This is a genomic window from Tildeniella sp. (genome assembly GCF_059505325.1).
This window is the reverse complement of record NZ_JCACKI010000011.1, coordinates 1-106,035: the sequence shown is the minus strand read 5'-3', so window position 1 is coordinate 106,035 and position 106,035 is coordinate 1. Positions and strand designations below refer to the sequence as shown.

The 106,035-nt window shown below is 48.8% G+C and carries 93 protein-coding genes and 3 pseudogenes; 49 read left to right on the top strand and 47 right to left on the bottom strand.

Annotated features, from left to right (window positions below; all coding sequences use genetic code 11):
* Positions 1–359 precede the first annotated feature (359 nt).
* Positions 360–1,013: a hypothetical protein gene (locus tag AC5JO6_RS05540; protein ID WP_496080050.1), complete on the top strand. Its 654-nt coding sequence runs from the start codon at positions 360–362 to the stop codon at positions 1,011–1,013.
* Between the two features lie 152 nt (positions 1,014–1,165).
* Here the strand turns inward: AC5JO6_RS05540 and AC5JO6_RS05535 are convergent, their stop codons facing one another.
* The 3 genes from AC5JO6_RS05535 to arsS form a co-directional block, all read right to left on the bottom strand.
* Positions 1,166–2,716, bottom strand: coding sequence for a mercuric reductase (locus tag AC5JO6_RS05535; protein WP_496080049.1), 1,551 nt, complete (start codon positions 2,714–2,716; stop codon positions 1,166–1,168).
* Between the two features lie 195 nt (positions 2,717–2,911).
* A complete protein-coding gene (locus AC5JO6_RS05530) occupies positions 2,912–3,646 on the bottom strand; it encodes a TIGR04283 family arsenosugar biosynthesis glycosyltransferase (RefSeq protein ID WP_496080048.1) in 735 nt (244 codons plus the stop codon).
* A 439-nt stretch (positions 3,647–4,085) separates the two neighbouring features.
* Positions 4,086–5,222, bottom strand: coding sequence for an arsenosugar biosynthesis radical SAM (seleno)protein ArsS (gene arsS, locus AC5JO6_RS05525; protein ID WP_496080047.1), 1,137 nt, complete (start codon positions 5,220–5,222; stop codon positions 4,086–4,088).
* A gap of 101 nt (positions 5,223–5,323) precedes the next feature.
* On the opposite strand from arsS, the gene AC5JO6_RS05520 reads away from it, so the two are divergent.
* Entirely contained in the window at positions 5,324–5,770 is a 447-nt protein-coding gene (locus AC5JO6_RS05520) for a hypothetical protein (protein ID WP_496080046.1), read from the top strand.
* Here AC5JO6_RS05520 and AC5JO6_RS05515 read toward each other — a convergent pair.
* On the bottom strand, positions 5,754–6,380 hold the full coding sequence (locus AC5JO6_RS05515; RefSeq protein WP_496080045.1) for a TIGR04282 family arsenosugar biosynthesis glycosyltransferase: 627 nt from the start codon (positions 6,378–6,380) through the stop codon (positions 5,754–5,756). The genes AC5JO6_RS05520 and AC5JO6_RS05515 overlap by 17 nt on opposite strands.
* 60 nt (positions 6,381–6,440) lie before the next feature.
* Here AC5JO6_RS05515 and AC5JO6_RS05510 point away from each other — a divergent pair, with 60 nt between their 5' ends.
* Complete coding sequence (locus AC5JO6_RS05510; protein WP_496080044.1) at positions 6,441–7,088, top strand: class I SAM-dependent methyltransferase; 648 nt, start codon at positions 6,441–6,443, stop codon at positions 7,086–7,088.
* A 13-nt stretch (positions 7,089–7,101) separates the two neighbouring features.
* Here the strand turns inward: AC5JO6_RS05510 and AC5JO6_RS05505 are convergent, their stop codons facing one another.
* Positions 7,102–7,680, bottom strand: coding sequence for an Npun_F5749 family FMN-dependent PPOX-type flavoprotein (locus AC5JO6_RS05505; RefSeq protein ID WP_496080043.1), 579 nt, complete (start codon positions 7,678–7,680; stop codon positions 7,102–7,104).
* Positions 7,681–7,794: 114 nt separating this feature from the next.
* The gene (locus tag AC5JO6_RS05500; RefSeq protein ID WP_496080042.1) at positions 7,795–8,538 is read right to left on the bottom strand and encodes a M48 family metallopeptidase; all 744 of its coding nucleotides are present in this window, start codon (positions 8,536–8,538) and stop codon (positions 7,795–7,797) included.
* Positions 8,539–8,848: 310 nt separating this feature from the next.
* Between AC5JO6_RS05500 and AC5JO6_RS05495 the strand changes: the two genes are divergently transcribed.
* From AC5JO6_RS05495 to AC5JO6_RS05475, 5 genes are all read left to right on the top strand, one after another.
* Positions 8,849–9,502 carry a GNAT family N-acetyltransferase gene (locus tag AC5JO6_RS05495; protein ID WP_496080041.1) on the top strand — a complete coding sequence of 218 codons (654 nt, stop codon included), beginning with the start codon at positions 8,849–8,851 and terminating at the stop codon, positions 9,500–9,502.
* Between the two features lie 79 nt (positions 9,503–9,581).
* Complete coding sequence (locus AC5JO6_RS05490) at positions 9,582–9,833, top strand: TIGR03643 family protein (protein ID WP_496080040.1); 252 nt, start codon at positions 9,582–9,584, stop codon at positions 9,831–9,833.
* A gap of 452 nt (positions 9,834–10,285) precedes the next feature.
* Entirely contained in the window at positions 10,286–11,212 is a 927-nt protein-coding gene (gene queG / locus AC5JO6_RS05485) for a tRNA epoxyqueuosine(34) reductase QueG (protein ID WP_496080039.1), read from the top strand.
* A 115-nt stretch (positions 11,213–11,327) separates the two neighbouring features.
* The gene (locus tag AC5JO6_RS05480) at positions 11,328–12,044 is read left to right on the top strand and encodes an ATP-binding protein (protein ID WP_496080038.1); all 717 of its coding nucleotides are present in this window, start codon (positions 11,328–11,330) and stop codon (positions 12,042–12,044) included.
* A gap of 778 nt (positions 12,045–12,822) precedes the next feature.
* On the top strand, positions 12,823–13,947 hold the full coding sequence (locus AC5JO6_RS05475) for a glycosyltransferase (protein WP_496080037.1): 1,125 nt from the start codon (positions 12,823–12,825) through the stop codon (positions 13,945–13,947).
* A gap of 55 nt (positions 13,948–14,002) precedes the next feature.
* On the opposite strand, the gene AC5JO6_RS05470 is transcribed toward AC5JO6_RS05475, so the two are convergent.
* Positions 14,003–14,212 (bottom strand): hypothetical protein, encoded by a 210-nt coding sequence (locus AC5JO6_RS05470; RefSeq protein WP_496080036.1) that lies wholly within the window; start codon positions 14,210–14,212, stop codon positions 14,003–14,005.
* A 212-nt stretch (positions 14,213–14,424) separates the two neighbouring features.
* Between AC5JO6_RS05470 and AC5JO6_RS05465 the strand changes: the two genes are divergently transcribed.
* Entirely contained in the window at positions 14,425–14,556 is a 132-nt protein-coding gene (locus AC5JO6_RS05465; protein WP_496080035.1) for a hypothetical protein, read from the top strand.
* A 192-nt stretch (positions 14,557–14,748) separates the two neighbouring features.
* On the opposite strand, the gene AC5JO6_RS05460 is transcribed toward AC5JO6_RS05465, so the two are convergent.
* Entirely contained in the window at positions 14,749–16,392 is a 1,644-nt protein-coding gene (locus AC5JO6_RS05460) for an ArnT family glycosyltransferase (RefSeq protein ID WP_496080056.1), read from the bottom strand.
* Positions 16,393–16,540: 148 nt separating this feature from the next.
* Here AC5JO6_RS05460 and AC5JO6_RS05455 point away from each other — a divergent pair, with 148 nt between their 5' ends.
* The 4 genes from AC5JO6_RS05455 to AC5JO6_RS05440 all read left to right on the top strand — a co-directional run bounded on the left by AC5JO6_RS05455 (position 16,541) and on the right by AC5JO6_RS05440 (position 21,408).
* The gene (locus tag AC5JO6_RS05455; RefSeq protein ID WP_496080034.1) at positions 16,541–17,944 is read left to right on the top strand and encodes a CPBP family intramembrane glutamic endopeptidase; all 1,404 of its coding nucleotides are present in this window, start codon (positions 16,541–16,543) and stop codon (positions 17,942–17,944) included.
* 247 nt (positions 17,945–18,191) lie between these two features.
* Positions 18,192–19,595, top strand: a complete 1,404-nt coding sequence (gene leuC / locus AC5JO6_RS05450; RefSeq protein ID WP_496080033.1) for a 3-isopropylmalate dehydratase large subunit — start codon at positions 18,192–18,194, stop codon at positions 19,593–19,595.
* 79 nt (positions 19,596–19,674) lie between these two features.
* Positions 19,675–21,063 carry an FAD-dependent oxidoreductase gene (locus tag AC5JO6_RS05445; RefSeq protein WP_496080032.1) on the top strand — a complete coding sequence of 463 codons (1,389 nt, stop codon included), beginning with the start codon at positions 19,675–19,677 and terminating at the stop codon, positions 21,061–21,063.
* A 180-nt stretch (positions 21,064–21,243) separates the two neighbouring features.
* Positions 21,244–21,408 (top strand): hypothetical protein, encoded by a 165-nt coding sequence (locus AC5JO6_RS05440; protein WP_496080031.1) that lies wholly within the window; start codon positions 21,244–21,246, stop codon positions 21,406–21,408.
* Here AC5JO6_RS05440 and AC5JO6_RS05435 read toward each other — a convergent pair.
* Both AC5JO6_RS05435 and AC5JO6_RS05430 read right to left on the bottom strand, forming a co-directional pair.
* Positions 21,402–22,031, bottom strand: coding sequence for an SRPBCC family protein (locus AC5JO6_RS05435; RefSeq protein WP_496080030.1), 630 nt, complete (start codon positions 22,029–22,031; stop codon positions 21,402–21,404). The genes AC5JO6_RS05440 and AC5JO6_RS05435 overlap by 7 nt on opposite strands.
* 350 nt (positions 22,032–22,381) lie before the next feature.
* Complete coding sequence (locus AC5JO6_RS05430) at positions 22,382–23,104, bottom strand: type 1 glutamine amidotransferase (protein WP_496080029.1); 723 nt, start codon at positions 23,102–23,104, stop codon at positions 22,382–22,384.
* Between the two features lie 178 nt (positions 23,105–23,282).
* Between AC5JO6_RS05430 and AC5JO6_RS05425 the strand changes: the two genes are divergently transcribed.
* From AC5JO6_RS05425 to AC5JO6_RS05410, 4 genes are all read left to right on the top strand, one after another.
* Positions 23,283–24,182 (top strand): phytanoyl-CoA dioxygenase family protein, encoded by a 900-nt coding sequence (locus tag AC5JO6_RS05425; RefSeq protein WP_496080028.1) that lies wholly within the window; start codon positions 23,283–23,285, stop codon positions 24,180–24,182.
* A gap of 72 nt (positions 24,183–24,254) precedes the next feature.
* Positions 24,255–25,142 carry a phytanoyl-CoA dioxygenase family protein gene (locus AC5JO6_RS05420; protein ID WP_496080027.1) on the top strand — a complete coding sequence of 296 codons (888 nt, stop codon included), beginning with the start codon at positions 24,255–24,257 and terminating at the stop codon, positions 25,140–25,142.
* A 360-nt stretch (positions 25,143–25,502) separates the two neighbouring features.
* A complete protein-coding gene (locus AC5JO6_RS05415; RefSeq protein ID WP_496080026.1) occupies positions 25,503–26,966 on the top strand; it encodes an APC family permease in 1,464 nt (487 codons plus the stop codon).
* A gap of 6 nt (positions 26,967–26,972) precedes the next feature.
* The gene (locus tag AC5JO6_RS05410) at positions 26,973–28,352 is read left to right on the top strand and encodes a glutamine synthetase family protein (RefSeq protein ID WP_496080025.1); all 1,380 of its coding nucleotides are present in this window, start codon (positions 26,973–26,975) and stop codon (positions 28,350–28,352) included.
* 39 nt (positions 28,353–28,391) lie between these two features.
* On the opposite strand, the gene AC5JO6_RS05405 is transcribed toward AC5JO6_RS05410, so the two are convergent.
* Positions 28,392–29,189, bottom strand: a complete 798-nt coding sequence (locus AC5JO6_RS05405) for a DUF6885 family protein (RefSeq protein WP_496080024.1) — start codon at positions 29,187–29,189, stop codon at positions 28,392–28,394.
* 140 nt (positions 29,190–29,329) lie between these two features.
* Positions 29,330–29,617, bottom strand: coding sequence for a hypothetical protein (locus tag AC5JO6_RS05400; protein WP_496080023.1), 288 nt, complete (start codon positions 29,615–29,617; stop codon positions 29,330–29,332).
* Positions 29,618–29,838: 221 nt separating this feature from the next.
* On the opposite strand from AC5JO6_RS05400, the gene AC5JO6_RS05395 reads away from it, so the two are divergent.
* From AC5JO6_RS05395 to crtC, 6 genes are all read left to right on the top strand, one after another.
* Entirely contained in the window at positions 29,839–30,054 is a 216-nt protein-coding gene (locus AC5JO6_RS05395) for a hypothetical protein (protein ID WP_496080022.1), read from the top strand.
* Between the two features lie 25 nt (positions 30,055–30,079).
* Entirely contained in the window at positions 30,080–30,877 is a 798-nt protein-coding gene (locus AC5JO6_RS05390; protein ID WP_496080021.1) for an MlaE family lipid ABC transporter permease subunit, read from the top strand.
* Between the two features lie 157 nt (positions 30,878–31,034).
* Positions 31,035–34,481, top strand: coding sequence for a GAF domain-containing protein (locus tag AC5JO6_RS05385; RefSeq protein WP_496080020.1), 3,447 nt, complete (start codon positions 31,035–31,037; stop codon positions 34,479–34,481).
* A 427-nt stretch (positions 34,482–34,908) separates the two neighbouring features.
* Positions 34,909–35,538, top strand: a complete 630-nt coding sequence (locus AC5JO6_RS05380) for a PTPA-CTERM sorting domain-containing protein (protein WP_496080019.1) — start codon at positions 34,909–34,911, stop codon at positions 35,536–35,538.
* Between the two features lie 255 nt (positions 35,539–35,793).
* The gene (hpsJ-C, locus tag AC5JO6_RS05375; protein ID WP_496080018.1) at positions 35,794–36,396 is read left to right on the top strand and encodes an HpsJ-like protein, cyanoexosortase C-associated; all 603 of its coding nucleotides are present in this window, start codon (positions 35,794–35,796) and stop codon (positions 36,394–36,396) included.
* Between the two features lie 273 nt (positions 36,397–36,669).
* Positions 36,670–37,626 (top strand): cyanoexosortase C, encoded by a 957-nt coding sequence (gene crtC, locus AC5JO6_RS05370; RefSeq protein ID WP_496080017.1) that lies wholly within the window; start codon positions 36,670–36,672, stop codon positions 37,624–37,626.
* Between the two features lie 101 nt (positions 37,627–37,727).
* Here crtC and AC5JO6_RS05365 read toward each other — a convergent pair whose 3' ends face one another.
* From AC5JO6_RS05365 to AC5JO6_RS05335, 7 genes are all read right to left on the bottom strand, one after another.
* A complete protein-coding gene (locus AC5JO6_RS05365) occupies positions 37,728–38,900 on the bottom strand; it encodes a glycosyltransferase family 4 protein (RefSeq protein ID WP_496080055.1) in 1,173 nt (390 codons plus the stop codon).
* A 399-nt stretch (positions 38,901–39,299) separates the two neighbouring features.
* On the bottom strand, positions 39,300–40,427 hold the full coding sequence (locus tag AC5JO6_RS05360) for a glycosyltransferase family 4 protein (RefSeq protein ID WP_496080016.1): 1,128 nt from the start codon (positions 40,425–40,427) through the stop codon (positions 39,300–39,302).
* A gap of 127 nt (positions 40,428–40,554) precedes the next feature.
* Positions 40,555–41,694 carry a glycosyltransferase family 4 protein gene (locus tag AC5JO6_RS05355; protein ID WP_496080015.1) on the bottom strand — a complete coding sequence of 380 codons (1,140 nt, stop codon included), beginning with the start codon at positions 41,692–41,694 and terminating at the stop codon, positions 40,555–40,557.
* 82 nt (positions 41,695–41,776) lie between these two features.
* The gene (locus AC5JO6_RS05350; protein WP_496080054.1) at positions 41,777–42,676 is read right to left on the bottom strand and encodes a glycosyltransferase family 2 protein; all 900 of its coding nucleotides are present in this window, start codon (positions 42,674–42,676) and stop codon (positions 41,777–41,779) included.
* Positions 42,677–43,227: 551 nt separating this feature from the next.
* Entirely contained in the window at positions 43,228–44,499 is a 1,272-nt protein-coding gene (locus tag AC5JO6_RS05345; protein ID WP_496080014.1) for a glycosyltransferase family 4 protein, read from the bottom strand.
* A 36-nt stretch (positions 44,500–44,535) separates the two neighbouring features.
* Entirely contained in the window at positions 44,536–45,453 is a 918-nt protein-coding gene (locus AC5JO6_RS05340; protein WP_496080013.1) for a glycosyltransferase family 2 protein, read from the bottom strand.
* Between the two features lie 4 nt (positions 45,454–45,457).
* Entirely contained in the window at positions 45,458–46,813 is a 1,356-nt protein-coding gene (locus AC5JO6_RS05335) for an O-antigen ligase family protein (RefSeq protein WP_496080012.1), read from the bottom strand.
* Between the two features lie 481 nt (positions 46,814–47,294).
* Between AC5JO6_RS05335 and AC5JO6_RS05330 the strand changes: the two genes are divergently transcribed.
* Positions 47,295–48,521 (top strand): glycosyltransferase, encoded by a 1,227-nt coding sequence (locus tag AC5JO6_RS05330; RefSeq protein ID WP_496080011.1) that lies wholly within the window; start codon positions 47,295–47,297, stop codon positions 48,519–48,521.
* Between the two features lie 204 nt (positions 48,522–48,725).
* On the opposite strand, the gene AC5JO6_RS05325 is transcribed toward AC5JO6_RS05330, so the two are convergent.
* The 10 genes from AC5JO6_RS05325 to AC5JO6_RS05280 all read right to left on the bottom strand — a co-directional run bounded on the left by AC5JO6_RS05325 (position 48,726) and on the right by AC5JO6_RS05280 (position 59,595).
* Positions 48,726–49,658, bottom strand: a complete 933-nt coding sequence (locus tag AC5JO6_RS05325) for a hypothetical protein (protein WP_496080010.1) — start codon at positions 49,656–49,658, stop codon at positions 48,726–48,728.
* Positions 49,659–49,988: 330 nt separating this feature from the next.
* A complete protein-coding gene (locus AC5JO6_RS05320; RefSeq protein ID WP_496080009.1) occupies positions 49,989–50,897 on the bottom strand; it encodes a glycosyltransferase in 909 nt (302 codons plus the stop codon).
* A gap of 114 nt (positions 50,898–51,011) precedes the next feature.
* Positions 51,012–52,046, bottom strand: a complete 1,035-nt coding sequence (locus tag AC5JO6_RS05315) for a glycosyltransferase family 2 protein (RefSeq protein ID WP_496080008.1) — start codon at positions 52,044–52,046, stop codon at positions 51,012–51,014.
* A gap of 269 nt (positions 52,047–52,315) precedes the next feature.
* Positions 52,316–53,395 (bottom strand): glycosyltransferase family 2 protein, encoded by a 1,080-nt coding sequence (locus AC5JO6_RS05310; RefSeq protein WP_496080007.1) that lies wholly within the window; start codon positions 53,393–53,395, stop codon positions 52,316–52,318.
* 79 nt (positions 53,396–53,474) lie between these two features.
* Positions 53,475–54,812 carry a glycosyltransferase family 4 protein gene (locus AC5JO6_RS05305; protein WP_496080006.1) on the bottom strand — a complete coding sequence of 446 codons (1,338 nt, stop codon included), beginning with the start codon at positions 54,810–54,812 and terminating at the stop codon, positions 53,475–53,477.
* Between the two features lie 153 nt (positions 54,813–54,965).
* The gene (locus AC5JO6_RS05300) at positions 54,966–56,252 is read right to left on the bottom strand and encodes an ABC transporter ATP-binding protein (RefSeq protein ID WP_496080005.1); all 1,287 of its coding nucleotides are present in this window, start codon (positions 56,250–56,252) and stop codon (positions 54,966–54,968) included.
* Between the two features lie 840 nt (positions 56,253–57,092).
* Entirely contained in the window at positions 57,093–57,386 is a 294-nt protein-coding gene (locus AC5JO6_RS05295) for a nucleotidyltransferase family protein (RefSeq protein ID WP_496080004.1), read from the bottom strand.
* Between the two features lie 197 nt (positions 57,387–57,583).
* Positions 57,584–58,087, bottom strand: coding sequence for a ribonuclease toxin HepT-like protein (locus AC5JO6_RS05290; RefSeq protein ID WP_496080003.1), 504 nt, complete (start codon positions 58,085–58,087; stop codon positions 57,584–57,586).
* A complete protein-coding gene (locus AC5JO6_RS05285; RefSeq protein WP_496080002.1) occupies positions 58,074–58,436 on the bottom strand; it encodes a nucleotidyltransferase family protein in 363 nt (120 codons plus the stop codon). Before AC5JO6_RS05285 ends, AC5JO6_RS05290 begins: the two co-directional genes overlap by 14 nt.
* 316 nt (positions 58,437–58,752) lie before the next feature.
* Entirely contained in the window at positions 58,753–59,595 is an 843-nt protein-coding gene (locus tag AC5JO6_RS05280; RefSeq protein ID WP_496080001.1) for an ABC transporter permease, read from the bottom strand.
* A gap of 769 nt (positions 59,596–60,364) precedes the next feature.
* Between AC5JO6_RS05280 and AC5JO6_RS05275 the strand changes: the two genes are divergently transcribed.
* Complete coding sequence (locus AC5JO6_RS05275) at positions 60,365–60,859, top strand: hypothetical protein (protein WP_496080000.1); 495 nt, start codon at positions 60,365–60,367, stop codon at positions 60,857–60,859.
* Between the two features lie 334 nt (positions 60,860–61,193).
* On the opposite strand, the gene AC5JO6_RS05270 is transcribed toward AC5JO6_RS05275, so the two are convergent.
* Entirely contained in the window at positions 61,194–61,430 is a 237-nt protein-coding gene (locus AC5JO6_RS05270; RefSeq protein WP_496079999.1) for a hypothetical protein, read from the bottom strand.
* Between the two features lie 298 nt (positions 61,431–61,728).
* Here AC5JO6_RS05270 and AC5JO6_RS05265 point away from each other — a divergent pair, with 298 nt between their 5' ends.
* Complete coding sequence (locus tag AC5JO6_RS05265) at positions 61,729–61,935, top strand: hypothetical protein (RefSeq protein ID WP_496079998.1); 207 nt, start codon at positions 61,729–61,731, stop codon at positions 61,933–61,935.
* Positions 61,936–62,135: 200 nt separating this feature from the next.
* Here the strand turns inward: AC5JO6_RS05265 and AC5JO6_RS05260 are convergent, their stop codons facing one another.
* The 6 genes from AC5JO6_RS05260 to AC5JO6_RS05235 all read right to left on the bottom strand — a co-directional run bounded on the left by AC5JO6_RS05260 (position 62,136) and on the right by AC5JO6_RS05235 (position 68,599).
* Positions 62,136–62,765, bottom strand: a complete 630-nt coding sequence (locus tag AC5JO6_RS05260; protein WP_496079997.1) for a nucleotidyltransferase family protein — start codon at positions 62,763–62,765, stop codon at positions 62,136–62,138.
* Positions 62,747–63,904, bottom strand: coding sequence for an XdhC family protein (locus AC5JO6_RS05255; RefSeq protein ID WP_496079996.1), 1,158 nt, complete (start codon positions 63,902–63,904; stop codon positions 62,747–62,749). Before AC5JO6_RS05255 ends, AC5JO6_RS05260 begins: the two co-directional genes overlap by 19 nt.
* A 25-nt stretch (positions 63,905–63,929) precedes the next feature.
* Entirely contained in the window at positions 63,930–64,514 is a 585-nt protein-coding gene (locus tag AC5JO6_RS05250; protein ID WP_496079995.1) for an antibiotic biosynthesis monooxygenase, read from the bottom strand.
* Positions 64,515–64,788: 274 nt separating this feature from the next.
* Positions 64,789–66,903: a xanthine dehydrogenase family protein molybdopterin-binding subunit gene (locus AC5JO6_RS05245; RefSeq protein WP_496079994.1), complete on the bottom strand. Its 2,115-nt coding sequence runs from the start codon at positions 66,901–66,903 to the stop codon at positions 64,789–64,791.
* Positions 66,900–67,889 carry an FAD binding domain-containing protein gene (locus AC5JO6_RS05240; protein WP_496079993.1) on the bottom strand — a complete coding sequence of 330 codons (990 nt, stop codon included), beginning with the start codon at positions 67,887–67,889 and terminating at the stop codon, positions 66,900–66,902. The genes AC5JO6_RS05245 and AC5JO6_RS05240 overlap by 4 nt, the downstream gene beginning before the upstream one ends.
* Entirely contained in the window at positions 67,886–68,599 is a 714-nt protein-coding gene (locus AC5JO6_RS05235) for a 2Fe-2S iron-sulfur cluster-binding protein (protein ID WP_496079992.1), read from the bottom strand. Before AC5JO6_RS05235 ends, AC5JO6_RS05240 begins: the two co-directional genes overlap by 4 nt.
* A 401-nt stretch (positions 68,600–69,000) precedes the next feature.
* Here AC5JO6_RS05235 and AC5JO6_RS05230 point away from each other — a divergent pair.
* Positions 69,001–69,452, top strand: a pseudogene (locus tag AC5JO6_RS05230) (transposase); the annotation flags it as partial.
* Between the two features lie 158 nt (positions 69,453–69,610).
* Positions 69,611–69,709, top strand: a pseudogene (locus tag AC5JO6_RS05225) (IS1 family transposase); the annotation flags it as partial.
* A gap of 276 nt (positions 69,710–69,985) precedes the next feature.
* On the opposite strand, the gene AC5JO6_RS05220 reads toward AC5JO6_RS05225, so the two are convergent.
* The 4 genes from AC5JO6_RS05220 to AC5JO6_RS05205 all read right to left on the bottom strand — a co-directional run bounded on the left by AC5JO6_RS05220 (position 69,986) and on the right by AC5JO6_RS05205 (position 77,813).
* The gene (locus AC5JO6_RS05220) at positions 69,986–71,122 is read right to left on the bottom strand and encodes a PepSY-associated TM helix domain-containing protein (RefSeq protein WP_496079991.1); all 1,137 of its coding nucleotides are present in this window, start codon (positions 71,120–71,122) and stop codon (positions 69,986–69,988) included.
* 67 nt (positions 71,123–71,189) lie between these two features.
* Positions 71,190–73,739: a TonB-dependent siderophore receptor gene (locus tag AC5JO6_RS05215; protein WP_496079990.1), complete on the bottom strand. Its 2,550-nt coding sequence runs from the start codon at positions 73,737–73,739 to the stop codon at positions 71,190–71,192.
* 364 nt (positions 73,740–74,103) lie between these two features.
* Positions 74,104–75,270: a PepSY-associated TM helix domain-containing protein gene (locus AC5JO6_RS05210; RefSeq protein WP_496079989.1), complete on the bottom strand. Its 1,167-nt coding sequence runs from the start codon at positions 75,268–75,270 to the stop codon at positions 74,104–74,106.
* Positions 75,271–75,290: 20 nt separating this feature from the next.
* A complete protein-coding gene (locus AC5JO6_RS05205) occupies positions 75,291–77,813 on the bottom strand; it encodes a TonB-dependent siderophore receptor (RefSeq protein ID WP_496079988.1) in 2,523 nt (840 codons plus the stop codon).
* A gap of 513 nt (positions 77,814–78,326) precedes the next feature.
* Between AC5JO6_RS05205 and AC5JO6_RS05200 the strand changes: the two genes are divergently transcribed.
* From AC5JO6_RS05200 to AC5JO6_RS05190, 3 genes are read left to right on the top strand one after another with little or no spacing between them, the layout of a single operon-like run.
* Positions 78,327–78,971 carry a MotA/TolQ/ExbB proton channel family protein gene (locus tag AC5JO6_RS05200; protein WP_496079987.1) on the top strand — a complete coding sequence of 215 codons (645 nt, stop codon included), beginning with the start codon at positions 78,327–78,329 and terminating at the stop codon, positions 78,969–78,971.
* Positions 78,964–79,383, top strand: coding sequence for an ExbD/TolR family protein (locus AC5JO6_RS05195; RefSeq protein WP_496079986.1), 420 nt, complete (start codon positions 78,964–78,966; stop codon positions 79,381–79,383). Before AC5JO6_RS05200 ends, AC5JO6_RS05195 begins: the two co-directional genes overlap by 8 nt.
* A 2-nt stretch (positions 79,384–79,385) precedes the next feature.
* The gene (locus AC5JO6_RS05190) at positions 79,386–80,567 is read left to right on the top strand and encodes an energy transducer TonB family protein (RefSeq protein ID WP_496079985.1); all 1,182 of its coding nucleotides are present in this window, start codon (positions 79,386–79,388) and stop codon (positions 80,565–80,567) included.
* A gap of 67 nt (positions 80,568–80,634) precedes the next feature.
* On the opposite strand, the gene dpsA is transcribed toward AC5JO6_RS05190, so the two are convergent.
* Entirely contained in the window at positions 80,635–81,171 is a 537-nt protein-coding gene (gene dpsA, locus AC5JO6_RS05185) for a DNA starvation/stress protection protein DpsA (protein WP_496079984.1), read from the bottom strand.
* A 234-nt stretch (positions 81,172–81,405) separates the two neighbouring features.
* Between dpsA and AC5JO6_RS05180 the strand changes: the two are divergent.
* Positions 81,406–81,645 (top strand): annotated as a pseudogene (locus AC5JO6_RS05180) (IS1/IS1595 family N-terminal zinc-binding domain-containing protein); the annotation flags it as partial.
* Positions 81,646–81,906: 261 nt separating this feature from the next.
* Here the strand turns inward: AC5JO6_RS05180 and AC5JO6_RS05175 are convergent.
* Complete coding sequence (locus AC5JO6_RS05175) at positions 81,907–82,053, bottom strand: hypothetical protein (RefSeq protein ID WP_496080057.1); 147 nt, start codon at positions 82,051–82,053, stop codon at positions 81,907–81,909.
* Here AC5JO6_RS05175 and AC5JO6_RS05170 point away from each other — a divergent pair.
* The 4 genes from AC5JO6_RS05170 to AC5JO6_RS05155 all read left to right on the top strand — a co-directional run bounded on the left by AC5JO6_RS05170 (position 82,021) and on the right by AC5JO6_RS05155 (position 84,416).
* Positions 82,021–82,206 (top strand): Asr1405/Asl0597 family protein, encoded by a 186-nt coding sequence (locus AC5JO6_RS05170; protein WP_496080053.1) that lies wholly within the window; start codon positions 82,021–82,023, stop codon positions 82,204–82,206. The genes AC5JO6_RS05175 and AC5JO6_RS05170 overlap by 33 nt on opposite strands.
* A gap of 100 nt (positions 82,207–82,306) precedes the next feature.
* The gene (locus AC5JO6_RS05165; RefSeq protein ID WP_496079983.1) at positions 82,307–83,218 is read left to right on the top strand and encodes a tetratricopeptide repeat protein; all 912 of its coding nucleotides are present in this window, start codon (positions 82,307–82,309) and stop codon (positions 83,216–83,218) included.
* A 45-nt stretch (positions 83,219–83,263) separates the two neighbouring features.
* Complete coding sequence (locus tag AC5JO6_RS05160) at positions 83,264–83,428, top strand: hypothetical protein (RefSeq protein ID WP_496079982.1); 165 nt, start codon at positions 83,264–83,266, stop codon at positions 83,426–83,428.
* 130 nt (positions 83,429–83,558) lie between these two features.
* On the top strand, positions 83,559–84,416 hold the full coding sequence (locus AC5JO6_RS05155; RefSeq protein WP_496079981.1) for an alpha/beta fold hydrolase: 858 nt from the start codon (positions 83,559–83,561) through the stop codon (positions 84,414–84,416).
* A gap of 6 nt (positions 84,417–84,422) precedes the next feature.
* Here AC5JO6_RS05155 and AC5JO6_RS05150 read toward each other — a convergent pair whose 3' ends face one another.
* Complete coding sequence (locus tag AC5JO6_RS05150; RefSeq protein WP_496079980.1) at positions 84,423–84,863, bottom strand: ribonuclease III domain-containing protein; 441 nt, start codon at positions 84,861–84,863, stop codon at positions 84,423–84,425.
* A gap of 190 nt (positions 84,864–85,053) precedes the next feature.
* Here AC5JO6_RS05150 and AC5JO6_RS05145 point away from each other — a divergent pair, with 190 nt between their 5' ends.
* The 3 genes from AC5JO6_RS05145 (at position 85,054) to AC5JO6_RS05135 (ending at position 88,013) form a co-directional block, all read left to right on the top strand.
* The gene (locus AC5JO6_RS05145) at positions 85,054–86,241 is read left to right on the top strand and encodes a n-acyl-d-glucosamine 2-epimerase (protein ID WP_496079979.1); all 1,188 of its coding nucleotides are present in this window, start codon (positions 85,054–85,056) and stop codon (positions 86,239–86,241) included.
* 248 nt (positions 86,242–86,489) lie between these two features.
* A complete protein-coding gene (locus AC5JO6_RS05140; protein ID WP_496079978.1) occupies positions 86,490–87,146 on the top strand; it encodes an NAD(P)H-dependent oxidoreductase in 657 nt (218 codons plus the stop codon).
* A 93-nt stretch (positions 87,147–87,239) separates the two neighbouring features.
* A complete protein-coding gene (locus AC5JO6_RS05135; RefSeq protein ID WP_496079977.1) occupies positions 87,240–88,013 on the top strand; it encodes an SDR family NAD(P)-dependent oxidoreductase in 774 nt (257 codons plus the stop codon).
* Positions 88,014–88,159: 146 nt separating this feature from the next.
* Here the strand turns inward: AC5JO6_RS05135 and AC5JO6_RS05130 are convergent, their stop codons facing one another.
* Entirely contained in the window at positions 88,160–88,792 is a 633-nt protein-coding gene (locus tag AC5JO6_RS05130) for a TetR/AcrR family transcriptional regulator (protein ID WP_496079976.1), read from the bottom strand.
* Between the two features lie 109 nt (positions 88,793–88,901).
* On the opposite strand from AC5JO6_RS05130, the gene AC5JO6_RS05125 reads away from it, so the two are divergent.
* Both AC5JO6_RS05125 and AC5JO6_RS05120 read left to right on the top strand, forming a co-directional pair.
* Complete coding sequence (locus AC5JO6_RS05125; RefSeq protein ID WP_496079975.1) at positions 88,902–89,678, top strand: SDR family NAD(P)-dependent oxidoreductase; 777 nt, start codon at positions 88,902–88,904, stop codon at positions 89,676–89,678.
* A gap of 19 nt (positions 89,679–89,697) precedes the next feature.
* Positions 89,698–91,029 carry an SCP2 sterol-binding domain-containing protein gene (locus AC5JO6_RS05120; protein WP_496079974.1) on the top strand — a complete coding sequence of 444 codons (1,332 nt, stop codon included), beginning with the start codon at positions 89,698–89,700 and terminating at the stop codon, positions 91,027–91,029.
* A gap of 170 nt (positions 91,030–91,199) precedes the next feature.
* Here AC5JO6_RS05120 and AC5JO6_RS05115 read toward each other — a convergent pair whose 3' ends face one another.
* Positions 91,200–92,429 carry a DUF445 domain-containing protein gene (locus AC5JO6_RS05115; RefSeq protein WP_496079973.1) on the bottom strand — a complete coding sequence of 410 codons (1,230 nt, stop codon included), beginning with the start codon at positions 92,427–92,429 and terminating at the stop codon, positions 91,200–91,202.
* A gap of 81 nt (positions 92,430–92,510) precedes the next feature.
* Positions 92,511–93,200, bottom strand: coding sequence for a bifunctional demethylmenaquinone methyltransferase/2-methoxy-6-polyprenyl-1,4-benzoquinol methylase UbiE (ubiE, locus tag AC5JO6_RS05110; protein ID WP_496079972.1), 690 nt, complete (start codon positions 93,198–93,200; stop codon positions 92,511–92,513).
* Positions 93,201–93,359: 159 nt separating this feature from the next.
* On the opposite strand from ubiE, the gene AC5JO6_RS05105 reads away from it, so the two are divergent.
* The 8 genes from AC5JO6_RS05105 (at position 93,360) to AC5JO6_RS05070 (ending at position 105,214) form a co-directional block, all read left to right on the top strand.
* Positions 93,360–95,579: an O-linked N-acetylglucosamine transferase, SPINDLY family protein gene (locus AC5JO6_RS05105; protein WP_496079971.1), complete on the top strand. Its 2,220-nt coding sequence runs from the start codon at positions 93,360–93,362 to the stop codon at positions 95,577–95,579.
* A 195-nt stretch (positions 95,580–95,774) separates the two neighbouring features.
* Positions 95,775–96,926: a glycosyltransferase family 4 protein gene (locus AC5JO6_RS05100; RefSeq protein WP_496079970.1), complete on the top strand. Its 1,152-nt coding sequence runs from the start codon at positions 95,775–95,777 to the stop codon at positions 96,924–96,926.
* A gap of 139 nt (positions 96,927–97,065) precedes the next feature.
* Entirely contained in the window at positions 97,066–98,910 is a 1,845-nt protein-coding gene (locus AC5JO6_RS05095) for an ArnT family glycosyltransferase (RefSeq protein WP_496079969.1), read from the top strand.
* A gap of 532 nt (positions 98,911–99,442) precedes the next feature.
* Positions 99,443–100,552 carry a RuBisCO accumulation factor 1 gene (locus tag AC5JO6_RS05090; protein WP_496079968.1) on the top strand — a complete coding sequence of 370 codons (1,110 nt, stop codon included), beginning with the start codon at positions 99,443–99,445 and terminating at the stop codon, positions 100,550–100,552.
* Between the two features lie 24 nt (positions 100,553–100,576).
* Positions 100,577–100,861, top strand: a complete 285-nt coding sequence (locus tag AC5JO6_RS05085; RefSeq protein WP_496079967.1) for a DUF2470 domain-containing protein — start codon at positions 100,577–100,579, stop codon at positions 100,859–100,861.
* A 13-nt stretch (positions 100,862–100,874) separates the two neighbouring features.
* The gene (locus AC5JO6_RS05080) at positions 100,875–102,536 is read left to right on the top strand and encodes an ABC transporter substrate-binding protein (protein WP_496079966.1); all 1,662 of its coding nucleotides are present in this window, start codon (positions 100,875–100,877) and stop codon (positions 102,534–102,536) included.
* 609 nt (positions 102,537–103,145) lie between these two features.
* A complete protein-coding gene (locus AC5JO6_RS05075; protein WP_496079965.1) occupies positions 103,146–103,415 on the top strand; it encodes a GlsB/YeaQ/YmgE family stress response membrane protein in 270 nt (89 codons plus the stop codon).
* A 320-nt stretch (positions 103,416–103,735) separates the two neighbouring features.
* Positions 103,736–105,214: a DASH family cryptochrome gene (locus AC5JO6_RS05070; RefSeq protein WP_496079964.1), complete on the top strand. Its 1,479-nt coding sequence runs from the start codon at positions 103,736–103,738 to the stop codon at positions 105,212–105,214.
* A gap of 21 nt (positions 105,215–105,235) precedes the next feature.
* Here the strand turns inward: AC5JO6_RS05070 and AC5JO6_RS05065 are convergent, their stop codons facing one another.
* Positions 105,236–105,580 (bottom strand): STAS domain-containing protein, encoded by a 345-nt coding sequence (locus tag AC5JO6_RS05065; protein ID WP_496079963.1) that lies wholly within the window; start codon positions 105,578–105,580, stop codon positions 105,236–105,238.
* Positions 105,581–106,035: the final 455 nt, after the last annotated feature.

The window sequence follows — 106,035 nt, the reverse complement described above, 5'->3', positions numbered from 1 at the left end:
GTCTTTGATATAGGTCGTCGAGTCTTTGATATAGGTCGTCGAGTCTTTGATATAGGTCGTCGAGTCTTTGATATAGCTTCAGTGCGTCCCTGTGGTCGATCGTCTAGGCTTGGCGATGAGTCAGAGAGTCTTTGTGATAGGTTGTCCGGGCTTGGCGATGAGTCGGCGCGTCTTGGATATAGCTCAGGGAGTCTCTGTAATGAGTCGTTGTCTATTTGAGCTGTCTATTTGAGATTGAAATTAAGGGTGGGCACTGCCCTGCTACTTAACAATCGTAACTAACCATCTTCAGGTAAACGGCTAGCTGTAGTGATTTCAGGCAGTTTGGGCATACTGAAACCATCTTTTCCTGCGTCGCTATGAAAATCCAAGATCTGCTCAAGCGCCTCATTAATTGGTTCTTGGGCAAAGCACAACCGAAGCTGGAAACGTTAGAAGAGGAGGTGATTCACGGGGAAGGGGTGAGTATTATACGCTACCAGCGGCGAACCCATCGTGCGTATCGTACCTGGAGAGCCGCTTACAAAGAGCTTGACTATGACCTCATCTTTGGGTGGGATACGCTTGCCTACTTGCCGGATGTGCCTGTTGTGCATAAGCGCGATCGCCTGAGTACGCATTTGGTCAGCATTTACAGGCAAGGCTTGCACGCCCGCTACAACCCAGTACGGCGGTGCCACGAACCCGATATCACTGTGCTGGTCAGCGATGAAGTCTGTCTGGAGGCAGCGTTTATGAGTGAGACGGTGAGACGCTGGCGGGATACAACGAGAACCAGCGATAAGCCGATTCAGACAGACGAGGATTTGTATAACCGCATCATTGATGAGGTAGCACGTTACGCAATTCGCCATCCTCCTGCTGAAGTGGAGCCAGCCCAAATTAATTGGAGCGAAGTGGTACAGCAAACGACCAGGGTTTTTCTGGGCAAAGGGCATCCAGTTTTTCCTGTAGCAAACGAGATGCCTGACTCAATCGATCGCGGCGTTGTCGCTGCAAAACGCGAGGCATGAGCGATCGCTGGCGAATCATGCCAGTTCTATAAAATCGCCCTGCTGCTTCGTTTTTGCTGCTTCGTTTTTGCTGCTGACCGCTGACCGCCAGCCGAAGCTTGCCTGTGTAGCCACAATTTGTGAAATGGTATAACCAATATCAATCTGCGTTTCTAGCTAAATTTTGCGACGAGCTTTAACAAAAATTGAGTGGTTGGATTGAGAAAGGCTTGACGGTAATAAGTATCAGCCGCTTTTTTAATTGCTTCTGCCTGGGTTGGATACGGATGAATCACTTTCGAGAGCGCTTTAAGTCCCTTTTTGGTGACGATTGCCAGCGTCACTTCGCTGATCATTTCGCCTGCATGACGCGCCACGATCGTCGCTCCAAGAATTTGATCTGAGCCACGTCGCAGCAGAATTTTAATGAATCCATCTGTTTCTCCGTCGGTGAGCGCACGATCGACCTCTGAGAAAGGAATGTGGATTGTGTCAGTGTCTAAGCCTTTGGCTTGCGCGTCTGCTTCGTAGAGTCCAACATGGGCAATTTCAGGATCGGTGTAGGTTACCCACGGCATCACCAGGCTGCTGAGTTTGTTGCGTCCCAAGCCAAACGGAGCGAAGAGAGCATTCTGAATGACCAGACGAGCCGCTGCATCGGCTGCGTGGGTAAATTTCCACTGCATACAGATGTCGCCAGCGGCAAAGATGCGAGGGTTGGTTGTTTGCAGGTAGTCATTCACGACTACGCCATGATGGGCATCATGTTTGACACCGACTGCGTCTAAGTTGAGTCCATCGACGTTGGGCGATCGTCCCGCGCCAATGAGAATTTCGTCTACTACTACCGTTTTGGTTTCGCCCTGCTGCTGATAGTAAATCACCTTGCCCGCATCTGTTTTTTCGACCCGTTCGATCGTGCTACCCAAAACGAGGTGTAGTCCTTCCTGGAGAAAGCGTTGCTGTATCAGTTCGGCAGCATCAGGATCTTCGCGATCGAGCAAATGATCATTCTTGTGCAGCAAGGTTACTTCACTGCCGAGGCGATGGAATGCCTGTGCCAGTTCACAACCGATCGGTCCGCCACCAATAACGGCTAAGCGGGCTGGGCGATCGGTGAGCGAGAAGACTGTTTCATTCGTCAGAAATCCAGCGTCTGCAAGTCCAGGAATCTTGGGATGAGAGGCACGAGCACCTGTTGCGATGACTGCTTTCTTGAAGCGCAAGTGGCTACCGTTCACTTCAACTGTGTTTCCATCAAGGAATGTCGCCTTACCCAGAAACACGTCAATGCCCTGGCTACTAAACTCTTTTGCGGAGTCGTGATGGCTGATTTCGGCTCGAACCCGTCGCATCCGCTGCATCACCGCTGCAAAATCAACGTCTACCGACTCTGGTGGATGAATGCCAAACGGTGCAGCATTCCGTATTGTGGCAGCGACCCGTGAGGACTGAATCACCGTTTTGGAGGGCACACAGCCTAATGTGAGGCAATCGCCACCCATCAGGCTTTTTTCAATCAGGGCAATCTTCAACCCCAGCTTTAGCCCTGCTGCCCCGGCTGCAACCACCAATCCTGCTGTCCCCGCACCGATCACCACTAGGTCATAGAGCGCAGCAGGTTCAGGATTCACCCAATCTGGTGGATGCACCTGAGCTAGCAGTTCCTGGTTGTACTCATTCAGTGGTTGGACAGCAGGTTCGTCGTGGATGAAAGGGAGCATGAGGAGTGAGGATGAAAGGGGTATGGGATATGGGGTGCAGAGAGAGCAGGGGAAGCGGAGGGAGCAGGGGAGGCGGGGGACTTTTGAGCAATCAGCGGTCAGCTTTTTACCCTTTAGCCTCAGAAACCGGGTTTCTGATCATTAACAATCAATTGAAACGTATCGTCGCTTAAGAAACCCGGTTTCTACTCATGGCTAGCGAATGTCTTCGTAGAAGCGCTTAAGTGTTGTGGCGGACGCGCCGATGCCCCAAAGAAACCCAATGTAAAGATAAATCGCCGTTGCTTTGAGCGTCCCCCATTTTGCCACGCGGCGATCGGACGACTGTACGACTCGATTCACCTGGCGGATGCGCCCATAGGGTAGCAGTTTCAGGCACAAGTCCGCTTCTTCCATAATGGGGAGTGCTGGATCGAAGCCACCACACGCCCAAAAATCACCGCGACGGCAGAACATGACTTGATCGCCAAACAGCAGCCGTAACCCTTTGAAAAAGAAACGGTAGGGACGGAACAGCAAAGGCGCGTAGTAGGTTTTCAAGTAGTTGTGTAAGGACACGCCCCAGCGAGTGGTTTCGGTGCCTGTCATGAGTGAGATGAAACCACCACAGGCGATCGCGGGATTCCCCAACGTCCTTGCAATCACTGTCACCAAATCATCGGGCACCAATGTATCCGCATGAAGAAAGCAAAGAATCTCTCCAGTAGCTACTTCCGCACCCCGATTCATTTGAACCGATCGTCCTGCCTGTTCGGATGTGATAACCAGGAATGCAGCGGTTTTGGCGATCGACACTGTTTGATCCTGACTGCCACCATCCACCACCAAAATTTCCCACGCAGGCGGATCGAGTACGCTCAGGCAGCGCAATGTCCTTCCTAGTGAAGTTGCCTCATTTAGGGTGGGAATGATGATGGAAACTCGAGGCATGGGAAAACCAAATTAACCAAAAGGAAACGTCCATGTCCAAAGTTCGTAGTAGATCCATGCCTCTGGTAACGATAAAGCTACTGTACTTCCTAAAATCACCCACCATCGTAAACGTGGTACGGCGAAAAAGGCAGTAGCGCTAACAAAAAGAGACTTGAATGTACCGATGGGTATACCTATTGATAAGAAAAATAATATCGTCTTAAGAGAAAGAAGCTGAGGTAAATAAAGGTTGGGCTTTGCAAACCAAAGAACTAAAAAATGAGTAATTACTGAACTAGGAATACACAAGATTAAAAAGACTTTAAAGACCTTTGATCCGTTCATGTTTGAGAACATAGAATTGGCATTCCTAAAGATCTGCAAAAGCTCTAGCAAGCAAGTGTACAGATTCTCAGATCCCCGACTTCTTGAAGAAGTCGGGGATCTTTGTCCTTGGTCACACGATCGCCCCACTACACGAACTACCCGCACCAGCCGTACAGCCAAAGCAATGATGTCCGGTGACAATCTCTCGTTTAGCTAGAAACGTTGGATTAAAGTCGCGGATGTGAGATCGCTGACCATCCGGTTGTTGTACATCTAAGTCCAGCATTTGATTAAAATCGCAGTCGAAAAGGCGACCGTCCCAGGAAATCGACAGCGTGTTGCGACACATCAAACCCGCGATCGTACCCGGATTAAACGCATTCACAAGACGTTCCATATACGCTTGCAGATTGCCTGAAGTCTCTAACCATTCCAGGTAGCGAGAGATCGGCATATTATTGAGGGCAATGAGGCGATCGAAGGTAATTCCATAATTTTCCTGCAACCCATTTTTCCATTCTTTCTCAATGCAAGGGTTGTTTTTGGCGAGGCACGTACCCAACGGATTCGTCACTAAGACCAATTGACGTTGAGAATCGCCCTTTCCATAGCCTGCTGCATTCAACCGTTGTAGAGCTTGAATGGATTTCTCAAACGTACCATCGCCGCGTTGGGTATCAGTTCCTTGTTGCTGATAGTGGGGCAGCGAACAGACTATCTCTACGCCCCGTTCAGCCAGCCATTCAGGGAGATCCTGCATTCGTGGTAGCAAGAGAACGGTTAAATTGCAGCGATCGATCACATGCTTGCCCCGCGCCACACATTGATCCACCAGATAGCGAAAATGAGGATTCATTTCAGGCGCACCACCTGTGAGATCGACCGTATGGGCTTCTGTCTGATCTAATGCTTGCAGGCAGGACTCGATCGTCGATCGATCCATATTTTCAGCCGTGCGCGTGGGACCTGCATCCACATGGCAATGGCTGCACGTCATATTGCACAGCTTGCCGAGGTTGATTTGAAAAATCTCCAGTTTGCCGGGTTGTAGGATTTGCCACTGGTGCGCTGCCAGCGTTTGAGCAAAATCGCCCTGCTGCGGCGTTTGGGACAAATCCACGGCTGCCAGATCTGCAAGCTGTTGTTGTGGATCAGCGAGGCGCGATCGACCATACAGCAATGCCGTTGTCGCTTTGGATGGCGCTGACGGCTTCCGTTCGAGGTTCTTCTCAATGCTTACCGTCAAGTCTTGTACCGTTTCAGACATTAAAAATCCTTTGCAGTCTGCCTGTGGTCTTCTATTAAAAGCTTATCGTTTACAAATGGTTGCTGACTGCTTCACGTTGAAACCACTTTTGGAGTTGCCGGATGGAACTTGAACGCTATGAAAAATGGGAACCCGTAGAAGGGATTACAAACCCTGTGCATTGTGCTCGGATCAACGAAGGTGAACAAGGGCTATCCATAACACTCATTTTCTCTAAGACGGTTGATGGGCTTCATGCAAAACTCCGAATAAATTTCGTCGGTCGCACGCCAGCCTACACTGTTCATGAGGAATTTGTTCATCCCTGGAATGTGGCTTTCGTTGAGCCGATCCCGAAGCTTGAAGGAAAGTGGGTGGGATGGACTTTTCCACTCCTCATTGTCAAGCATTCTACATGGTTAAAATCCTTCTCAGAGAGTCAAATAGTAGGTTACGCGGATAGTATTCACTATCGACTCATGACGTTAGACAAAATTGTTGACGTTCTCTATGACGGAGTACCTGAAGCATCCTGGGTGCAACAGGCTAACTCTACAGCACAGAACTAGGTGTGATGGTTCGCTCCCAAACGGGTAAATCGTCGGGTCGATCGACATCCGTAAGCGCTGGCAAAGTGGCGAGAGACAGATTCAAATTGCTGGCAATGTCTACCGTTTGCTGAAACACGCGATCGGTGCTCCAGGCGATCGTCTTAAACAACTCAGGCACCGATCGTCTCAGCCCAATGAGGTAATAGCCACCATCCGTTGCAGGTCCTAACACCAAATCAGTTTGCTGTAGTGCCTGAAATGCCTCTGTCAGCAGCACGTCCGTCAACTCTGGACAATCCGTGCCAATGATGATCGCTGCCTTCACACCATTATCAAACGCGGTTTGGAATGCCTGTGCCATGCGATCGCCCAGATCCCCCTCAGGCTGTGGCTGATAGCTGAGATCAGAACCTAACCAGGTTTGCATTTGGATGCGATCGCCCCCCGCAAACCAGATTTCAACCGTTAACGATAGACTTTGCTGCAATCGTTTAACTTGAGCCAGCGTATATTCAGTCATCTGACGATGGAGTTCTGCGGCTGCTTCAGCTCCCAAAGCGGGAATCAGTCGCGTTTTTGCTTTTCCAGCTTCTGGGTAGCGCGTAAAAATAATGAGGCGATCGCTCACGGGTTATCTGTAATCCTTACTGTAGTGAGCATACTCTGAACGCTGGAGCCGAGCAGCCCTATGGAAACCAACGTCCGTAAGCAATACAACCAAATGGCAGCGTTGTACGATCGCGTTTGGAGTCGTTACGTCGCTAAAACTCTGGCGTTTCTCAAAGACTGGGCGCAGCTTAGCCCAACCAGCACTGTTCTTGATGTCGCTTGCGGCACAGGAACGTTTGAGCGCCTGGTACTGCGGGAGCACCCGACACAATCGATCGTCGGCATCGATCTCTCCGAGAAGATGTTAGACATTGCTCAACAAAAGTGTCGTGCCTTTCCCAATGTTTCGTTCCAAAAGGCTTCTGTCGCTGCCTTGCCGTTCGCCGATCGCAACTTTGATGTCATTGTATCTGCCAGTGCCCTTCACTACTTTGACGACCCGATCGCAGCCCTCATCGAAATGAAACGGGTACTCAAGCCCGATGGCGAACTGGTTATCCTCGATTGGTGTAAGGACGACTGGCTGTGTCGGCTGTACGATTTTGCGTTGAAGCGGTTTGATCCAGCGTATAGACAGTGCTACACCCAGGTCGAGTTTCATAGCTTTCTAGGTGCGGCAGGCTTTCAAATCCGGCGCGCCACCAGAGTTCGCCTTACTTTAGCGTGGGAATTGATGGTTGCGACTGCGAAGCCAATCGCTTTGGGCGATCGTTCATACGAAGGCTAAAGCTCTCCCATCTTCAAGGATTGATTGCCTGGACAGACCAGCCTGAGCCGTCTTGCTGATGCAGCCAGCGATTTTGGGGATCACCGCGTAGCTCCAGGTGATCGACTTCCTGCGGATCGAGCAGCAGCAGGCAAAAATGCGGTAAAGGAGTCGTAGCCTCAGGTACAGGCACATTGAAGCCATCGCGATCGGTTTGAGGCTTACCAGGATGCGCCCAGGCAAACTGAGTCCGGGCACCATCGGATAACGCCTGCCATGCAGTCTGTCTCGCCTTGAGCAGTAATGGATCAGGGTGATCGGCTCTGACTAACAGTAAAGCACCTGCAAGACGGAACTGTTCCCGCGTTTTGGGAAAATACCAGCAGGCTTCACCCCAGGGAGTGCGATCGATCTGGTCTGCCTTCTCATTCCGAGCGTCAGTGACAAATTGCAGTTGGTTCGTCCCATCAAGAAACCCCCGAAACACGATCGTACGGTTTGCAGGACGCTGATCGGCACGCACGGTTGCAAGCTGCAAATAACGAGCATACGCCAGAGAGCGATTGCGGTGAAGAGCATGGGCAAGCGGCGACCGCCAGGAAGCCAAAGACATAGGGAAAGGCTAAGAGGAAAGGCTAAAGGCTAAATGATAAGGGATAAAAAGACAGAGTAGGTATAAAGACTCGCGTCCAGCCCTATCTTTCATCCTTTAGCCTTCATCCTTTCCTCACGTCTCCATCCAGAGCGGTACATGATAACGAGCATCCCGTAACCCATCATCAAGCTGTCGATAGGCGGGTTCGTAGTGAGCGACTAATGCCCAAAATGCTGCTGAATGGTTCAAATGCACGGTATGGCATAGCTCATGGATGAAGACGTAGCGCACCAACTCGCTGGGCAGAAAGAGTAGTTTGCAGTTGAGACTGATCGTTTTGCGGCTAGAACAACTGCCCCAACGGGTCTTTTGACCGCGCACAGACGCAGTTTCAAACGGTAGCTCTAATTCTTTACTCACACTCCGCAGCCAGGGAAGGAGATGCTTCTGAGCCTTGCCAATCACCCACTGCCGTAAAGCTTCACTACAGGCGTTTTGATCGGTCGTCTGTCCAAAAAGGCTTAGCGTCAGGTCAGCTTGCTCGATCGCCCGAACGCCGGGTAGCTGAGTAGGGCAATAGTCAACCTGCCAATTTTGCGCGATCGCGCGCAGGCAAAGTCGCCCTGGTAGCTGATCGGCTGGCTCTACTCCAACTAAGGCTTGACGTGTCTCGACCTGCTGAGTCACCCGCTTAATCCAGCGCTGTTTACGCTGCAAGATTGCAGGGATGGCGGTTCGATCGTAACCTTGCGGTACGACAACCTCCAGGCTGCCTGCCACTGAAATCTTGAGAGAGACATGCTTTGCTTTAGGGCTTTCTCGCACGGTGTAGCTCGGCAGCATGGCAACATCAGTTCTCTGTCTGTGTTTCGACATTCCCATTAACGCACTCTATCGTCAAAGTGTCACCCCTCCAAATGACAAAAACTTTATGCCCTTTTCAAGCCCTGGGAACGCTTATAATCAACGAAACCCTTTAGCCTTGGACAGTGCGCTGTGGGTTCTAAGGAATACAATTTTCAAAGATCTATCCGGCGATCGGACTGTCTGACCAATCTCATCAGGTTGAAGCGCTAATGCCCAGATTCAATCGCAAGGTGCTTCAGTTAAATGACCAATGCCAGACAGCACTCGTTCGTCATTGCAATCAACATGGGTATACTGGGTGACGAATAGAGCGCTAGACATGCTGTTGCAACCGTTCGCACAAAATATCACCCTACGTCCGGCGATCGCTGAGGATGTAGCTTGGGCTGCCCCACTATTTTTCTCGGCAGGTCCAGCCGTTTTCAGTTACATTTTTGCTTCCCCATTTGAGGAATCAAAGGCGATTTTTGGTCAGGCGTTTGCCTACCCTCAACATGCTTTCAGCTACGAACATGCTCAAGTCATTGAAGTGCTGAATCAACCTGCTGGTGTCATGATTAGCTATCCGGGCTTTTTAAAACGTCAGGCAGATGAAAAAGTGCATCAAGTGATGGCACGCATTCTGCCGCTTCGCAAGCTACCCAAAATTTTGGTCAATCTAGCAGACCTGACTCGTATCAAGCAGGATATTTCTGTCCAGGATTATTACATTCTGGGTCTTAGCGTCGTCCCAGAATGCCGTGACCAGGGTTTGGGCACCTACCTGCTTGCCCAGGCTGAAGTGCAGGCACGTGCCCACCACTGTCAGACGATCGCGCTCGACGTGACCTATACCAACACGTCCGCCAGAGCCTTATTCGAGCGCCTTGGTTATCGAGTGACATGCAGTAAATCAACCCAGCGCTTTGAGCAATTAACTCGCTCTGGTGGAGTGCATCGCATGGTCAAACGTTTAGACAGTCAAAGTGCTTAATTGAAGCGAATTGACCTGACGGTTATTGTCTCTCAGCGTTAGGCTAAGACTACCGACTGCGCTAAGTGGTGACTTGACTATGAATCTTCCAGAGCTTGACACCGAAACGATCGATCGCATTCTCGAAATGGCATGGGAAGACCGTACACCCTTTGAGGCGATCGAACGACAGTTTGGTTTGCTCGAAAAACAGGTCATTGCCCTCATGCGGCGAGAGATGCAACCGTCGAGCTTTAGAATGTGGCGTAAGCGAGTCAGCGGTCGCCCAACCAAACACCTCAAAGAGCGCGATTTTGTAGCTGGACGCTTTCGATCGCAAAACCAGAAGTAGCTCTAAAGCTGGTAGCTCAGTAGCAGTCCTCGATTAAACTGACAATCTCTGGAAGCGGTCAGCCGTCAGCTTTCAGCATTGAACATGTCCCATTTGATTGTGTAGTTTGCTTATCAACTTTTACTAACTGCTGCCCTTATACCAATTCGATAAAATCGCCTTACAGATTCGCGATGTACGACTTTCCTAAAATACCTGCTGAGACTGCCCTCACCCTAGCCCTCTCCCAGCAGGAGAGGGAACCGGAAACGCCTGAAAGCCCTTCTCCCCAGGGAGAAGGGTGGGGATGAGGGCAAATTTAGTGGCACATCACGTTACAGATTCGTTTTTGCTGCTGACCGCTGACCGAAGCTTGCCTGTGTAGCCACAGTTTAGTGAAATGGTATTAGTTTTGAGTTGCTCCTGCCTGCTGCCTGCTGCCTCCTGCCTTCTGCCCCTGCTTGCAAAGAGCAATGACCCTTGACACCCAAATTAAGCAAAAAGCACTGGAAATCGGCTTTCATCAGGTTGGGATTGCGGCGATCGCACCTGAAGCGTCTGAGGATACGCGCCTGCAAACCTGGCTCAACAGCGGCTATCAGGCAGATATGTCCTGGATGGAGAATCCGAAGCGGCAGGATATTCGACAGGTCATGCCAGATGTTCAGTCTGTGATTTGTGTCGCGCTGAACTACTACACTCCTTCTGTGCGCCCTAACAGCAGCACGACAGCAAAAATCGCCCGTTACGGTTGGGGGCGTGACTATCACAAGGTACTGCACAAGAAGATGAAAGCGCTCACTGCCTGGATCAGCAGTCAGGGAGAGGCTGTGCAGGCTCGCTATTATGCCGATACCGGACCTGTACAAGATAAAGTGTGGGCGCAGCGGGCTGGCATCGGTTGGATTGCCAAAAACGGTAACGTTATCACGCGAGAATACGGTTCGTGGGTGTTTTTGGGCGAAGTGCTAACGAATCTGTCTCTGCCGCCCGATCGCCCACATACGGCTCACTGTGGCACCTGTACGCGCTGCATGGATGCCTGTCCTACTGGTGCGATTCCAACGCCTCAAGTAGTGGATGCCAATCGCTGCATCGCCTATCACACGATCGAAAATCGGGCAGCGACCTTACCCAACGCGATCGTCCCTCATCTCCAGGGCTGGGTAGCAGGCTGCGATATCTGCCAGGATGTCTGCCCCTGGAATCAACGCTTTGCCCAGCCGACTGATGTCGCTGACTTTCAGCCGCACCCCTGGAATCTCACCTCGACCTTGCCAGCCTTAGCCACCATCACCGATGAAGATTACGATCGACAGTTTACAGGCTCCGCTCTAAGACGCATTAAACCCTGGATGCTGCGACGGAACGCCCAAGCAAATTTGGAGAACAGTCAATAGATCAAGTCTCACGCAGAAACTGGGTTTCGTTCAAAAGTATTTAAAGCCTCCGATTCGTTACCTTTCTTAACAGAACAGGTTATAACGGAGACTAGAGGAACCCTTTTTAGACGTTATGCCCCAAGCACACGCTCCCGCTCAAACTCAGCCAAATACGCTACAGCAGTTGCAGTTAGAAAGTGTGCAACTCAAGAAGCATTTAGCGGCACAAAAAGCGGTGATCGCTTCACTGGAACGACGGGTTGGGCGATCGCTGGACACTTTGAACGTTCATTTGCAGTCGTTAGTCAACGTTCGTCAAGAAGCGCCGTGGTACTACCATCTCAGTATCATGCAGCACGAGATTAACAGTCTATGTGATTTGATTGCAGACACCATGCTGCTGCAAAAGCTAGAAGCTGGCAGGGTAGACGTGAAGCTAGAGCCTTTAACATTGACACCGCTCCTGGTAGGAGTGACTCGCCACCTGCTTGACCCCAAAGACGGTAGCCCTGCTCGACTGATCTGTGACATTGATGCCGCTCTACCACCAGCTTTAGCCGATCAAGAATTGACTGAAGCCGTGCTGACCGACCTTCTCGCCAGAGGCTTAAAATATTCTGATGTAGGTTCGCCAGTCATTTTAGGTGCCGCCCATAGAGCTGATCGCGTCGTGCTGCACATTACAGCGCAGCGGTTTGCCCCCGCTGGCGATCGAGATTTTGCCACCGAAATTATCCTTTGCTGCCGTCGTATTGAAGTGCAGCGAGGACACGTTACATGCCAGCAGCATGTTGATGGGTTACAAACAGTCACGATCGCGCTTCCCCTTGCGTCTTGCTGTGATGCCTGATGCCTAGAACAATCATCTACAGAGGAGATACGGAGCTTGAAGCATCTATTTCAAGCTCTGCTTCATGTTCTTTAAACGGGATCTTCTACGTGTAGGTAACGCCTCTATCTGCAAACTCAAAAGAGGTTCAAGCTTGGAGCAACGTAGAAGTAGAGCTATTTTGTTAGTTACCAATTTTCCCGCTCTTCGCCAGTTGAAAACTGTTGGCTAAGCGTTAATATTCTCTTGCGTTCAGGTGGTATCAGCGATTAGCTTGACGAGACCAAGGCTTTGAAAGAGGTGTTTGAGCACATATTTCGATCGCGCTCAAGGTTGGTTTGACCCACTCCGATGACTGTTCATAGTGAACTTATAAGCTTCTCAAGATAGGCAGCTCCCTGAAATCAAAAGGGCTTAGTGAGCTTATTTGAATTCCTCTTAGCGTAAGTTTAAAGATTTGGTGAGCATGAAGATGCAAGATGTAGGTAATAGTACGGTTCTGCTACTTTAATCTTTATTGCTTCTCTCAAAATGTTCTTCCGGTTGGTTCTGTTGGTGAAAGACGAAGAAAAATAGCGCTGTCTTGTCAATGGTAAATCTTCTACGTATCAGTAGTTACAACTACATATCAGTAGTTACAACTACATATCAGTAGTTACAAGGCTTTTCAGCTCAACTAACGATAAATTTTTTACACCTATTTTTCTCTGCTTCTGACTAAGAACACGCGATTAAAAAAACGCTTTTTCTTCCAAAAAAATAGAGAGATCCTCCCTTACAGCAATCTGGTACTTAACCCATGACCACAATGCACCCTCACGGCTCTAGCGCTACTATCAACCCCTATTTCACCCAGAGGCAAAAGCCATTAGAGCTACTGCCATACCCAGTTTATCTGGTGACCAAAGAGTCTAAGTGGAATGATTTAATTGACAATCCCAATCAGAAGATCACTGATGCTCTTTACAAGCAATGTGTGCTTTCGGAAGACATTTGGTCAGCACAGACGTTTATGAACCTGAAGAAACGAGGTTTGAATGTACACCTCGTTCCTCATCTTGTACCAGGAAGTATCAATATTGTTCCTTTCGACTATATTTATCTGGCGGATTTCTCGTACCGCAGCTATGTTGTCGCTGTGCAGTACGATCGCCCTCATCCTGAACTTTGTGAGCGCCGTATTGTTTTAAATAAGGTGGGCGCGATCGATTCGACGCACCACTTCTTGCCGCACTGGCCCCAACCCAACTTAGAGCCGCGTGATCCGTCGCGGGGCACACGCATTGAAAACTTGACCTTTAAAGGCAACAGCTACAACTTGGCTGAAGGATTCAAAAGCTCAACCTTTTTAGAGGCGCTCAAAGCGCTGCGTATAAAGCTTGTTCTTAGCTCAGAAGAGGCAGGTTTTGACGGTTGGCGCGACTACAAAACAGCCGATGCTGTGATTGCTGTACGAAACATTACACGCTACGACAGTACGCTCAAACCAGCTCTGAAGTTGACGAATGCCTGGTTTGCTGGCTGTCCGGCTATTCTCAGCCCTGAACCTGCGTACCAGGATTTACGGCAATCGGCGCTCGACTACATTGAGGTGACCACGCCAGAGGAGGCGATCGCTGCTCTCAAGCGGTTACAAGATGAGCCAGCACTCTATGCTGCTATGGTTGAAAACGGCTTTCGACGCGCCAGCGAATTTACAGAAGACAAAGTTGCGCTTTATCTACGCAATTTACTAGCAAATCCTATTGCGGCAGGTTACGAGCAGTGGCTACGTCAATCACCGCTTCAGAAGCTGATTGGACGACCCGTTCAGCACGCTGGACGTATCATCAAGCAACGGCGTGAGCATCAGTATTACATGGCTCATAGAGATAACGGTCCTCGCTTACTGACAGATGCTGCCAGCAAAAACACCGTCAATTAGCGGAACGTTTTTTGAGCAAGATTTTACGCTGGTAAGGGCGAGCGATCGTTCGCCCTCATTTCTTAACGTTGAATGGTTTTAGCTGACTGATTAAAAAGAGGGTGTTGTGAGCTTCTATGGCAGTGCGAGTGGTTTCGATGATTTGGGTGTAGGCGGCAATGGTCAGCCCGTGACCCAGATCCAGGCTTTCATCCATTGATTTGAGGTTGGCAAGGCGACGCTGGGCTGTGTCGAGAGCGGCAGAACCGCGAGTTTGTAGAGTCATGATAGATGCAACCATTTGATTTAGTGATTGTAGGAGCAGGTTTCGCTGACTGCCCTTGCTTGAGTCGAGAGCCTGTCGCTAAACCCATCCTGATATGGTTTTTCCAAGACAGCCCTATGAATGCTGAGATGAGACTCGTGTTTCTAGGGCATGTTTTAAAACCTAGAGCCAAAGGAGAATGGAAGCAACCTGTGTAGCCGCAGTCTCGTGAAATGGTATTACTAACAGTCATTTTTCTGTCGAATCTGATGGCGATCGTGCTGCAAGCATTGTGTGTGCGAATAATACCAATTCTACAAAATCGCCCTACAGATTCGTTCTTGCTGCTGACCGCTGACCGCTGACCGCCAGCCGAAGCTTCCCTGTGTAGCCACAGCTTAGTGAAATGGTGTAACACAGCATTGAAGCCGAACGTTGAGAGATTATCGGTCACGAAAATGCTTCTGTGTTGGCTCAACTGTGGCGTTGGCTTGCTCCATTTTGGTCTCTCAAGAGCCGTTAAGCTCCAAAGCTTTGTGCTCCTACTGCAAACCGTCTCATACCCCATATGGTCGTGGATAGGGTTTTAGCATGGTCTTGCACTGGTAGATTTCAATCACCTGAACGATCGCCCCTCCCCGTTGAATTGGAACGTCAGCAACCTTCTGAATATCCTGGAAGTAGTTCTGATATTGATCCACAGCTAATTGCGCTTGCAATGCTGTTGTGACTAGAAGACCGCTTTGTCCGACCCATTGTTTGCGGGTTGACCAGAAAGCAAAACCACGCAAATCTTTGTCAAAGCAGGTGATGGGTTTAGGGTTGAGAGGCGCGATCGCCATACCCAACTGTCCTGCCAAATACAAATCATTGGTAAACAAAAAATCTGTATTTTGCATCGCGGCAGTGAGCGTTGTCGAATCTGCAAAGCCTTGTCGTAGTTGTTGGATGTCAATAAGTTGTGTGGAAGCATCATTAGCGGGCGTGAGAAAGCCACCAAACAAGGCATAGCGGCTTGGTTTTTGAAAGGTACCGATCGTCACATGCAGCAGCGCCACCAACAGCAAACTGCTTACCACCAATCCCGAACCCACAAGCCAGCGTTTGACAGCGCGACCTTGCCAAGTGACCGCCTGTTGTCCCAACAATAGTGTTGCGCCCCAAAAACCTGGCATTGCCCATGTTGGCAAGATCGATCGATAGCCACCCATCAGTGTGAAGGTCAGCATCAAGGGAAGGGCAAGCCAGAGCGTAAAGGAAGTTTTGAGTTTTGAATTGTGAGTTTTGCTAACCGCTGACCGCCGACCGCTGACTGCCTCTACCACTGCTTTTCCACTCACCCACCAAAGCGGAAAGCCGAAGGTTGGAAACAAGTAACCAACGCCCGCGAGAAAAGTGACCAGCAAATCCAGAAGACTGTAACCACGATCGGGCACTGCCCGCCCTGACTGAAACCGTAGCGAGACCCAATCATGCTGAGTATTCCAAACCACGATCGGCAGCACTGCCAGCGCAAACAAGCCCAAACTTGCCAGCATCCAGGGAGAAACGAATGCGACCCGATAGCGTGGACTGGTGAGGCAGAATCCGATTAACCCAAAACCCAGTGCCAAGCCATGATATTTACCCAGGCAAGCCAGCCCGACGAGCAGCCCGACGATCGCGAGTCGATAGCTGGGGCAATAAGGGCATGAAGAGACACTCTCTGCGTCTCTGCGCCTCTGCGGTTCCCCTTCTTCTCCAGGACAAAAAAACTCACGTACCGCTATGTAGAGTGCCGCTGTCCAAAAGAACATCAGCGGGCTATCTGGCAAGGTTAGCACGCCGAAGCCGAGTTGGAAGATAGGGATCAGAGTTGCGATCGCCAACGTCAGCACCGCCGCTTGCCTTGAAAAAAGCCGCACACTGGTCAAGTACAGCAGCAGTAACGATCCCGTGTGCAGCAGTAGCGTGCCCAGGCGAATGGTGAAAGGAGAAACATTGCCTGTCAGCCACGGACCAAAGCCTGTTGTCAACGCGACCAATGGAGGATGGTCAAAGTAGCTCCAGTCTGGATGAAGCGTGTAGAGATAGTAGTAGCCTTCATCAAAACCAGGCGGTAGCCAAACAGCGATCGCGCACCGAAGCAGCAAGCCACCTGCTAAAAGGCTTACCAGCGGCATATTTTCTCGCTGAATGAACCATTTTTTTACCGCTTCCATGCCCTGCTCCGTGCTGATGTCGATCGCTAACAGCATTCTGACGCTAGCCAATCTTACGCTAGTAAGTTTCAGCCCTTTACTCTCTGACGCAGGAGCAATGAGCAGAGTGTTATGATTTCAAGATCTATTTGCTATCCAATATTGCTGAATGAGTATAGACTTTTTAGCCAACCGCTGTGAGTTTGCTAAGCCTAAGCAGTATAGCGGCAAAGGAGAAGTGACTTTTGCAGTCATTGGATGCATTCTCTGGTTTGGCGCGATCGTCGTTCGGCTGGGTTTTGGTGAACAACTATGGACGTTAACTGAACGGTTCATTGAAGCATCTTCCTTCGTTATTTTTGCTGCTATACCAATCTTTTTTCTAGCCACTTCGATCGGGACAGCGTTCGCTAAGCGAGTGCTATTGAGAAACAACGGACTCTGGTTTCAAGTACTTATTTGCCTGCTGCTGGGGCTTTACATTAGCCTGATTAAACTGTTGGCACTAAATCCAACGCTTTTTACCTGTCTTGAAGACTTTGAGAGCTTAATTATTAAAGATTACTTTTGGGCTAACGTTCTTATCTTTTTGATGGGAGCCTTTATTGTGCTTCGCATCCCCTTTCTACTGCTAGAGTTACGCAAGCATAAAATTCATAAAAGAAAGTATCGATCGCTTCCTCAAACCATCAGAGATAGCAGTCAAATCATTCTTTTACTAAGCCTTCATTTTATTTATACTAGCCTCGTTAATACCTCTTTTTTGTCCGCTGGAATCGAGACTGTAAACTCAGGGTACATCATTGGCTTTGGCTACTTTATCATTGTCGCCTTGATGCATCTGCCCATTGTGAGAACAACGCTATTTGATCGCACAACGGTCTTTGATCTGCTGCTAGCAGCGGCTTGTCTGATCAGCCTCTTTATGTTTTCTAAACCTGCCTTCAGTTTTGGCGCGTTTATTAGCCTCACTCTCTTTGTTCTGGTTTGGATTCATGGCACGGGCATGGGACGATCGCATTTTGGCTATAGCTTTGAGATTCGCAAAATCGATTTGTTCTATGTTGCCAAAGCCATCTTGACAGCGATTTGTCTCCTGGTGCCATTGGCATTATTGCTCAACTTTGCGCCATCCAAAACGGCTTCTGCCTTCGATTGGCGTGCGATCGGTAGCGATGTGCCTTTTTTCCTGAGCTACGCCATTCTTTTCAGCTTTCGGGTGGGCATCTTTGAGGAAATTCTGTTCCGATCGGGGTTGATGGTGTTCATTCGTGACCAACTGCAAACGCGATCGCACTCCTCTTTGAGTCGGCAACAGCTTGTTTGGTGGTCGGCGATCGTGTGCTCCGTGGTTTTTGGCATCTGTCACATCGGCAATGATCCCGAATCTGGTAGCGCACTCTCACCATTGCAGTACAAAGCCACTTACGCCGTACTGGCAACCCTGGCATCCATGTTTTACTCCCTTGCCTTTGGTGAAACGAATCGTCTCTGGGTTTCGATTACCATTCACGGCATTGTGGACACAATGGCTGTCGTGCTGCTAGGTGCGTCGTTGGTTGTGCCGTTTTAGCAATGAGCGGTCAGCTTTCAGCGGTCAGCGGTCAGCTTTCAGCGGTTAGCTCTCAGCGGTCAGCTTTCAGCAAAGAGTGGACTATAGGCAGCCCTAAATCATTTGTGAGCAAAACTCATGTGAGCAAAACTCAATGATTTGCAGTCAGCTAATCGCTAATGCTGATCGCTTTTCGCCATGTTGTCAGCATCGCTTGGTAGAATAGAGTCCCACCACACACCGATCGCGGGCAAGCAACACAAAAACCATGAGCACAGGGACGCTGTTTGATAAAGTTTGGGATGCACACACCGTCGGCGTTTTGCCGTCTGGACAGACGCAACTCTTCATTGGGCTGCACCTGATTCACGAAGTCACCAGTCCCCAGGCTTTTGCGATGTTACGCGAACGGAATCTAACGGTGTTGTTCCCCGATCGCACGATTGCTACCGTCGATCACATCGTACCGACCGACAATCTGGCGCGTCCCCTTGCAGACTCGATCGCCGAAGAGATGATGCAGGCGCTGGAGCAGAACTGTAAGGAAAACGGCATCACGTTCTACAACGTCGGGTCGGGCAATCAGGGCATTGTGCATGTGATCGCTCCAGAACAGGGCTTGACTCAACCAGGTATGACGATCGCTTGTGGAGACAGCCATACTGCCACGCATGGAGCGTTTGGCGCGATCGCCTTTGGTATTGGCACCAGCCAGGTACGCGATGTGCTGGCATCTCAAACGCTGGCGCTGGCAAAGCTCAAAGTCCGCAAAATTGAAGTGAACGGCAGCCTGAAGCCCGGTGTTTATGCCAAAGATGTCATCCTGCACATCATTCGGAAGCTGGGCGTGAAGGGTGGTGTGGGCTATGCGTATGAATTTGCGGGTACGACCTTTGAGCAGATGAGCATGGAAGAGCGGATGACGGTTTGCAATATGGCGATCGAAGGCGGTGCCCGCTGCGGCTACGTCAATCCCGATCAGGTTACATTCGACTACCTCAAAGAACGCGATTTTGCGCCAAAAGCAGCCGAATGGGAGAAGGCAATTGCCTGGTGGAACAACATTCGTAGCGATGCCGATGCCGTTTATGATGATGTTGTGATTTTTGATGCAGCCACGATCGCGCCTACGATCACCTGGGGCATCACGCCGGGTCAAGGCATTGCCGTCAATGAAACCGTGCCAACACCCGCTGAAATGCCTGTGGATGAGCGGGCGATCGCCGAAGAAGCGTATCACTACATGGATTTGCAACCAGGCAAGCTCGTCCAGGGCACAAAAGTTGATGTCTGCTTTATCGGTAGCTGCACCAACGGCAGAATCAGCGACCTCCGCGAAGCTGCCAAGTTTGCTCAAGGGCGGCATGTCGTCGAAGGCATGAAGGCATTTGTCGTCCCTGGCTCTGAGCGCGTGAAAAAACAGGCAGAAGCAGAAGGGCTACACAAAATCTTTGTTGAGGCTGGTTTTGAGTGGCGCGAACCGGGCTGCTCCATGTGTCTCGCCATGAATCCTGATAAACTTCAGGGTCGCCAACTCAGCGCCTCGTCATCAAACCGCAATTTCAAAGGGCGGCAAGGCTCATCGTCTGGTCGCACGTTGCTGATGAGTCCCGCGATGGTGGTTGCCGCAGCGGTTACAGGTCAGGTAACTGACGTGCGCGAGTTGCTGTAAGGATCATCAGAGTTCGCTACCAATATGCTGAAAGCACGGACGCGCTTGATACGATTAAAACGTACTTGCGATTCAGCCCATGATTAGTTTAGTCGCCGACACGAGCGTTGATTCACCCCGTCGTGCCATTGTTATTGGTGGCAGCATGGCGGGTCTGCTTGCCGCTCGCGTCCTGATCGACCATTTTGCTGAGGTCGTGCTGATCGAGCGCGATGGTGTTTCTGACCCACTAGCAACTCGTCCCGGTGTGCCGCAATCGCAGCATGTCCACGTGCTACTGACCCAAGGTCAACGCTTGCTAGAACAGCTCTTTCCAGGTTTAGCAGCAGCACTCACCGCAGCAGGTGCGCCGACCGTCGAGTGGACGGCTGACTGGCTCATGTTGGGGGCGGGGAAGTGGCTGCCGCGCTGTTCATCCGATCTGTCAGGACGGACGTGTAGCCGGACGCTACTGGAAGGGCTGATCCGTCAACGGCTGCTAGCATCTCCAAAGTTGACGTTGCTCACAGGCTGTCAGGTCGAGGGATTGCTCACCACAAAGGAGAACCAGCGCGTGAACGGCGTTCAGTTGCACTGGCGTACTCCGGATGCCGCATCAGTGCCGTTGCTGAGTGCCGCGCTGGTGGTTGATGCCAGTGGGCGGAATTCTGCTTTGCCTAGCTGGTTAACGCAGATGGGCTACGATGCACCACCAGAAACGATGATTAATGCCTTTCTCGGTTATGCAAGCCGCTGGTATGAGCGTCCAAAGTCTTTAGAAGCCGATTGGCAAGGCATCACTGTCGCTGCACTCGAAGGGGTTAACTCGCGCGGCGGTGTACTGTATCCGATCGAGAACGATCGTTGGATCGTCACCCTCGGCGGCGTAGGACACGACTACCCACCGACAGACGAGACAGGCTTTCTGGCGTTTGCTCGCAGTTTGCGGGTACCCATTCTGTATGACTTGCTCAAAGAGGCGCAACCGCTATCGCCGATCTACAGCTATCGTCGTACCGAAAATCGTTGGCGACACTATGAGCGCTTGCATCACATGCCTGAGGGTATTGTGGCGCTGGGTGATGCAGTCTGCGCCTTCAATCCAGTCTATGGACAGGGCATGACAACAGCAGCCTTGAGCGCAATGACGCTCGATCGCTGCTTAAAACAGGTGCAAACTCAGACACGCAATCATTTCTCGCTCCGGTTTCACAAGCAGCTTGCCCGTCAGCTCAAAACTCCTTGGCTAATGGCAACGGGAGAAGATGGTCGCTGGTCTACGACAAAGGGAGCGCAACCAGGGAGGCGTGAGCGTCTGATGCAAAAGTATTTCGATCGTGTCACTGTACTCATGCAGGACAGTCCAGCTCTTATGAAAACGTTTGCGGAAGTGGTGCATATGGTCAAGCCGCCAACAGCGCTGTTGGCACCAGGCATCGTGCTGCAAGTGCTGGCAAGCTACGGCAAGCGCATTCCTAACACAAACTGACGCTTTCTGCCCCACCAAACGCTGTCTCCGTGCCGGGTAGTTGAGTAGCAATCTGGAGCCTTCAACGCCCTACTGCTAGTGGCTGTGTTTATTGGTTTTTCACACAGCCGTACAATCACGCTGTTCATTCGGAGCCGAACCGCTAAGAATTATCGCAGTGTTACTGTTGAGGTTCGGTGTATGCGTTTGAGTATCTTAATGACTACGATCGCGCTCTTGCTGTTTATGACTGATACGGCTCTAGCGGGCAAAGGGGTTCCCGGTAGACGAGTGGGAGGCGGAACGCGCTTAATCAACGTCATTTACAAGCCGATCGCTCTGGTTTATTTGCACCAACACTATTGAGTGCGTCGTTCAGTTTCTCTCTTGATAGCGCTCATGCTCTCGCCCAATGAATCCTTGAAAACGTCGTAAAAGATCCTTGATGGCGTTCCCGCTTTGGGTTGCACCTCAATGACTTGAGTCAGCAAAATCTGATTTGCTTTTGCACCTGTGTAGGGCGCGATCGGTTCTAGCAGCCAGTAACCCTTCAGGCTTTTCAAGTCACCGTCGATCGCTTGAAAGTCAATGCGGGTTTTGGCTGTTTCCGTAATCGCTGAGCGAATCCGCGATCGAGCAGTCACAAAAAACACTTGGCGCACATCAACCTGCTCAATCACTTTCTGATTGCCATTGACCGTAATCACTTTGCTCGACACTACATACGGCATGAACGTTGGCGTATTGCTGTAGTCTGTGAGCACCGACCATACTGTATCTGCCGACGTTGAGAGTAAAACTCTGGCTGTATACTGACCGTTCTCTCCCGTAATCAGCGGCTGACCGTTTCGCAAGAGCACTCGCTCTTCTGTCGGCAATTGATCAACCGTGCTGTTGAATAAACTAGAGCCGGAGGCAAGCGGCAGTGGCAGCAGCGAAAGAGCGCCAAAACAACCAGCAATCACGCTAATGTGGATGAGCTTCAACATAGAAAAGGTTCCTTGATGGATGGAGCAATCGGGTCTCAAACATTTGTGCAGAATTTAAGCACTGCCTTGTAAATATCAGAGCTGTTGGTTAAAGCCACCCTAAACCTTTGAGGACGGTTAGCGTTGCAACGGTAACCCAGAAAATGACAGGCAAACTCAAGAGGGTGGTGAGCTTTGAGACTGACCAGATCTGTATAACGTCTGTATAACGACAAACGTGGTCAGAGCGATCGTGCCCAGGTTACTCAGCAGCCCACCCATTGGACTATCGATTGCAAGCAAGTAAAAAGGATACAGCCAGCATGAAACCATCAAAGCTGTCACCCAATTTCGCGCTTGATTCAGGACTGCTATCGCGCCAACTCTAGAAAGTTATGCATAAAACGATTTGCCAGCGGTGCCACGAAAGGAGAGTGCTCTTTTGCGTCCTTTAGCAGTTGAATTAAATTGGTATCTTGAATGTTACTGTCTTTCAACTCCTGGTCGATCACAGCAGCACAATCGCCTAAAACATTCTCATCAATTTCGAGATGGAATTGCATTGCCCATACATGATTTTGATACCGAAATGCTTGATGGGCGTACTTCTCGCTTCTTGCTAAATGCACACAACCCGATGGTATTTCAAAGGTATCCTGGTGAGATTGGAAAACCTTGAAGCGCTCAGGGAACTCCTTCAATAAAGGATCGGTTGCTGAGGATTGGAGTAACTGAACGTCGCACCAACCTGCTTCTCGTCCAGCCTCTCCTCGGTAAACTTTAGCACCTAAAACGGTTGCCAAAATCTGAGAGCCTAAACAGATGCCTAGAGTCGAAATTCCCTGTTCGATCGCATCTTCTAAGAGCTTAAATTCATATCTTAGAAACGCATGTTCTTGATCTTCATAGGCGCTCATTGAGCCGCCTAAAACAATAATATGAGAGTATTGATTAACTGGCTCTAACAGTACTTCACCCTGAGGTGTGTCCAGGTACTTAAAAGGCACTGCCTGTTTTCTTAGCGCAGTTTCTAGTAAGCCTAAACTGGAGCACTTTTCATGCCGAATTACTAGAATAGATGGTTTTTTTTTCATTGGTATCTCGATCGTGGATCAGTAATCTAGAGTGAGTGTTTATGTCATGAGTCGATGACTTATGTGTTGCGTTCTAAGCACTTGGTTGTCAGGTTTGCACTAAGCAGAGTAGCATTGAAACTGTTTCGCATTTTGTTGGGCAGGCTAACGATCCCAAGGATTGGAACTGAGTGGTGCAATGGTTTCTTTAACCTCAGAGCAAATTAATCAATTTCATGAAAATGGGTTTTTAATCATTGAAAACCTTTTGGATGAAACCATAGTTAACCGTCTGGTTGAGCGGGTAGAGCCGCTTTTTGACGGTGAGTTTGAGACAGGGAATTATCCCGATGAGTGGTATTGGAATCCGTCTCTGGGTCTACCGGGCGCGTCAGGGCAAATGAGCAATGTTTGGAAGAGCGATCGCGCCCTCGCCTCTGTCGTTCTGTCCGCCAGAATGGGAGCCATTAGCGCAGAGTTGGCTGGCTGGAGTGGCGCACGGATTTTGAGTGACAGCCTGTGGATGAAGCCCTTTGGCGCGACCGAAACGACGCTGCATCAGGACTCAATGTATTCGTTCTACCATACGCCCCAGCAGTTAGTCACGTGTTGGATTGCCCTCAGCCACGCAGTTCGTGGGGCAAGCACGATCGAGTATGTTCGCGGGTCTCATCGTTGGATGCGCTCCGGTGCCGTGCCAGAGTTTCACGCACCCAGTCGCAGCTATCGCTGGGAAATGGAACAGGCAGCGAAACGGGCAGGCATCGACCAGCCAGAGGTGATGGAACTAGAGCTAAAACCAGGCAGTTGTGCGTTCCATCACGGTCATATGTGGCATGGTTCTGGAAAAAACCTGATGCCTGATGTCGTTCGCCGCAGTCTTGTGATTGTACACATCCCAGCGGAGTCACGCTTTCAACCAACGGGAGCCTACGTACCGGGAGGATACATTGCCGGACGTTATAAGCGCTTTGGGGATGACACGATGGATGAAAGCTTCTTTCCGATCGTCTATCAGCAAGATGGCTATCGCACGCCCTTTTTAGGGAATTATTGTGAGGATGCGCTGGCAGCACAGGCTCCACTGATGATGGTTTAAGAAGTCGGGTATTACAGAGAGTGATGTTTGAGCCAAAGAACATCGCTCACAAACCATTGAGGATTGCCATTGATGAATCATGAGCCAGTGCAGCTAAGTGACGGGCAAATCCATCAGTTTCAAGCAGAAGGGTTTCTGATTCTGGAGAAATTTTTGGATTTAGAACTGATCGATCGCGTGGTCGATCGACTGGATCCCCTCTTTGCGACTCAATTTGAAACAGGTGTTTATCCCGATGAATGGCACGGACGACCAGGGCTAAACCAGCCAACTGCGACCCGACAAATGTGTGGGATGTGGCGGTGCGATCGTACCGTTGCCAGCCTTGCCCTCTCAGCCGAAATTGCTCGCTTGAATGCCACACTTATGGGTTGGAGCGGTGGACGACTGGCAACGGATAGCTGCTGGATCAAGCCTCCCGGTGCGCCAGAAGTGTTGTTCCATCGCAACAACACGGCGTTTACCTGCATCGACCCATCTTCCGTCATCACCTGCTGGATTGCCCTGAGTGATACGACGGGTTCACCAGGCACGTTGGAGATTGTACCTCACTCGCATCAATGGCAGTGCTCTGATCAATTCCGCTTTCTTCATGCGCCAAAAGAGGATTACCGACAGCCTCTTTGGCAAGCGGCAAAAGAGGCAGGGGTTGACCAGCCTGCGCTCTTAGCGGTAGAGATTCCGGCGGGTGGCTGCATTTTTCTACACGGCAATCTGTGGCATGGTTCGGGGAGAAACACTACCGCTGATCAAACTCGCCAGAGTTTCGCCATTACAACCCTTCCAGCCGATGCCCGGTTTCAACCTCCTGGCGTGGGTTCAGGTTACATTTTCAGCCGCTACCGCCGGATCGGTGAAACGGCGATGGATGAAAGTTTCTTTCCCATCCTTTGGACACAAGCAGGCGATCGCACTCCAATGGTCATGGCATACTGCGACGATGCTCTGGTCAGCATCTGATTGTCCTAATGATGACAACCGATCGGAAACAGTTCTCCGTATGGAAGCTTTGAGTTAGTAATGCTTGCTACGAATTTGTTTTTCTAAGTAGCGTAGCTTAAGCGGAAATTCAGTTTTTGATTAGGAACGTCTGCGAGCGCTACTCAAAGAACGTATTTTTTAGCTCAAAGCTCACGTTGTTAAAACTAATCTAAAACGATTCGAGTGCCTTACTGTAGGCGGTCTTAGCATTTTGCTTGAGACCTATCTTGATGCAACTGCGTAGATGTTGTCCATCTCTAAGACGTTAATTCGTAAATGATTAAAACGTCCACGTGCAACCGTTGTGGCTATTGAGTTCTTTGTTCCCTAAGGTTTATTATGTCTACCGACTTAGAGATTAAACCGAGTCTTTCTGGTCTTCGACCCGAATGTCTTTCTTTTCCTGAAGTGATTGCTCAGTCGATCGCCAACATTGCGCCGACGGTAACGCCAACCGTGAATGCAGCGCTCGTGTTTGCCACGGCTGGCGTGGGCACCTGGTTGACCTTTGTCTTTGCCACGATCGGGTTGACCTTTGTTGGCATCAATATCAACCAGTTTGCGCGTCGTTCCGCGTCTCCCGGTTCCCTCTACGCCTACATCACCAGGGGACTTGGACCGATCGCTGGTGTGCTGACGGGTTGGGCACTAATTCTGGCATATCTGCTGACGGCAATGGCTGTTACCTGTGGTTTTGCCAACTACAGTCAGGTCTTGCTGAGTATGGTGGGCATTAGCCCGTCGATCGGGCTAACCATCTTCTTAATTGCCATTTGCGTCGGCTCTGCCTGGTATGTGGGATACAAGGATATTGAGCTTTCGACCGTGGTGATGCTGGCAGTGGAAGCCGCTTCGGTTGGGCTAATCATTATCCTGGCGCTCATTGTGATAGCCAAGAAAGGTACCATCATTGATCCGGCTCAGTTAAGCCTTCAAGGTGCAAGCTCAGGCGGAATCGTGACCGGACTGGTGCTGGCAGTCTTTAGCTATGTTGGGTTTGAAAGCGCCACAACGCTGGGTGATGAGGCGAAAAACCCGTTGAGGAGTATTCCCCGTGCAGTCATCATCAGTACAGTCATTTCGGGGCTTTTCTTCATCGTTCTTTCCTACATTGAAGTGCTTGGTTTTCAAGGTGCCCCTGTCGCCTTTAACAAGAGCGAGGCACCGTTGAACGATTTGGCGAAGTTTGCAGGCGTTACCTTTTTTGGAGCGTTGATTTCACTTGGCGCAATGGTCAGTCTCTTTGCTTGCGCCCTTGCCAGCTTAAATGCGGGCGCGCGAATTTTCTTCTCAATGGGGCGGCATGGAATTTTCCATAATCTTGTCGGTCAGGCACACGGTCGGAATGAGACTCCGCACATTGCCATTACGATCACGGCGGTGCTTACGTTTCTGGCTCCTGTACTGGCAATTTCAAGCGGTGTCAAGGTGCTGGAAGGATATGGCTACTTTGGCACCATTGCAACCTATGGGTTTCTGGTTGCTTATATTTTGATCTCGATCGCAGCTCCGGTTTATCTATATCGTGAGCATCAACTGCGCTGGAGTGATGTTTTGTTTGCGGTTTTGGGCGTGGGCTTTATGGTTATCCCCGTCCTTGGCAGTATTGGGCTTCCCGGTAGCGACCTGTTTCCCACACCCGCTGCACCCTTCAACGCCTTTCCCTACTGGTTCTTCCTCTACATGGCGATCGGGGCAGGCTGGTTCCTCTTTCTGCGGTTCCGTTCGCCTGAGATTATCCAAGAGATGGAAAACGATATTGAAGCTACACATACACGCTTCAGCGACATGAAAAAGGTTTAGCGACTCATGGTAACGGAATTTGTTTCATCTAATTTAACGAGCAACGGGGCAGAGCAGGCAGCATCCGATCGCATTGACCAATTCATGTCCACTCTTAAGGAGTGGGAGATTGAATATGTACGGTTTGAGTTGCCTGATCTGCACGGGATCTCCCGCTCAAAAGTGGTTCCCATTGATAAGGTGGAAAACTACACCCGCAAGGGTTTGAACTTCTACGGCGGTACGCTGGCGCTTGATACGGCTTCAATGGTCGTTTCGGGAGCGGGACTGCATGAGGAGCGGAAATACCGCGATCACATGTTGATACCTGACCTCGATACGCTGACCCCTGTGCCGTGGCTCGATCGCACCGCTAAAGTCATTTGCGATCCGCAGTGGAGTTCCAACGATCCGCTAACTGTTGCACCACGCTATGTCCTCAAGGCACTGCTGCACAAAGCCGCTGCGATGGGTTTTGACGTGATGATGGGACACGAATTTGAGTTCTATCTGTTGCACGGCGAAACACAAGAACCGTTGTTCGGTGGGCTACACATCTTTAATCAAATTCGCAATCAATATGTGCCCGAACTGGATCAACTCCTAGACTACCTGCGCGGTTCTGGCGTGGATGTGATTACGAGCAACTGTGAGTACGCACCCTCGCAGTTTGAGATCAATTTTGGTCCGGGTATCGGTCTTCGCGGTGCCGACAAAGCGTTTACGTTCAAGAATGCGGTGAAGGAAATTGCTCATCGCATGGGCTACCTGGCAACCTTTATGTCCAAGCCGTTTGCCGATCGCGCGGGATGTTGCTGCCATTTTCACATCAGCTTGCTCGATCGCAACACAGGCAAGAATATCTGTGTGGATCAGGACGATCCCGATGGTTTATCCACCACGTTCAAATCTTTCATTCAGGGTATTCTCACCCATACTCCGGCGATGTTTCCGCTCATTGGTCCCACGCCAAACTGCTACCGTCGCCTCAAGCCTCACACCTTCGCGCCGTCCAACATTAGCTGGGGTATCGAAGACCGATCGGCAATGGTGCGCGTCAAAGCTACCCATGATGAAGACACTCATCTCGAAATGCGGGCAGCATCGGGACTGAGCAATCCCTACCTCACCGCAGCGGCAACCCTGGCTGCTGGCTTGCTGGGGATCCAGCATCAGTACGCCTTGCAGCCCCCAGTCGAGGGACCGAGTGAAGACAATCCCACGCTACCCAAGTTTCCTCAAACCCTGGAAGCAGCACTGGAGGCATTGGCGGCAGATGAGGAACTGCGATCGCTCTTAGGCGAAGAGTTTGTCCATCTATTCACAACCGTCAAGCAATTTGAACTTGCCCGCTTCCACGACCACATCACGGAATGGGAACGGCAAGAGTATATGGAGATTTATTAGGGAGTAGGGAGTAGGAAGTAGGGAGTAGAAAGTAGAGGTTTAAGGACTGCCGTTGTCCCAAGCCTCAATGTGGAAACCTGCGGCTTGCGCGTGTTGCTCTATCTGTTCTCTATCGTGAGTGGCAATAAATAGAAGGATGCCGCCACCATAACCATCGTCTCGGTTGAGAGCCTGGGCGATCGCATCTGCCGATTGAAGGTGATAGCCCTGCCAGCCAAACATCGGATAGGTATCACAGACGATTACCAGGGAGCGCGTTTGACCCGCGACGGTGCCTGCCAGCGCCATAAAATGACCAACATTCCAATCGGCAGGTGGTGGTGATATTGATCCACCCTTTAGATAAGCGATCGCGTCCTTCACGCTTAGATGAGAACCCCATAGATGTCCCGTTCGTACATTGCACAAGGGAACCGCATTCCAAGCGGGATGCTTTTGGCACAGTTCTAGAACAGCAGCGACTTTCTCTGCTGACCATTCTGTCTGTAGGGGCAGGAGTGTGTGACTATGCTCAGACATTGCAACAGCCGTCATTAACCCCTGCGCGGACGTTCCCGCGTCTTCAGGACGCAGAGCAGTGGGAAGTGGCAGTTCATAGTCCTGTTTTGAAGCTGCGCCTTGAGGCAACCAGGTGATGGGATCGCCTGTAGGGAGAACAGAACCTGCTAACTGAGCCATGTACTCTGAAGTGAGATGATGGAAGCCACGCGATCGCAACAACAGTGCTGCCCAATACGGTCCGCAAAGATTATCCGGCTGTTGACCTGCACACTGATGTTCCCCGACAATCTGAAGCATTCCCGGCAATAGCTGTATCGAGATGTCCTGCTTTACCATCTGTCTTCTTTCTTCCTCAGCTTAGTCGAGACCTGAACTATCAGGTTCTATCCGTCTCAACGGCTGGGCGCTCATCGCACAAGCGTCTACGTCTTACCCAGCCAACAGGCAGACCGCTAACTCTGTTTATTAATCGGTTGCTAACTATCGCGCAAATTTTGGTGCCGATAAAAGGCGTAGGCATCAAACAGTGCGCCGACCAACCCGCAGGTCAGCCCAATGACCAACGTTCCCTGAAGTGAGTCGCCGCTCCCAAAGACTGCTAGAAACTGTAAGAGCTTTGCGGCTCCAACTTGCGCGATCGCCGCAACGACGGGCACTTGTTCGATCGCCGACAGCAACGCCAGCAGAATGCCGATCAGCACAATGGGAGAGGCAAAGCTAAACGTGCTGGTCAACAGCAGGGAACGAATAAACGCGGGTGACATGAGCATAGGAGTAAGATGCTGGTTCATCCAGTTAGGCGACTTGAGGCGATGCGAGTTCATCTCTACCATAGGAGCGATCGTCTCGATCACCAGGAGATGTGAGAAATCTTAAATCAAGCTTAAATATCTTGTTGAAGCTCTGTGAACAATTCCAAGAAAATCAAGACATGCGGTTTGTGTGGTAAAGAGACATTCGTCGCAGGGCACAGACCAAAGGCTGATTGGGACGGAGGTGCGATCGCGCCCGTCAGCGAGTCGATGGCTCGTCAGTTGTCTCACAAAATCTGAGAGCCGTGTGCAAAGCTACTCATGCCGCACTCCCTGAAACGATCGTCGCTTGTCTGTTGAAGGGTTGGGTGTGGGCAAAGGCACTCGATCGGAAGCGGATCTATGCTTGTCTTGCTGACGACCTCAAAGCAATCCGCTATTCTTGCTAAGGTGATTGTTTCATGTTGTATTACCGTGAGTGAAAAGCCACTGACTTCTAGCTTGAGCCTGTGGGGTCAGCGCCTAATAGCAGCGATCCTACTGGGTGGACAGGTGATGGTGCATTTACTGGCAGGTAAAATCCATCGCCGCAATACGCTTGAGCAAATGGCAGCCGTAGGACCAGAGTCACTACTGATCGCCTTGCTGACTTCCACTTTCATTGGGATGGTCTTTACCATTCAGGTCTCTAGAGAGTTCATTAACTTCGGTGCAAGTAGCGCAGTCGGTGGAGTTCTAGCCATCTCTCTTACTCGTGAAATGGCTCCCGTGTTAACAGCGGTCATTCTGGCAGGGCGTGTGGGGTCTGCCTTTGCAGCCGAACTGGGCACAATGCGTGTGACCGAACAAATCGATGCGCTCTACATGTTGAAAACCGATCCGATCGACTATTTGGTGATCCCCAGGGTCATTGCTTGCTGCCTGATGCTGCCGATTTTAACTGTCCTCTCACTATTAACTGGCATGATTGGCGGCATGATTATCGCCAGTAGCCTCTATAGCATTCCCCATAAAGTGTTTATCGATTCTGCCCGTAACTTTTTAAGCGTGTGGGATCTATGCGGCGCACCGATCAAAGCCGTTTTCTTTGGAGCGCTGATTGCCATCATCGGCTCTAGCTGGGGATTGACGACCACTGGCGGTGCTAAGGGCGTTGGGCAATCGACAACAACCGCTGTTGTAACTTCGCTGCTTGCTATCTTTATTTCTAATTTTTTCCTATCGTGGCTTATGTTTCAGGGGTTGGGCGGTGCTTTAGGGCAGGGGCTATAAGTGAGACGTACCTTTGACAGCATGAAAATCAAGCTTTGAACGAGGATTTTATCACTAAGCTAGAGCTAGATGGGTTTAGGAAGTAGTGTTTCAACTCAATGGATACTGTGGCACTCTTGCTATAGGTGTAATAGCTTTATGTCTTCTCTAGATAAAGATGATTGCTGATCAGTTTAGAACACCTGCACAAATTTTAGAGGGAGTTTCGGCGATCGCCCTGCAAATCCAACAGTCTGTAGTGTTAGAAGACATCCTACAGACGGCGTTGGACTCCACTCGAGCGCTACTGCAAACCGATCGCTTGTTGTTGTATCGCTTTCTCCCTGATGGCGGTGAGAGCGTCGCGGTTGAGTCAGTGGGCAGTGAGTGGGCACCGCTCTTAGGACAGCGGCTGGATGATCCATCTGTTACCGCTCCGTGGGTTGAGCATTACCAGCAAGGTTACACGAAGGCGATCGACGATTTTAGCGCTAACAGTAATGATTCCAGCTCTACAGGGCGCTTGACTCGACTGCATCGAGCATCCCTCGTTGTACCACTTTTCGTTCAGGGCGCTTTATGGGGCTTGTTGATTGCGTATCACTGTCAGAATGCACATGCGTGGCAGCCGCTGGAGGTGCAATGTTTGCAAATGGTTGCTATGCAGCTCGGCGTAGCGATTCAGCTCGGCGGTACGCTTCAAGAACAGCTCATTGGCGCGATCGCAGCCAAACTGCCAGGTGCAATCTATCGAGCAGTGTATAGCCCAGAGGGCGAGCTTTCTAGCCTTTTCCTAAGTGAAGCGTACCGTAGACTGCTGGGGCGCGACCCACAGGCGCTCATGGCGCACCCGGAACACGCACTCGAACTTGTCCATCCTGACGATCGCAGACGTTTCTTTGAGGCGATCAAAGCTGCTTCAGAAACCCTGGGAATGGATTCTTTAGAATATCGTCTCATGACGGCTGCTGGAGAAGCTTTATGGGTCAGGGATGATGCTCAGTTCTCCAGGGGTGAACACGGGGAGTTGATTATCGATGGCATGCACCTCGATATCAGCGATCGCAAGCGATCGGAAGCCGCACTGCTGGAAAGCGAAGCTAGCAAGAGTGCTCTGCTCAGTGCGCTACCCGATTTAATCATGCGGGTTGATGGGACTGGGCATTATTTAGAATTTCTTGCCACACCAACCTTTAGAGTAGTCGGCAAAACGGTTGACTTCGTTGGTATGAGCGTTTACGACAGTCTGCCGTTTGATGTCGCTCAACTGCGCATGGATGCCATCACTACAGCACTACAAACTCGTGCCATTCAGTTCTATGAGCAAGCACTTTTGATTGATGGCGAACTCCAGACAGAGGAAGTCAGAGTGGTGCCGTACCGAGAGCATGAAGTCCTGCTGCTCGTCCGCAATATCACCGATCGCAAACAGGCTGAAGCCGCCCTACGTGAGAGTGAAGAACGCTCCCGTCTTGCTTTTGAAGCGGCTCATATGGGCAGTTGGGACTGGAACATGATCACCAACAAAATGGTTTGGTCTGCAAGCTTGGAACGGCTGATGGGTATACAGCCAGGCAGCTTCGATGGACAGTTTGAAACCGTGATCGCGATGATTCACCCCGACGATCGCAGGCGCGTTGTTGATGCCATGACCCGTAGCGTGAAGCAAGGTGAAGCCTATGAGCTTGAGTTTCGCTTTGTGCGACCTGATGGCACTATTCGTTGGTCAGCAACAAAAGGTAACGTGCTACGGGATGCTTCCGGTGCACTCGTGCGAATGCTGGGAGTGAATGTAGATATCACCGATCGCAAACAGGCTGAGCTTGGACTACAGGAGCGTGTAGAACGAGAGCAGGCAATCAGCCGCGTCGTACAGACTATTCGCCAATCTCTGAATTTATGCACGATTCTAACCGCCGCTGCTACCGAAATTGCTCAACTCCTAAACGTCGATCAAGCCGCCGTAGTGCAGTATTTGCCAGAGCGCCACTGCTGGCTCTACGTTGCCAGCTATCGACGGAAAGCCAATCTGTTCGATGATCTTGGGCTAGAAATTTCCGACGAGGGGAATCCCTTTGCAGCGCAACTGAAGCGCCGAGAGATTATTAAAGTAACCGATGCGGCGGCTATTGACAGTCATAGTAACCAAAACTTTGCTCGAAAGCTACCGGGAGCATGGCTATTGGTGCCAGTCATCGTGGGTGATACGGTCTGGGGGAGCTTTAGTCTACGTTCAAGCCAACCGATCGCGTGTTGGCAAGATGAGCAAGTAGAACTTGTCCAGGCTGTAGCGGATCAACTCGCGATCGCCATCCAACAAGCAGCGCTCTACCAACAGGTGCAAACCCTCAATACTGATTTAGAACGACAGGTGCAGGAACGTACTGCCCAGCTGCAAAAGGCGTTAAAGTTTGAAGCACTGCTTAAACGCATCACCGATCACGTCCGCGATAGCCTGGACGAAACGCAAATCTTGCAGACAGCGGTGCAGGCACTGGCGATCGATCTAGCGATCGATTGCTGTGATGCCGCTCTTTACGATATGGAACGCCGTACCTCGACCATCTGTTACGAACATATCCGAGAGCGGGTATCAACTGGTGTCGGTGTTACAGTCCCGTTCGACCGGAATCCTGACCTTTATGACCAGGTTTTACGTGGACAGTCCGTGCATTGCTGTGTAACCTCGTTAACAGCAGACCCCTGCCGAAATATCAAACATATTTCAACCATTTTGATCTGTCCCCTAATGGATGAAAGCGGTGTTTTAGGAGACATGTGGTTGTTCAAGCCACAGCACACCTCTTTTGAAGAACTAGAAATCCGGCTGGTGCAGCAGGTTGCCAATCAATGCGCGATCGCGCTGCGTCAGTCTCGACTCTATCAAGCCGCTCAGTCTCAGGTAGAAGAGCTAGAGCGATTGAACCAATTGAAAGACGACTTTCTGAGTACCGTTTCCCATGAACTGCGGACACCCATGTCCAATATCAAAATGGCAACCCAAATGCTGGAAATTGGCTTAAAGCCATTGGGTGTCTTTGATGATGAAGCAAACCCCATCAACCGCTATTTCAACATTCTACGTGAGGAAGGACAGCGAGAAATTAGGCTGATTAATGACCTCCTCGATCTGGCTCGTCTTGATGCAGGCGTTGAACCGCTCACGCTCACCTCGATCGCGCTCACCCCCTTTCTTGCTCACCTTGCCGAACCCTTTCTTGAGCGCACTCACAAACAACAGCAGCAATTGCTCATCGAGGTACCTGAAACATTACCATCGCTCATCACCGATCGTGCTTACCTGGAGCGCATTCTGACTGAGCTGCTGCAAAATGCCTGCAAGTACTCTCCGGCTGGGGAAACCATCACTCTAGCAGCGCACGCCACTGCAACCATCACAACTATTCACGTCACTAATTCTGGCGTGACCATTCCAGCCGTTGAGTGCGATCGCATTTTTGATAAGTTCTACCGCATTCCCAACAATGACCCCTGGAAATATGGCGGTACAGGGCTTGGCTTAACGCTGGTACAAAAACTTACCGAACGCTTAGGGGCAACCATCCACTTCACCAGTAGCGACAATCAAACCACCGTCACTCTAGAGTTTTTGAACAGTGTTTGAAAGGGCTTCTAACACTGGTCTTGCCCCTATCAAGACAAACCTTGCGCCCCTAATTCTCAAACGTAGCTTCATAAACGCAGAATTATCTGTGAAGTTCCTGTAAAACGTCTAAATACTGGACTCTATGTTAGATACTTTTCGGTCTACTAGTGAATAAGTGAGATAGTGCTGAAGTGCAGATACTCCCAGCGTTACTTTCCCTCTTTACAAGGCTAAACCGTCTACCGATGGTGCATTACCAGGCTATCGAACCAATTTTTTAGTCGGACTGACAAAGCAACAGGTCAATAATGTCATCCGCTTTCTACAAGTGATTCATTCATTCGCCTGAGGCTTTGAGGTCTACATTCGCTAAACTCCGGTAGCCTACCAGGTTCAGTTGAAACAACATTAAACCGAACACAGCACAATTAGGTAGGTTCAAGCAATGAATTTCAAATCCATCGTCTTTAAGGCAACGGTTGCTGCTGCTGCTGTAGCAGGTTCAACTCTAGGTGCAGCGTCTGTACAGGCTGCCAGCGTGAGCAGTAACCTTAACTTTACCGGTAGTGTGAGCATCACACAAACGGGAACTGCCTTTAACTTTGACTTCCTCCCAAATCCTGGCTTCGCTTTCGGAGCCGCTGACGGTGACATTGAAATCGGAGCTAATTCCGGTCTGTTTGCAGAGGCGGTAGGTGGAGCCAAGATTAAAGATGTCTCTACTGACCAAAGCACGCTTCTGCCCAATTTCATCACTGGCTTGCTTTACGACGGGGACAATGTCACCTTCTCGCTCACTAAGGTTACTGCCTCTGTGGCAGGAGTTTTTTCCAGCACCGGATTTAACTTTTTTACCTTTGACGGCTTCTTTACGGATGGGTCAGGTATTGTGCTTGGCAACGGCGCGGTTTCTGCTCAGTTCGCTCAACCGACTGTGAGTGGTACTACCACCTTTTCGGGTAGTATCACGCCTGTTCCCACGCCTGCTCTGCTGCCAGGGTTAATTGCACTGGGTGTAGGGGTTCTCCGCAAGCGGAGGGTTGCAGCAGCTGAGAAAGCTGAGTTAAACACTTAGTGTCTAGCATGCCCGTCTCCCCAAGCTAAGGGGAGTTGCAGTATCTGTTTTAGGGGCATCTCACTAAAGGTGCCCTTTTTAGTTGAGCCTGGGGGTTACAGCCGCGTACAACGTTAGGAAGTATGGCTTTAGACGAGGACAGGACAAGATTCTCCGCTTTAGTTTGAAGTCCGTGTATAGTTCCCTGATGTGTCTGTGAAAATGTGGAAAGAGTAGTTGTCTGCCAAATTCTTCCGTTCATAGCAATTAATTACTATGGCTACTACCTCTGCTCCAAACAATCTTGCTCCTTCTTACTCTGGTAGAGCGCTCTGCCGTATTGTTGGCATTGCCTGCTTGGCTGGGTTTATCATCGATGTGCTGATTCTGGCGTTGCCGCCTAGCTTGGGCAGCGCAGAGTGGCGCATCGGTTTTTTACAACAGGTGAGCGATCGCAGCATCATTTTGCTTTTTGGTGCTGCACTCACCCTTTACGGTAGTTTAGAAGCTCGTGCTTTGCGTAAGCAACTGGGTACCGTTTGTTTAGCGATCGGAGTTGCCTACCTGCTCTCTTGTGTTCTGGTCATCCGTGATGGCTTGACGCTGAATGATCTGGCTGTCAAAAACATTACAACTCAGGCTACTCAGGTTCAAACTCAAATTGAGAAGGCAAAGAACGATCCGAAAGCCGCACCAAATATTACACCAGAGCAATTACAACAAGCGGCTCAAACCGTTGATACCAGAGCTATATCACTCAAGCAAAACGCTAAGACTGGTATTTTGAAAACGGCGATCGCGATCGTCGGCAATTTAGTAGTAATTGGCGTTGCACTGATTAGCCTTGGTCGGTATGGTATGCGATCGCGTAAAAGTTAATTGCGGTAAGAGCTAATTGTAACGAAATAGCAGAGAATACGAGCCAAGATGCTCACTACTTTCCGCACTCGAACTGAGAGTCAATTTGTAGTCCCATTTTTCTTAGTGACTTGCTAGCTGGGCTTTTAGCTTCCAATCTAGTTGGGATGTGACGGTTAAAGCCTCTCAAAAAATCGTTGAATTGAATTGTGCTCGTGACGCTATTTTCGTAGTAGCGTCAATACCCGCCAGTGGAAAGCATTCGCATGAGTTGAGACTTTACCAGTTTATAAAATGTCTATGAAGTTTATGAAGCCTCAAAAAAATAGGCAGGCACTAATACATCAAGCTCAAAACGGTTTTGATTGGACGGCATGTTTGCTGCGTGAGAAGCTCAAAACCAATCATGGGCGCATCATCTTGGTGGGATTAGCTGTGGGACTATACTACTTTCTAATCTGGTCTACAGATTTGATTGTTCGGGGTTCACGTGGCTCCCTTGGGTTATTTCTTATTAGTGGCATGGTCTTCCTGGCGTTTCAGAACCTGTGGGGACAGCGAAAAGAACTAAGCAAAATGACAGCATCTGAGGAGGATCAGTTACTAGGACACCTTCTGATTTTAGCTGGCTTTGCAGTTTTCCCTTTCTGCAGGTTTGCTCTTTGGTCTCAAGGGTTAGCTTGGTTAATTGTTCTCACTGGGATCGTTTGTAGTACATGGGGAGCTACCTTCTTCAATCGCTATAAATTAGCAACACTTCTGGTTGCCTTGAGCGTTTACCCTCGACCGGGAGACACTACTACAATCATCTGGCAAACGTTTATGCCCAATCAATGGCTAGAAAAACTGATGGCATGGGGCGGAACCATTGGATTACAGGCAATTGGTCAACCAGCAACAGTAAGCGAAACAATTATTTTCCTAGAGCATGGAGCCGTTGAGGTTAATTTCGGCTGCAGTGGCTTTCACATGGCGGTCTCAGTTGCAATCATGGGTGCTTTGTTTGGACTATTTCTGAAACAGCGACTGTATAAAATTATTCTTTTAACTATCACTGGAGTTTTCCTCTCGCTACTGTTCAACGTTCCACGTATTATGTTGATGGCGATCGCATCAGTATATTGGGGAAGCTACTGGTTTCACTTCTGGCACAGTTCTTGGGGATCTCAGATTTTTGTTGGCGCTTTGTTTACAGTTTATTACTACATTCTTATGGCAGCTTTAAAGCAACCTGCAAAAGCAAAGCCTTAGCTCAGCTTGTGCCAATAACGCTGTCTAACAAAGCAGATTGAAGCAGTTTAACTAAACCCAGTCAACTATACTACTCAAGCAAATATGGTGTCGATTATGCTTCAACAGCTAGCACGTCTTCGAGTCAACTCATAAATCTCCATTAACCTGTGGTAATTCCGATTCATCGTATAGTTTGCTTCAAACTCTGCTCGTGCTTCGTGACGCATCTGTTTATATTCAAGTGGGTGCGTTAAAAGCCATTCAATTTGAGCAGCCAAGTCCGCCGGATTGCCTGGACAGAACTTAAGACCAGTACGTTTATGATCAATTAGTTCAGCGATCGCTCCAATGTCAGCACCGATAACAGGTGTACCTTTTGCAAACGCTTCTACTGCAACTCGACCAAACGTTTCATACCACTCTGATGGGAAGACCAGAAATTTTGCCTCTCCCATTAATTCATACGTATCTTGAATAGATTTGCGACCTAACCAGGTAATATGAGGCATGTTGCTGGTCTCATCTGCCAGTCTTTGAGCCAAGGGTCCCTCTCCGACTATTTTTAGAGGGGTTTTTATTTTCATTTGCTTCCAGGCTTTCACCAGGGTATCTAAACCTTTTTCGACTGATAGTCTTCCTACATAAAGAGCATAGCCGCCCTGTCCACTACCTGCGCCGGGATCAGGATCAACAAAGTTGGGTTTAACTAAAATTCTCTCTTCTGGTAGTCCCCCCTCGATAAACTTTTGACGAGCAAATTCGCTCAAGGCAATGTAAGTGTCTACCATTTCTGCCCAAGTACCAACTGTCCGGTGAATCGATAGCATCGCAGCTACAGCTGCGGTAGCCATTCGACTCTCCTTGTAGCAGCCATGTAGCACACCAGGTAAAGGTAAAAACTTACCCAAACAATCCTCACAAACTTTTCCCTGTCGAAAAAAGAGAGCATTGGGGCAGAGCAAGCGGTAGTTACGAAGCGTCTGAACAACAGGTACGCCTACTTCTTTTGCTGCATAGTAAACAGAAGGGGAAATCAGGGGGAAAAAGTTTTGAACGTGAACAATGTCCTGAGGTTGATGATTGAGTTTTTCTTTGAGAATGCGGTATGACTCTATAGACCAGGTTGTTTTCAGAGCCATTTGGATTGAATTGATAGTTGCAATTCTTTGGTTATCCTCTTCATAAATCCCTACCTGATGTCCCATCTTTTGTAGCATACGCTCTTCTACACGGCGAGACTCATCTTCTCCACCGTAGAGCAGGTAACAATTATGTACGCTGAGAATGCTCATCTTAGTATGCAGGAGATCTTTGATCATATTTTTTGCTAATTTTCTAAAACGAGCACTTTGATTAATTGCCTCAACACGATGGCAGAGCTTGAGCAAGGCTCTCAAGCTCTGCCATCTTCAATAAAATTTGTAGAGAGGCTCAAATGCTTTTTACTTGCAACAACCAGAGTTTTAAGGAAAGAAGCTTAGTCGTCATTATCTTTGCTTTGAATGGGCAATGACAACTTACTATATTCCACCTAATTGATTGTCATAAGATCATCAGTAAAAAATAGCTGTCTATTTTTTAAATCAGTGTTTGATGCGGATGCGAAAATGCCAACTCAGATTCTCTCACAGGTTGGTCGTCAACTTGCTACCGCCCAGTCCTATGCTGAAAATACAGAATAGTTGATCAGTTCATGATTTTAGAGACAAATTCGAGACTTTTTCATACAGTTTGAGATATTGCTGAGCAGTGTGTGCTCTCGAAAAGAGATCTTCCTTGGGGTGCTGATTGCAAGGAAGTTTTAAAGATTGAGCAATTGCTTCCACTAGATTTTTGATCGGGTCTAGTTGCAAATCAAAAAACACGCAATTCAAAGAGGCAACCTCTCGAAAAATCGGAATATCAGAGCAAACAACTCTGCAACCAAAATAACGTGCTTCTGCTAAAGGAATGCAAAATCCCTCGGTTGAAGAGGGTGCAACAAACACATTACAGTGCTGATATAGCCAGTGTAATTCATGATCAGAAATCGATGAGAGCATCAAAACACGTTCTTGTAACCCTAGTGAATTAATCTGCTTATACAATGTATTGGTCTCAGGACCAGGGCTGCCTACCAAGATTAGTCGAGTTGAGGCACTAAGAATTCGTGCTTGAAGTAGTTGATTATAGGCTTCTAGCAATAAATCAATGTTTTTGTTCTTCCGGTGCTGGGCAACCCAAAGCAAAAAAGGAAACTCTGGCTGATTACCAAGTTGACTTGGAGCAACTGAGCGAGTATTACTAAAATCTACAGAGTTATAAATGACATCAGTCGGTTTATCAAGGCTTGAAAAATAGAGTTTGAGCTCTTTCAAGGTAACTTGAGAGACGCAACTGATTCCATGGCTATTAAGGACACATAGCCTTAAAAATAACTGATTAAACCAAACATACGGGTATCCAAAATTCTCTGGGCATTCAAAAGGGTAAAGGTCGTGAATGGTAGAAATAATAGGTACAGAAAACAGTGTGCGGATAAACGGAAAGGGAAATGACATATGCACAATATCTGGCTGAAGTTGATTAGACAACTTGGGCAGCTTGAGTAGAAACCAGAGGTTTCTAGAAGTTGAGTTATTTTCAATATCTACATTAATTAGCTTTATTTTTTCAGACGAAAATAGGTCCTTAAAGTAGTGCGTTTGCCATTTACCAACTATTAAAGTCACTTGTCTGACGGAAATAGTTTCAGCTAAACATTGGGCAAGATTAGCTGCATAACGACACACACCTGTTGGCTGAGAAGGTCTGTGCAATGCGGGAATCAAGACGTGCATATAAAACTTGTTTCTGTAGTAGACTCAGGCAGAAATTATGATCATTTTAACAATTAGAAATAACTGTCGAAGTTCTGTTACAGCTTTCAAAGAGGATTGATTAGAAGCAACATATTTCCCTCTTCCCTTACTGATCTTCTATAGCGAATAAAGCTACTTCAGTAAGAAACTTTGCGGCGGTTTCGGGAGTATGCTGAGCAATCACTTGCTTAGATTTTTCACCCATAGTGGTAATCAAATCAGGATGTTCGATAATATGACGCATAGTTTTAGCAAGATCCTCAGGCTGGTTTGGATCAAAAAGGTACCCATTCTCTCCATGTGAAATCATTTCTGAGGCTCCTGCCCATTTAGAGCAGAGAACTGGTTTACTAAACACCATGGATTCTAGAACGACCATTCCCCATGTATCTTCTAATGTAGGTAAAACAAAGACATCAGCATTACGAAAATAATTTCCAATCTTACCATAATCTACCCATCCAATCCAATCCACAGGTAGATTATGCTGCTGGCTGAATGCTTTGAGTTCTTCTTCCATGGAACCCTGACCAATAACTTGTAAACCGTAATTTCGGTAGCCCCACGACTGTAGAATCACACATGCTTGCAGCAGTAGGCTCAGTCCTTTGCGCTGAATTAGTTGTCCAACAAATAGAAAAACTGGTCGCTGAGACTGGCGTGGCATAGATTCAGAATCGGGCAAAACCTTTAACAATGCGGTTGAATCAGGAACTTCATACGGTTGCTGAAATACACAGTTCTCTTTAGCCTTCAGAATCCTAGTTAAATAAGATCTTCCAGCTTGGGTATTAGTAATACAAGCATTTGATAAGCTAATCATTATACGCCGTAGCCATATGCGAAATGGAGAATCTAGACAGTCTATATTGGGACTGCTGCCGTCATAAACAATTACAATCCGCCATCTACACAGAGGTTTTAGGAGCACGATAAAGAGTGTCCAGATAGAGAAACCCATCGTAAATATTACCTGTGGCCTGAAGCGAAGCAAATAGATGATAATTTTTGGAGAAACATAGGATACGCCACGGCTGTAGCCATCCGTCACTTTAGTTTCTAAAAACTTTGTTTTCCCAACGACTTGAATAGAAAAAGTGTTTTCAAATCCCGGAGAAAATCCTGTCCAAAGCCCTGTATAGATAACGGTTTTCCTGAAGGTTGTAGTGAATCTACTGAAAACAGGATGCCAATAATTGCCTGTTCGAAGCGAAGGAAAAACCCAGGCAATGCGAAGATCACTCATATAGGTTCCTGGAGTATATCTTGAGAGTGCTGAAATTAACCGGTAGTTAGATGTAACGTTGAACTCACTAATCTCGAACGTTCTAAGCCGCTACCGCTTTTAGTTTATTAAGGGCAAGTGACCAGATTATTCTTCTATATGGTGACAACCAATAGATGTACCAAAATGGTCCACCGTGCCGTTGAGCAAAAACTTTCCATTCTTCTAACGAATAGAGAACAGCATCTTCGGCTAACAGACCTTTGGGTTGCGTTAGCTTCTGCAATTGCTGACTTGGGGATAGATTTTTATACTTCTTTTCATTTCCCAATCCATTGTTAGAACAGGTCCCGATGTAGTGTGGAGCAATCCAAAGGGTACAGCACTGTTGCCGAGACCTCAGACCATAATCATAGTCAGCCAGGTAATGTCTAAAGATTGGATCTACGTTACCCACCCTTTTAGCAACCTCATGAGGAATTAATACACAGTTGCCATTCATGGTTTGACACTGTTGTGAAACTTCCATTGGTTTTACAAGCGAAAAGTTGAGAGGACGAAACCAAGCAGTGCAGCGTAAACCTCCATAGGTTAGTTCATTGCTCTCTGGGTCTTGTGTAGATCCGATGATGAGCGCATGATGCTCACCCTGCTTATCTAACTCATTCCAGGTGTGAAGCAATGTATCCAGTGCTTGTGGATAGAGGATAGTGTCGTCATTTAGCCACAAGTAGAAGTCATGCTCATGCTCAAGCGCTTCTGCAAATGCTCGATGCATGCCGCCTGTCCAGAATAAGCTTCCGCTACCCTTAAGTAGGCAAACTTGGGGATAGCTCTGGCGCACTGCCTGAAAAGTACCATCAGTACTACCATCATCCACCAAGTAAATGCTGAGAGCGAGATTTGTTGGAGACTGTTGTTTGTACAAAGCGGACAAGCAAGCTAAAGTCTTTTCCCTCCGGTTATGACACGTCATGAGGACTGCAAGACGATGACTTCCCATAATTAACAAATTGGGGTTGAGTTGATACAAGTAGTGCAGTAACAGGAATAAATCTATGACTGCTTACATTTCGTTATTCCTTCTAAAGCTCCACTATCAGGAGAAATGAAAAGCCCTACAGTCATTCTTCACTATTTCTTCACAACTAGTCGTTCGTCCGAAATGCTTTCGCACAGTGGAACTGTTGAACAAGGCAAAAGTTTGCTAGTTTGCTACAAAAGATCTCGGAGGTTAGTGCGAACTGCCTTGTGGGTAAACCAACTATAGTGGTTCGCTTATAGACTCGACGAACGTGTTGGTTCACATAGGTGTATTGGGATAAGTGATGTCCTTGGGCTTCTAGAGATAGCCCAAACAAAGCATTGAGTCTGCTTTTCGATACATCTTAAGTATTAAGGAAAGAAATTTGTAGTAAGCTCTTGAGTGTGAATGGCGAGCCTTCCTATAATTGTCAATCCAAATTATTACTATGCCTTCTTCTCCAGACGTTTACTCTTTTGGTAACCCTCCTTGAGGGTAGTGCAAGCTCTCAGCCAACCATTAAGTTATTTCTAAACAATTTGACGCGTCGAAGTTTTATCTGTTATCTCTTGATAAAGCCGCAAATATTCTTTGGCTTGCATTTCCAAAGTAAATTTTTGTTCAGCTTTCTGGCGTGCACGGTCGCATAACTTCAAATGTCGTTCCTCGTCGCCTAACACCCAAGCAACTCCTTGAGCCAAATCGTCAACTTCATAAGGTTGAGCTAGATAACCGTTACGTTTATGCTCAATCATGTCTGGCATCCCTCCGAGATTGAAGGCAACGCAAGGAGTCCCGCAAGCGATCGCCTCCATAATCGTATTTGGCAGATTGTCTTGCACAGAAGGTGCAACAAAGACATCAGCTGCAGCATATACTAGCGCCAATGAAATATCATCACTCAATTTACCGAGATAATGGGTAGAGAATCCTAAATCAACTGAAGTGCTAGGTTGAGATACACCAAAAATAACCAACTCAATTTTGTCTTGCCATTCTGTTTGTTTCAGGCGTTGCAAGGCAGAGTGTAATAAATGAAATCCTTTTCGGGGGTCTCCTGTTGGACGCATAGCTCCAAACAAAATAAGTGATTTATCTTGAGGTAAATTCAGCCGATCGCGAGCAAGTTGTCGATTCAATGGTTTATAGATCTGGGTATCTAGTCCATTGGGAATCACTTTTACCTGCAAATTATGAAACAACGCACTAGAAGAGGCACAGCGGGCAAGCCAGATGCTGGGAGTCACAATAGTTAGATCTAGCTGCTTCCAAGCCTTTGCTTTGCGCTGCCAAACCCAGCGTGATAGGTCGTGCTCCTTGTCACTTTGTAATTGCGGGCAGTTACCACAATTAACAACATAACGATCGCAGTCTCCGGTGTAGTGGCATCCACCGGTAAATGCCCACATATCGTGCAGCGTCCAGACAATGGGTTTATTTAGTTTGGCAATTGTTTCAAGCTGTAAGTAACCATGACCCAGCCAATGGAGATTAACAATATCTGTATCAATTTGAGCCACCTTAGAGAGGGCATTGTCTGGAAACCACTGTGGCGTAAACGCAATCTCTTTAGGGTTAGCGTACCGTTTCAGTGGCAGAGCGTCTAGACGTTCAGGTAATTTTAACCGATGAATTACCTTTTCTAGCTTTGTTTGTGGACATAAGACCGTTGTATCATCACTGGTTTTATGTTGTGTCAGTAGATGAGACGTTACAGCTAGGTTCCGTAAACCTTTATGTAGACGGTGCGCTGCCCGACCCGCACCTCCATCATCAGAGCTACTTAAATGTAAAACTTGCATAGTTCAAATCAGTAGGGTGGTCGTCCAATTCTTAGACTAGGAATTATGTTTGAAACTTCTCATTTTTTTCACGACACGTTTGAACAAGTTTGGCTGGTAATCAAACAACGTCTGTTGTGTAAAGTCATCGGCTTGGGCATCTCGGATAATATAAGGGGGATGCTTTAAGGGAAAAGTAACCGCTCCAAGTGGAATTTTGCTGTAAGGATTGTTTTCAGAAAGGGTATGCGTTCCATCTTGGCTGAAGCCGATATTTTCGACTAACTTCACGCGAGGTAAGATAGTCAAGCCACTTTGTATCCAGCAGGTGAACATCATTTGATAATCCCAAATTGTGTCTCTCTCCTGTTCATACATGGATTGAAACACTTGAGTCCAGACTTTTATGGCATTAGCATCCCTTAAGATATCCTCTAGTAAGCCCTGATCGCGGATCAGTGGCCAGAGCGGGATTTCAACATCAAAATGCTTCCAGGTTCTGCGCCAACTTGCCCAGCCCCAACCGTGGTGGTAACGAGAAAAGTAGTAGCTGTACTGACTTCGGTTCCAACTCTTTTGCACATTTTGTCCTGAGATTGCAAAGACGCGTTCGTCATGTCGGTAACGGTCTAACAGTTCTTCACAAAAACGAAAGAATGATGGATGGGGTAAGCAATCGTCTTCTAAAATAATCGCTTCTTCAACCGTGTCGAATACCCAATCTAGCCCACTCACCACACGCTGCTGGCACCCTAAATTAAAATCGGCATAATTTCTTAGGACTTCGCAGTCCCAATCGACACGATCGATAACAGCACGAGCTGCCTCACACTTCTCTGCTTCGCCTGGGCGGTCAGAACGCGGACCATCAGCAACTACCAGCAATTTAGAAGGTTTAACTTGACGAATTACTTCAAAGACCTTTTCAGTTGTGTCAGGTCGTTTAAAGATCAGTAAGGCAACTGGGGTATTCATAATGCTATGTACTAAAATTCTCTATGAGTCTATTTCTCTTGAAGCTTCTTCTAGCTTCAATGTTTAGTCGAATGTGCATTAGCACAAAGTAAAACCAGTAGAAATTTGCTCCAATTAAACCTTGGCGCTCGGTTTCTGTATTATTGGTAAGTGCGAGAAACAGTAGCACTATAAGTGGCAGAGTTGCTTCACTCAGCTTACTGTTCATACTGTGAGTAAATGCTGAAGTGATGGCTCTTAAGTATGCACCAAGATAAAACACTAGCCCGGGAATTCCTAGTTGTAGAAGAATCTCTAGAAAGCCATTATGGGCATGACCTGGAACATAACCAGGAAGAAAAATACTTGCAGCGGGATTATCTGAACCCCTCCAAAACTGCCAAAAACCTGCATACCCATACCCGGTCCATGGTCTTTGCGCAATGTACCCTAGAACTTGGGGCCAAATTTCTGCACGACCTGTCAAATTGGTGTTCCTTCCAGATGCCACAATGATGCTAGCTGCATTCTCAGTGATGATTGAACCGCCAAGAATCCCAACTATTAGAAAAAATAAAATAATCAATGGAGCCTGCCTATGTTTATACAACCGGATAGACCGTAGTGCCGTCAACAAACAAAGTAGAGCAAGAAGGATAAAAACACTTGATATGGCTCTCCCCATACTTAGCAGAACAACTGATAGAAATATAATGCCAAGCGATATTAAGCGGTGTTTTGAGTGACAAAGGATGTACCAATACCATAAAAGGATATTTAGGCTCATTTCAATAGGCATAGCCTTGCTACCTACGAAAATGCCTCTCCAATACGAAAGCTCAAGTCGTCCGATCGAAGGTAGTAAGACAACAGCAAACAGGCTTAAAATAGCTGTAATTGTTAAGCTCCATCGAATGAAATAATTCAGCTCTTCCCAACTATATCGTTTTGCAATGTGTGCAGCGAGCATAGCTACTATCAGCGCTGCCAAGCTCCCGCGGAAGGTTAAACCAGGAGTGTCAGACCATCCAAAAGATAAAAGCGCTAGAACGAGAAGGAGAGCCAAAAAGGGCTCTTTAAACAACTCAACTGAGTTACGTAGAAACCCACGAAACCAAGCTCTGAAGAAAATAAGTATTACACTATAAAAAGCCAGCCTTACAACCAGCTTTGTGAGCGGGATATCTCCGATCGCTAGATCCTGGAACTGAAAAGGAGAAAGAATGACTGTTGGCAGAATAAAGATAACCACAGCCAGAGTAAATAGCTTGTCTAGCTTGTCGGTTACTTTCTTTTTGCTAGTGTAGTGGAACACAACTACAAAGAAGATCATGGATAAGCTACATCCAATTAATAGAATTGCTAATGAAATTATCTCCATAATCTCCACAACAGTAGGACTAAAGCTACCAAGGCTTAGTTGATATACTTCGAACAGTCGAGTTTAGCTATCATCGCTTACATATTTCAACTCGCAAATCTGCAATCAGGAATTCTCCTGAGGTGTCAGGTTATCTCCATCAAATCTTTACATTCCTGACGATTATGCTAGGAAGAGGGAATCCTTCGCTCAACCTCAACTTACGAGGCTCCAGCAAAACGGAGGTTTCATTTCACACTGAACAACTCGTACTAAGATTTACTTTCACAAAGACTCAGAAGCTTGTAGTGCTGTCTGAGACATTCAAGTGACTTGATTGTTGATGATAACGATCGAGAGAAAGCAGATAAATAAATAGCTCAAGATGCGAAAAGTTTCCTGATTGACGCTTTAAACTCAGTAATAACAAGATGAGTCTATTGGTGGTCACTCTTAACCACTTGAAGATTCTGAACAGCGGTACAAGTTTGGAGCTAGAAGCTTGAGAAAAGTTATTGCCTTAGTTGACATATTTTGGGATGGTCATCATGAAACTTATTTCAAAAGCATTACTCGCTTAGCTCTTGAACTTGGTTGTCAGGTAATAGCATTCTGCCCCGATCCTAAAAATCTTCAGGATTGGATTTCTTCTCAGCTTCAAGATTATATTCAAAATATTAGTGTATTTGAAATTCACAGACCGACAGTCAAAAAAGCTATTTATCCTAAACTTCCAGGAGCCAGGCAACTGCACGGAGCCGTTGATGTCCTAGAACATTGGAAGGATATGGCTCGATCGATCCAATTTGCTGCATCAAAACTTGGCAAGTATCCCGACCTGGTATTTTGCTTGTGGATTGATAGCTATTTAAGCTCGTATCTCAATTGCCAAACTATTGATCGAATCTTTCCCTATAAGTGGTCTGGACTGTATTTTCAGCCTCGGCACCTGCGTCAAAAGCAACGGTTTAGTTTCATGGGGAGACACCTCCTTCAAAGACACTCACTTCTGCACTCCGCCTACTGCCAATCCATCGCTCTTCTAGATGAGGGAGTGGCAGAGGCTCTTCAAGCGTCTCTCGGCAATAAACCTGTTATTACTTTTCCTGATTTTGCAGATGAGTCACCACCAGATTTAAGCTTTGAATTAGTGCAAACAATCCAGGAAAAAGCAAAGGGCCGGAAAATAATTGGGTTACTAGGTGCTCTGGGCAGGTATAAGGGCTTTTTAACGATGCTTAGGATGTCTAGAGAAACAGTTGAGGAAAACTTTTTTTTTGTTTTTGCAGGAAAGCTATACAGGCAAGAGTACTCAATTGATGAGCAGACAGAAATTAATTGTGTAATTGAGTCAAATCCCGATAATTGTTTATTTCATCTTGAGCGAATTCCGGGTGAACCACAATTCAATGCTATCATTTCAACCTGCGATGCGCTATTTGCTCTATATGACTATCCACATAGCAGTAACATCCTCACAAAAGCTGCTATTTTTGAAAAACCTATAATCACAAGTAACCAATTTTGCATTGGGGAAAGAGCTCGTCGTTATCAGTTAGGAGTAACTGCAACTCCCAATCATCTTTCTGAGGCCCTCGTCGCCCTACGGACTCTCGGCAAATGGCTCAATCAAGAATGCATAATCAAACCTAACTTTGAGGAATACAGGCATATTCACTCTATTGCTCAATTACGCCAACAGTTGAAAGTTATTTTAGAGTGTATGTAAGTTATTGGCTCAAGCCTTAGCGCCAGTAGAGCTATGAGCAGAGAGTAAATGGCAATGAGCTGAAAAATATCTACTGCCATAAAGCGATCGTTTTAGGAAAAGCTTCTCTATATCTGGTAGATCCAGCGGCAGTGCAAAGTAAATTGGTGCTTTTTGATCGAATTTATCAATCAGTCTTTTGACCTGAGGTGTAGCTCTTTTAATTTATATCTTCATTTGCTTTAAAGCCGCTTTTCTTGCTCCAAGAAAAGCTCTTGTTTGTCCTATTAGCCTGCCAGCAAAATAGAACCTTCTCCATCTTTTGCTAACTAAAAGTTTCATCGCCAGCTTGGCATCACCTTGGCAATGCAGGCAAACAAATTTTATTTTTTTGTTTAGAACATTGTTATATCCATAGGGAATTCCGTTTTTAAAAACAAATTGTTTCACGCCAAATCTTAATTTATATTCATTTTCATGATAGTTGGTTGGTGTGCTGATACTGTGATCTGAAGCCATACCTTCTAGAGTCTTAGCAAAGTTATAAATTCTGCTATTGTCTTTAGACCACAAATACAAGAGGGTCATTTCGCTAACGCCACCAGGAGCACAGTTTTCAAGATGCCATTTGTGTTTTGCTTCTAGTAGACTGCGTAGATTATTTCTATTGGTATACGTGTCAATGCAAAAGTTTGTAAAGCTTTCAATTCCCTCTAAGGTCCAGTAAGAGAAGTGAGTAGAGGCTGCCCAAAAAAAGTTATCTTGTTTTTCAGGAGTAGTTAAGCCTGCAATACAATCCTGCGGAAGTAGAGGGTAAACATCTGCTGTGTAGTTGGCAAAGGTGATAATATCGCTGTCTAACAAAAACGCTTTGTCTGATCCATGAACTTTCATCCATTCTTCGAGAAGAAACATGCGCTTCCAGAAGCTGATTTCATACTTCTTCGAGTAATCAGACATTTGAACATAATTTCTCATGAAGTTCTGATACTTCTCAGGTTCTATAGAAGAAGCATCCCAATGGTTCTTCCATACGTGTTGATTAGCTTTATCACCAATCAGTATAACTTGACTGTTTAAGCCTGCGGCAGAACTCAAGGAATAACCTAGATAAGCTGGAGCGGTATCAAAATGAGCAATGATTACAGGAATTTTCATAAGTGCTAACCTATCTTAGAGAAGCTATACTTAGAAGCTAAACCTTAATAAATGTCTGGACTAAGTTCTTCTCATTTCGTTGTTTCTACATGAGTTTTTGAGACGATACCATATCGTTCCATATATTAAGATTAGGTCCCCAAAATCCATCTTAAAAAGAGGAATGTTAAATGAATCGTCTCCTTTCTTATGAAGAACTGGATCGGAATAGCACTTGTAAGGTCTCCTCTTAACCTCGTGCAAGCCTAGTAGAAAAAAATCGCGCAAGCCTGGTAGAAAAAAGGTTGGGGTCTTTTTTTAACATCTGTGAAGAGCAGTACATAGTACTGCTTAACCAGAAGAGAGGGTTTTCAGAGCCAAACCGTAGCCTCTTTGCACAGCATCATGAAAACGACGTTCCATAGCTGATTTCCGCGAACGTTTGTAGTATTGCTTTATCTGGGTTCCCCAAGAAGGCTTTTGAGGATATTTGCCCCGAAGAGAATCCAAGATAACCTTAGAAAAAACCATACTCTCGGTCAGCTTGATTAGATACTCTTCTTGAAGTCGACTAGATGGAATTAAATGCGTCAATTTTAGTGCTTTGAATTGCCCCATCCCTAACCCAATATCGCAAGCAACAAGCGCTAAATCTGAATCTTCACAGGAAGTTAGAACTTTACCCTTGCGACCCAAACCTGCTCGCTTAGGATCACTATGAATTAATTCAGCATATTTTTCAGCTACAGCTTTTCGTACACAAAGTCCCGCCCCACAAGGAGTACTCTCATTCATATACGAGAAATTTGACCACTGGTCTTGGTTAAATTCTCGGATTGCTAAGTATGGCAAATATGGTTTTGCCCACTCCGGAGGTTCTTCTTCAAATACTGCTTTGATTTGTCCTCCCCAGGAGCCAACCATTGGGTAGCTTTTGCTAATCTGTAGGGTAATTTCTAAGTAATCTAACTCTAGTACATTATCATCATCTACAAAAACTAAGATTTCACCTTGAGCCTCTCGAATTCCCCTTAGTCGAGCATGAGTGAGCCCGAGTTGAGTTTCTTGAATGTGCCGAGCATTAGAGTGCCAGCTCAAGTCCAGTTTTGTAGAAAGCTTTTGCTCACTCGCATTATCAATCAACAGTAATTCCCATTGCTCAAAGGGTAGGGTTTGAGACATTAGTGCAGTTAGCACTTTGTCAATATAACTACGTCGAGGGTTGTGAGCACAGATTATGACACTGATGGGTGGTTTCATAGTAGCCAGACGGAGTTAGACGAAAAGTAAGGAACAATTTAAGCGTTAGAGTGAAGCACACATAATTCCCAGATACCATTTATAAGTGCTTAAAGGGAGCCAGGAATTGAGGCTTTAGAGATTTACTTCCCTAGTACCTGATTTTATGCGTATTTTTCTTAAGGACTCTAGATAGAATAATTTCATACCTAGCTTCATTGAGGATTGAAGAACCCTTGATGAATGGCAGCACTTTAAGGCTTCTTTAAGCTGGTTAATAGCGGATGAAGTATCTCCTGACTGAGCAAATTCATTAGCTGTGTTCAATGCATAGAACGCATAATTCTGTAATGCAATTTTTGTGAGTTTCTGAGCATCTCCATTGGGTAAATAGTTCTGAACAATGCCAACTGCTTTTCGAAAGTCCTGGATATTCTTACCTATGCGTATTGATGTTCCAGTTAATGAAGTTGAACTCTTACGGTATAAAGCTAACGGTTCAACTTCATACCAAACTGGATAATTAGCAGCAATGCGTACCCACATCTCCCAATCCTCTCCCCAGCAAGACATACGGTGATCAAAACCGCCGAGTCGCTCATACACATCTCGTCGAACAACGATCGAGGGCGTTTGAATTCTTTGCTGAACGGCGATGCGTTCTAACCAATTAGTCAAAATGCCAGGCTCAGGCTGCTCTAACCAGGAGATGCCAGTCCAGTTTCCCCGTTCGTCCATATAAATATGGCGACAGAAAGCAGCACCAATTTCAGGATGCTGTTCAAAACCTTGTTGTAGTTTCCTGTAAAACCCTTGTAATACGCGATCATCTCCGTGCAAAAGATGAACTAACCTCCCACGCGATCGCTGTAAACAAGTTTCAAAATTCTTGATATAGCCTACGTTTTGTGGCTGTTGATAAAATCCAACCCGTCCCTTACCTAATTCTTCTACAACCGCTTGAGGATCGTCTTTAGTAGAGTGATCATCAACCACTTCGATCTGCATCATCTCTGCGCCTGGATCTTGCTCTAAGACGCTCGCTAGGGTTTTACGTAGATAGTACGCACAGTTGTAAGTTGGAATCATTACAGACCACAAAGGGCGAGGAGTTCCATCAGAAATAGGTGAAATTAGTGTGCGATAAAGGGTCTGATATGTTTCTGGCATAAGTCTATCCATTAAATTAGTAAATTCTTTTGATTCCAGCTTTTAAGTTTATTGATTTGTTTTCATAGAATTTTCGCTATTAAAGTCAAAGGGCTTTTATTAGCATGACAATAATTATTTATGGTGACAGGAAAACGGTATAGAGTTTATTTTCATCACCGTAACGCACCATTGGCGATCGCTTAGTGCGTCACGCTGGCGCTCTAGAGAAGCATATCTGTACGGCTATACAGCACCCAGCCATTGATGTCACGTCTTAAATGACCAAGTTAATAATTGATGCTTTTAGCAGCTTTGCCATATTGCTTTACCCATTGAACATAGCTTTCAGAAATAACTAAAAAATCCCTTTCTATTAATTCATCAACTCTTGTCAACTGGCAGGCATTTTCTTGTTTAATAGGAAGGTTCTTATCCTCCTGCAATCTCTTCCAGTACATTTCATACTCTTGACTCGCTGATGATGCATACCTATCAGTTTCTACCGCATCAGCAACCTTTTTATAGAATAAACTTGTGAAGGGATAGTGTAGAAGTACAGTTGTAACATCAGCTATTGATGCAAATTCAACTTGATGGCAATTAACAAAGATACGCATTTTCTGCTTATAGAGAATCAAAGCAGCTTTTGTTAGATAATTATCTGTGTTGAACAAGGTTTTACGAACCCCACCGATATGCCAATTGATATTTTCCTTGCTATCTCCATACCCTGAAGGATATCTTTCTCTTCTAAGATTAGAGATGTCATAAAACGTGTATGTCTTCTTCAGATCGTCACTCTTATCGCTCTTCAAAAGTCCTAATGGAACTTCTGAAAACATATCAAGCATGTGCGCTAAAACAGCGGTATAAGAGTTTGCATTCAGGTAATTCAAAAAAGACTTTAAACCGAGTTTGTCAGAGTAAGGATAATCAAATAACTCGTCTATATCAGAAAATAAGTTCCATCTGTTTCTTGAAAAACGTTTTACCAAGTACTTCTTCATAAAAGTTTCGTATTTTCTGTAAGGAATTTTTGTACGAAGAATGGTGACGTTTTCATGTTGACGCGCTATTTTGATGGTGTCATCAGTTGAGCCATTATCTAAGAAAACTATGTGTTTAACCCCCAATGAAAAATAGTGATGGATAAAAGATGTGATGTATAGCTCTCCGTCTCTAAGCAAACATAGCACTAGCAATTCGTCAATGTTATATTTGATTCGCCTTGGACCATAGACGTGCTTAACACTCAAAGAAACAATTAAGGGATGGATATAATTCTCCAAGATATATGACATCTGCATGCGTCTTGTGATTCTTTGCTGAAATGTCCTTAAATACTGGTAAATATCTTTGAAAAACATAAGCTTACTTCTTCCTACATTTTTGTTGATAATGAATTAAGCGTTTCTTTGACAGTCAACCTTGTTTTTGTTGCAAATTCTAAAGGTCTGCAACCGTTTTCATTTCCTGTAACAGAAAACTTCGTAGCTGTTTGCCAATAGCCTCTAACGAAAAGTGTTCCTCTATGCGGCGACGAGCACAGTATGCGAGTTTATCTCTGTAAACCGTATCTTCTAAAACTTGTTTAAGAGCAGATGCAAAAGCTATTGCGTCATCACAAGGTACAACAATACCGCCATCCTGCTCCCCAGCTTTAAAGATATCAGGAATTCCAGGAGCTGCGGCTGCAACAACAGGTAATCCACAAGCCATTGCTTCAGTTGGTGCAACCGGAAAACCTTCGAAGCGAGATGGAAAGGCGTAGACATCAGCAGCAGATAAAAGTTGCCGCATCGCAGCCCGATCATTAATATATTCATTCACCCACTGCACATTTTTCAGAGGTAACTCGGCAATTCGTTGTTTTAGCTTTTCAGCATCTCTACCTGTACCAATTAATAGCAACCGGAGATCCCGTCCTGCAAGCTCCAAGCAAATCTGCTTCCATGCATCCAGTAACACATCAAGCCCTTTGATATGCATTTCTACCCGTCCATGCCATATGACAACATGAGCATGAGCAGGCAAATTCAATTTTGCGCGAGCTTCAGCCCGATCAACAGGGTGCCATAAATCCAAATCAAGAGGATTAAAAATCTGAGCTGTTTTTTGAGGTGGAAGGCTGTAGGAGGTGCGAACTCGTTGGATCTCAGTTTGAGGACCAATAATCAAACCTCCACATGATTTAATTGTGAGAGGATGTAATTTTCGACCGAACCAGTTTCCATCACCGTTTGTTCCTTGAAAAGTCGCAAATACTGGTAAACCTGTCATACGCCCTAAAAGAGCGCAAACATCAAAGCGAAAGTATTCATATTCCTGGCATAAAATGGCGTGGCAGCCTTCCTTTCGCAGCTCCTGAGCGACTAACCCTATTGGTGTCGCAAGATAAGGAGCAATGTCACCAAGAATTTTGTGGACTGTCCGACGAGTGCCCTTAGCTTCACCAAACAAAGCCTCTATACTTCCACCAAATGAAGGATACTGTAGCTTCATTCGACGACGAATTGCGAGATAAGATTTGGGTACTGGTAATAGACAAATTGTGCAACCTGTGGGCTTGTGTGTAAAGCGAGTAGGTTCAGTTACGCGGGTTGATGGATAAATAACTAGTGTTCGTACTCCAGCCAGTTTGAGTGCATCAATGTACCCAAATTGCCAACCACCAGTCATTTCATTGCAAAAGGCTTCAAGTGAAACACCAATGCTATCGTAAAAGTCTTCCCAGACGTGTCCCCACGGCAGTAGTGCTATTGTTGGCTCTTGACAAGTATTCATACGCTCAATAATTTGTGTTTTTTGGTTGTTTTTAACAATATGAGGACAGAAACCAGCACCAATCTCAAAGCATTGACCAGTTTCTGCCGCTTGTTACAGTCTTTCCAGATAATCGTGAAGCACATTGTTTTGGAAAGACTAATTAGCGTGGAATCAATTAACTAGTGAAAACTCAAAAGAAGATGTAACAACACCATCTGCCGATGATCTAGCACCTAAGCTTTCAAATCCAGGATCGACAACTTCCATTTCAAATGCAGACTCGATATGGTCAAATATAGTGTTTGACAAGGGATCAGATAGCCATAATCCAAGGATATAGATGCCTGGATTTAGGTGTAACTGTTTAAGTGTAAGATTAACTAAATTCTTTCCTCTTTGAAGAGAAAACACTTGACCAGTAGAGAGGGTATCAGCATTCACTAACTTGGCTCCATTCTGGTCGTATAAAGTTAATGCAAAGCTACCAACTGTTTGTGGAACCTCAGATTCGATAGATACTGAAAATTCAAGTGGCCCATCTGGATAAGGATTAAATGCCACTGCTTTGTTTGTACTGTTGTAATGAATAGCTGTAAACTGAGCTTTTTTATTTCCTCTCACCCTAGGACTGCTAGAAAGATCAAACCATTGAATCGGTGAAGCTTGATGATTACTGCTAGATAAGTAACGTGACATTACGCCAGTCATATCACCATATGCTGCTACTTGGCCTCGTTCGAGCATTAGACACTTCGAGCATAGTCTCTGGATTGCATCGCTATTATGACTAACAAATAAAATGGTTCGACCCTGGTTCTTAGAAACATCCTGCATTTTGCCAAGGCACTTCTTCTGAAAATTAGCATCCCCAACGGCTAGCACTTCATCCACAATTAAAATCTCTGGTTCTAAATGAGCTGCCACTGAAAAGGCTAAACGGACATACATTCCTGATGAGTAACGTTTGACAGGAGTATCTAAAAACTTCTCTACCTCAGCAAACGCTACAATTTCATCAAACTTGCGTTTAATTTCCTCCCGGCTCATGCCCAAAATGGCACCGTTGAGATAAACATTTTCTCTACCTGTCAATTCCGCGTGAAATCCCGTACCCACCTCTAGCAAACTTGCCACTCGTCCACGAATACCAATGCTGCCGCTCGTTGGTTCTACAATGCGGCTCAACACTTTCAACAGCGTCGATTTACCTGCTCCATTGCGCCCAATAATGCCCACTCTGTCGCCTTGCTTAATCTCAAACGACACATCCTTCAGCGCCCAAAACTCCTCGCGGATTGAGTTCACTGTTTTGCTCGATGGCTTAAGCAGCTTCTTCCCAACTGCCTTAGCACTATCCGCCATCACATCCCGCAGCGCCTTATACTTCTGCCCTTCCTGCTGGTGGCTGAGGATATACTTCTTGCTCAGATTCTCAACTCGAATAACCGTGTCACTCATGCGGAAAACCTCATCAAGTTAAAGTGGTTGGTACAATGCCCTGTGTCTTTTAGGTTGTACAAACATTTCGTTACAGAATCAGGAAGAATACCGAGAAACCTGCATCCTTCTTCTGCTCTTCACATTACGCAGAGAGTTCATAATCTGTAGTAGGGACGTTCCATGGAACGTCCCTACTACAGATCGCCTTACATTATTCTTTTGGCAAGACGTTGTTACCCATGAGGCGCATTGCGGCGCGATCGACTGTCGATCGCGCCATTCAAACAGTAGCAACCCGACTGAACGCTTGAAAGATTCCATGCGTCAGGCGATCGCTCACAATAGCCTATCCGTCAATGCTGCATAATTTGGGAATTGACTATTTGCCGACATCAAACAAGCGTTGTACGCGATCGCGGTTACAATAATCAGCCTTTCCTAGAGACCGCGGTGGTGCTCTGGCAAATCTACCGCAATGCTCGCAATCTGTGGCGTTATTGGTAGCAACAGGATAAGAACCCTCTAGCGCTTTTTCAAACCAGATTGCCCTATCAAGGGGGAGTACATTCGTCCATGGCGTTCAAGCCAGGCAACTTCAAAGCAGCTGATTGCAGACACCGCAACCTTATCACTCGATTCTATTTGCTCCTTTTTAGTCGCCCCAAGCTTGTTGGCATCTTCATTGATCCACCATAGCTATATATGCGTATCGAGTATGATCATTCACCAAGATTCCAATCTGTGTCTGGCACGGTGTCAATAATATTACCCAGGATTGCAGACTTTCCAGCAATATCCGGATGAGGCTTACGACAAAAATTCCCCTCGGTTACATTACCAATGACGAGGAAAATGGCTTCACAAGACCACCCCTGTCGTTTCAATGGCATGGAGGATGCGCGGAGAGGCTAATTCTGCTTCTACCAAGTCAATCTGAATTCTAGAGTCCAACGCTAGTAGACAACCGACAGCCCGGTAGTAGGCTTGAGGGTTGAGACCCCACACAGCTAAATCGACATCCGATCGTATGTGAATGTGAGCAACCGACAGCATCGATCCAAATAAAACGACTTTCTCAGCCTTAAATTCTTGCTTCAGCAAAACTGCCGCTTGCGTTGCCACCGCTAACCCCAATTGATGGCGATCGTGCAACACATCACACCGTTACCGTTCTCGTCTTCGAGCAGCAGCCCGATAAGCCACCATCGTTTCTGCAGCAATCAGAGGCACTGTCATGCGTCGCAACTCCCACGCGATCACCAGATCTCCCTTTATCTTACTCCCGCAAGAACCCAAAACCTTGTGTTCTCAAGTTGAGAGACGTCACCCTTTGCCGTTCGATCGCTCCTCTAGACATCCAGGCTGGTTGACAGTTCTCTCAGCCACGTCATAAACGCTTGTATCTCTCCCTCAAATTGACCACACACAGCTGGGTAGGCTCTCACCAGCTCTGCAATCCGCTGCGGATCAAGTTCGTATCCGTACAAACTGCGAACAACGTGGCGAAAGCCCAGGTAGTTTTGTAGTTTCAACGCCATTGCTGCTGAGATTACAGCCGGTCGGTCTTCGCGCTCAACCTTCATCCGGTCTAGCAGTCGTCGGTGCCAGTCACTACCCGATGGCACACCGCCATTTAGCTCAGTTGAAATGAGTTGAAAAATACGTTCACACCCCGTATAAAAATTATGCAGCTTGAGTGCAAAATTCTCGTAGAGCAGATCAGCACGTGCAGGATCAGCGTCTAGCTCTGTTTGCACTCGCTGCATTTGCGCTTCGAGCTGTTGCATTTTTGCCAACTCTGTCGAAAGATCCGCTACCAGCGCCATAATTTCAGCCGCCTTAACCTTCCGCATTGATGCGTTTTCCCGTTTTGAGAACTTTTTGAAGAAAGTGCGGATCGAGCGACTCCATCGGTTTTAGATCTACCCATTGCTGCGTGATCCGATTAGCCGCTGCCATTGCTGAGAAAAATTGTGCGGGTGGAATACCTGCTACAGCGATATCAAGGTCTGATTCAGCGTCAAAACAATCATCCTTCACTAAAGAGCCAAAGACAATAATCTGGGTTGCCCCAAACTCAGACACTAATAAATCAGCAATTTGCTGTACATCGATCCATGCTTGTTGAGCCAATGCTTTCGCTTCAGCCGCTTGCTTCGCTTGGCGATCGCGCCAATAGTCGATGTATTTTTGTTCAATCATTCGTTTGCTCGATCCTACCGCACGATCGATCCTACTCTGTCTCAAGTGTATAGGACTGACGCAACGTTTGAGAGCGTTCCATCACCTGGGTGAGTTCTTGCAGTTTCCGGCGAAAGCGTTCAGGAGAAATGCTGCGCTTACAGCGAAATTGAACGATTCTTAAAACGTGTTTGATTCGCCCTCCTGCAACCGAGGCAACAGTGTGACGTCCCGATGTGATGACTCAGTCAACGCTCTTTCCAGAATTACGCCTCGCTTTAGAGGATGTCATGCCGTAGGCAAACAGCACCAGCCGCGTTACCAAACTACAGCCAGCCTAAATGACATCGGCAAACGTGCGTTCCATACGGCGGAAGTACCAGATGCCACTAAAAAACAACAGCACCACCAAACCCAGCGACAGCGCAAAGCCTGGTAGATAAATCTCCGCATTGCCCTTCAAAATTGCCCACCGAAAGCCATCAATCACACTTACCATTGGATTGAGCGAGTACAGCAATCGCCACTGGTCAGGCACCACACTACTGCTAAAGCCCACTGGCGAGATATACAGCCCAAACTGCACAATAAACGGCACGATGTAGCGAAAATCGCGGTACTCCACATTTAATGCCGCTAACCAGAGACCAATGCCGATCGCGGCTGCAAACGCAATGACGATAAACAGCGGCAGCGTCAGAATATGCCAATCGGGCACAAAGTTATACCACGCCATTAGCCCCAGCAAAATCATACCCGAAATCAAGAAATCGACAAAGCTCACAATTACCGCACTCGTCGGCACAATCAAACGCGGAAAGTAGACCTTAGAAATCAGGTTTGAGTTCGCGATCAGGCTATTGCTACACTCAGACATCGCTCCTGAAAAGAACTGCCAGGGCAACATAGCAGCAAAAACCAAGATGGGATATGGCACCCCTGCTGGTGCGGGTAACTTTGCCAAATTGCCAAACACCACTGTAAACACGACCATCGTCAAAAAGGGTCTTATCAGTGCCCACGCCAGCCCGATCACTGTTTGCTTGTAACGCACCAAAATATCGCGCCACGCTAAAAAATAAAACAGTTCCCGGTACTTCCAGAGATCCTTCCAATATTGGCGCTCTGCCCGACCTGCCTCAATGACCAGTTCTTTATGGTGTACCTGTTTCGTATTCATTGGCCTGCTTGCTCTACTGTTTCAGATTCATCTGGGCGTTTTTAGCTGTGATCCTTATACCGATCCTTCTCTCCTCAATCAGCTAAACAGGAAGAACGGATGCTTCCACAGATATCTTCATCCGTTCTTCAATGGCCTCCGGTCAGATTTAAATCGAGGCAGCGCGTGCAGGACGATTGGCTCAAATATTTCTTGGCGATCGCCATGGCCTGTTTCGCTCAGCGTCCTTAAGTGCTTCCAAAAAGTCACAAAAAGGCCTTAAATCTTGTACCAGTGATTCATACAGCAGTTTGCAGCCAAATGAAGTCCATCACTCAGTCTGAAAGCCATCCTGGAAGCCTTGTTCACTTCTGACTTCTAGCTCCTGACTCCTGAATGCTGCTGTCACACCTGAAAGCCATCCTGGAAGCCTTGTTCACTTCTGACTTCTGGCTCCTGACTCCTGAATGCTGCTGTCACACCTGAAAGCCATCCTGGAAGCCTTGTTCACTTCTGACTTCTGGCTCCTGACTCCTGAATGCTGCTGTCACACCTGAAAGCCATCCTGGAAGCCTTGTTCACTTCTGACTTCTGGCTCCTGACTCCTGAATGCTGCTGTCACACCTGAAAGCCATCCTGGAAGCCTTGTTCACTTCTGACTTCTGGCTCCTGACTCCTGAATGCTGCTGTCACTGAGTGCTCCGTAGATCTTCGGTGAGGGGTGATCGCCCTTGGTCAGCCACCGCAGCGGCAAGCTATCTAAGTAGTAACCACCTTAGAAGGTAACAAAATGATCCAAAATCGAGTCAGTGCTACGCTCAGTGCCAGCGACAAAACTACCGTCGTAGAAGCGATTGAAACGCTCAAAACAGCCATGCCCTTCCTGACCTCCTTTACTGCTGACGAACGTAAGGCACTGCCCAAAACTGGCGATCGCTCACGGGGCTTCATCTTAAATGCGCTGGAAGTGGCTCAACGTCATAACGATTGTCTGCCGCGATCGTTTGACATTGAAGAAATGCAAAAAGACGTGCAATTGATGGAAGACCTTCATCCGATTTTGATGGCGATCACTCAACTGCAAAGTGTGGTCAACGACACCTACACCGCCGCCAACTGCGAAGCCTATACAGCGGCGCTCAAAGTCTATGACTGTGCTAAAGCGCACAAAGATATGCCGGGGATGGAAACCGTCGTCGAACAACTGAAACAACAATTTGCCCGTCGCACCAAAAAAGCGTCCACCCCCACGCCTGTGGCAGCCCTCGCCCCAGCCCTCGCCTAACGTTCGCTAGTCGTCTGTCAACTTTTAGTTGACGGGTAAACCAAAGCTGGGATGGGTGTGAGGTATGTTTTTGACAGAACACTAGGGCGCGTCATCAATTGGCTCTAAAACCCTGCGGTATCAGCATGATTGCGCCTGCCCCAACACACCAGGCTAGGGGCTGGAACCCTTGCTGCAAGTCATGTGTAGTTGTAATTGATGACAGCCCCTAGCATCGTTCCTTGCGGTGCAAGCATACGTTCTCAAGTACTCTAGAACGTTCTTACCGTCCCGTAGGAACGTTTCTTTTTGGACATGCATTCATCCTGCGATCGCACACAATAATCCGTCCCCCTCATGCAACCCATCGATTAGCTAGAAGCAACCGAGTCACATCCGCCTGCGATCGTCCGTTGCCCGGTAGCAACCATGCTTCGCCAAGTAGCAACCATCCTTCCCCAACAAGCAACCGACCTGGAATGCCATCCTGCTGCGATCGACACCGATACATGGTTGCTAGGTACCGGGAGAGAAACCAGGTTTCTGCGTGCCACCTGAATACACGCACACTACCATTCAGTTCCGTCGCCATGATCTGAAAAATACGCGCGCAACCTGTGTAGGAGTTATGCAACTTGAGCGCAAAATTTTCATATAAGAAGTCAGCGCGTGTAGGATCAGCGTTTAGCTCTCTTTGCACTTACCGTATCTGCGCTTCCAGTCGTTGCAATTTTGCCAGCTCCGCCAGCATATTGGCTGCTACAGCTCTAATTTCAGCCGATCGCACTTTCCGCATCAATCATTTTTCCTGTTTTGAGCACTTTTTGCAAAAAATGTGGATCGATGACATGCTCAATTGAGGCAGGTATGAACGAGTTTTACCGCCTGACATGCCGCCTGACATTGGCAAAGACAGAACGCAGCGCTTAGAGTGCACCAACGGTATTGTGATGCACTACCAATCGTTGTTTACCGTTATGGGTGTGACCGTTCTTAACCGTTTTGGCGGAGGCACAAATGGGGCAGGCAGGCAGGGTAGGCGGACAGCAAAGACTTTACTTCTCCATCATTACATCTTGAGCACTACCTTTCTGTGAAGGGCAATCACCTTTCGTGCTGAGTCCAAACGGGAGGTTCTACAGTTTACATTGGGAGCGTGTCACCTTTGCGCCCTCACCCTAAATCCCTCTCCCTAGGGAGAGGGACTTTGAATCCTTGCTCCCTTCTCCTGGGGGAGAAGGGTTGGGGATGAGGGCAGAATCTAGCACTTGCGAAAGTGACATGCTCCCATTTACATTCAAGGAGACTTGCTATCGCTGCTCAACGCAACAGTTGTTGTGTCTTTGAGTAATTGCTGATACTGTGCAGGCGTATCTAAGTCAATGGCTCCTTTTGGAAAGGAGACCTGAAGAACTTTTTCGGTGTGCTGTTTGATTAAGTACTTAGCTCCGACAGTTACATTCAGCGTCATTAATTCTCTGAATAGAGACCGATCGAACAGCGCAGGCACACCGACAGTATCTGCATAGGCAGACGCAATAATGGGGCGTTGCGTCGATTGATAGGACGCGGCTAATTGATTCATTAAAGAAGCGGAAACAAACGGTTGATCGCATAGAACAATGATTACTGCGTCTAAAGCCGGGTTGATGGCTGTGAGTGTTGTCATGCCAGCAGCAATGGAAGTGCCCATGCCTTCTGCCCACCGTTGATTTTCAACCAGATGCAGGGCGAGCGCATCAACCTCTAACTTCATACGTTCAGCTTGTGACCCTAACACCACCACAACGGGGTCACAGCAAGAGGCGATCGCCACTTCAGCGATGTAGCGCAACAGACTGCGCCCTTGAAACAACAATAATTGCTTGGGCGTTCCCATCCGGGTAGACGCGCCTGCTGCCAGAATCATTAAGCCGATGGTAGACATAGGCGCTCTGGATTAGGGGCGTGAATGGGAGCGTGACGATCGCGCAGCATCCCGCCAGTACGGTTGGTTAAAACAGCCTGAATTTCTGCCACGATCGCCAACGCAATTTCCTCAGGGGTTTCAGCGCCCAGATCCAGCCCAATGGGATGATAAAGGCGTTGCCGTTGAATGTTGGTTGAGGAAAACCCTTGAATGCGTAAATCCTCCAACAATTGCTGAGTGCGTTGTTTCGGTCCAAGCACTCCTAAGTAATGAATGGGAGAAGGTAACAATGATCGCAACAAGGTTTGATCATGTTGATAATGATGCGTCATGACGACGGCGATCGTGCGTGAGTGCAGCATGAGACGAGCTTCAAGCTCATGGGGATGGCAAAGAATGATTTCGTCTGCTTGAGGAAAGCGATCGCGCGTGGCATATATCGATCGATGATCAATGACTGTGACGTGCCAGCCAAGCTGCTTTGCCAATTGCATCACTGGAATGGCATCGTACCCTGCCCCAAAGATCAGCAGTGGTACCGGCGGATGAATGGCTTCGATCAGCACCTCAACCGAACCATCATCCAAACGATAGGAGATAACTTGAGTTTTTGCTTCCGCAAGTACCCTGTAAGTGTCCTGCAATAGACGGCTGACCAGTTGGGGGTTCGCAATACCATGCGCAACAGTACCGTCAGGTTTTAGGAACAATCGATCGGTAACCTGGACATCAATGTCTCCTTCAACTTGAAAGATCGTGGCGATCGCGCCCGCTTGGTTCTGCTGAAAACAGTCTGCAATAACTTCAAGCTGGCGCTTGGCAGACACCGTATGTAGCGACTCAATGAGCACTTGAACGGCACCGTTACAGCCCATGCCCATGCCCCAAATGACATCATCACTGGCAGTTGTGTCGTATTGCACAAGGATGGATTTGGAGCTTTGCAGCAGCAATGGTTTTGCCCGTTCAAACACATCACTTTCGAGACAGCCGCCGCTAATCGCCCCCACCATTTGCCCCGTTTCAGTCAGCAACATCCGTGCGCCCGGTCTGCGGTAGACGGAACCCATTGTTTTAACCACAGTGGCGATCGCCATCCTTTGACCCGCAATCTGGCTCTGCTCAAACACCTTGAGAATAGCTTGTAATTCTTTCATTACATGATGGAAAAATAAACGATTTCTAACCCTTCCTGGTGCTACGGGCTGACGATGGATAGAGCCAGAAGCCGAGTAAGCGGGACAGCCAGGGCATCACCGGATAGGTTAGTAACGCGGACACAAACGTCACTGAAATGAATAAACCAAGTAAGGATGGCAATGGTTTCAAAAACGGTCCCAACAGTACATCTGCCAGCAGAATGAGTGGATAAACCGCCAGGATACCGAGAATTACTTTCTTGTAATAGGGTGTTTGGGGCAGTTTATTGGCGGCAGGCGGTAGAGTAAACCATAATTCAACGCCACCAAGCTGTTGCTGTGAGCGATCGAGCACCAGATTACGCCCCTTATCAACCCACTGCTGGAAGGTTGGGGAGGTTCGCCAATGCCTGAAGTGGGTGTAGCTGTCAAACTTCACAATCACCACGTACTCAGGATAGGCGTGGTCACGAGGACGAATGACATCCACACCCAGGAAACCCTCAAATTGTTGAACTGCCTGGTTAAACCCTCTAGACCATGCTTCATACGCTTGAATCTGACTTGGTTCAACCACCTCTGAAATGACTAATGTAATTGGATCGGCTGGTCGATCGGGATTTTCCATAACAAGGGGTTGATTGACTGAGAATGGTCGGTTGGGCTAGGCAGTGTTTTAAAACTTCCCATCACTTTGTTGCTGTAAGGTTCTGCCCCCTAATCCCCCAACGTTGGGGGACTTTAAGGATGGTTTGGCAGCCCCCAGAATTGGGGATTGGGGGCTTCTAAGGATTTTAAAACACGCCCTAGGTCTAGGGAACCCAACCGACGATCGGCAGCTCTGTACGTCTTCAAAAGACTGGTATGAGCCAGAGTCTGAAGATGTTTGAAGTAAACTAAGTTTACGCAATCAACTTGTCGGGTGTGAGTGGCAAACTGCGTAATCGCTTGCCCGTGGCGTGGTAGACCGCATTGGCAACGGCTGCTGAGACACCCGTGATGCAAATCTCACCGACACCGCGTGCACCTGCCGGATTAAAGTTCAAATCCGGTTCGCCGACAAAGGCAACATCAATCCGAGGCGTGTCTGCATGGGCAGGGAAGTGATAGGTCGCAAGATCATAGACGACGGGATACCCGGTGTTTGGATCAAAATGGCACTCTTCCATCAGTGCCTGTCCAAGCCCCATAATCACCCCACCGCGCACCTGACTGGCAGCGGCTTTGGTATTGATCACGCGCCCAACATCCATCACCGATACCCAGCGGGTGACTCGCAACCGTCCAATTTCTTCATCGACGGTGACTTCGCAAAAGTGAGCGCCCCAGGACTGGAATGCCCATTTCTTGTCTTCGTCACCAGGAGCAGAAGACGCAGAGGCTTCGATCGCCGCCCGTCCCGACTTCTGAAGCGCTGCACAGGCTTCAGTTCCACTGGTGCAGTTGGCAGTTTTGAGGATATCCTGGCACGCTTTGGTGACGCTGGGGACGAGGGATGCAGTCATCTGAGAACCGCCTGCCAAGCCGCCATCGGGCAACTGTGAGTCACCCATCTCCACTCGCACCTTTTCAACCGGAATGCCCAATGTATCGGCGGCGGCGATCGCCACAACCGTGTACGAACCCGTCCCCATATCGTTGCCAGAGGTGAGAACATGAACCGTGCCATCGGGCAACAAACGCACTTTAGCGGAGGTTGCGCCGCGAGAACCAGGGAAGGTGGCAGCCGCCATGCCCCAGCCCACGAGTGCACCATCGCGGGTCAGCGATCGCGGCTGTGGTCTGTCTTTCCAACCAAACCGCTCTGCCCCAACCTTGAGACAATCGGCAAAATGTTTGGCGGAGAAGGGGAGTCCCTTGCGCTGATGCTCCTTTGTTTCGTTCTTCAGCCGCAGTGCTACTGGGTCTAGCTTCAACGCCCAGGCGAGTTCATCCATCGCCGACTCCAACGCCCACATGCCTGGAGTTTCGCCAGGACCCCGCATAAAAGTAGGTGTGCCGATATTCATCACTGCCAACTCTTGATTCAGCAGCAGATTGGGAGCGGTGTACATGACTGGCGTGACAGAGGTACAAGGCTCTGTGAAGACATCCACGGGTGATGTGGTGGACTTCACTTCATGGGCGATCGCGCTCAGCATTCCATCTGCCGCTGCCGCCAGTCGAATCGTTTGTTCTGTTTCAGACCGATGCCCCGTGTTGGCAGTCATCTGTCTACGGCTCATCACAACTTTGAGGGGACGCTTGATTTGACGAGCGGCGGCAGCAGTCAAAATCGCGTGGGGCCAAGGAAACCCTTTACAGCCAAACGCTCCGCCCAGGTAAGGAATCACGATGCGAACCTTTTCTGACGGTAGCCCAAATAGTTCAGCGTAGGTACGCTGAGTTAACGCAACCCACTGGGACGGCTCGTAGACGGTGAGAGAATCTGTTCCTTGCCAGTGGGCGATCGTGGCGTGGGGTTCCAGCGGCGCGTGTAGCTCGGTCGAAGTTGTGTAAGTTGCCTCGATTTTCGTGGCGGCACTTGCCATCCCAGCGGCAAAATCCCCTTTTGTAAACTTAAATTCCTCACCCATCTGTGGCGGCGCTTCTTTGTAAACTGCGTTTTTCGCCTCGATCGTGGGCTTCTGAGCGTCGTACTCGACCTTCACCAGTTGCGCGCCGTGTCTTGCCCGTTCAAAGGTATCGGCTACCACCAAGCCGATGATTTGCCCTGCGTAGTGAACCTTGTCATCTGCCAGCGGCAAACGCGCTTCGTAAATTTTCGACTTCATAAAGTCGTTGCTGGGTTTAAACACCTTGGGGGCATTCTTGGGCGTGAAGACAGCAATCACGCCGGGAGCCTTTTCTGCTTCGCGGGTGTCGATCGCCTTAATCCGTCCATTCGCGATCGTAGACGTGACCACAACCCCATGCACCAGTCCCGGAACGTCATGCTCTGCCGAGTAAGTCGCCGTGCCCGTTACTTTTGCGTAGCCATCTTTGCGGTTGACCGCCGTACCAATCACCTTACTCATGCGATCCCGCCTCCTTTGGCTGAAACTGTGAGGGCGCGTCTGATCGCCCGTTTGGCTAATTCGACTTTGAAGCCGTTGTGCTCGAGCGGTTTGGCTCCTTGCAAGGCAACCTCGGCTGCCTGTTGGAACGTTTCGGTCGTTGCCGCTTTGCCCGTGAGAAAGGTCTCCGCCTCCGTAAACCGCCAGGGTTTGTGAGCCATGCCGCCCATCGCCAGCCGTGCTGTTTTGATACGGTTGTCTGCCATTTCAACCGCCGCTGCAACCGAAACCAGCGCAAACGCATAGGAGGCCCGATCGCGCAGCTTCAAATACACGCTGTTAGCAAACGATGCAGACGGTAAGATCACTGCTGTAATCAGTTCCCCCGGTTCCAAATTGGTATCTCGTTGTGGAGTGTCGCCCGGTAGCCGATGGAAGTTGGTAAACGGAATTTGGCGCTTGCCTTTGGCTCCTTCTACTTCCACGATCGCCTCCAGCGCTGCCAGAGGCACGCACATATCAGAGGGATGTACTGCCACGCACTGATCGCTGGCTCCAAACAGGGCGTGTATCCGGTTAATGCCAGTCAGTGCTGCACAGCCCGTTCCGGGTTCTCGTTTGTTGCAGTTAAATGCGGTGTCGTAGTAGTAGGGGCAGCGAGTCCGTTGCAGCAGGTTGCCGCCCGTCGTTGCCACATTGCGAATTTGCTGAGACGCTCCCAGTAGAATGGCACGGGACAACATGGGATAGTTGCGCCGGACTTCGGGATGATCGGCAACAGCGGTGTTGCTAACGAGTGCGCCAAGGCGTAGACCGCTGCTCGTTTGCTCAATGCGCGTCATTCCCAGACGGTTGATATCAATCAGTTGGGAGGGTTCGTCTAAAAAGACTTTCATGCGATCGACCAGATTGGTGCCACCCGCGATGAACATCGCAGTTGGACTGCTCGATGCCTGCTGAACGGCTTCTTTCACCGAGGTAGCGCGGACATAGGAAAAGTTTTTCATGCCGGAACTCCTGCTTCACGCACCAACATTGCCGCCGCAGGAGAGGGAGGCGTTTGTCCAGTTGCTTGCTGAACAGCAGCCACGATTCCGTTGTAAGCGCTACAGCGACAGAGATTACCGCTTAATCGCTCTTTGATTTCAGCTTCCGAAAGATTCATCAGTTGAGGTTTGGTCAGATCCACTGTAACGGCGCTGGCACAGCCTCGTTTTACTTCATCCAGCAAAGCAACCGAGGCGCAGATTTGTCCGGGGGTACAGTAGCCGCACTGAAGCCCATCGTTCTCGATAAAGGCAGTTTGTACCGGATGCAGCACATCTCCTTTTGCCAGTCCTTCCACGGTGACAATTTGCTTGCCCTCCTGCATGACTGCCAGCGCGAGACAGGAATAGATCCGCTGTCCATCCACCAGTACCGTACAGGCTCCGCATTGTCCGTGGTCACAGCCTTTTTTGCTGCCAGTCAGCCCCAGTCGTTCGCGCAGAGTATCCAGCAGCGTGACGCGTGGCTCGATCGCCAGCGTTTGTTGCTTGCCGTTAATGTTAAGAGATACAGACAGTTCACCTTGTCCAGGAGCAGGCTTTTCAGTTTGAGCGGCTGTTGCTTGATTGAGCAGTGAGGGAGCCGCGATCGCTGTTCCTGCTGCGGTCAACGCCTGTCCTAAAAAATTTCGTCGTGTTTTATGTTTCTTGCCGTCTTCGGGGGAATGCATCAGCAGTACCTCTGGTTCGCGTCCAATCTACGTTAAAGCTATAGGAGGATTTCAACTAAGAGAGTTCATCTTTATACAGATGATCAAAGAGCTAAGAGAACTAAGGAATACCGCATTCAAGTGAGCATTGCCATCACTCATTCGACTGAATGAGTCAAACCTACTGGCATTGTAGGCGTTCCAGGAGGACACCGTAGGAGAGATGCAGCCTGAAGACACATAGACGCTCCTATTCTGAAGATCATAGGCGGATTTGGGTCTCAATCTGTCCAGAATGCTTTGAACCGTCCTGGTGACAATTCTGGATAGTGGCTACCTTTGTAGGCGATCGATGAGCAGATTGTGCCTTAAAAGATTGTGGGATTGGTAGAGTTAGAGCGAACTCTTTCCCTCAGCAAGCTATGGAATGTCGGCTCTGTGGTCATTCTAAGTCTCACAAACCTGGCAAGATGCCCAATGGACATCAACGCTATTGCTCCCAGGTGTAGGCACTTCTCTGAGCGCTTTAACACGCTTTACTACTGGCGGCAAGTGAGTCCAGCGCAAGTGCAACAGGTGCTCCAAGCCCATAGTGAAGGCAGTCGTCTCCGAGGCATCAGCCGCATCACAGGACTGGCAGACAACACCATTGTCAGTCTTGATAGAGCTGAGTTTAGCTGATTCGAGTGGATTGATTTTAGCGGCACGGGTCGGCAAACACACTGATGCACTGATTGAGGCACTGGTGGTTAGTACAGAAGGAAAAACGGCTGGCAAGCGCTGGCACAGTGCTGATTGGGAAGGCTATGAACGGATACTGCCCTCTGAAATTCTGCACTCGCTTGGCAAAAACAAAACGCAGCGCTTAGAGCAAACCAATGGCATTTATATACTTGCCTCACCAGGACAGAGCGCCCTCACCCTAGCCCTCTCCCGCTGGGAGAGGGAACAAGAGAGCATCTACGCCCTTCTCCACTGGGAGAGGGGTTGGGGGTGAGGGCGGCAGCGTTGGTGGGTTAAGTATATAAGTACCAAACCAATGGTATTGTCCGGCAACAAACTGGCAGATGGTGTCGCAGACAGAATAAGTTTGGCAAATGGTGGGAGCAAACGAAAGTGACTACGCGGCTAGGGCGTGTTTTAAAACCCTCGAAAGCCCCCAACCCCCAAACTTGGGGGCTTACAAACCAGCTTCAAAGTCCCCCAGAATTGGGGGATTGAGGGGGCAGAAGTTCTCGGTAACAAAGCAATTAGGAGTTTTAAAACACTGCCTAGTGGTCAGTGATTGCAATTGGCTTTGGCAGCACAGTCGATTCAAAACAACAGCGGCTCAATGAGCAGAATTAACTTGCCAAAACGTTGCTGATGGTCGGCTCCTCCAACCATCCCAATCCCTGAATGTGTATTTCAATCGTAGTCAGGATTGCTGAGCGATCGCCGACTGTCTTGTGTCTCTGCAAATTGCAAGGCAGTTTCTCGCCGGGTACCGATCGTCCGTCTACGTCGCCAATTCACTAGACCTGTAATGAATAAAACGGTGGGCATTAACCCCACAAAAACGTAAAGAATGCGGGTGGGCAAACCACCAAAGGTACCGAAGTGGAGGTCGGCGATCGCCACAATAAACTTGAATAAGCCTTCCGCTTTTTCAACTTTAGTCGATTGAATTACTTCACCGCTGGTGCGATCGATCTCCACCACGCTGAGATCAAACCGTCCCGTATCCTGATTGGGCAGTTTTTTACGCACCGTCATTTTTTGCGGATCGTGATCAGGTAATTCGATCGACGTTGTGATGCCGTCTGGGATGGCAGCATCCGCTTTTTGCATCAGCGTACTCAAAGCAACTGTTGGCGCGTTAACAGCAGGCTTCGCTGTTGGTGTTTGATTGAACATTGGTAAAAAGTGAAGGACGACAATCACAACCCCTGTGACGGCAGTAATCGTCAGAAAGATGTTGGAAACAATGCCGCTAACCTGATGGAAGTCGTAGCTAACCAGTGGCAATGGAGCATTCCACCGAATGTTGAAACCCGTTGCTAACTTACGCCAGCCCGTCCACAGCATCACTCCGGTCATTGCCATTAACAGCAGTAAAACACCTGTCACACCGACCGTAATTTGTCCCACTTTGCCTGCAAAGAGATCGTGATGCACTGTGTAGAGAAAGCCAATGAAAGAATACTCCCAAGTACGCGAACCCAAAACCTGTCCCGTGTATGGATTCACAAAGGTTTGCAGTCGGCGTTCATTGGGTGTGTATTGGTTAAACACATAGCTTTCTGTGGGTGTTTTAGGAGCCTGAATATAACTCACAGGCAAATTAGGATGGATTGCCTGAGCCGAGGCAAACATGGCATCTAATGGCACCTGTTCGGCTTGTGGTGTAACGTGCCAGAGCGATCGATGCAACCCGTGATCCAGTTCTTCCTGGAACACAATGCCCGCACCCGACAAGCTAATCATGACCAGCAGCAATCCCATTGCAATGCCGATCGAACCATGCAATCTTAAAACCCACTGACGCAAGCGGTTTGTATTCATAACAACGTCTCCTAGTTAGTGTTTAGATCCCCGGCTTCTTAAAGAAGTCGGGGATCTAGTGTTTGTATCAAAATTGCACTGAAACCGAACCAATGACGGTTAATGGCTCTCCGGGTTCAATGCCACCTTCATTGCCAGTCAGCGCCCTAATGTAATTGGCGTTGGCAAAATTTCTGATATTGACGGCAAAGCGATAGTTGTCACGGCGATAATAAATGGCTGCATTGCCAACCAGGTAGTCGCCTACGCGAAAACTATTTGCCAGGTCACCAAAGCGATTACTGACATACTCAAAGCCCACCCCAAACCCTAGCCCTTTGAAGCTGCCTTGCTGGATTTCATAGGTTGTCCATAAACTCGCCTTACTTCTAGGAATTCCAAATAACCGATTGCCAACGATGGTTTCATCGGTATCGTCAGAGATTTTTGCATTGGTATAGGCGTAAGAAGCAATGACTTTCCATCCTGGTGCCAATTCGCCAGCAATGTCGAACTCCATTCCTCGACTCTTTTGCTCACCCGTTGCGATCGAGAACAGAGGATTGTTTGGATCAGCAACGCCGACATTTTTCTTGGTGATGTCAAAGTAGGTTAAGGTTGCCAGCAATTTTTGATTCAATAACTCGGTTTTCACGCCTACTTCAAACCCTTCACCTCTTTCGGGTTGTAGCGGGGAGCCACTGGCTGTGAGAGACGTGCTGGGTCTAAACGATTGGGAATAGTTGGCAAAGATTGCCAGTGCTGGAATCGGACGGTATAACAATCCCACACGCGGAGTTAGAGCATCATTGGTTTGCTCTGATGCGCCACCTTCACTGAAGGCAGTTTCCACATTTGTCGTCTTTTGAGTGATTGTGTCATAGCGTAAGCCAGCCACAAGAATCAAATTGTCTAGCAAGTAGACCTGATCTTGCAGGTAGAGACCCAGTCGGTTTGCTGTTGTGAGTGTGTCGCCAAACAGCGGTAAAGCAGCGCGATCGGGTTTAGGAATGAGGTCATAGTCTGGAGCGAAGATATTAAGCGGTGAGGGATCGCCAAAGACGGTGAGAATGCGCGATTCACTGCGATTTAGATCAACGCCTGCGGTAAGGGTATGTTTGATTGAGCCAGTGGCAAATTTACCGACAACACTGGTAGTAAGAGCATAGGAACGATCCTGACCGTCTTGATCGGCAAAAAAGCGAATGATATCCGAATCAATGACAAGAAATGGCAGTGCGACAACACTGTAGTCGTAGTCGTAGCTGATGTAGCGAAAGCCATTCCGAATTTTCCAGTGATCACTAAAGCGATGTTCAAAGCTGTAGCCTGCACTTAAATAGTCCGTTGTAATCGAATCATCCGGGTTATTTGCCACGAACGCTCGTGAAACGGGAGCCACTCCATCGCCAAATTTAGTAATGCCAAAATCTGCGGGACTTTCCTGATGGATGTAGTCCAGGCTAACCGTTAGATCCGTGCGATCGCTCATTTTCCAGGTCAATGTTGGGGCAATGGCAAAACGGTTGGTATCGGTATCAAAATTGCGAAAACTGCGATCGTGCTGATAGAGAGCATTCAAGCGGTAGAGCAAACTCCCATCTGTAGTGAGAGAACCCGTTAAATCAATGCGAGGGCGCACCAATGCTCGACTGCCCACCTGAAGTTCTGCTTCATAAAATGGTTTTGCCAGTGGTTTTTTAGATACCAGATTAATCACGCCGCCCGGTTCAATTTCTCCATACAAAATGGAAGCGGGACCTTTCAGCACTTCAACCCGTTCTAAAATACCGATCTCTGAAATACCTTGAAAGCTGCCGTATAAGCGATACCCATCTCTGAGGGTTGGCACGGAGCTACTAAACTGATTGCCAAAACCCCGAATGCTGAAAGCGGCTTCACGTCCCCCGTTATTGCCTGCAGAGATCACACCACTGATGTTCGTCAAGGCATCCTCAAGACGGATCACCTGCTGATCACGAAGCACATCCTGCGGGACGACCTGCACTGAAAAAGGGGTTTCTAGAATCGGTGCGTCTGTTCCAGTTGCCGTTGATGCATTGGGAGCGCTGTAACCCCGCTGTCCTTCTCCCGTCACCACGAGTTCTTCTTCCGGTGTCTCCCCTTCCGGGTTGAGACTGTACGCCAACGCGCCCGTTTTTAGCGTCACTTCCTCGGTTGGCAACGCATTTTTACCCGCTACGATGACTCGAATGTTGGCTGCATCCACTTGCGTCACGCGGACATTGGCAATCTCTCCCGTTGGGTTATCGGCACTAAACTCTTGAGCATTAGTCAGTGCCAACACCGCATTGGGAATGTCGGCAATCAAACTGTTGCCCTCGGTTTTGAATTTAGTGGCATCTACTTGTAACGGTTTGCCATCTACCGTTTCCAGGGTGATGTTGAAACCCACTTCGGTACGCTCTAACGTTACGCCTGTCACTTGCACCGTTGCGGCTTCCACCTGTGCCAGCCATTCTTTGACGGTGATTGCAGGGCGTTTGAAGTCCCGCAACTTGATAGTTTCAGCCGATGGTAATGGTTGTGCTGCTTCGTTAGCTTGCACGGTTGGCACTATCCATAAAGCAGCAGCACTCATAATGCATAGGGAATGAATCGGCAAAAATGGTTTCACAACAAAGCCTCACACGGTGGAAAAACTTGAAAAGTTGAGTCGAAATCTGAAGCTGCGATGCGTGATAACGAGTGCGCGATTTACTGAAATGAGAAAGCAAACCGTAGATTGAGAAAGTAAATGGTCATTTTGCTTGCGGAAACTACTGGAATGAGTACGCGATTTACTGAAATGAGAAAGCAAACCGTAGATTGAGAAAGTAAATGATCATTTTGCTTGCGGAAACTACTGAAATGAGAAAATAAATGGTCAAAAGGAGAAAGCAAATTGCCTGTTTGCTGATTGAGTTCTTAGAAAAGCGTAAGCAGGTGCTTACTGCTTCAGAAGCATTGAGGATGCGATCGCACTAGATTGTAGCGATCGCTCAATGTTTGGCGATCGTCCCTACCCCAGTTGTTTCCACTACCCGAACGTCTTTGCGTTTGCGATACCACCACATGACAAAGCCCGTTGTAAAAAGAATCAGCGGTGTTAGACCGACAAAGACATAGAAAATACGAGTGCTTAGCCCACCAAAGGTGCCGTAGTGGAGGGGAACAAAGGCATTGAGGATGCGATCGCCGAATGCCAGAGTTTTGCTATCTTGAACGCGCAGAGCCTTTCCCGTATAGGGATCTACCAGCAGTTCACTTTCCCCATAGCGAAAGGATTCGTGCGGTTGGCGCTTGCCGACTCGAACCACACCTTCTGGCGTGCTGGGAATGCCCAGATAAGTCGTGATGGCATTGGGAAAGGTCGTATCCGCCATCTGCAAAATGGTTGAAGCCGGTAACGCAGCTTGCCCTGGTAGTGGTTTAGCGATCAATTCTGGTGGTTTGGGCGTTAAGGTAAGCGTGTAAATCAGCGCACTCGACCAGTCGTAAAAATTCCAACAGAAGCCTGTGAAACCTGTGAGAGCAAGAAACACAGCCGCAACGACACCAGTAACTTTGTGAAGATCAAAATTGCGCCGTTTGGGATGGGCGTTCCACTTGATTTTGAAGCCTGCAATCAACTTACGCCACCCTGTCCACAACACAATGCCAGTAAGGCTTAAAAGGAATGAGAGCAAGCCGACAATGCCCGTAATCATAGCCCCCGTGTCACCAGCAAGCAGTTGATAATGCAGACGTAGCGCGATCTGTAGCCAACTCTCGGCTTCTGAAATCATTCCCATCACGTGTCCGCTATAGGGATGAATAAACAGTTGCACAAGATGATTGTTGGTATCCCACAATCGAGCCTGGTAAGGAGAGGTGGTATCTTGCGGCAGCAAAATGTTGCCCAGGGTAAGATTGGGAGCACGTTTCAATTCTGCCTGCACGGTTGCAACAACGGTATCAATGCTGATCAGGTTTGCTTGAGGCACGATCGCCCCGATGCGGTGTTCAATCAACTGATGTTCTAGTTCCGGTTCAAAGACGAGCAAACTGCCAGTAATTCCAATGATGATCAAAATGAAGCCGCAGAATAGTCCCAGATAACGGTGCAATTGGAACACCAGGGAACGGAGTCGAAGCGAGCCTAGAGGGATCAGCTTTGCTGTACGCATTAGTCAGTCTCCTTTAAATCCTAGAACTGGTATGAAACCGTACCGTAGACCGTGAAGGGTGCCGCCGGAATGAAATAGAAATTGCCCTGCGACTCTTGATATTTGGTGTTGGAAATGTTGCGGAAGTTAAGCGCTAACCGCCATCCCTCTCGGCGGTAGAAAAGTGCAGCATCAGCCCGCACGTAAGATGGAAGAATCAGCACATTGGGCAGCCCGATCGGGCGATCGTCGCTGAAGACAACGCCAACGCCAAACCCCAAGCCGCGCAAATTACCGTCCTGAATTTCGTACTTTGTCCACAAGCTCGCTCGATGCTTTGCCGCATTCACTAGCGTTTCACCAACTGGAAGCACATTATCTTCACTGACAAACGCATCCGTGTAGGCATAGGTTGCAATTACATCCCATCCCGGCAAAATTTGACCAGTAATATCTAGCTCAATACCTCTGCTCTTCTGCTCTCCTGTCTGAATGCTGAAGTCAGAATCGTTAGGATCAGTCGTCAGTACGTTCTGCTTTGTGATTTGGTAGAAAGCCAGGTTGAATGACAGGCGTTTATTGAACAATTCTTGTTTCACACCGATCTCAAACTGCTCGCCTTCTTCTGGTTTAAAGGCTTCACCAGTACGGTTACGGCTGAAGAATTGCGGATTGAATGACCTAGACCAACTGAAATAAAGCGCGGTGGTGTCAGTCGGTTGGTAAACCAGTCCCAGTCGGGGAGAAACTCCGGTATCAGTTTGGCTTAAATCTGTTGTGCGGTCTTCATTGCGGTAAAAGCTATCGTTGGCATCAAAGCGCAGTCCCGCTAAAAGTTTCAGGTTGGGCAGAAGTTCGATCAAATCCTGTACATAAACACCCACGTTATCGGCTCCGTATTCTTCTGGCGAATACGCGAGTTCAAACGCTCCAGGTTTCGCGCCATAGACGGGGTTAAAAATATCCAAGGAATCGATCGATGCCCTGAAGAACGAGTAGTTGAAGCGATAGCGAGAAAGCTCAACACCAAACAACAGATTATGACGAATAGAACCCGTATTGAACTTGCCAAACACCTCATTTTGCAGCGTGAAGTTTTGCTGATCGGAATCTGGCTCTCTCTCGGCTCGTCGGGGGAGCGATCGTCCGTCCGCTTCTAACAAAGGCTCGGAAAAGCGAGAACCGCGCACATTCTGCTGAAAGTTTGAAACCAGGTTGGCATTAAAGCCCTGCCTGAACTTCCAATTGTCACTAAAGTTGTGCTCAAAGTTATAGGTAACAGCGAGTGACTCAACTTCAGCCCGATTGAACCCAGGCTCTCCTAAAAAGCGCTCTCTGGGAAGTGTCAGAAAGACAGCATTGGGGAGCAAGCCGCGATCGAACACATAGTCATACTTCTGATACTCCAGTTCGATCGTGAAGGTGGTTTTGGGACCAAGCCGCCAGGTCAACGCAGGCGCAACGAAAATGCTTTCGCTATCAACGAAATCTCGGTAACTTCCGGCATTCTCATACGCCAGATTCAGACGGTAGAGCAAGGATTTATCTGGTGTGAGTGGACCCGTAAGGTCGATCGTGGGACGGTAAAAACTGTAGCTGCCAACGGTGATGCCCACCTGACGGAACGGAGTCTCTAACGGCTTTTTGGTAATGGTGTTGACAACGCCAGCGATGCTACCAAAGGAACCGCCATACAACACCGAAGCAGGTCCTTTGAGAAACTCTACCCGCTCCACATTTGCGACATCGCGGGGACTGAGAAACCCAAAATCGCGGAAGCCATTACGCAGCGTTTCAAAACTGGTTTCAAACCCCCGGAAGTAATACCCCTGGGAAGACAATCCCCCATAACCAGACTGCGCTTGAACCCCACTGACATAATCAGCCAGGTCATTCAACCGCACAAGTTGTTTATCTTCAATCAACTGACGTGGAATCACCTGGATCGATGCCGGGACATCACGCAGTGGCACATCCAGCTTGGTAGCCGTGGTTGAGTTGGGCGCAAAATAAGCGCTACCAGAACGATCGCCCGTCACCACCAGTTCTTCTTCTGGTGTTTCTCCTTCCGGGTTGAGGCTGTATGCCAACGCGCCCGTTTTTAGCGTCACTTCCTCGGTTGGCAACGCATTTTTACCCGCTACGATGACTCGAATGTTGGCTGCATCCACTTGCGTCACGCGGACATTCGCAATCTCTCCCGTTGGGTTCTCGGCACTAAACTCTTGAGCATCGGGCAGCGCCAATACTGCATTGGGAATGTCTGCAATCAGGTTCTTGTTTTCACTGCGGAATTTGGTTGCGTCAATTTGCAGCAGCCTGCCATCGGCGGTTTCCAGGGTGATGTTTAAACCTGCTTCGGTGCGCTCCAGCTTTACCCCCGTCACCGTCACCGTTACGGCTTCCACTTGTGCCAACCACTCTTTGACCGTCATTGCGGGACGGTTAAAGTCACGCAAGCGCAAGTTGTTCCCGTCGCTCGTTTCCGCCCAAGCGATCGGGGCAGTACCGACAGAGAACACGGCAGCGATCGCCACCCCCAGCCTTAAATGCAATAGCTTCACAACACATCCTCACAGGCGAATGACCTTATTTGCAACAGAAACTGCCCGTCTCAGGTAGACGAGTGACAGCGCTTTCTCAGTCCTAGCAAGAGAACTGACTCGGCTTATTGCAAATTACTTTTAGTAATGATCAAGAAATTATGATGACTGCTGCCTAAAGTCAAGCCTTTTGTGATTAAAGGATAATTTGGTTCAGGGTACCCTGAAAACGGTTTTTACGGCTCAGAGAGGGGTTTTTCAGTCTTTTCGGCACTGATCAATGCTTTGAGGTCAGCACAAAAGTTCTTGGTTTTCGTCTTGATTTAGTTGAGAACACTGTCGATCGTGTCTTAAGAGACTGAAGCCAGGTTTGCGTTTGGCGATCGAGCAGCGCAGTGTGAGTATCAGAAATTAATTGGGTAAGCTACTTGATATAAGTTCCTATTAAGTTCTATAGTGCTTTGGAAAGATGGTGTCAGTGTGAGTCGCGCGATCGCCAGTACTGACTGTCGTTTACCTTTACGTAGAGAATGCATGCAAAGAATTTATGAATTGATTGCCACAGGCGGCATCGTCATGGTGCCGCTACTTGTGTTTTCGATCGCGGTCATTGCCCTGGCGATCGAGCGTGCTCTTTTTTGGAGACGGGCTAGAAAACAGCAAAAGCGTGTTGTGCGGAGTGTGTTGCAGCTCTATCAAGACGACCTTGCCCTCACTGAAGCGACGCTCCAGAAACATCTGCATTTGCCCATTGCCCGCGTTTTCCTGGAAGCAGTCTCCTTACCGAATGCAACACCAGATGAGTTTCGACTCGCGCTTGATGCTGGCACTCAGGCAGAAATACCCAACCTCAAGCGTTTCAACAATATTTTTGAAACCATTGTTGGGTTGGCTCCCCTCCTGGGCTTGCTGGGTACTGTCACAGGTCTGATTCGCTCTTTTGGCTCACTCACGCTTGGCGATGTTGGCAGTTCTAAAACGATCGGGGTGACGGCTGGTATTAGCGAAGCGCTGGTCTCGACCGCCGTTGGCTTAGTGGTCGCTGTTTTAGCGTTAATCGCGGCGAATACGTTTCGCTCCTTCTACGCCCAACAAATTGCCTACATTGACGAATGCTGCACACAGTTAGAACTGTTGCAACTGCGATCGTACAGGCGGCAGGAGGTTTCTCGTGTCTAGAAAACGTCGGTCTGATCCTGATTTGCTCGATCAGCCTCTAGAGATTAAGAACGTCGTGCCTTTACTCGATGTCATGTTCGCGCTGCTTACCTTCTTTGTGCTCTCCACTTTATTTCTGACGCGCATTGAAGGCTTACCCGTGAATTTACCCAAAGCGACCACCGCTAAACCACAAGCGGCGAGTCGATCGACGGTAAGCATCGACAAAGCGGGAAACGTCTTTTTGAACAAAGCACCCATTCAAGTTGACAATCTGGCAACCACCATTAAAACGCAACTCAGTTCTGGTCAAGAACTCATTGTGGTGCTGAATGCGGATGGTGCGGTCACTCACGATCATGTCATCGAAGTGATGGATCAACTGCGCCAGGTTCCCGGAGCCAAACTAGCAATTGCAACTCAACGGAAGTGATTATGCGTACCTCAGACTTAACCACTGCCCAACGCGCAAAGGAAGGAAAGGCAATCAAAACCTTTCTGCTATGGAGTTTTTTGGGATCGGCTGCGTTCCACGCGATCGCAATAGCATCGGCACCCACTACTTTTTGGAACACTCTGCCCGAAGCCGAAGAAGAGATGATCGAAGTTGTAGCGGAACCCGAAACGCCGATCGAGCCAGAAAAGCCTGTAGAGCAGGCGATCGAGCAGAAGGTTGAGCCGCCACCACCAGAAGCTGCCGCCGAAGTTGCCTTTGCGCCACCCCCACCGCTAGCACCCGACAGTCAGGCTCCACAAGAGGCAGGCGAAGATGCCCCCAGCAATCAACCGCCCTCTCGCTCCTCGGAAGTCGTGAATCCTATTACCAGTAAAACAGGTGAAGATAGTGGGCTGCGGATTGGCGGTGGACCCATTTTTAGTCCGTTTGGGACAGGTTTCGGGTTCGGCAATGCCAGCCGACCCACAGGTTTTAACCCTCTGGGACGACCCGATGGAGACTCCAAAGGTACGCCCGGTGGCACACCTGGAGGCACACCGGGCAGCACTGCGACCCGGACAACGGCTCCTCTTGTAACCGCGCCAAAGCCGAACCAACCCGCTTGCGTGAGCTGCCCCAAACCAAAATATCGGGGATCTGAAGGCAGTCCCCGTGTGGATATGACCGTCCGACCCGATGGGAGTGTGGAGGTACAGCTACGAAAATCCAGCGGTAACCCAGAGACCGATCGCGAGACGCTAGAAACCATGAGCAAGTGGCGGTTCGACCCCAAAACTGTTCCCGAAGGCGGCGTGAAGAAACGGGTACGAGTGGAATACGAAGAAGAGGGTTCCAACAATCAACGGCGTAACGAAGAACGTCGTCGTCAGCAAGCAGAACAGCGGCAGGTTGCAGAACAGGAACGTCAACAGCGGGAAGCTGAGGAACGTCAGCGTCAACAGCCGTCCACTGCTGCTGAAACACCGATAAAACCTGCTCCGGCTCCTTCCGTGGCTCCGGTAGAAGTGCCCCCTGTTGAGAAGCCTGCTAGTGAGACTGTTGCACCTTTACCCGAAGCCACACCTGCACCTGTAGAATCCCCTTCTGCACCTGTAGAGGCGGCTCCACCACCAGAACCTGCACTTGTGGAAACGGCTCCGCCACCAACACCTGGTCAGTGAAGCAGTGGTTTGATCCAAGCCATCACTCAAAAAATGGAGGTGACTATGAACGGTTGAACCAACGCTCTTAATTCAACACAACCAGCGTATCGTGTGCCAGGAAATGCGCGATGTGATAGGCTCTCTCTTCGGTTTTAAGCAAGATTGTCTCATATAGATAACGAGTCGCCCGATCGCCCAATGTCTCTGCCTGAGCTGCTTGACGGCGCAACACACCAATAATTGCCTGCTCTGCTGCCAAATCATGTTCCAGCATTGGGCGGCAGGTGTAAGCATCATCCGCTTCAGGCGTAAAGCAGCACAGCTCTGCCAACTTGGTAAAGCTAGCAGCAGGCACACCACCCAAACCATCTAGACGCTCCCCCAGTTCATGCACGTGATCCTGTACTTGTCCATAGTGATCGGCAAAGAACTGATGCAGAGAATAAAACTCAGCGCCCTCAACTACAAAATGATGCTTTTGATACTGCAAATACAACGCTTGAAAACTTGCCAGCAGGATGTTCATACCCTCACAAACAGGTTCAGTGACCGATCGCTCCAGCAAGATCGGATTAGCCATCACTTGACCGAAAGGACGAATTAAACTTTGAACTTCAGACATAAGGTTCTCCTTTGCAATGTAGATGACCTGGCAACAAACTGAAGGTTGCTATCAGTCATTTGACGAAACTGCATGATGAACACATGAAGCTCGTCAGATATTTAGTCTACCAACTTCCCCCCAAAATAACCCTATTTTTATTGCCTGCCAACAGAAATTGAGAGTTTCTATCAGTTGCCTCACTTTAAAATTATCTATTTTTTTCACAATTAAACAGCATTGCACAATCAGAGTATGAAATGCCCTAGATGCGAATCGCTTCAAATCAGTAAAAATGGTCATCATCGCGGTAAGCAAAACTACATTTGTAAGCAGTGTGGTCGGCAGTTTATAGAGACTTATAGTCTGAGAGGTTACTCTAATGATGCTAAAAAAATCTGCCTGAAAATGCGTGCCAATGGCATGGGTTACCGTGCGATCGAACGAGAAACTGGTATTAGCCATAATACCGTCATTAACTGGGTTAGAGCCGCAAATGGTGCCTTAGTTGACGAAGCGGAAGCCGAAGAAAATCAAGCGATCGCCCCAGTACCTGATACCTTGAATCAACAACAAGCGCTTGTGATGCAAAAGAAGAAAAAATGGCTAAACGTTAAAAGTTTTGACGCGCTTACTACTCAGCCCATTCAAACCTGCAAAAGTGGCTCTGTCTACTAAAATCATGACCAGGTTGTGCAACCTTTTCAAGCAAAGCAGACACAACCTGAAAGCAATCAAGAATGATTTTCAACAAGTCTACTCGTCCATTTGATTTCTAGGAGCGATCGCGTGAACTGCAACAAGAAGAATGTTCAAACAGAGAAAATGATTGAGATCCAGTGCGACGATCGGTGGCAGGTCTACCACCGCTTGCAAGCGTTGGAAATTTCTTGCTGTTGCCATTGTTACCAACCTTTGACAGCTCAGGTTACTAATGCTACGACGGCTATTCAGATCTGGTGCGTCGTGAAGCAAGCAACAATGCCGCGTCAAGCCTTAATCGATTGGCTAGAAAACTGCTGGCAAATTCGTGCCACGCCTGAAAGAGAGTGGTGAAGCAAGTGAAGTTGCCAACGTTAGGATGAATCGCGCGCAGCCCCTTTCTGAAAGACCCAAAGCGTAGGTTAGAATCGGGGCACCTTGCTGGCTCGATCGCATGAAACTTTGTCAGATGGTGCAACAGGTTCTAACAAAAAGACCTGTACTTGCACCCGACAGTCCACAACAGCGTTGGACAAAGCCTCACCTGTTGTTGCTGAGCGGCATCGTGAGCATTACAGTGCTGGTGTTAATCAGTCGCAGTCTCTACAGTGCGTTTGTAGAGCGAGGTCTTGCCTTAGAGCAACAGGGCAAACTTGATGAAGCGATCGCCACTTATCAAAATGCCCTTCGCGTTAATCCGACCGATGCCTTCACTCACTACAATCTGGGAGTTGTTCTAGAAAAACAAGAGACGTTAGACGGGGCGATCGCTGCCTATCAAAACGCCATTCAGCTGGACGATCGCTATACGTTTGCCTACAGCAACATTGGGTTTGCACTGGAAAAGCAAGGAAAACCAGATGCAGCGATCATGGCGTATCAGAAAGCCATCGCCTTCAATCCTAGTTACGCATTTACCTACACCTGCATCGGCGATCTGCTCAGCAAGCAGCAGAAACTCGATGCAGCGATTGTCGTCTACCGCCAAGCCATTCAAGTTGATCCCAAGCACGCGCTTGCCTATAACCATTTGGGTTTAGCGTTAAGAAAGCAAGGCAAACTAGAGGAGGCGATCGACATTCACCGCCAGGTCATTCAGCTTGATCCTCACTACACGGCTGCGTATGCTAGCTTGGGCAATCTTTTCACTCTGCAAGGCAAACTGGAGGAGGCGATCGGCGCTTACCGCGCTGCCGTGCGGTTGAACCCCAAAAGCGCTCTTTTTCACTACAATCTTGGCGTTGTTTTGGAACGTCAGGGAGAGCAGAAAGCCGCGTGGTCAGCCTATCAGCAGGCAATTGTTCTCAACCCAACCAACACAGCCTTCAAAACGACCTTCAACGTCCTCCAAAAACCTGTCAAATAGAAACGAGCATCTGACCAAAACCGCGGAGATTTGAGCGCTACCGTGATGCCGATGCTTGATGCTTGGTTAAAACCTCCAAGGTCTGCGTCATACCATTTCACTAAACTGTGGCTACACAGGCAAGATTCGTTTAGCGGTCAGCGGTCAGCGGTCAGCGGTCAGCGGTCAGCGGTCAGCGGTCAGCGGTCAGCAGCAAAAACGAATCTGTAGGGCGATTTTATAGAATCGGTGTAAGTTCCGGGAGAGTTTTTACTCAGAAGGTTGTCGGCGACGGGCGAATGCTTGTTAGACTGCCTTTGTTAGAGATTGCCCTTAACGATTGACAGCAAGTAAAGCGACTATGCCTGAACCATCCTGGCACCACGACACGATCCATACAAATGGCATCAAGCTGCACTATGTGACACAGGGCGAAGGTTCACTTATGCTACTGCTGCACGGCTTTCCAGAATTCTGGTATTCCTGGCGGCATCAAATTCCGGCGTTTGCGAATGATTATAAAGTGGTGGCTCTAGACTTGCGGGGCTACAACGATAGCGACAAGCCAGACGCACAGTCTGCCTATGTGATGGTAGAGTTCATCAAAGATATTAAAGGTGTGATCGAAGGTCTGGGTTACGATCGCTGCGTCTTAGTCGGACACGATTGGGGGGGTGCGATCGCCTGGTCGTTTGCCTATGCGTATCCAGCGTTGGTCGATCGCTTGATTGTGCTGAATCTGCCCCATCCCGCCAAATTTGCTGAAGGCTTACGCACACCCCAACAGCTCTTACGAAGCTGGTACATCGGCTTCTTCCAGCTTCCCATCTTGCCAGAACTGCTGATTCAATTGAACGATTTTCAGATGTTAGAAGCCGCCTTCAAAGGGATGGCTGTCGATAAGACAACCTTCAGCGACGATGATATTGAGGCATACAAAAATGCCTTTGCGAAACGAAATGCTTTAACGGCAGCACTCAACTATTACCGCAATGTTTTTGCACAAGGATTGACTACAACTGACTGGGGTATTTTGCATGTGCCTACCCTGATGATTTGGGGCGAAGCGGATACGGCTCTGGGCAAAGAACTCACCTACGGCACCGAAAAGTACGTGCAGGATTTTCGTATCCGCTACATTCCCAATTGCAGTCACTGGGTGCAGCAAGAGCAACCGCAGGTGGTGAATCAGTTAATGCGGGAGTTTCTAGATAGTTAGCACTGTCTAAATCAGCCGTTCAAACAAACGACTGACAACTCGCTTTGCAGCCTCATAGCCACCATCAAAGTAGATGGCAGCAATCAATGCTTCAAGCGTTTCAGCAAGGACGCTGAGGTTTTGCTGAGCGTTGTGTTTCGCTTCTCCCTTTCCTAACCTAATGTAAGAACCAACCTCTACTTCGCGAGCGATTTTTCCGAGCATTGGTTGACATTCAAGCTGCTCTTTTTTCTTAGTTATTGAATCTCTAGTTTGACATCCAGCATTCATCAGAAGATCAGATAAAATAGTTTTCAGAACAGCATCACCAAGCGTACGAAAAGCTTCTTGATCCTTGTATAGCTTCCCACAACGATTTTGCTCGTCAGCATATGCCCTGCGGGTTAAAGCACGTTCAAGAAGTGCTTTGTCGAAGAAAAGGTAGTTCAAACTGCTTTCAATGGACATAAGATAAGCTCTAGAAAGGATAAGAGAAGATACATTTCTGAGCATTATTTTCCGTAGTTAGAACTGTTGTTTTTATGGGTGGATATCAACACTTCGGTAAATACTAGCTGCTTTTTATAAGCTTTATATTTTTCTACTCATATTCACAGATAAAATAGAATGCTGCTGGTTAATACTGTGGGGAAGTTGGATGGAACAAAATTTTAGAACATTGGCTGACCAGTACAAGAAGGCGTTACTGGATGATGTGATTCCGTTTTGGGAGCGGCATTCGATCGACTGGGAGCAGGGCGGCTACTTTACCTGTCTCGATCGCGCAGGCAACGTGTACGATACCGACAAATTTATCTGGTTGCAAAATCGGCAGGTGTGGCTGTTTTCGATGCTGTGTAACCAGCTTGAAGACCAGTTTGAGAAACGCGATCGCTGGCTTGAGATTGCTGCAAACGGGGCGAACTTTCTCGCCAAACATGGGCGCGATCGGGAGGGCAACTGGTATTTTGCGCTCGATCGCGCGGGCAATCCACTCGTACAGCCCTACAACATCTTTTCTGACTGCTTTGCGGCAATGGCATTTAGCAAATATGCGTTGGCATCGGGCGAAGACTGGGCAAAAGATGTAGCTTTACAGGCGTATGACAACGTGCTGCGTCGCAAAGACAATCCAAAAGGCAGCTATAACAAAACCTATCCTGGTACGCGATCGCTAAAGTCCCTGGCAGTGCCGATGATTCTGGCTAACCTATCGTTGGAAATGGATTGGTTATTGCCGAGTGCCAAATTGGAGGGAATTCTGGCTGCTACGGTTCAAGAAGTGATGACTGACTTTTTGGATGGCGATCGAGGACTGATGTACGAAAACGTTGCGCCCGATGGTTCGCACATTAATTGCTTTGAAGGACGACTTATCAACCCCGGTCACGGTATCGAAGCCATGTGGTTCATGATGGCGATCGCCGATCGTCGTAACGACATCACTCTCATTCATCAAGCGGTTGATGTCGTCCTCAATATCCTTGACTTCGCCTGGGATGCTGAGTATGGCGGACTGTACTACTTTATGGATGCAGACGGTCATCCGCCACAGCAATTGGAATGGGATCAAAAGCTGTGGTGGGTACACCTGGAATCGCTAGTGGCGCTGGCAATGGGCTATCGCCTGACGGGACGAGAAGCTTGCTGGGAGTGGTATCAAAAACTGCACAGCTACACCTGGTCACATTTTGCTGATCCCCAATATGGGGAGTGGTTTGGTTATCTCGATCGTCGTGGCGATGTCTTGCTCAACCTCAAAGGCGGCAAATGGAAAGGCTGCTTCCATGTACCAAGAGCGCTTTATCTTTGCTGGCAGCAGTTTGAGGCAGGAGGCAGAAGGTAGAAGGCAGCAGTTTGAGGCAGAAGGCAGGAGGCAGAAGGCAGAAGCTAATACACCTCACACCTCACACCTCACTTCCGCGAAGAGGCAGAAGGCAGTAATGGATTTTAGAACTAAAAGCTAAAGGCTGACCGCTGACCGCTGACCGCTAACTGCTGACCGCTAACTGCTGACCGCTGAAAGCTAACTGCTGACCGCTAAAAGCTAAAAGCTAAAAGCTATAATCGATGTGCCTTTACAGAGCGATACATATGAGCAGCGCTGTCGTTTCAACTGAACAATTACTGCAACAGCTACATTGGCGCTATGCCACCAAGAAGTTTGATCCCACAAAGACGATCGCGGATGATGTTTGGCAAGCGTTAATAGAAAGCTTGATCCTTGCCCCGTCTTCATTTGGTTTGCAGCCCTGGAAATTTTTTGTCGTCACGAATCCAGACGTTCGCCAGCAGTTAGTTGAGCATAGCTGGGGGCAAACGCAGGTAATTGATGCATCTCACCTGGTGGTGTTGGCGTTCAAAAAGGATATGAATGCAGCAGATGTCGATCGCTACATGCAAAATATAGCGGACGTGCGTCAGGTACCAGTTGATAACTTGCAAGGGTTTTCTAACGTGATCAAGGGTTTCCTCGAAAAACCTCCCTATTCTCTTGACATTGATGAGTGGTCAAAGCGGCAGGTTTATATTGCGCTGGGGCAGTTCATGACCAGTGCCGCTCTGTTGGGTATTGATACTTGCCCAATGGAAGGGTTCAACCCACCCAAATACGATGAAGTTCTAGGGCTGGCAGAGCAAGGCTATGCGTCTGTGGTCGTTTGTCCGGCGGGCTATCGGGCAGAAGATGATAAGACCGCCACTCAAGCGAAAGTCCGCTATCCAGCTCAAGATCTGGTGCAGTACGTTTAGGAATGCATTTAGCTCAGAGATTCAATTAATTTAGACCTCCGATTTATTGAAAAAATTGGAGGTCTAGTGATGCGTTGAGGGCACTTTTGATTGATGATGCAAGTGGTTGATGCGTCTGTTGAATCAGTTAGCACTCCGAAAACTGCGCTCGTTGTTGGCGCGGGACAAGGGATTGGGCTAGAGTTTGTGCGGCAACTGTTGCAAGGCGATCGCGTCGATCGCCTCTATGCGACCTACCGCAACCCAGAATCAGCGCTGTTGGCGATCGCTGATGCGCGCCTTCGCTGTTTGCCAATGGATATTACAGACGAAGCGCAGATTGCTACAGTCATCAAAGACATTCAAACAGAGAGCACCGCACTGCACTCTGTCATCAATTGTGTGGGCGTGCTACACGAAGGCATCATGCAGCCAGAAAAGAGTTTGCGGCAACTCAACGCGGATCAGCTATTGCACTATTTTCAAGTGAACAGCATTGGTGCTGTGCTGCTGGCAAAGCATGTGCAACCGTTGTTGAAGCATCGCGATCGCGCGATCCTCGCCACCATTTCCGCCAAGGTGGGCAGCATTGGCGACAATCAGTTGGGCGGTTGGTATGGCTACCGGGCATCGAAGGCAGCGCTGAATATGTTCATGCGATCGACCGCAATTGAATACAAGCGCACTTGCCCACGGGCGATCGTCGTCACCTTACATCCTGGCACTACAGATACACAGCTATCCAAACCCTTCCAGCGAAACGTGCCACCAGAAAAATTGTTTGGTGTCGATCGTACCGTCACGCAATTATTGACGGTGCTCAACCAACTTCAAGAAAGTGATAGCGGCGAGTTCTTTTCCTGGGATGGCAGCCGCTTGCCCTGGTGAATATCGATGCCATCACAATGACCGCACCGCGCGTTTTCTAGCTATCGCCGTAAAAATTAGGACGTTGGGATTAAAGGGGATCTGGGGGCTTCGCCCCCAACCAGGGGTCAAACCCCTGCACCCCTTCCTAACCCATGTGACGGCAGCTAGATGTCAAAAATTGGGGTTGCAGAATGGTTGAAAGCAGCTAAATTCACAGCACTGGTGACTTGAATTGCCAGGGCATGGACTGTTTCCATGTTAGTCGTCATTGAGTGCAGCGGTCCATCCACTAATAGCGAGGCAAGCCCATGCACCAGGCTCCACACCGAGATTGCAGCGGTATTGCGATCGCTTTCCCCTAAGTGAAATTCATCAATCACCTCCAGCAAGACTCGAAAGACAGGTGTGCAGGTTGGGTTTTCATCCTCCAACGGGGAACCCATTTCAGGGCGAAACATGAGCCGAAACTCATCCGGATACTGCACCGCATACATGATGTAGGTGATGCCGATCGCCTGCAGTTTTTCATGGGGGGTTGTCTTTCCCTGTAGTGCTTCACGAGACGCGCGATCGAGACGTTGAAACCCATGCGAAACCAGTTCACGAATGAGATCGGCTTTGTCCTTGAAATGATGATAGGGCGCACCAGAACTAACGCCGGATCGACGAGCAACTTCTCGCAGCGTCAGCGATTCAATACCAGATTCTTTCATCAGCACTCTTGCTGCCTCTAGTAGAGCAAGGCGCAGGTTGCCGTGATGATAGGCATCTGATTTTTTTGTAGTTTTTTGCGGCACTGAAGCAATCCAATCTGGGATCTTGACAACGTTTAGATTTTACTGCATCTTAGTATTGTTCAGATTCTAAACAGTGTTTAGATTAATTCAATTGGCAAGGAACCGATCTATGCTTTTGTCTTCCAAAAATGTTCTGGTCTTTGCGGCAACGGGTGCGATCGGCAGCGAGGTGGCTCGCAAGTTTGCCCGTGAAGGGGCACAAGTTTGGGTATCGGGGCGCAATGCTGAGGCTCTAGAAAAGTTAGTCAGCCAGATTACCGATGCAGGCGGCACGGCTAAGGCAGATGTGGTAGATGCGACCGATCCCGCGACTGTGAGCGATTATGTAACTCGAATTGCAGCGACAGCAGGTTCACTTGATGCGGTTTTCAATGGCATTGGTGGGAGACCTGTCGATCTGGGCTACCCAGAACCTGCAACGACGGTGGCATTGAGCCAATTCTTAAAACCATTGCAGATCATTTTGGGTTCTACCTTTCTCACCTCCCGCACCGTTGGGGCACAGATGATGCAGCAAGGCAGCGGGGCGATCGTGACCCTTTCTGCCACGTTGAGCAGCATGACAGCGGCAAATATGGCAGGCATTAGCGCCACCTGTGGTGCTATTGAAGCAATGACGCGATCGTTGGCGGGTGAGTTTGGTCGAGCGGGGGTGCGTGTGAACTGCGTACGGGGTTCTGCTATGCCCGAAACGCGTACGATTCAGGAAACAATGGCAGGACAGATCCAGATTTTTGGCGAAATGCCACCGATGTCACTGCCACCGCTCGGTCGCCCTATCTCGGTGGCTGAGACGGCTGCAACAGCAGCATTCCTGGCTTCTGATGCAGCGAGTGGCATGACGGGGCAGGTGGTTACTGTTTGTGCGGGTGCGTTTGTCGGTTAATCCATCATAAGGAAAGTCAATGGCGAAATTTGACCATCATCCCACCGTGCGCTGGTGGCGGGAACAGCCCGTTGCCCCTGCCCGCGCCAAGCTGAATGTTGACTCACTGCGATCGCTGTGTTTGGAAGCCGGAGCCGATGATGTTGGGTTTGTAGAGTTGAATCGATCGACAATCGCCGATCAGCGGTCAGATATCCTGACCGCTTTTGCTCCAACCCAAACGTTGATTAGCATTGTTTGTCGGATGAATCGAGAAAACGTGCGGGCTCCGGCGCGATCGGTTGCCAACCTGGAATTTCATGCCAACTACGACGAGGTGAACGAGGTTGCCCGTGCGATCGTCAAACGGTTGGATCAGGTTGGGGTGAGAGCCTTGTATCCATCAGCCGGATTTCCTATGGAAATGGATCGCTTTCCGGGAAAAATCTGGGTTGTTTCCCATAAGCCTGTAGCTGTGGCGGCAGGCTTAGGGCACATGGGGCTGCACCGGAACGTGATCCATCCCAAGTTTGGCAACTTCATTTCACTAGGTACAGTCCTGATCGATGCCGAAGTAACCGAGTACAACCAACCGATCGCTTACAATCCCTGCATCGATTGTAAGCTCTGTGTCGCGGCTTGCCCGGTTGGAGCGATCGCCCCTGATGGGCACTTCAATTTTTCCGCCTGCTATACCCATAACTACCGTGAACTGATGAGTGGCTTCACCGATTGGGCAGAAACGATCGCCGATAGCAAAAACGCACACGACTACCGCCAAAAAGTGAATGCGTCAGAGTCCGCTTCCATGTGGCAAAGTCTCTCCTTTAAAGCCAACTACAAAGCTGCTTATTGCATTGCTGCTTGTCCAGCCGGAGAGGATGTGATTGCCCCTTTTTTGAGCGATCGCGTCGGGTTTGTGCAAGAGATTGTTAAGCCCCTGCAAGAGAAACCCGAACCGATCTATGTGGTGCCCGGATCAGACGCTGAAGCCTACGTGGCAAAGCGTTTTCCCCACAAAACCATCCGCCGCGTTAGCAGTGGCATTCGCCCGCAATCCATTCCTGGCTTTCTCTTTGGTTTACCGCTGTTGTTTCAGCGCGAGCAGTCCAGGGGATTGAATGTGACGTATCATTTCACCTTCTTTGGTGCAGAATCCTGTCAGGCAACGGTGACGATTCGCGATCGTGCTCTTCATGTCGAAAAAGGGTTTGTTGGAACGGCTGATCTGGCGATCGTGGCGGATAGTGAAACCTGGCTAGGGTTCCTGGCAAAAGAGCAAAACCTGCTCTGGGCAATGCTACGACGCAAAATTCGTCTCAAAGGTTCTCTTAAACTGCTTCAGGCGTTTGGCAAGTGTTTTCCTGCCTGAAACGTTGAGGTATCTTGACAGGATTTTTGCTAGGGGCTGTCATCCATTACAACTACACATGACTTGCAGCAAGGGTGCCAGCCCCTAGCCTGGTGTGTTGGGGCGGGCGCGATTATGCTGATACCGCAAGGTTTTGGAGCTAATTGATGACGCGCCCTAGCAGGATCGCTCTAACGCAATAGCAGCGAGGCAGATTGAAGTAGCCCAATCACCAAGCCCAAAATGCCACCTAGATTGACGATCGCCTGTAGTTCGCTCTGCACAATACCGTTAATTGCGCCCTCCAAATCGGCGGGTGAAGTAGCTTTCACGCGATCGATAATCACCTGATCAATATTGAGAATGGGAATTGCTTGCGTCACAAGTGATTCCAAATCACGCTCCAGATAGCGTTCTAGAATCAGCGCTAAATCCAGGCTGATCACTTCCAGGGATGCATTGACGACTTCAGACGTGCGTAAGCGATTGAGAATCACGGTTGCAACATTATCCCAATCAACCGATTTGCCCAACTCCTGAAGAACATCAGAGCCTTTCTCTTGAACGTAACCACGCACGCTATCGCGCAAGGTTTTCCGCAGTTGACGCACGGTGGAAATGGGTAGATTTTGCAGCGATAAATTTTGCAGCCACTCTTGCAAACGTCGTCGCAGGTTGAGGGTTGAAACCAACTCGGCGATACGCGTATTGCTGGCTTCTTTTTCATCCAGGCAGAATGTCCGCAGCCGCGTTAGAGAATTGCGGACACCAAACAAGTTGGCGACCACCCAGGATGTACCGCTCGTGCGCTCCCGAAAGCCCTCATCAATGACCTGGATGTTGCGATCGGTCAAAAAGTCAATGAGTGTCAAACGGATAGCATCCGGCGGCAAAACCACTTGCAGCAACCAATCTGCGAGTTTGATCGACTGCTCATCATTCAACTGAAACTCCAGCAGCACCTGATCAAAAATCTGGTTCAACTGTGCCTCTAAAAAATCTTCGCGGCGGGCTAACACTTTAAGCAAGCGTGGCAGCGACTCGCCCAGCAGATCACGCAGAATACTTGCCAGCACTTTCGCCGTTTTTTGTTCTTTGTCCGTTTGAATCTGCTCCAGCGCCAGTTTGAGTAGCCACAGGATGGCAGCCTGTACGCGTTCAGTTTCTAACAGCCGTTTCGCCAGCTTTTGCAACTCTTCTGGCGTGAGCAGCGACCCCATAATCGTGTCAGAAATGCGCTTTGCCAGACGCTCCTGATTACGGGGAATGAGTCCCGGTGTAAACGGAATTTGCTTCCCACCAATGTAGCGAGCTGTGTAAGGGCGAAACAGCATTTTGATGGCGATGTCATTAGTGAAGTAGCCAATGATGCCGCCAACGATCGGAGGACCGAGGAAAAGCCAGAGCGAAGAAAGATCCAAAGCAAAGAAGACCAGTTTTTAGTTTTTAGTTTTTAGTTGTTAGGTTTCAGCTGCGACTAACAACCAAAAACTAACAGCTAACTACTTGCTTACAACCAACACTCCCATCGTACCGCCCGCGATGGGGTAGTGTGTGGCAGTAGCGAAGCCAGCCTGACGTGCTAGTGCAATCTGCTCGGTGCCAGTGGGGAAGCGATCGAGGCTAGGCGCGATATACGCATATTCTTCGGTCAAGCCAAACTGCTGGGCGGCAGGCACCACGATCGCATCCAGATACCATTGCTGCAAGGTGCGTATCTGGGCATTGGACGGACGATGAAAGTCGAGAATGGCAGCTTTGGCGCTGGGCTTGAGCACGCGGTGCAGTTCTTTAAGGCTGCGGGGAATATCGGTGACGTTCCGCAAACCGTAGCCCATCGTCGCCGCATCAAAGTGGTTATTCGGAAACGGTAGCTCCAGCGCATCACCTTCCAGCCAGGTGATCGACGGGATAGGATAGCGTTCTTGGGCACGCTGCTGCGCGATCGCCAACTGTGCCGTGGCAAAATCCAGCCCAATCACCTGCCCGGTCAAGCCAACCCGTTCTGCCAGCAACAACGCCAGATCGCCACTGCCACAGCACACATCCAGACAGGTACTTCCTACTGTGGCTCCACTCCATTTCACTGCCATCTGCTTCCAAATGCGATGTTGCCCTAAACTGAGCAGGGTATTCAATTGGTCGTAAACAGGGGCGATGCGGTTAAACAGTGTGCGGATGCGATCGGACATTGGTTTTGAGCGTGAGAGTGTAGATTTAGGCGTGCTCTGAGGATACCGTTTAGTGAGCAGTCCGGTGTCAAGATGTACGATCGCGCTTGATCAAAGCTAAGGCTGCTAAGGGCATACTGGAAGCCGGAGGGCACCCCATCTCCTTGAGGCATCGGTGACATGATGATTGAGAATGCTTTGGAACCGCGATCGGACGAGCAACAGGCAGCACTGTGCTTAGCAAGCGGCAAGTATGGTCAGGCAGTTGAGCAGTATCAACAGCTCATCGACATGGAGCCTCATGTCAAAGCACACTACTGGCATCTAGGATTGGCATCGCTGCTTCTAGGCGACGAGGCGGAAGCTCAGACGACCTGGATGCTGGCAATGATGGACGGTGATGCCGAGCAGATTGAGCAGTGGACAGACGAATTGGCGCAGTTTCTGCGATCGCAGGCAGAACAGCAAGAAGCCAGCGCTAACCACCCACTCGCCTGGTTGCTGCGGCAACATCTACGGGAAGTGGCTCCCCATGATTTACAGAATCTTCTACATCTGGTACAACGGGCGATCGAGCTGGATCGTTTTGCTGAAGAAGATTTGGCGGCATGGGACACGATCGAACTACTAAGATCGACTGCTGCGATCGATCAAGCATTACTCCTGCAAACCTTACAAGCGGTTCTACAGCACACTCCCGGCGACCCAGCGCTCCTGGCGTTTGCTGAAGCAGCGCTCGATCGAGCGTCTGATCCGCTGCCCGTCGTCCACACGCTCATGCTGACATCCGTCGTCATTGCCTACGAGTTGCACTGTCCCTCGTTGGCAATTCGCTATGTCCAGTTGTGTCGAAAAGTATGCCCCCAGGATTTAGAGGTGCTCAGCCATTTATCGACCTTCTACCAGAATGCGGGACAGCATGAGCAGGGGATTGAAACCGCGCGTGAATGGTGCCTTCTGGCGCGATCGCTCCCTGATCAAGTGTTCGGTGCCTTTCTGCTGCTGCGGGCACTCACCCGTGCAGGCGGCTACTGGAAAGAAATCTTTGAGCTGGTATCCCTTCAGGAATCCTTGCTGTTGTCACTGGCAGCATCGCAAACGGAACCGCTCAATCAAAATACGACTCTCCGTTTAGTCACCACAACCTTCTTTTTGCCCTACGTGCGGGACAATCTGGAGCACAATCGTCTGGCACAAAACCATCTCTTTCAACTATGCCAGTCTAGTGTTCGAGCCTACGCTGCTGAGGCAGCCGAGCGGTATCAAGAGGGATTAGCGCTTCGGCGCGATCGCCAGGAGAGCCATGAACGCTTACGCATTGGGTATTTTTCGCATTGCTTGCGGCGGCATTCCGTGGGCTGGCTGTCTCGCTGGTTGATCCAGCATCACGATCGCAAACAGTTTGAACTCTACGGCTACTTTTGGAATTATAACGACGGCAACGATTCACTCCAGGACTGGTTTGTGGAACAGGTCGATCATGCTCGTAAATTAGGTCGTGATGGGCTGGCGATCGCAGAACAAATTTATCAGGACGATATCGATATTCTGATTGACCTCGATAGCATTACAGCCGATGTCTGCTCTGAGGTGATGGCGCTCAAACCTGCGCCTGTGCAAGCGACGTGGTTAGGCTGGGACGCATCGGGAATGCCCGCGATCGACTACTTTATCGCCGATCCTTACGTCCTTTCAGACGCTGCCGATGCCCACTACGCCGAAAAGATTTGGCGCTTACCTCAAACCTATATTGCCGTCGATGGTTTTGAAGTCGGCATCCCTACCCTTCGTCGAGATGATTTGGGCATTCCAGACGATGCCATCATTTATCTCAGCGGACAGAGTGCCTCGAAGCGGCATCCTGAAACTGTGCGATCGCAACTGCGCATTATCGCCGCCGTACCCAACAGCTACTTATTAGTTAAAGGCATCACCGACGATCGCGCTATTCAAACCTACTTTGCTCAGGTGGCAGCGGCAGAGGGTGTCACCAGCGATCGACTCCGTTTTTTGCCAGAAGTCTCCACTGAAGCCGTGCATCGAGCAAACCTGAGCATTGCCGATGTGGTGCTGGATACTTACCCCTATAACGGTGCTACAACAACGATGGAAACGCTGTGGATGGGCATTCCATTGGTGACGCGAGTGGGAGAACAGTTCGCCAGCCGCAATAGCTACACCATGATGGTAAATGCGGGCATTAAGGAAGGCATTGCCTGGACGAATGAGGAGTACGTCGAGTGGGGCATCCGCTTGGGCAAAGAAGTCGAGCTGCGGCAGCACGTTGCCTGGAAATTGCAGCGATCGCGCCAAACCGCGCCATTATGGAATGCGAAACAATTCACCCGTGAAATGGAACGTGCCTACAAGCAAATGTGGCAAGCATACATTACTCAGTAGAGGAGTAGAGCGCTCAGCAGTCAGCAGTCAGCAGTTAGCGGTACACTCGTACGCTAAAGCTGATATAAAACGAATGGATGGATTATGAGCAACCAGCAGGGCACTCATGGCTGAAAGCTGACGGCTGACCGCTGAAAGCTAATACGATCAATCATCTAGCAACAGCCATCGTTACAAACTACTTGATGATGCTTCATGAGAATTCTCGTCATAACCAACCTGTATCCGCCTCAAATATTAGGAGGGTACGAGCGGGCGATCGCCGATTTTACTCGGCTTCTCCAGCAGCGGGGGCATGAGCTTCTGGTGCTAACAAGCGATACAACAGCGTTCTTTAGCAGCCACCCCAGCCCTGAGCCTGAGCCTCAAATTGAACGGTGCCTATTGCTCTGTGGTCAATGGCATTCGGAACGAGGACCAGAGTGGTTTTCTGAGCAAGAGATTGTTGCCATTAAGCACCACAATCGTCAGGTGCTCAAGCAGCACTTGCACACGTTTCAACCCGATGTGTGCCTGGTGGGTAATGCCACGTTTTTGCCTGTAGAGCTGTTGGAGCAGGTGTTAGCGACTCCAGTTGCGATCGCTCATTATGTGATGAATGCACAGCCGGGTTACCTACCGTCTCTGGCACCGCAAAGTCCTCTGTACCGTTACGTAACGTGTAGCGATTGGGTCGGTCAAGTGCTACAGCAGCAAGGCTATCCGGCGGCGGCAGCTCAAACCATTTATCCGGGTGCTGCCATTGAAGCGTTTTATCAGGCAGAGCTACCTCCCCGCGATCGGCTGCGTATCGCTTATGCCAGCCTGGTGATGCCCTACAAGGGTGCGGATGTGTTGGTTGAAGCACTTTCTCTACTCCATGCAGTCGGTGTTGAATTTACTGCCACGATCGCAGGTGGAACGCTTCAGCCTGACTTTGTACAGGCTTTACAGCAGTTTATCGAGTCTGAAGGGCTGCAAGCGTGTGTTCACTTTCCTGGTGTTTTGTCGCGCCCAGCGCTTGGCGAACTCTACAAGCACTGCAATGTTCTGGTCTTTCCGTCGCGGTTTGAAGAACCGTTTGGCATTAGCCAGGTAGAGGCAATGGCGGCTGGACTGACGCTCATCACCAGTGGCACTGGAGGATCAGGCGAAATTGTCGAGCACGGGCAGGATGGACTCATCTTTGAAACCGAAAATCCCCTAGACCTGGCTGAGTGTTTATCATTGTTACCGACACAGCCAGACGTTTGGGAAACATTGACGCGTAAAGGGCAGCAGAAGGCAATCTCGCACTTCAGCCAGGCGATCGCTGTTGAACAGTTAGAGTCTGTTTTATCCGAACTCGCTGCGGCTGTTTTACCGTAATGGTTGCAGCAGCTTACCTGACTTGTGTTTCAGCTCGATGGTTTTTTATCCGCAAAAGTGCCACAGCTTGTGCGTTGCAGCCTTTCCTTTTTGTGTAGAGTGGACTATGAAACACGGTGTGCTTTAGGTAAAGAACGGGATGGGTTTGATCAATCAACAGATTGACGGTTTACGGCGCTATTTGAAGCGGCACTCGGCGATCGCCTGGATCTTGTCAATCCTCTGGGTGCTGGCGATTGGAAGCATCACGTTTATCTGGAACTTGGGTAGCGTGGGGCTGGTGGATGAGACCGAGCCACTGTTTGCCGAGGCAACGCGCCAAATGACGTTGACGGGAGACTGGGTTACGCCTTACTTCAATGGAGAAACGCGCTTTGACAAACCGCCCCTCATCTATTGGTTGATGGCGATCGCCTATCGTCTCATCGGTTCAAATGAATGGGCAACCAGATTGCCATCCGCACTGGCGGCGATCGTCCTCATGGGCATGGGCTTCTATACCTTACGCCGCTTTGGGATGCCACTACGCGATCCCCGACCGTTGTCAACTCAGCAATGGCTCTCTGCCTGGATTGGTGCCGCTTTAATAGCGCTTAATCTTTCCACACTCATTTGGGGCAGAACTGGGGTCTCGGATATGCTGCTGACGGGCTGTGTTGGACTGGCGCTACTGACGTTTTTCTGTGGTTATGCAAACCCAACACCCCCCCCTGTCACCGTACTCTCTCCCTGGTACCTCGCATGTTATGTACTGATGGGGCTGGCAGTGCTGACGAAAGGTCCGATCGGCATTGTGTTGCCAGGGTTAATTATCGGCTCGTTTCTGCTCTACGTCGGTCGCTTGCGTGAAGTCTGGCGAGAAATGCGCCCGCTGTGGGGACTTGCTATCATCCTTGCGATCGTCCTGCCCTGGTATGTCCTGGTGACGCTGGCAAATGGTGAGACGTTCATCAAGGCGTTTTTTGGCTACCACAACGTTGAGCGGTTTACTAGCGTGGTGAATCGCCACTCGGCTCCCTGGTATTTTTACGTCGTTGTCGTTCTGGTGGGCTTTGCGCCGTGGTCGCTCTACCTACCTGTTGCGATCGCGCGCCTACAATTCTGGCAGCGGTCAACCTGGCAGCAGCAACCCCGCTCCCACCAGCTCGGTTTGTTTGCTCTGTTCTGGTTCGCTGGCACTTTCGGCTTTTTTACGATTGCCGTGACCAAATTGCCCAGCTATGTGCTGCCGTTGATGCCCGCAGCGGCAATTCTGGTGGCGTTGCTGTGGAGCGAACAGATGACTCAATTGTCTCCGCAGGATCGTGAGAGCCTCGATCGCGGCAATATCGATCGTAGGAGCACCGATCGATGGGGCATGAAGTTAAGCGGTCTTCTCAACAGCGTTTTCTTTTTGGGTGTCGCTGGTGGTCTCCTCTCGATTCCCCGCTGGTTAGCATCAGATGCTGAAACGCCTGCCCTTGGGTCTTCACTGCAAGCATCAGGTGCGTTGACTTGGGGCGCTGCGATCGCGGCTACAGCCGCGCTGGTCGTATTCTTTCTGCTCTATCGCCGTCAGGTACGCTGGCTATGGCTGGTGAATCTGGTCGCATGGCTTGCGTTGCTGAGCTTTACACTGATGCCAACGCTTCTAATCGTCGATGCTCAGCGTCAATTGCCCATACGCCAGTTGGCACAAACCGTAGTCAACCTTAGACAACCGGGCGAAGCGCTAGTCATGATTAGCCTCAAAAAGCCGAGCTTAGTCTTCTACGCTCAGCAGCCAGTGGTCTTTATGCGAGACACCCGCTCGATCGTCCGCTACCTGCGGGAGCAAGCACACAGCCCGTCAAACGTATCTTCTTTATTACTGCTAGGCTACCCCGAAAAGCTGGCAGAGATTGGGCTGCAAACCAGGCAGTATCAAACGCTAGATCAGGCAGGTGCGTATCAACTTGTGCGCGTATCGAAACGAGAACTCGCGCAGCTAAGTAATAGGGTGTAATCAACGTAGGATGCGTTCGTGACAACGTAACGCATCCATTCCTAAACGGCATGGGTTACGCTTCGCTTTTCTTGTCGCTTGCTTCCCGAAGGCTATACCCATCCTACAAATAATGAGGTCTTCCTACTTATAGCGAATGCCGCTCTGTCTCCGTCTGCGATACTATGAAGTCAATCGCAAAATGAATGCAACCAATAAGAACAGTTGACGCTGCTCCGTTTCATTTTTGAACTGACAGAAATTTAGGCTCAAGTTTCATGCTCGAACGCCGAGCGATCGCGCGTTTTAGTTTACCCTTTGTCTTAGAGGATGTTTTAAAGGTCCTCCTGTTAGTAGCAAAAAGCTAGATCCCCCTCAATCCCCCTTCAAAAGGGGGACTACAGACGTATTTTCCCCTTTTTCAAGGGGGGCAGGGGGGATCGCTGAGTGCTTAAGCTTACAGACCATACCTTCTCAAACAGCCTCTTAAGTGCCAAACTTTGATTCGCTCTTAAAACCACCGTAGATCTAACTGTTGTTCTAATTAGCTTTTATGACTGAGACTCCTCAAAATTTCTCCCAGCCTCGCTCTGAAGCCGATGTGGACACAGAGAGCTTATTGAAGTCGTTGCGGCGGAAAGAAGGCACCTGGGTTGAATGGGGGCAGGCTTGTCAGGCTTTGCAAAAAGCAGGCTACAGTCCTCAAGCCATTTTTGAGGCAACTGGGTTTGAGCCGATTCAACAAAACCAGATTATTGTTGGCGGTCAGGTTTACGCCAGTGCGGTGAGTGCTGGGGTACCAGATGCCGTCAAGAGCCATTTCGAGCGCAAAGGCAGCGATCTACTGTACGAATTTCGCATTCTAACCCAGCCGGAGCGTGCAGCCGCAGCCATTCTATCGGTTGAGAAAGGAATCGACCTGGATGAAGCGCGGGATGTTGCTAAAGCCATCAAAGATTTTTCGCGGTTGGGTGGCTTGCCAGAGGGTTTTACCGATCATCCGGGCGACGCGATTGCCTACCAGTCCTGGAAGCTAGCACGCCAAAAGTCAGATTTGCAAGAACGCTCCCGCTTGATTGCCAGAGGGCTGCGGTTTGTGCATAGTGACGATGCGCGTAAGCAAATTGAGCGGCTGCTCACTGACTTTAGCGTTGTCCGCACGATTCCTGCTCCCCTGCTGCCCGTCTACCGTTTAGAAGACGAGGATCTGCCGCGAGTGCTGCCAGTTGTGGGCAGGCTGCCGCTGACGAAAGCAGATCTTCAAGCAGTGCCAGTCGTCGATGCCATTGAACCCTTTGGCATGGTGAAGTTTGAGGGTGCTGCCGCCTGGGTGTCGATTCCCGGCTGGCAGGTGGTGCTGACGGCAACCGATCCGGTTGTGCTTTGGTGCGATAGTCAGGACTTACCCACACCACTTCCTGGCAGGCGAGAGGAAGTGCTGGTAGTGGTGGATCGAGCACAGCGCGAGTGGAAGAGCGATCGCTACTTCATTGCTGAAGAGGCAGATCAACTCCACATCCAATGGTCTGATGTACTGCCAGAGATGCCTCTATTGGGCACGGTAATTCTCATCATGCGTCCGAAAAAGATTCTGGACGAGGCTTACACAAAAGACTATTTTGGCAGCAGACCGGGTTATGACGGCTGGCAAACAGAAGAATAATGAATTTTAGAAACAACGCACACTATGTCTGAATCATTTACACCCCAGATTAGCGATCGCATCTGTCGCCACATGAACGAAGACCATGCCGACGCGGTGTTACTCTACGCCAAAGTGTTTAGTGATGCAACGGCTGCAACCACTGCCGAGATGGTGGCGATCGATGCTCAGGGTATGGATCTACTCACTCAGGTTAACGGCAGCCCAATGCCTACTCGCGTTTTGTTTGACCACGTTTTACAAGATGCAGAGGATGCACACCATACACTGATCGACATGATCAAACAAGCACGGCAAGCCGGAAAGTAAGGGAACAACGATCATGCGGCAGTGGATGATCTTTCGGCAGTGGCGATCGCTCTGGCTCGTCGTTGCGTTTGTGAGCGCGATCGCCCTGACTAACTGCACAGGCGGCAATCAGAAGCCTGTATCAACGTCTAGCGGCACCAGCTCCACGTCGCCATCAGGTGCGCTTGTGTATGGTTCTGTTGGGCAGCCCGTTAACCTAGAGCCTGGTAATATCACGGATGGCAACTCCATCATTGTGCAAGACCAGCTTTACGATCGGCTCATTACCTTCAAGCCCGGTACGACAGATTTAGAGCCATCTCTGGCGACGGCATGGTCTGCTGCCGATGGCAAAACCTGGACATTTAAGCTGCGCCAGGGTGTGAAATTCCATGATGGAACAGACTTTGATGCTGAAGCGGTTAAGTTTAACATTGAGCGCTGGTGGAATCCGCAGCATCCTAACGGTTATCGCAACGCTGGCAAGCTCTACGAAATCTGGGGTTCGCTGTTTGGTGGCTTCAAAGGTAGTCCTGATTCTCTGTTACAAAGCGTGACGGCAATCGATCGTACGACCGTGCAGTTTACGCTCAAGCAGCCATTCTCAGGCTTCCCCAATGCGATCGCCTCTGGCTTCTTTGGCATTGCCAGCCCAACGGCAATCAAAAAAGCAGGCGCGAACTATGGCACTCCAGGTTCGCTTGCTGTCGGCACGGGAGCCTTTGTGTTCAAAGAATGGCGCACGGGCGATCGCATTGTTCTAGAAAAGAATCCCAACTACTGGCAAGCCGGACTACCGAAGGTTAATCAGATTGTGATGCGCTTCATCACTGACCCTGCTGCCCGTCTGGCACAACTGAGAGCTGGTCAAATCGATTTCACAGTTGACCTGGCTCCAGACCAAAAAAAGGAAGTTGAAAGCGATCCCAATCTGGATGTTGTTTTGCGTCCTTCTTTTAATGTCGGTTTTTTAGCGCTGAATCCCAGCTACAAGCCTCTCTCCGACGTGCGTGTGCGACAAGCGATCGCCCATGCCATCAATCGCCCAGCGATCGTCAAAGCCTTTTGGGGCGATTTGGGACTGCATGATCCTCACTTTACACCGCCAACGCTTGCCTGGTCACAAGATGCAACTCTAACCGCCTATCCCTTCGATCCCACAAAAGCTAAGCAGCTTCTTACCGAAGCAGGCTACCCTAACGGGTTCGACCTCGATCTGTGGTACATGCCCGTTTCCCGTCCGTATTACCCCACTCCCAAGCCGATCGCGGAGTCGTTTGCAGCCGATCTCAGTGCGATCGGCATTCGGGTTTCGCTCCAAACCAAAGACTGGGCAGCCTATCAAGCCGATCGCCTTAAACCACCAGGCTATCAGTCGTTCATGCTGGGCTGGACGGGCGACTATGGCGATCCCGATAACTTCTTGTACTACCATTTTGGTTCTAACAGTACGGCTGACTTAGGCAATTGGAAGAACGATCGTCTCTTTCAACTGCTTAACCAGGCGCGTGTAACCAGTGGTAAAGCCGCTAGAGGAAAGCTTTACAGCCAGGTAGATGCCATTCTGCATCAAGAAGTTCTGCGTCTGCCTATTGTGCATTCTCAGCCATTACTTGCCAAACGAAAGACGATCAACGGCTGGGTTCCCAGTCCACTTGGCTCGGAGCCGTTTGATTCGGTGGACAAAAAGAGTTAGAAACGACTGCTAATGGCATGATGGGGCAGATGCAGACAGGCAGAGCAACTAAGGAGTTGTACAGATATAGCAGCAGGGTCTGTAGCCGTCAGCCGCCAGCGAAAAGCTGATAGCTGATAGCTGATAGCTGATAGCTGATCCAAAAGTGTGCAGTTATTTTTTAGCCAGCTCTAAGTTTAGTAGCTGGATTACCGATGCCCGTTTTTGCCCGACACGAGGTGTCTCTGTAAAGCGGTATAGAAAGTGCAGAGAAGTCTCTCCCTTCCGCTAGACCCCTGTATCTCCCTAGCGATAGTTAGTTTGGGGTGGTGGAACGACGTATTCTTGTTGCATCGACATTGCGCTGCTAAACAGCTCACCGTCATTGCCTCCGTTGGTTTTCCAAAGGTTAACCGCTGTCCAAGCTAGCTGTAGCGATCGTCAGATGTTGGCGTTGTTTTACAGCCTTAAGTAAGTTGCTTGATGTCTGCATTACAACTGCAAAGCAAACAACCGTTTTAAGACCGCGATCGCAGACGAGACAGCTAGAAGGTAATGTGTATGGCGGTATTACGTGTCTGATTAGCGTTTTCGGTTACGTTCAAATCAATCAATTCATTGGAGCTTAAAATGAACATTCTTGCTTGGATTGTGTTAGGTCTCATTGCAGGAGCGATCGCCAAAGCGATTTATCCTGGTGCTCAAGGCGGCGGTTTGCTTTCCACGATGGTTCTGGGTATTGTTGGCGCGTTCATTGGTGGTGTTGTAGTCAGCTTGCTAACGACTGGCACGTTGTCACTAGCGGGTGCAAGTCTCAGCATTCCTGGCGTTATCGTTGCTGTATTGGGCGCAATCATCGCCATCTTCCTGTACTACCAGTTCTCTCGCCGCGCCTACTAATTAGGGTAGCGACTGGTGATTCAAGATCAAGTTAGTAAGATCTTGTTCTGTAGGAAAAGCCTCTGTATCAGCAGGGGCTTTTTTCTTAGCCGTTCTGCTTAAACGATCGACACCTCCACATAGGGTGCTGAGCGGTTGCCACGCAGACCCTTACCACGGTGAAGTGCCATCAATAAAATAAAAATGACACCATTATGCTGCCTGTATCAGGAGTAGAAACGTCATAGTTGAGAGGGGTCGACTAAAACGTTGGACAATTTACAACTTAGTCCTGCCCACTGGAGAACGCTGACCGCTCAATGTAAAGCATTTAAACGTATATGCCCCAGGCTAAAATTCTGTTGTGGTATCGCTGTGATTTACGCTTGCATGATCACGAGCCGCTGCACCAGGCAATTGAGAAAGTGCAAGCAACGTCGGGACAGATTGTACCGTTCTATTGCTTTGATCCCCGCCAGTTTGAGCAAACCTCCTTTGGTTTTCCCAAAACGGGAGCTTTTCGCGCCCAATTCTTGCTCGAAAGCGTTGCCGATCTGCGTCGATCGCTACAGGCGATCGGCAGCAATTTGCTTTTACGCCAAGGCTTGCCAGAGGTCGTCATCCCTGCACTGGGGAAACAACTGGGGATTACTGACCTTTACTATCATCGTGAGGTGACATCCGAGGAAACGGCGATCGAAACTGCATTGCAACACGCTTTGCAATCCTTAAAGGTTGAGATGACACCGTTTTGGGGACAGACACTCTTTCATCTTGATGATCTCCCGTTTGAGCTTGGCAAACTACCAGAGTTGTTTACCCACTTTCGGAAACAGGTGGAGCAGCAATCGACAGTTAAGCCAGCACTGCGATCGCCAACACAGCTACCGTCACTGCCAGCGCTAGAGGTGGGCATGTTGCCACAACTGGCAGATTTGGGGTTGAAGGCACCAATTCAGGACGATCGCGCTGTTTTAACGTTTAAGGGCGGTGAAACAGCCGGACTTGCCAGACTCAATCACTATATTTGGCAGCACGATCGCCTCAAGGTCTACAAAGAAACGCGAAATGAGATGCTGGGAGCCGACTACTCCTCTAAATTTTCGCCCTGGTTAGCATTGGGCTGTCTATCGCCACGCTATATCTACGAGCAGGTGCAGCAATATGAAGCAGAGCGGGTGCGAAACGATTCCACCTACTGGTTGGTCTTTGAACTGCTCTGGCGAGACTATTTTCGCTTTATCTGCGCCAAGCATGGCGATCGCATCTTCCGGCGATCGGGCTTGCAGGGCATCGACATTGCCTGGAAAGAAGACTGGCAACGGTTCGATCGGTGGCGAGAGGGCGCAACTGGCTTTCCGCTTATCGATGCCAATATGCAGGAATTAGCCGCAACGGGCTATATGTCCAACAGAGGCAGACAAAATGTGGCAAGTTTCCTGACCAAAAATTTGGGCATTGACTGGCGCATGGGCGCAGAGTGGTTTGAGTCGCTGCTAGTGGACTATGACGTATGTAGCAATTGGGGCAATTGGAACTATACCGCTGGTGTCGGTAACGATGCTCGTGGTTTCCGCTTTTTTAATATCCTCAAGCAGTCCAAAGACTACGATCCGCAGGGCGAATATGTGAAGCATTGGCTTCCAGCCTTGAGTCAGCTTCCTGCTAGTAAAGTACATGAGCCGTGGAAACTACTGCCTGTAGAGCAACAACGGTTCGGTATCAGAATTGGTGTGGACTATCCCAGCCCGCTGGTAGATTTGTTTAAGTCTGCTGCGGCAAATGAAACTATTTATAATGCCGCCACCCAAACAGGTTAACCGAAAGCCGAAACGCTCACGTCAGACAGCAACAGGTTGAGGGACAATCGGCTGTACTGAAGCAGCGATCGATGTTCCAAGCGCGGCGACGCTAGTATCCAAAATGTCAAAGACCTGATCAAGTTGGGTAATTTCAAAGACCATTTGAATCGACGGACGAAGGTTACAAACGGTCAAACGACAGCCTTTACGCTGAGCAAGATTCAAAGCGCCGACTAGAGCTAAAATGCCATCGCTATCAATAAACTCGACCTGAGCCATATCAATGAGCCAGCGATCGGTTTGTTGAGATTCGATCGCGGCGAGCTGCTGTTGAAAAACATTGGCTCCATGTGAATTAAGGTGAGTTGGGGGTTGAAACTGCACACATTTTCTCTCGTGAATAAGCGTCATGTCGACATAGCCTAACAACATAGTTTGATTCAATTGCAAGGTCTTGAGTTTCAGTCGCCGATAGTATTACAGCGAATAGAGTAGATTCGTCTTCCCCAGATAGAGGTGATTCATCAGAGACACAAGCGTCTGGCAAACTTTTGTGAATCAAGTGCTTCTGGGCTTGTCCGTTCGCGTTTATTTGCTAACTATAGAAAATCACTGCCGGATTACCGATACGTGAGGCGTTGCTTTACAAAGTCTTTACAATGCAGCCTGGTTCAACTCACTTTGTCTAAAGTTTTCGCTTCGACCAATAATTGACCCGTAAACGGTATACCGCAATACTTCGATGTGTTTAAGTCAAGTGTGCTTTCGGAAGTCCTACTAAATTAGGCGTTGCTGAATCAAGGTATGAACCGCGAAAGCCGCCCACCTTCGGGAAGCAA

Bases quoted from the DNA above. Each gene is read 5' to 3' on its own strand.
- AC5JO6_RS05540 (WP_496080050.1), top strand. From the start codon at position 360: ATGAAAATCCAAGATCTGCTCAAGCGCCTCATTAATTGGTTCTTGGGC.
- AC5JO6_RS05535 (WP_496080049.1), bottom strand. From the start codon at position 2,716: ATGCTCCCTTTCATCCACGACGAACCTGCTGTCCAACCACTGAATGAG.
- AC5JO6_RS05530 (WP_496080048.1), bottom strand. From the start codon at position 3,646: ATGCCTCGAGTTTCCATCATCATTCCCACCCTAAATGAGGCAACTTCA.
- arsS (WP_496080047.1), bottom strand. From the start codon at position 5,222: ATGTCTGAAACGGTACAAGACTTGACGGTAAGCATTGAGAAGAACCTC.
- AC5JO6_RS05520 (WP_496080046.1), top strand. From the start codon at position 5,324: ATGGAACTTGAACGCTATGAAAAATGGGAACCCGTAGAAGGGATTACA.
- AC5JO6_RS05510 (WP_496080044.1), top strand. From the start codon at position 6,441: ATGGAAACCAACGTCCGTAAGCAATACAACCAAATGGCAGCGTTGTAC.
- AC5JO6_RS05505 (WP_496080043.1), bottom strand. From the start codon at position 7,680: ATGTCTTTGGCTTCCTGGCGGTCGCCGCTTGCCCATGCTCTTCACCGC.
- AC5JO6_RS05500 (WP_496080042.1), bottom strand. From the start codon at position 8,538: ATGTCGAAACACAGACAGAGAACTGATGTTGCCATGCTGCCGAGCTAC.
- AC5JO6_RS05495 (WP_496080041.1), top strand. From the start codon at position 8,849: ATGCTGTTGCAACCGTTCGCACAAAATATCACCCTACGTCCGGCGATC.
- AC5JO6_RS05490 (WP_496080040.1), top strand. From the start codon at position 9,582: ATGAATCTTCCAGAGCTTGACACCGAAACGATCGATCGCATTCTCGAA.
- queG (WP_496080039.1), top strand. From the start codon at position 10,286: ATGACCCTTGACACCCAAATTAAGCAAAAAGCACTGGAAATCGGCTTT.
- AC5JO6_RS05480 (WP_496080038.1), top strand. From the start codon at position 11,328: ATGCCCCAAGCACACGCTCCCGCTCAAACTCAGCCAAATACGCTACAG.
- AC5JO6_RS05475 (WP_496080037.1), top strand. From the start codon at position 12,823: ATGACCACAATGCACCCTCACGGCTCTAGCGCTACTATCAACCCCTAT.
- AC5JO6_RS05470 (WP_496080036.1), bottom strand. From the start codon at position 14,212: ATGACTCTACAAACTCGCGGTTCTGCCGCTCTCGACACAGCCCAGCGT.
- AC5JO6_RS05465 (WP_496080035.1), top strand. From the start codon at position 14,425: ATGGTATTACTAACAGTCATTTTTCTGTCGAATCTGATGGCGATCGTG.
- AC5JO6_RS05460 (WP_496080056.1), bottom strand. From the start codon at position 16,392: ATGGAAGCGGTAAAAAAATGGTTCATTCAGCGAGAAAATATGCCGCTG.
- AC5JO6_RS05455 (WP_496080034.1), top strand. From the start codon at position 16,541: ATGAGTATAGACTTTTTAGCCAACCGCTGTGAGTTTGCTAAGCCTAAG.
- leuC (WP_496080033.1), top strand. From the start codon at position 18,192: ATGAGCACAGGGACGCTGTTTGATAAAGTTTGGGATGCACACACCGTC.
- AC5JO6_RS05445 (WP_496080032.1), top strand. From the start codon at position 19,675: ATGATTAGTTTAGTCGCCGACACGAGCGTTGATTCACCCCGTCGTGCC.
- AC5JO6_RS05440 (WP_496080031.1), top strand. From the start codon at position 21,244: ATGCGTTTGAGTATCTTAATGACTACGATCGCGCTCTTGCTGTTTATG.
- AC5JO6_RS05435 (WP_496080030.1), bottom strand. From the start codon at position 22,031: ATGTTGAAGCTCATCCACATTAGCGTGATTGCTGGTTGTTTTGGCGCT.
- AC5JO6_RS05430 (WP_496080029.1), bottom strand. From the start codon at position 23,104: ATGAAAAAAAAACCATCTATTCTAGTAATTCGGCATGAAAAGTGCTCC.
- AC5JO6_RS05425 (WP_496080028.1), top strand. From the start codon at position 23,283: ATGGTTTCTTTAACCTCAGAGCAAATTAATCAATTTCATGAAAATGGG.
- AC5JO6_RS05420 (WP_496080027.1), top strand. From the start codon at position 24,255: ATGAATCATGAGCCAGTGCAGCTAAGTGACGGGCAAATCCATCAGTTT.
- AC5JO6_RS05415 (WP_496080026.1), top strand. From the start codon at position 25,503: ATGTCTACCGACTTAGAGATTAAACCGAGTCTTTCTGGTCTTCGACCC.
- AC5JO6_RS05410 (WP_496080025.1), top strand. From the start codon at position 26,973: ATGGTAACGGAATTTGTTTCATCTAATTTAACGAGCAACGGGGCAGAG.
- AC5JO6_RS05405 (WP_496080024.1), bottom strand. From the start codon at position 29,189: ATGGTAAAGCAGGACATCTCGATACAGCTATTGCCGGGAATGCTTCAG.
- AC5JO6_RS05400 (WP_496080023.1), bottom strand. From the start codon at position 29,617: ATGTCACCCGCGTTTATTCGTTCCCTGCTGTTGACCAGCACGTTTAGC.
- AC5JO6_RS05385 (WP_496080020.1), top strand. From the start codon at position 31,035: ATGATTGCTGATCAGTTTAGAACACCTGCACAAATTTTAGAGGGAGTT.
- AC5JO6_RS05380 (WP_496080019.1), top strand. From the start codon at position 34,909: ATGAATTTCAAATCCATCGTCTTTAAGGCAACGGTTGCTGCTGCTGCT.
- hpsJ-C (WP_496080018.1), top strand. From the start codon at position 35,794: ATGGCTACTACCTCTGCTCCAAACAATCTTGCTCCTTCTTACTCTGGT.
- crtC (WP_496080017.1), top strand. From the start codon at position 36,670: ATGTCTATGAAGTTTATGAAGCCTCAAAAAAATAGGCAGGCACTAATA.
- AC5JO6_RS05365 (WP_496080055.1), bottom strand. From the start codon at position 38,900: ATGAGCATTCTCAGCGTACATAATTGTTACCTGCTCTACGGTGGAGAA.
- AC5JO6_RS05360 (WP_496080016.1), bottom strand. From the start codon at position 40,427: ATGCACGTCTTGATTCCCGCATTGCACAGACCTTCTCAGCCAACAGGT.
- AC5JO6_RS05355 (WP_496080015.1), bottom strand. From the start codon at position 41,694: ATGAGTGATCTTCGCATTGCCTGGGTTTTTCCTTCGCTTCGAACAGGC.
- AC5JO6_RS05350 (WP_496080054.1), bottom strand. From the start codon at position 42,676: ATGGGAAGTCATCGTCTTGCAGTCCTCATGACGTGTCATAACCGGAGG.
- AC5JO6_RS05345 (WP_496080014.1), bottom strand. From the start codon at position 44,499: ATGCAAGTTTTACATTTAAGTAGCTCTGATGATGGAGGTGCGGGTCGG.
- AC5JO6_RS05340 (WP_496080013.1), bottom strand. From the start codon at position 45,453: ATGAATACCCCAGTTGCCTTACTGATCTTTAAACGACCTGACACAACT.
- AC5JO6_RS05335 (WP_496080012.1), bottom strand. From the start codon at position 46,813: ATGGAGATAATTTCATTAGCAATTCTATTAATTGGATGTAGCTTATCC.
- AC5JO6_RS05325 (WP_496080010.1), bottom strand. From the start codon at position 49,658: ATGAAAATTCCTGTAATCATTGCTCATTTTGATACCGCTCCAGCTTAT.
- AC5JO6_RS05320 (WP_496080009.1), bottom strand. From the start codon at position 50,897: ATGAAACCACCCATCAGTGTCATAATCTGTGCTCACAACCCTCGACGT.
- AC5JO6_RS05315 (WP_496080008.1), bottom strand. From the start codon at position 52,046: ATGCCAGAAACATATCAGACCCTTTATCGCACACTAATTTCACCTATT.
- AC5JO6_RS05310 (WP_496080007.1), bottom strand. From the start codon at position 53,395: ATGTTTTTCAAAGATATTTACCAGTATTTAAGGACATTTCAGCAAAGA.
- AC5JO6_RS05305 (WP_496080006.1), bottom strand. From the start codon at position 54,812: ATGAATACTTGTCAAGAGCCAACAATAGCACTACTGCCGTGGGGACAC.
- AC5JO6_RS05300 (WP_496080005.1), bottom strand. From the start codon at position 56,252: ATGAGTGACACGGTTATTCGAGTTGAGAATCTGAGCAAGAAGTATATC.
- AC5JO6_RS05290 (WP_496080003.1), bottom strand. From the start codon at position 58,087: ATGCGGAAGGTTAAGGCGGCTGAAATTATGGCGCTGGTAGCGGATCTT.
- AC5JO6_RS05285 (WP_496080002.1), bottom strand. From the start codon at position 58,436: ATGATTGAACAAAAATACATCGACTATTGGCGCGATCGCCAAGCGAAG.
- AC5JO6_RS05280 (WP_496080001.1), bottom strand. From the start codon at position 59,595: ATGAATACGAAACAGGTACACCATAAAGAACTGGTCATTGAGGCAGGT.
- AC5JO6_RS05275 (WP_496080000.1), top strand. From the start codon at position 60,365: ATGATCCAAAATCGAGTCAGTGCTACGCTCAGTGCCAGCGACAAAACT.
- AC5JO6_RS05270 (WP_496079999.1), bottom strand. From the start codon at position 61,430: ATGGCGACGGAACTGAATGGTAGTGTGCGTGTATTCAGGTGGCACGCA.
- AC5JO6_RS05265 (WP_496079998.1), top strand. From the start codon at position 61,729: ATGCCGCCTGACATTGGCAAAGACAGAACGCAGCGCTTAGAGTGCACC.
- AC5JO6_RS05260 (WP_496079997.1), bottom strand. From the start codon at position 62,765: ATGTCTACCATCGGCTTAATGATTCTGGCAGCAGGCGCGTCTACCCGG.
- AC5JO6_RS05255 (WP_496079996.1), bottom strand. From the start codon at position 63,904: ATGAAAGAATTACAAGCTATTCTCAAGGTGTTTGAGCAGAGCCAGATT.
- AC5JO6_RS05250 (WP_496079995.1), bottom strand. From the start codon at position 64,514: ATGGAAAATCCCGATCGACCAGCCGATCCAATTACATTAGTCATTTCA.
- AC5JO6_RS05245 (WP_496079994.1), bottom strand. From the start codon at position 66,903: ATGAGTAAGGTGATTGGTACGGCGGTCAACCGCAAAGATGGCTACGCA.
- AC5JO6_RS05240 (WP_496079993.1), bottom strand. From the start codon at position 67,889: ATGAAAAACTTTTCCTATGTCCGCGCTACCTCGGTGAAAGAAGCCGTT.
- AC5JO6_RS05235 (WP_496079992.1), bottom strand. From the start codon at position 68,599: ATGCATTCCCCCGAAGACGGCAAGAAACATAAAACACGACGAAATTTT.
- AC5JO6_RS05220 (WP_496079991.1), bottom strand. From the start codon at position 71,122: ATGAATACAAACCGCTTGCGTCAGTGGGTTTTAAGATTGCATGGTTCG.
- AC5JO6_RS05210 (WP_496079989.1), bottom strand. From the start codon at position 75,270: ATGCGTACAGCAAAGCTGATCCCTCTAGGCTCGCTTCGACTCCGTTCC.
- AC5JO6_RS05200 (WP_496079987.1), top strand. From the start codon at position 78,327: ATGCAAAGAATTTATGAATTGATTGCCACAGGCGGCATCGTCATGGTG.
- AC5JO6_RS05190 (WP_496079985.1), top strand. From the start codon at position 79,386: ATGCGTACCTCAGACTTAACCACTGCCCAACGCGCAAAGGAAGGAAAG.
- dpsA (WP_496079984.1), bottom strand. From the start codon at position 81,171: ATGTCTGAAGTTCAAAGTTTAATTCGTCCTTTCGGTCAAGTGATGGCT.
- AC5JO6_RS05175 (WP_496080057.1), bottom strand. From the start codon at position 82,053: ATGGCAACAGCAAGAAATTTCCAACGCTTGCAAGCGGTGGTAGACCTG.
- AC5JO6_RS05165 (WP_496079983.1), top strand. From the start codon at position 82,307: ATGAAACTTTGTCAGATGGTGCAACAGGTTCTAACAAAAAGACCTGTA.
- AC5JO6_RS05160 (WP_496079982.1), top strand. From the start codon at position 83,264: ATGCCGATGCTTGATGCTTGGTTAAAACCTCCAAGGTCTGCGTCATAC.
- AC5JO6_RS05155 (WP_496079981.1), top strand. From the start codon at position 83,559: ATGCCTGAACCATCCTGGCACCACGACACGATCCATACAAATGGCATC.
- AC5JO6_RS05150 (WP_496079980.1), bottom strand. From the start codon at position 84,863: ATGTCCATTGAAAGCAGTTTGAACTACCTTTTCTTCGACAAAGCACTT.
- AC5JO6_RS05145 (WP_496079979.1), top strand. From the start codon at position 85,054: ATGGAACAAAATTTTAGAACATTGGCTGACCAGTACAAGAAGGCGTTA.
- AC5JO6_RS05140 (WP_496079978.1), top strand. From the start codon at position 86,490: ATGAGCAGCGCTGTCGTTTCAACTGAACAATTACTGCAACAGCTACAT.
- AC5JO6_RS05135 (WP_496079977.1), top strand. From the start codon at position 87,240: ATGATGCAAGTGGTTGATGCGTCTGTTGAATCAGTTAGCACTCCGAAA.
- AC5JO6_RS05125 (WP_496079975.1), top strand. From the start codon at position 88,902: ATGCTTTTGTCTTCCAAAAATGTTCTGGTCTTTGCGGCAACGGGTGCG.
- AC5JO6_RS05120 (WP_496079974.1), top strand. From the start codon at position 89,698: ATGGCGAAATTTGACCATCATCCCACCGTGCGCTGGTGGCGGGAACAG.
- ubiE (WP_496079972.1), bottom strand. From the start codon at position 93,200: ATGTCCGATCGCATCCGCACACTGTTTAACCGCATCGCCCCTGTTTAC.
- AC5JO6_RS05105 (WP_496079971.1), top strand. From the start codon at position 93,360: ATGATGATTGAGAATGCTTTGGAACCGCGATCGGACGAGCAACAGGCA.
- AC5JO6_RS05100 (WP_496079970.1), top strand. From the start codon at position 95,775: ATGAGAATTCTCGTCATAACCAACCTGTATCCGCCTCAAATATTAGGA.
- AC5JO6_RS05095 (WP_496079969.1), top strand. From the start codon at position 97,066: ATGGGTTTGATCAATCAACAGATTGACGGTTTACGGCGCTATTTGAAG.
- AC5JO6_RS05090 (WP_496079968.1), top strand. From the start codon at position 99,443: ATGACTGAGACTCCTCAAAATTTCTCCCAGCCTCGCTCTGAAGCCGAT.
- AC5JO6_RS05085 (WP_496079967.1), top strand. From the start codon at position 100,577: ATGTCTGAATCATTTACACCCCAGATTAGCGATCGCATCTGTCGCCAC.
- AC5JO6_RS05080 (WP_496079966.1), top strand. From the start codon at position 100,875: ATGCGGCAGTGGATGATCTTTCGGCAGTGGCGATCGCTCTGGCTCGTC.
- AC5JO6_RS05075 (WP_496079965.1), top strand. From the start codon at position 103,146: ATGAACATTCTTGCTTGGATTGTGTTAGGTCTCATTGCAGGAGCGATC.
- AC5JO6_RS05070 (WP_496079964.1), top strand. From the start codon at position 103,736: ATGCCCCAGGCTAAAATTCTGTTGTGGTATCGCTGTGATTTACGCTTG.